This is a genomic window from Actinophytocola algeriensis, assembly GCF_014203735.1.
In the GTDB taxonomy this organism is placed as follows: Bacteria; Actinomycetota; Actinomycetes; order Mycobacteriales; family Pseudonocardiaceae; genus Actinophytocola; species Actinophytocola algeriensis.
In genome coordinates, this window is sequence record NZ_JACHJQ010000001.1 from 1110839 (window position 1) to 1225653 (window position 114815).

Here is a 114815-nt window from a genome sequence, read left to right on the forward strand (position 1 = left end):
TTCCACCCGACCGGCATGGTCTGGCCGCCGTCGGTGAAGGGCATCCTGGTCACCGAGGGCGTCCGCGGTGACGGCGGTGTCCTGAAGAACTCCGACGGCAAGCGCTTCATGTTCGAGTACATCCCGGACGTGTTCAAGGGCCAGTACGCGGAGACCGAGCAGGAGGCCGACGGCTGGTACGCCGACCAGGACAACAACCGCCGCACCCCCGACCTGCTGCCCCGCGACGAGGTCGCCCGCGCGATCAACTCCGAGGTCAAGGCCGGCCGCGGTTCACCGCACGGCGGCGTGTTCCTGGACATCGCGAGCCGTCTCCCGGCCGAGGAGATCCGCCGCCGCCTGCCGTCGATGTACCACCAGTTCAAGGAACTGGCCGATGTGGACATCACCGCGCAGCCCATGGAGGTCGGTCCGACCTGCCACTACGTCATGGGTGGCGTCGAGGTCGACCCCGACACCGCGTCGTCGATCGTGCCGGGCCTGTTCGCGGCCGGTGAGGTCGCGGGCGGCATGCACGGCTCCAACCGCCTCGGCGGCAACTCGCTGTCCGACCTGATCGTGTTCGGCCGCCGCGCGGGACTCGGCGCGGCCGAGTACATCGACGCGCTCGAGCAGCGTCCGAAGATCTCCGAGTCCGATGTGGACGGCGCGGCGGCACGTGCGGTGAGCCCGTTCGACTTCCCCAGCTCCGGGCAGGCCGAGAACCCGTACTCGATCCACGCCGAGCTGCAGCAGTCGATGAACGACCTCGTCGGCATCATCCGCAAGGAAGAGGAAGTCCAGGCGGCGCTGGACAAGCTGGCCGAGCTCAAGGAGCGGGCGAAGCTCGTCGCAGTCGAGGGCCGCCGCGAGTTCAACCCGGGCTGGCACCTCGCGATCGACCTGCGCAACATGCTGCTCGTCAGCGAGTGCGTCGCCAAGGCCGCGCTCCTGCGCACGGAGAGCCGCGGTGGGCACACCCGCGACGACTTCCCCGGCATGGACTCCAAGTGGCGCAACACCTTGCTGGTGTGCGAGGCCTACGACGACGGTGCGCGGGTCACGCCCAAGGAGCAGGTGCCGATGCGCGAGGACCTGCTGGAGCTGTTCGAGCTGTCCGAGCTCGAGAAGTACTACACAGACGGCGAGCTGGCCGACCACCCGCAGAGGAGTGGCTCATGAGCGGAGCTCGCGGAGCTGGCGGAGCGAGTCATCGAACAGAGCATCAAAGCTGGGCGACCCGCGAGCGGCCGCTCGGAGCCTGCGAGGAGCGGTCATGAGTTACAAGGGCAACTTCAAGGTCTGGCGTGGTGACGCCGACGGCGGTGACCTGGAGGACTACGTCGTCGAGGTCAACGAGGGTGAGGTCATCCTCGACATCATCCACCGCCTGCAGGCCACGCAGGCGCCGGACCTCGCCGTGCGCTGGAACTGCAAGGCGGGCAAGTGCGGCTCGTGCTCCGCGGAGATCAACGGCATGCCGCGCCTGATGTGCATGACGCGCATGTCGGTGTTCTCCGAGTCCGAGACGATCACCGTCACGCCACTGCGCACGTTCCCGGTGATCCGCGACCTCGTCACCGACGTGTCCTTCAACTACGAGAAGGCACGGGAGATCCCGTCGTTCGCGCCGCCGAAGAACCTCGGTCTCGGCGAGTACCGGATGAAGCAGCAGGACGTCGAGCGCTCGCAGGAGTTCCGCAAGTGCATCGAGTGCTTCCTGTGCCAGAACACCTGCCACGTCATCCGTGACCACGAGGAGAACAAGGAGAACTTCGCCGGTCCGCGTTACCTCATGCGGATCGCGGAGCTCGAGATGCACCCCCTCGACGAGGCCGACCGCGAGCGCGCCGCGCAGGAGGAGCACGGCCTCGGGTACTGCAACATCACCAAGTGCTGCACCGAGGTGTGCCCAGAGCACATCAAGATCACCGACAACGCGCTGATCCCGATGAAGGAGCGCGTGGTCGACCGCAAGTACGACCCGGTGGTGTGGCTGGGCAACAAGCTGTTCCGCCGCAGCGGCAGCCGTCACTGACGTAGCGCCGTCACCCAGGACAGTTCACGCAGGACAGTTCACACAGGAGCCGTGCGACCCCGGTCGCGCGGCTCCTGCGCTTTCAGGCGGGGGCAGGGCACGCCCGCCATCGACGCCCTGGACGTGGCGATCGCGGTGTCCAGTTGGTCCCTGGTGCTCAGCAGGTCCTGGAGCTGCCGGTCGATGCGCGCGCGTTCGGACTCCAGCAGGTCCAGCACCTCGGGGCGGACCTCTCCGCTCTCCAGGCAGGGCATCAGCGTCAGGACCGTCTTGCTGGACAACCCCGCCGAGTACAGCTGCTGGATCCGCAGGACCCGTTCGACCGCGTCCTGTCCGTAGTGCCGCTGCCCGCTCGGACTGCGGTCCGACCTGAGCAGCTTCTGTTCCTCGTAGTAGCGCAGCGCCCGCACGCTCACGCCGGTCCGCTCCGCCAGTTCCCCGATGCGCACGAGTGGCTCCCGTCACCTTGCCCCTGACGTCAACGTCAGGTTCTAGCGTAGACCTCATGAAGATCGAAGACTCCGTCGCGCTCGTCACCGGCGCCAACCGCGGTCTGGGCAGGCACTTCGCGGAAGCCCTCCTGCGCCGTGGCGCCAAGGTCTACGCGACCGCACGCAACCCCGAAGCCGTCGACCTGCCGGGCGTCGAGGTGCTGCGCCTCGACGTCACGGACCCGCGCACGATCGCCGCCGCGGCAGCCGCCGCACCCGACGTCACGCTGCTCGTCAACAACGCGGGCACCAACACCTTCCAGAACCTCGTCGCGGGCGACCGCGACAAGATCCGCCTCGACATGGACACGCACTTCTACGGCACGCTCGACGTGGTGCGGGCGTTCGCGCCGGTACTGACCCGCAACGGCGGCGGCGCGATCCTGAACGTCCTGTCGGCGATGTCGTGGTTCGCCTTCGACGGCGCCGGTTCCTACGGCGCGGCCAAGTCGGCCCAGTGGGGCCTGACCAACTCCATCCGCCTCGAGCTGGCCCCACAGGGCATCGCGGTGACCGGCCTGCACCTGTCCAGCACGGACACCGAGATGGTGGCCGCGTTCGACATCCCCAAGACCGACCCGGCCGACGTCGTCGCGACCGCGCTCGACGGGGTGGAGGCCGGCCTCATCGAGATCATCGCCGACAGCGACACCGCCGTGGTCAAGGCCGCGCTGGCGGGCGATCCGGCTGCGTTGTACGCGCAGCTCGCCTAAGCGGGCTTCCTGGCGATCAGGAAGGCCTGCGGGGTCCGCTCGCTCTCCCGGGCCACGCGGACGGTCGTGACCTCCACCGGCACCCCCGCGTCGGCCAGCAGCGCCGCCATCTTCTCCGGGCGGCGGCGGTGGAAGACGAGGTCCAGCTCGTGCCCGAGCGCCGACGTCAGGTGCATCGGTTCGTCGCCGATCTGGAAAGCGAGCATGAGGGGCCCGCCCGGCCGCAGCACGCGCGCCAGCTCCGACAGCGCCGTCGGCAGCAGGTCGTCCGGGACGTGGATCGTCGAGTAGAACGCGAGCACCCCGGCGAACGCGCCGTCGGCGTGGGGGAGGGCGAGCATCGACGCTTCCTCGAACTCCACGTCCGGGCAGGTCCGCCGGGCCACGTCGAGCATCCCGGGCGACAGGTCCACACCGGTGACGGCAACCCCGAGGTCGTGCAGGTACGCCGTCGCGAGACCCGTGCCGCACCCGACTTCGAGCACCGGCCCGTCCACCAGCGACGCGAACAGCTCGAGCGAGCGGCACTCCACGGGCAGGTTCGCCAGCTCATCGCGGAAGTGGTCCGCGTAAGCGACGGCGACCCGGTCGTAGGAAGACCGGGTCGCCGTCAGGAAATCAGTTGCCACTCGTCCGACCCGCCAGGACCGCGGCCTCGAGGTCCTTGGTGGGGCCACCTTCGAGTTCGATGTGCTTCTTGCTGCGCCGCTCCCGCTTCTGCAGGTAGTTGGCGAGCCAGGTCAGCAGCAGGCAGAGGCCGATGTAGATCCCGGCCACGACCAGCGCGGTCGGCACGAACGGCCTGCTGAACAGCCCGTCACCGCCGATGCGCTGCGCGAACCGCAGCAGCTCCTCGTAGGTGATGAGGAAGCCGAGCGCGGTGTCCTTCAGCAGCACGACCAGCTGGCTGATGATCGTCGGCATCATCGACCGCAGCGCCTGCGGCAGCAGGATCAGGACCATGACCTGCGTCTTGCGCATGCCCAGCGCGTACGCGGCCTCGGACTGGCCGCGCGGCAGCGCCAGGATGCCCGCGCGGAACACCTCCGCGAGCACCGAGCCGTTGTAGAGCATGAGGCCCAGCACCACGGCCATGTACGGCGACATGCTGACGCCGACCGCGGGCAGGCCGTAGTAGAAGAGGAACATCATGATCAGCAGCGGGATGGCCCGGAACAGCTCCACGACGAACGTGGACACCCGCCGGATCGACTTGTGTTCCGACAGGCGGCCCGCGGCGAAGATCGCACCGAACAGCAGCGCCAGCACGGCACCCAGGGCGAACGCCTGCAGCGTCGACAGGACCGCCGAGATCAGGTCCTCCTGGATCTTCGTGTACTGGATCCACTCCCACTTGCGGCCGGTGAACTGGCCGCTGTCGTAGAAGCGCCAGCCGACGTAGGCGACGATCCCGGCGAGCACGAGGGCGCCGAGCACCGCGAAGATCCGGTGGCGCGCGCGGGCCCTCGGCCCGGGGGCGTCGAACAGGATGTTGCTCATGACCGCACCTCGCAGGCTCCGAGCGTCCGCTGGCGGGCCACCCAGCTCTGATGGTTCACTCCGCGAGCTCCGTCGCCCCGATGGTTCACTCGGCGAGCTCCGTCGCCCCGATGGTTCACTCCGCGAGCTCCGTCGCCCCGAAGGTTCACTCCGCAAGCTCCGTTGCCCCGATGGTTCACTCCGCAAGCTCCGTTCACCGGGCCACGCTCCAACGCTTCTCGAGGGTCCGCTGCACCAGCGTCAGCACCATGACCAGGACGATGAAGCCCAGGGACACCCACAGGAGGCCGACCAGCTGGTTCTCCCCGTCGTCGGAGAGCACGGACCGGATCCGGCCCGCCTCGGGGACGGAGAAACCGGCGGCGATCGTGGTGTTCTTCAGCAGGGCGATCAGCGTGCTCACCAGCGGCGGCACCACCGACCGCAGCGCTTGCGGGAGGATGATCTCCGCCAGCGACTGGCCGAACGTCAGGCCGAGCGCGCGGGCGGCCTCCGCCTGGCCGAGCGGCACCGTGTTGATGCCGGACCGCACGACCTCGCAGATGAACGCCGAGGTGTACACCGAGAGCGCGACCACCGCGGCGGTGAAGAAGGACATCTCGATGATGTCCAGGTACGGGTAGGCGAAGACGAAGAACAGGAACACCAGCGTCAGCGGGGTGTTCCGCACGACGGTCACGTAGAGCGTGCCGGCCGCGCGGAACACCGGCACGGGACTGACCCGCAGCATCGCGAGGAACACGCCGAACACCAGTGACGCGACGCCTGCGAGCAGGAACAACTCGATCGTGGTGAGGAAGCCGTCACGGAACAACGGCCAATAGTCGATCAGTATGTTCATCGGGCCTTCCCCGCCGGGTGGTTGGGTGTTGACGACGATGGGTGGCCACCGATACGCGGTGACCACCCACCATCAGATCCGGATCAGTAGCGGTCGATCGTCGGCTTGTCGGCCTTCGAGCCCGACTTGCCGAGCGTGCTGTCGTAGATCTCCTGCCAGGTGCCGTCCTCGATGGCGGTCTCCAGGATGTCGTTCACCTTGTCCCGCAGCGCCTTGTCGTCGAGCGGCAGGCCGATGCCGTAGGGCTCCTCGGAGAACGTGTCGCCGACGACCTTCAGGTTGTCCGGGTCCTGCGAGGCGAAGCCCTTCAGGATGGCGTCGTCGGTGGTGACCGCGTCGACCTCCTTGGTGAGGAGCTTGTCGACGCACTGCGAGTAGCCCTGGAACTCGACGATGTTGCCGGGCTCGGTCAGGGCTTCGTCACGGACGCGCTGGATCGGCGTGGAGCCGGTCACCGAGCAGACCTTCTTGCCCTTCAGGGTGTCCTTGCCGGTGATCGTGTCGTCGTCCTTGCGGACCAGCAGGCCCTGGCCGGCCACGAAGTACGGGCCCGCGAAGGAGATCTGCGTCTTGCGCTTGTCGTTGATCGTGTAGGTGCCGACGTAGTAGTCGACGGTGCCGTTGGTGATGGCGGCCTCACGACCGGCGGACTGCACGGTCTTGTACTCGATCTTGTCCTCGCCGAAGCCCAGCTTGGCGGCGACCAGGCGCGCGATCTCGATGTCGAAACCGGAGTACTCGCCGGTGGTCGGGTCCTTGTAGCCCAGGCCAGGCTGGTCTTCCTTGACGCCGATGACGACCTTGCCGTTCTGCGTCATCCGGTCGAACGTCGCGGAGCCCTCGACCTTGACGTCGGTCTCCACCGCGGCCGTCGTGGACGGGCCACCGCCGGTCACGTCGTCGGCCGGCGCGCCTTCCTTACCGCACGCCGTGAGGGCGAGGCCGCCGACCAGCATCCCGATTGCAAGGGTACGAACCCTCATTGCTACTTCACTCCTGCTCTTGTTGGTCATGCGGCGCGGGCGAACACGCCGCTGGAGGGAGTCCTCAGTGTGTGAGGATCTTTCCGAGGAAATCCTTCGCCCTGTTCGACTTCGGCGCCGAGAAGAACTCCGTCGGAACGGAGTCCTCCACGATCTCACCGTCGGCCATGAACACGACCCGGTGCGCCGCGTTGCGCGCGAAACCCATCTCGTGGGTGACGACCAGCATCGTCATGCCCTCCTCCGCGAGGGTGGTCATGACGTCCAGCACTTCGTTGATCATCTCGGGGTCGAGTGCCGAGGTCGGCTCGTCGAAGAGCATGACCTTGGGCTTCATCGCGAGCGCCCGGGCGATCGCGGCCCGCTGTTGCTGGCCGCCGGAGAGCTGAGCAGGGTACTTCTGTGCCTGGTTGGCGATGCCGACGCGCTCGAGCAGCTCCATCGCGGTCCGCTTCGCCTCCGGCTGCGCCATCTTGCGCACCTTCACGGGGGCCAGCATCACGTTGTCGAGGATCGTCTTGTGCGCGAAGAGGTTGAACGACTGGAACACCATCCCGACGTCCGCCCGCAGGGTCGCGAGCTCCTTGCCCTCGGCCGGGAGCGGCTTGCCGTCGATCTCGATGAGGCCGGAGTTGATCGGCTCGAGGCGGTTGATCGAGCGGCACAGGGTGGACTTGCCGGAACCCGACGGCCCCAGGACCACGACCACCTGCCCGCGCGGCACCTCGATGTTGATGTTCTTGAGCACGTGGAGCTGGCCGAAGAACTTGTCCACCTCCACCATGCGGATCATGGGGGCGTCGGTAGCCGCTTCGGTCATCAATCCTCCAACGTGCGCACTCTTCTGGGCCATGCGGCCATACCAGGCGTGCGTGAGACTAGCGGCCCGGTAATGGCGGAAACCTACCCCCACCCAGGGTGAGATTCATGTCCGTTTGACCACATCCGAGGTCTCAATGCGGTCACGCGTACCCTCGGTGGCTGAGATGAGCACTCGTACTTACCAGGTGCGCACGTTCGGGTGTCAAATGAACGTGCACGACTCCGAGCGGCTGGCCGGCCTGCTGGAGGACGCTGGTTACGCGCCGGCTGTGGACTCCTGCGTGCCCGACGTGATCGTGTTGAACACGTGCGCGGTCCGCGAGAACGCGGACAACAAGCTGTACGGAAATCTCGGCCACTTGCGGCCGACGAAACTCGCCAATCCGGGGATGCAGATCGCCGTCGGCGGCTGCCTCGCGCAAAAGGACCGCGGTCAGATCGTCAGCAAGGCGCCGTGGGTGGACGTCGTGTTCGGCACGCACAACATCGGTGCCCTGCCGGTGCTGCTGGAGCGGGCGCGGCACAACTCCGAGGCCCAGGTGGAGATCCTGGAGTCGCTCGAGACGTTCCCGTCGACGCTGCCCGCGCGCCGCGACTCCGCGCACTCCGGCTGGGTGTCGGTGTCGGTGGGGTGCAACAACACGTGCACCTTCTGCATCGTCCCGTCGCTGCGCGGCAAGGAGAAGGACCGCCGCCCGGGTGACGTCCTGGCCGAGGTCCAGGCGCTGGTCGCGGAGGGTGTTCTCGAAGTCACCCTGCTGGGGCAGAACGTGAACTCCTACGGTGTCGAGTTCGGCGACCGGTTGGCGTTCGGCAAGCTGCTGCGCGCGTGCGGGGAGATCGACGGGCTGGAGCGCGTGCGGTTCACCTCGCCGCACCCGAAGGACTTCACCGACGACGTCATCGCCGCGATGGCCGAGACGCCGAACGTGTGCCACCAGCTGCACATGCCGCTGCAGTCCGGCTCGGACCGGGTGCTGAAGGCGATGCGGCGGTCCTACCGGCAGGCGCGCTACCTGTCGATCATCGACAACGTGCGTGCCGCGATGCCCGACGCCGCCATCACCACCGACATCATCGTCGGCTTCCCCGGCGAGACCGAGGAGGACTTCGAGGAGACGCTCGACGTCGTGCGGGCGGCGCGCTTCTCGTCGGCTTTCACGTTCCAGTACTCGAAGCGCCCCGGTACGCCGGCCGCCTCGTTGCCGGACCAGCTGCCGAAGGAGGTGGTCCAGGCACGCTTCGACCGGCTGATCGCCGTGCAGGAGGAGGTGTCGTGGACCGCGAACAAGGCGCTGGTCGGCAAGCAGGTCGAGGTGCTGGTGTCCGCGGGCGAGGGCCGCAAGGACGCCGACACCCGGCGCATGTCCGGCCGCGCCCGCGACGGCCGCCTGGTGCACTTCGCACCGGGTTCGTCCGCCGTCCGCCCCGGTGACGTGGTCGAGACGGTGATCACCTACGGCGCGCCGCACCACCTGGTGGCCGACGGCGAGCTGGTGTCGCACCGGCGCACGCGCGCGGGTGACAACCACGAGGAGGGCGTGCGGCCCCGCACGTCCGGTGTCGGGCTGGGGCTGCCGTCGTTCGGCCCGCCCCCGGCCACGAGCCAGTCGAGCCAGACGGCGGGGAAACCGGTGGGTGGATGCGCAGTCCGATGACCGACTCCGACGACCAGTTGCGCGAGGAGATCGACGAGGTCGGTCGCCGCGCTTCCAGGAAGGTCGAACTGGGTGGCCGCGCGGTCGTGATCGCGGTGGCCGTGTTCGTGCTGCTGGTGGGCCTGGTCCTGCCGTGGATGAACGGGGCGTCCGGCCTTGAGGTGCTGATCGGCCAGGAGGGCGGCAAGGCGTCGATGGTGCCGCGCCTGTTCGCGGTCACTGCGGTGCTGTTCGGCGTGGTCGCGTCGGCACTGACACTGACCACCCGCCGCTGGTTCTTCGCGTGGGTCGGCGCGGCGGGTGGCTGGTTCGCCTCCGTCGACGGCGTCCTGGCGATCTGGTCCCGCCAGTCCTCCGGCACCGACGTGGGCATCGGCCTGGTCATCGCCGTGGTGGCGATGGTCGTGATCGCGTTCCAGTGGTTCCGCACGGCGGCCTCGCGCTACTGAGGTGAGGCACGGCCCGAACGTGCGACGACCCGCGAGCCCGGTGGACTCGCGGGTCGTTCCGTTTCCGACTAGCGGCTCGCCACCGCGTTCTCCGCCGCCTGCAGCCACTCGCGCCACTGGGCGGCCTGCGCCTCGGCCTGCTCGGCGCGGCGCTTGTCGCCCGCGGCGTGGGCCTTCGCGGCCTGGGCCTCGAACTGCTCAACGCGCTCGCGGAACTGCGCGGCGCGGGCCTCGGCCTCGGGGTCGGTCCGCCGCCACTGGGCGTCCGCGGCGTGCCGGACCTTCTCCTCGATCGACCGCAGCTTGCCCTCCAGCTCCCGGATCCGGTCGCGGGGGACCTTGCCGATCTCCTCCCACCGCTCCTGGATCCGGTGCAGCTGCGCGCGGGCGGCCTCGAGGTCGCCCTGCGGGTTGATCTTCTCGGCCTCGGCCAGCAGCGCTTCCTTGCGCTTGCCGTTCTCCACCAGCTCGGCGTCCCGCTCGTCGAACACCGCGGACCGGTGGGAGAAGAACTTGTCCTGCGCGGCGCGGAACTGCTGCCACAGCGCGTCGTCGGCCTCCTTGGGCGCGCGGCCCGCGGCCTTCCACTCGGTCATCAGGTCGCGGTAGCGCGCGGCCGTGCCGGCCCAGTCGTCGGAGTCGGACAGCTCCTCGGCGAGCTTCACCAGCTCCTGCTTGCGCTCCTTCGCCGTCGCGCGCTGGCGGTCCAGCTCCGCGAAGTGCGACCCACGCCTGCGGTTGAACGTGTCGCGCGCCTTCGAGAACCGCTTCCACAGCGCGTCGTCGGTCTTGCGGTCGACGCCCTTGATCGTCTTCCACTCGTCCAGGATCGCGCGGAGCCGGTCACCGGCCGACTTCCACTGCGTGGACGACTCCGCGATCTTCTCGACCTCGTCGACCAGCGCCTGCTTGCGGGCGACCGCGGCCTGCCGGGCCTCGTCGCGCGCGTGCTTCACCGACTCGACGGCCTCCTGCGCACGGGACAGCACGTGGTCGATCCGCGCGTTGAGCGCGGCGAGGTCCCCGACGAGTGCCGCGTCCTTCAGGCTGTCCTTGATGTGCTTGGCGCTGGTCAGGCTGTGCTTCGGATCGCCGGAGCCCGCCTTCAGCCGGGCCTCGAGCAGCTCCACCTCGGTGCGCACGTCGTCGAACCGGCGCGCGTAGTGCGCGAGGCCCTCCGCGGGCTCACCGGCCTGCCAGGACCCGATCGCGCGGTCCCCGTCCTCGGTCTTCACGTACACGGTGCCGTCGGCATCGACCCGGCCCCACTTCTCCGGGTGTGCCGACGCCGCGGCGACCGGCGGCGCCGAGGGAGCGGGTGCGGAGGGCGCTGGTGCGGCGGGCGCCGCGGCCGGCTCCTCGGTACTCGTGGTGGCGCTGGTGTCGGCGCTGATGTCCCTGTCCGTCATGGCCCGTTCCTCCCGCTCGCGTGCCCGCTGACGTACTTCCCGCCGCGGACGCCCCGCTCTCGCGGGGCCTGGCAGTGTCGGTGCCGGACGAGTCGAATCGCACAGCACCCGCGCGCATTCAAACAGGTCACGCCGCGCCTCGGTACTCCACGGCCGACACGAGTGGCCACGAACAGCGCAGGGTGACGCCATGAGCCCGGAGAGTTCACGTTCGGGCGACCATGGGTAGCCTCGGATCTCGTGATCGTCCGCGCCGCCGTCGTGCCGACCCCGCCGCTCCTCGTGCCGGAGCTCGTCGCGGGGACCGACGCCGACGTGACCGCGGTGCGCGCCGCCTGCCTGGCCGTCACGACTCGCCTGACCAGCGCGGCACCGCACTGGGTCGCGGTCGGTGCCGGCCCGGCCGGTGTCCTCGGCCCGGACGCGGCGGGCACGTTCGCCGGTTTCGGCGTCGACGTGCCGGTGCGCATGAGCGACGCGGCGACAAGTACACCCGATCCGGTGATGCCCCTGTCCGCGCTGGTCACGGGCTTGCTGCGGGCACAGTCGGCGGCGGAGGACGTCACGGTGCACCTCGTGCCGCCCGACCTGGCCCCCGACGAGTGCTTCGCGCTGGGCGAACACCTCGCCGACACCGCCGAGCCGGTCGGCCTCCTGGTCGCCGCCGACGGTTCCCACCGCCACGGCGCCCGCGCGCCCGGCAGGCCCGATGACCGTGCGGGCCCGTTCGACGACGCCGTCCACGACGCCCTGGCGGGTGCCGACGTCAAGGCCCTGATGGCGCTCGACCCGGCACTCGCCGCCGAGCTGGGCGCGGAGGGCCGGGCACCGTGGCAGGTGCTCGCCGGTGTCCTCGCGCGCGGTGCGTGGAGCGCGGACGCGCGGCTGATGATCCCGTTCGGCGTGGCCTACCACTTCGCAGTATTGGACCCGGTGCGATGAAACCGATAGCGATCGTCGGCCCGACCGCCACCGGCAAGTCCGCGCTGGCCATCGCGCTGGCGGAGGAACTCGGCGGCGAGGTGGTCAACGCCGACGCCATGCAGCTCTACCGCGGCATGGACATCGGCACCGCCAAGGTCCCCGAGGAGGAACGCAGGGGCGTCCCGCACCACCTGCTCGACGTCCTCGACGTCACCGAGACCGCGTCCGTCGCCGCCTACCAGCGCGACGCCCGCGACGTGATCGAACGGCTCCTCGGCCAGGGCCGCGTCCCGATCCTCACCGGCGGCTCCGGCCTGTACGTGCGCGCGGTCCTCGACGAGCTGGACTTCCCCGGCACCGACCCGGACATCCGCGCCCGCCTCGAACAGGAGCTGGACAACCTCGGCGCGCAGAAGCTCCACGACCGGCTCGCCAAGTTCGACCCGGTCGCCGCGACCGCGATCCTGCCCACCAACGGCCGCCGCGTGGTCCGCGCGCTGGAGGTCATCGAGCTGACCGGCCGGCCGTTTTCCGCGACCATGCCCCGCCCCGGCCCGGCCCGCTACGACACCGTGCAGCTCGGCCTCGACCTCGACACCGAGGAGCTGGACCGCCGCGTGGACCAGCGCGTCATGGCCATGTTCGAGCAGGGGCTGGTCGACGAGGTCCTGGAGCTGGAGAAGAAGGGCCTGCGGGTCGGCAAGACCGCGTCGCGAGCCCTGGGTTACCAGCAGGTACTCGACCAGCTCGACGCCGACCACGACATGCTCGTGGCGACCGCAGCCACGGCACTGTCCACGCGCCGGTTCGTCCGCCGCCAGCGCTCCTGGTTCCGCCGCGACCAGCGGATCGAGTGGCTGGACGCGGCCCAGGACAACCTGGTGGGCACGGCTCTCGCGCGATGTCTAGCCTGAAGTGGTGGGCATTCCGTTTCTGAAGGGGCACGGCACCGAGAACGACTTCGTGGTGCTGCCCGACCCCGACGGCACGCTCGACCTGACCCCCGCGCGGGTCCGCGTGCTCTGCGACCGCCGCGCGGGTCTCGGCGCCGACGGCGTGCTGCGGGTCGTGCCCGCCAAGGCGGTCGCCGACCGGCCCGCCGAGGTGCCCGACGACCTGTGGTTCATGGACTACCGCAACGGCGACGGCTCGGTCGCGGAGATGTGCGGCAACGGCGTGCGCGTGTTCGCCCGCTACCTCGTCGACACGGGCCTGGTCACGGAGCGCGAGTTCACCATCGGCACCCGCGCCGGCGTCCGCACGGTGATCGTCGACGACGAGGTCACCGTCGGCATGGGCCGTGCCAGGGTGACCGGGTCGTCGCTGGCCACCGTGGGTGGCGCGTCGGTCGCGGGGGTCGCCGTGAACGTCGGCAACCCGCACCTCGTGTGCGTGCTGGAGGACGCGGACAAGCTCGCCTCGCTCGACCTGTCCGTGCCGCCCGCGTACGACCCGGCCGTCTTCCCTGACGGAGTGAACGTGGAGTTCGTGGTGGTCGAGGCCCCGGACCGGCTGCGCATGCGGGTCCACGAACGGGGGGTCGGAGAAACCCGATCGTGTGGCACCGGCACGGTCGCCGCCGTGACCGGCGTGCTGTACGGACGCGGTACGCACACCGGCGAGGCCACCGTCGACATTCCCGGCGGGCGGGTGCGGGTGACGGTCGGCCCCGAGCAGTCAACCCTGTCCGGGCCGGCGGTTTTCGTGGCCCGCGGCGAGCTCGACCAGGTTTGGTGGGACCGCGCGGGGGAATAACCCGGTCGATCCGGACGCTGAAACATGGGACTATTCATGTACAGCGAAAATCGGAAGACGGAGGGTCTCACCACGTGACAGAGAATCTCAATCATCAGCAAACCGACGAGCACCACCACGACGGGTTGACTGACCTGGCTGAGCTCTCTGCAGGTGAACTCGAGCTCTCCGATCGCGCGGCACTGCGCCGCGTCGCGGGTCTGTCAACCGAACTCTCGGACATCACCGAGGTCGAGTACCGGCAGCTGCGGCTGGAACGGGTCATCCTCGTCGGCGTCTGGACCGAGGGCAGTGCCGCTCAGTCCGAGGCGTCGCTCGCGGAGCTCGCCCGGCTCGCGGAGACCGCCGGTTCCGAGGTCCTCGAAGGTCTCGTCCAGCGTCGTGACCGGCCGGACCCGGCCACCTACATCGGCTCCGGCAAGGTCCAGGAGCTGTCCGGGGTGGTCGCGGCGACCGGTGCCGACACCGTGATCTGCGACGGTGAGCTCTCGCCGTCCCAGCTGCGCCAGCTGGAGGCGAAGCTCAAGGTCAAGGTCATCGACCGCACCGCGCTGATCCTGGACATCTTCGCGCAGCACGCGCGGTCCAGGGCGGGCAAGGCGCAGGTCGAGCTGGCTCAGCTGCAGTACTTCCTGCCACGTCTGCGTGGCTGGGGTGACGCGCTGTCCCGGCAGGCCGGTGGCCGTGCGGGTGGCGGCAACGGCGGCGTGGGTCTGCGTGGTCCCGGTGAGACGAAGCTGGAGACCGACCGCAGGCGCATCCGGCACAAGATCTCCAAGCTGCGCAAGGAGATCACCGCGATGGGCACCGTGCAGAAGACCATGCGGAGCCAGCGGCGGGCCAACCTCGTGCCGAGCGTCGCGATCGCCGGGTACACCAACGCCGGCAAGTCGAGCCTGCTCAACGCGCTGACCGGCGCGGGCGTGCTGGTGGAGGACGCGCTGTTCGCCACCCTGGACGCCACCACGCGCCGGACCACCACGCCGGAAGGCAACGTCTACACGCTGACCGACACCGTCGGGTTCGTGCGGCACCTGCCGCACCAGCTGGTCGAGGCGTTCCGCTCCACGCTCGACGAGGTCGCCGACTCCGACCTCATCGTGCACGTGGTGGACGGCGCCGACCCGAACCCGGAGTGGCAGGTCGAGGCCGTGCGCGAGGTGCTCAGCGAGATCGCGGACCGGCGGAACGAGCCGCTGCCCACCGAGCTGGTCGTGGTCAACAAGACCGACGCGATGGACGAGCTGTCGCTCACCAGGCTGCGGCACCTGCTGCCCGGCGCGGTCTTCGTGTCCGCGCACTCGGGGGTCGGGATCCCGGAGCTGCGGGAGCGGCTCGGCGAGCTGCTGCCGCACCCGGAGATCGAGATCGACGTGCTCGTGCCGTACGCGCGGGGTGAGCTCGTGGCCCGCGTGCACCGCGAGGGTGAGGTGCTCACCGAGCGTCACACCGAGCAGGGCACCGAGCTGTCCGCCAAGGTCAAGCCCGACCTGGCGGGTGTGCTGGAGAGCTTCATCGTCAACGGCACCTCCGCCTGACCGCGGACCCGGGGCAGCTACCGTGGTTTCGTCCACGGGCTTCGGGGAGGTGTGTCAGTGCGGTCGGTGACGCTTGCGCTCTTACTGCCGCTGGGGTTGCTTTCCGCGACCCCAGCGGCAGCCGCACAGGTGCCTGAGCCGGTTCCGGTGTGCACCATCACCGACCCCGAGGTGGCCGAGCTGTCCGGTCTCGTCGCCGACGACGAGCACTGGTACGCGATCAACGACGGCGGCACGGCCGCGACGGTGTTCGTGCTCGGCAAGGACTGCCAGGTCCAGGACACGATCACCGGCCCGGTCGACCCGTACGACGTGGAGGACCTGGCCCTGGGTCCGGACGGCACGTTCTGGCTGTCCGACACCGGCGACAACGACGCCGACCGCGACACGGTCGCGCTGATCTCCCTGACGCCTGCCGGCGAGACGGCGCTGTACCGGCTCACCTACCCGGACGGCAAGCACGACGCCGAGGCGCTGCTGCTCGACGGTGCGGGAACCCCGTACCTCATCACGAAGAGCCCGCTCGGCACCGCGGACGTGTACCGGCCCGCGGCACCCTTGGCCTCGCCAGGCCCGACGCCGCTGCAGCACGTCCTGACGGTGCGGTTGTCCAGCACGGACACCCCCGGTGGGCCGGTCCCCGGCATCGTCGGCTCGGTCACGGTGACCGGTGCGGCGGCCAGCCAGGACGGCACGGCCATCGCACTGCGGACCTACACCGACGCGTACCTGTTCCCGGTGAAGGACGACGACGTGGTCGGCGCGTTCTCCGGGAAGCCGGTGCGGGTGCCGCTGCCGAACGAGGCACAGGGCGAGGCGATCGCGTTCCAGCCGGACGGGTCGCTGCTCTCGGCGTCGGAGGGCGTCGGTCAGCCGGTCCGGTCCGTGGCCGGCGCGGCGCGGCTGGTGGCGCCGGAACCGCCGCCCGAAAAGCCGGAACCGGAGGCCGCGTCGAACGTCTCCGAATCACCGGCCGCCGAGGAAAGCCTGCCGTATTTACCGGCCGCGGTTGTGACGATTGTCGTTGTCGCGGGTGTGTATTTGCTGTTCCGCTGGTTGCGTAGACGTAAGTCGTATTGACGAAAAACCCGCGGCGATCGTGGGGGAGGCTACTGCTGCCACGATCGCCGCGGGTTGCATTCCGTTCGTCGGCGTGCGGCGCGCCGACGACACTGTTCTTTCTAGAGCCTGCGCAGTACGGCGACGACCTTGCCGAGAATGGTGGCGTCGTCACCGGGGATCGGTTCGTAGGCCTCGTTGTGCGGCATCAGCCACGCGTGGCCGTCCTTGCGCTTGAACGTCTTGACCGTCGCCTCCCCCTCGATCATCGCGGCGACGATCTCCCCGTTGTCGGCGGTGGGCTGTTGCCGCACCACCACCCAGTCCCCGTCGGTGATCGCCGCGCCGACCATCGAGTCACCCGCGACCCGCAGCAGGAACAGCGAGCCCTCGCCGACGATCTCCTTCGGCAGCGGGAACACGTCCTCGACGGCTTCTTCCGCGAGGATCGGCCCACCAGCGGCGATGCGCCCCAGCACGGGCACGTACGCGGCGGTGGGCGTGGCGACCGCGACCTCGGCGGGCGCGTCGTCCTCGGTGCTCGCCGCCGCGGCGGGAACCGTGGCCGGGTCCACGTCCGCCGGCAGCACGCCGATCGCACGCGGCCGGTTCGGGTCCCGCCGCAGGTAGCCCTTCTGCTCCAGCGCCCGCAGCTGGTAGGCGACCGAGGAGGTCGAGGTCAGGCCCACCGCCTCGCCGATCTCGCGGACACTCGGCGGGTAGCCGAACCGCTCGACCCACGTGCGGATGACGTCGAGGACCTCGCGTTGCCGAATGGGCAGCTCCTCCGCCTCGGCCTGTTCCACGCCGGGGAAACTGCGCAGGTTCCCCCGCAACGGCTTCCTCTTCGGGACGCCCTTAGGTATTCCTCCTGGTTTGCGTGGCACTGCATGCCTCCCTGCGCGCCGGACGCCAGCATGGCGCCCGGAATGTTCGTGTGCGTCTTCGACGTTATCCGGAGGCCCCCACGAGATCAAACACCTGTTCGACGACACGCCGTGTGGGTCTCGTTTTTTGTCGGTGCCCCGTGGTACAAAATCGCACGAAGGTTCGATCGAACTGCTGTTCGACCTTCGAGCAGGTGTTCGAGAGTGGTCAGGAGGCAGTCATGAGCGTGACGGCGCACAGGTCAGACGTCGAAACGCAGGTCGGAGCCCCGCGCGTCGACCGTCCGGTGGCGCCGCGGGCGGCCCGCCGGGTGCCCGCGCCTCGCCCCCCGACGCGCCGCCGGGTGGTCCAGGCCGGGGTGCCGAGGGTGGTCGCGTCGTGCGCGCCTCGGCGTCCTCGCCTGTCGGCCGGGTGGGTGCTCGCGGTCGCGTCCGCGGCGTGCGCCGCGGTGGTCGGGTTGGGGGCCCTGTCCGGGGCCGTGGAGCCTGCGGTGCCGTCGGAGACGACTGTCGTTCGGGTCAAGCCGGGAGAGAGTCTGTGGGAGCTGGCCGGGCGGGTGGCTCCGCGTTCGGATGCCTCTGTGGTGGTGGAGCGGATTCGTGAGTTGAACGGTGTCGAAGGGACTGTGCGGCCTGGGCAGCCGTTGACCGTGCCTTTCGAGGGCTGAGTTTCCGGAGGTTCCGGCGGCCGTTCGGAGGGAGGTCGGCCGGCGGGGTCGCTGGGTTTGTCCGCCTGGTTGTCCTGAGTTTCTTCTTGATTTCGTGCATGTTCGAGTGCTTCGGTCGTGTTGCCACGTCGGGCGGATCCGCTGCCTTGTCGGCGGTGCCGACCGTGTTGCCGTGGCCTGACTTCACTCGTGTCTTCCTCCGCTGTGGCGGGTCATCCGGTCGCGTTTACTCCGTTGTTTTCCGTGCCCTGTCTCGACTTCCGGTCCTTGGTTTCCGGCGTCGCCGATCGAGTCGCGCTTGCGCTCGGCGCCGTCCCGCCTTCCGGTCCATTCCGCTCGCATTTCGCGGCTTCCTGTCCGCGTCGCCTCCCGGTGTGACCCCGTCCGCCTAGCGCACCCGCCGCCCCCGGCGTGCCGGTACCCCTCCCAATCCCGCCCCGGCCGCTGTGGCAATCTCCCGGAACCGCCGTCCGTGTCTCCTCGCCGCGTCGCCCTCAGGGTGACTCTTTCGGGCTGGGCGGCTACCCGTCGTGCGGCCGTCATGGCTGGTCCGTGTCCGCGTGTCGCCCCTCGTGTCGACTTGCATCATGTGGCGTCTAGGCTTACCGTCGACCCCAACATCTAGTAGTTACACATCTGTAGTTAGTCCACAGGTTGGGGTGGACTTGCCCACAGGTTGTCCACATGTCGATCACCAGATAGGGGTGTTCCATGCGTTGTCCGTTCTGCCGGCACTCGGACTCCCGGGTCGTCGACTCGCGTGAGGTGGACGACGGTCAGGTCATCCGGCGCAGGCGTTCCTGCGTCAAGTGCAGCCGGCGGTTCACGACCGTCGAAGAGGCCATCCTCGCCGTGGTGAAGCGCTCGGGGGTCACCGAGCCGTTCAGCCGCGAGAAGGTGGTCACCGGGGTGCGGCGTGCCTGCCAGGGCCGCCCGGTCGACGAGGACGCCCTGCAGCAGCTGGCGCAGAAGGTCGAGGACACGATCAGGTCGACCGGTGCCGCCGAGGTGCCCAGCCACGAGGTGGGCCTGGCGATCCTCGGCCCGCTCCGGGAGCTCGACGAGGTCGCCTACCTGCGCTTCGCCAGTGTCTACCGAAGCTTTTCGTCCATTGAGGACTTCGAGAAGGAGATCGCCGGCCTGCGACGGGTGGTCGAACCCGGCACTGGGCTCGATGGTTCGCTCCGCAAGGTCCGCGAAGAAGCGAATGAGTAGAAGCCGTACGCGACGGCGTCACGGGGTTGGCAAGAGGTCACGTCGAACGGTGGGCCCGTACACGGGAGCGAACGTGGCCACACCGAAACGTGCGAGTAACGAGGGAGAGGTCATGACGGAGACGGTGGGGACTGACAAGGAGCCCGCTACAGCGCAGCGGCTGACCGTGCGGCGCGTGCACACGACCGAGGGCGTGCACCCGTACGACGAGGTCACCTGGGAACACCGCGACGTGGTGATGACCAACTGGCGCGACGGCACGGTGAACTTCGAGCAGCGGGGCGTCGAGTTCCCCGAGTTCTGGTCCGTCAACGCCACGAACATCGTCACCAGCAAGTACTTCCGCGGTGCGGTGGGCACCCCGGTGCGTGAGCACTCCCTGCGCCAGCTCATCGACCGCGTCGTGCGGACCTATGTGGACGCCGGGATCCAGCACGGCTACTTCGCCACGCAGGACGACGCCACGATCTTCGAGCACGAGCTGGTCTGGATGCTGCTGCACCAGGTGTTCAGCTTCAACTCGCCGGTGTGGTTCAACGTGGGCACGTCGTCGCCGCAGCAGGTGTCCGCCTGCTTCATCCTCGCGGTCGACGACACCATGGACTCGATCCTCAACTGGTACCGCGAGGAGGGCCTGATCTTCAAGGGCGGCTCCGGTGCGGGCCTGAACCTCTCGCGCATCCGCTCGTCCAAGGAGCTGCTGTCCTCCGGCGGCACCGCCTCCGGCCCGGTCTCCTTCATGCGTGGCGCCGACGCGTCCGCGGGCACCATCAAGTCCGGTGGCGCGACCCGTCGCGCCGCGAAGATGGTCGTGCTCGACGTCGACCACCCGGACGTCGAGGAGTTCATCGAGACCAAGGCCAAGGAAGAGGCGAAGATCCGCGTCCTGCGCGACGCGGGCTTCGACATGGACCTCGGCGGTTCCGACATCACCTCGGTGCAGTACCAGAACGCCAACAACTCGATCCGCGTCTCGGACGAGTTCATGCACTCGGTCGAGCAGGACGGCCAGTTCGGCCTGCGGTCCCGCACCACCGGCGAGGTCATCGAAGAGGTCGGCGGCAAGTTGCTCTTCCGCAAGCTGGCACAGGCCGCGTGGGAGTGCGCCGACCCGGGCATCCAGTACGACAGCACCATCAACGACTGGCACACCTGCCCCGAGTCGGGCCGCATCACCGCGTCCAACCCGTGCAGCGAGTACATGCACCTGGACAACTCCAGCTGCAACCTCGCGTCGCTGAACCTGATGAAGTTCCTGCGCACGGACGGCACGTTCGACGCGGAGCTGTTCGCGAAGTCGGTCGAGCTGATCATCACCGCGATGGACATCTCGATCTGCTTCGCCGACTTCCCGACCGAGCCGATCGCCGAAACCACGCGCAAGTACCGCCAGCTGGGCATCGGCTACGCCAACCTGGGCGCGCTGCTGATGGCGACCGGCCACGCGTACGACTCGGACGGCGGCCGTGCGCTCGCCGCCGCCATCACGTCGCTGATGTCCGGCACCGCCTACCGCCGCTCCGCTGAGCTGGCCGGTGTCGTCGGCGCGTACGAGGGCTACAGCCGCAACGCCGACGCGCACCAGAAGGTCATGCGCAAGCACGCCGCGGCGAACGACCTGATCCGCACGTTCCACCACAACGACGTCGCGGTGCAGCGCCTCGCGACGCAGGAGTGGCAGCGCGGCCTGATGATCGGCGCGACGAACGGGTGGCGCAACGCCCAGGCGTCCGTGCTGGCCCCCACCGGCACCATCGGCCTGATGATGGACTGCGACACGACCGGCATCGAGCCGGACCTGGCGCTGGTCAAGTTCAAGAAGCTGGTCGGCGGCGGCTCCATGCAGATCGTCAACCAGACGGTGCCGCGCGCGCTGCGGGCCCTGGGCTACCAGGACGAGCAGATCGAGGCGATCGTCGAGTTCATCGCCGAGCAGGGGCACGTCATCGACGCCCCCGGCCTGCGCAAGGAGCACTACGAGGTCTTCGACTGCGCCATGGGCGAGCGCTCCATCGCGCCGATGGGCCACGTGCGCATGATGGCCACGGTCCAGCCGTTCATCTCGGGCGCCATCTCCAAGACGGTGAACATGCCCGAGGCCGCGACGGTCGAGGACGTCGAGGAGATCTACTTCCAGGGCTGGAAGCTGGGCCTCAAGGCACTCGCCATCTACCGCGACAACTGCAAGGTCGGCCAGCCCCTGTCCGCGGGCAAGGGCAACAACAAGGGCGAGGCGGAGCCCGAGACGGTCATCGAGTACCGCCCGGTCCGCAAGCGCCTCCCGAAGAAGCGCCCGTCCCAGACGGTGTCGTTCACGGTCGGCGGCGCGGAGGGCTACCTCCACGCGGGCTCGTACCCGGACGACGGTCTCGGCGAGATCTTCGTCAAGCTGGGCAAGCAGGGCTCCACGCTCGCCGGCGTGATGGACGCGTTCTCCATGTCCATCTCGGTCGGTCTCCAGTACGGCATCCCGCTGGAGTTCTACGTCTCGAAGTTCCAGAACCTCCGCTTCGAGCCGGCAGGCATGACCGACGACCCGGACGTCCGGATCGCCACGAGCGTCCTGGACTACCTGTTCCGCAGGCTGGCGCTGGACTACCTCCCGTACGAGAAGCGCGCCCAGCTGGGCATCTTCACGGCCGACGAGCGCTCAGCCCAACTGAACAACGACTACGGCCCCTCGGGTGACGTGGACATCGAGGGCATGCGCAGCACGGTCGAGGCCACCCCGGCCGCACCGAAGCAGGTGGAGGCCGCCAAGCCGAACCTCCAGGAGGCGCACAGCTCCACCGAGCTGCTGGAACTCCACCTCGGCAAGGCGGCAGACGCCCCGCTGTGCATGACCTGCGGTACCAAGATGCGCCCCGCGGGCTCGTGCTACCTCTGCGAAGGCTGCGGTTCGACGTCCGGCTGCAGCTGACCGACTGAGAACGACGTTCCGTGGGCCTCAACCAAACGGTTGGGGCCCACGGGCACATTCACGCCCACGGCCGGTGGCTCATCTCTCAGGGCATGCGGCGTCTCTTCCCGTGACCTGCCTGCGTCGCGCGATCAGTGCCACTCCCGCGAGCGCCGCGAACGCCAGCAGGAACCACGCATCCGAACCGTGGCCGCCGGACGCGCGGTCCAGGTAGTGGTTGGCCGCGTGGAACAGGTTGGTGAACCCGAACCCGACGAGCACCACCGTCAGCACGTCCCGCGACCACAGCGCGGTCAGCATCATCAACCCGATCGCGATCTGGAACACACCGGCGTCGTGCAGGAAGTGTTCGTGGTTCGGCCAGTTCGCCCACTCCGCGAAGCTGGCCGGTCCGAACCGGCACCACATCCCGATGCCGATCATCATCGCCGCGCCGACCGCCGTCACGCCCCAGACCACCTGTCTCATGCCGGTAGGACGGGGAGACAGCCGCGAGCGTGACAGTCAGTCCTCCACGCGATCCTTCAGCGCCGCGTTCAGTGCGCGGAAGTCCTTCTCCGTCTGGTCGATCATCGAGCGCAGCAACGGAACCAGCACACCGCGGAACACCTCGCTCTGCACCAGCCGGGTCGCACCGCCCACTTCGGACAGCGTGAACCGGTGCTCCGCGCTGAACAGCCACGACCACCGCAGCGCGCCGAGCCACACCAGTTCCGCGTTCTCCCGCACCGCGCGGACCTCCGGCGTGAACGTCTGCGCCCGGCCCTGGCCCGGCACCATGTGCAGTGTGAGCGTCTCGCCGACGGCGAGCGTGCCCGACGCCTCCGTGATGAACGGGTTCCACTCCGGGTAGGCGGCGAAGTCGGTCAGCACCGCCCACACCGCGGCCGGCGGTGCGTCGATCTCGGTCTCCGTGCGGATCACGCGCATGCCACCCAATCTATCTCTAGAACCTTGTTCTAGAACTTTGTTCCAATTAAGCTGCGTGGTCATGCGGACTGCTGTGGTGACGGGCGGCAATCGGGGCATCGGCTACGCGGTGTGTGAGTCGCTGGCGCACAAGGGTTTCCGGACGATCGCGGTCGTCCGTGACCCGGCGGCGGAGGTGCCGCGCGATGTCGGGACCGTGCATGGCGACCTGGCGAACAAGCGCACGGTCGCGGCGCTCGCGACCGCGTTGCGCGACACCTGCGAGACCATCGACGTCCTCGTCCACAACGCGGGCGTCTGGCCGACCCGCCTCCGGCACAACGAAGACGGCATCGAGGAGTCCTTCGCCGTCAACCACCTGGCGCCCTTCCAGCTGAACCTCGCGCTGGAGGACCGGCTGCGCCGCGTGGTGCAGGTCAGTGCGGGCCTGTACGTGAAGGGCCGCGTCGACCTCGGCAGAACTCCGTACGGCGAGGACTTCCACCGCATGCGCACCTACTGCGACACCAAACGCGCGAACCTCCTGCTCGTGCCGCTGTTCGCGCGCCGGTGGCAGGATGCGGGAGTGACCATCGACGCGGTGCACCCCGGGGTGATCCGCACCGATCTCGGCGACCCGGGCGGTGCGCTGGGTGCCGTGCTGCGCCTGGTGAAACGCCGCTGGGCCACCCCGGCCGACGGTGCCGTGCCGATCGTGCGCCTCGTCGACGACCCCGGGACGGGCCGCTACTTCAACGTCGACGCCGAGGACGCACTGCCGGACGAGCCAGCCCAGGCATTGTGGGACCAGGCACGGGAACTGACCGGTGCCGGTTAAGCAGCGGCGCGGCGAGGAAACGCGGCGGCGACTCCTGGACGCGGCACTGGCCGTGCACGCGGCAGCCGGGACCGAGGGCTTCACCGTGCACGCGGTCGTCGCCGAGAGCGGGGTGAGCCTCGGCAGCCTCTACCACCACTTCGGCAGTTTCGACGGGCTGGCGGCCGCGCTCTACACCCGCTGCATGGCCGAGCTGCTGGACGAGATCGTGGCCGCGCTCGGCCGGGCCAGGACGCCGCGGTCAGGTGTGCGCGCCGTGGTGACGGCCTACCTCGGCCACGTCGCGGAGCGGTCGGCGAGCGCGCGGTTCATCCACGCGTCCGCGTACGCGGCCTACCTCCCCGCGCACGCGGAGACGATCGCCGCGATGAAGGCCCCGAGGATGGCGCGCATGACGGCGTGGCTCGCACCGCACATCGCGGCAGGCGCGGTGGTGGACCTGCCGGACCCGCTGACGGAGATGCTGCTCATCGGCCCGGTCGCCGAACTGTCCCGCCGCTGGCTGAACGGCGCCGACATCGACCTGCCCCGCGCGGCGAAGCTGCTCCCGGACCGCATCTGGGCGTCCCTTCAGGCGTAGAGACCTGCCCGGGCGGCATGCGCGACCGCTGCCGCCGACTGGTCGGCCAGGTCCTCCGTCGCTGGCTCGCCCGCGATCAGCACCCGGTAGTAGAACGGCGCGACGGCCGCCTTCACCACCGCGCCGGCGTCCGTCCCGGCGGGCACTTCGCCCCGCTCCACCGCCCGCGTCACCACCGCGGCGGACCGCCGGTGCCGCTCGGCGTAGAAGTCGCGCAGCGCGGCCGCTGCCCGCTCCGACTGGAACGCCGCCGCGACGAACGCAGCCGACGCGGGCGTGCCGGCGAACGTCACCACCACCTCCCGTGCCAGTTCCCGCAGGTCACGCTCGAAGGAACCGGTGTCCGGCGGCGCCCAGCCGTCCTCGTCCGCGAGCGCCAGCGCGTCGACCACGAGCCCGTCCACGCCGCCCCACCGCCGGTACACGGTCGTCTTGTGCACACCCGAACGTGCGGCCACCGCCTCCACCGTCAGTCCCGCGTAGCCGTGCACGGCCAGTTCGGCGAGCGTCGCGTCCCGGACCGCCGCCCTGGTCCGCGCGGTCCGGCCGCCCGGCCGGGAAGTCGGTTGCACACCGGAGGCATCCATGGCACCATGCTAATGCAACTGGAGTCGCATTAAGGGAGCGAGTCACATGGACTTCTGAGGTCTGTCCTCAACCGGCACCCACCTCAGGAGACCTGTATGTCTACCCAGCTGACCCTGCGCGACGTCCGCAAGTCCTTCGGCGAACGCCTTCTCCTCGACGCCGTCTCCCTCACGATCCGGCCCGGTGAACGCGTCGGCATCGTCGGCGAGAACGGCGCGGGCAAGTCCACGTTGCTCCGCGTGCTGGCCGGACGGGAAGCCGCCGACGACGGCGAGGTCATCGTCACCGCCGAGAGCATCGGCTACGTCGGCCAGACGCCCGAACTGCCACCGGACCGCCTGGTCGGCGACGTCATCGACGCCGCGCTGGCCGACCTGCGGGCCATGGAACGACGGCTGCGCGAGCTGGAGTCCACACTGGACGAGTCCACCATGCGTGAGTACGGCGACCTGCTGACCAGGTTCGAACTGCGCGACGGCTACCAGGCCGACGCCCGCGTCGACAAGGCACGGCACGCGCTCGGCCTCGCCGGCATCGACAGGGACCGCCGTCTCGGCACCCTGTCCGGTGGCGAACAGGCCCGGCTCGGCCTCGCCTGCCTCATCGCCGCGGCACCCGAGGTGATGCTCCTCGACGAGCCGACCAACCACCTCGACGCCGGTGCGCTCACCTGGCTGGAGGACCACCTGCGCACACACCGCGGCACGGTTGTCGCCGTGTCGCACGACCGGGTGTTCCTCGAACGGGTCGCGACGGCGATCGTGGAGGTCGACGGTGACCGCCGGGCCGTCGCCCGCTACGGCGACGGTTATGCCGGCTACCTCGCGGCGAAGCAGAACGCGCGCCGTCGCTGGGAGCTGGCGTTCGAGCGGTGGACCACGGAGATCGCGGAGCTGACCGAGTTCGCCACCACCACCGCGCACCAGGTCGCGCCCGGCCGGGTGATGAAGGACAACAACAAGATGAGCTACGACCGGCACGGCGGTCGCGTGCAGGCGTCGGAGTCCAGCCGCGTGCGCAACGCCCGCGAACGGCTCCGCCGCCTGCACGACCACCCGGTGCCGCGCCCGCCGGACCCGTTGCGGTTCACCGGCCGCCTCACCGCGGGCGACCCGCCGGAGAAGGTCGCGACGCTGCGGGACGTCCGCGTCGCGGACCGGCTCCGGGTGCCGGACCTGACGATCACCGGCAGGCAGCGGCTCCTCGTCCACGGTCCCAACGGGGCTGGCAAGACCACGCTGCTGCGCGTTCTCGCCGGTGCCGTCGACCCGGACGCGGGCAGCGTCACCCGGCACGGCCGCGTGGGCTACCTGGCGCAGGAGATCCCCGTCGACCACCCGCGCCGCAGCCTGTTCGCGGCGTACGCCGACGGCAGGCCCGGTCTGCCGGAGGAACACGCGGGGCAACTGCTGTCGCTCGGCCTGTTCCGTCCGGCTGACCTGCGGGTACCGGTCGGGGCGCTGTCCGCGGGCCAGCGCCGCAGGCTCGCGCTCGCCCGGCTGCTCACCGGCGGGATCGACCTGCTGCTGCTCGACGAACCGTCCAACCACCTGTCGCTCTCCCTGGTGGAGGAGCTGGAGGAGGCCATGTCCGCGTTCACCGGGGCCCTGGTCGTGGTGTCCCACGACCGTGCGCTGCGCCGCCGTTTCACCGGCGACCAGGTGGCGCTATCCGGCGGACGGCTCGTCGCTTAGTTGCCGCCACAGGAACTCGAACACCAGGCCCCACTTGAAGGCCAGCTGTTCGTTGTCCGCGGCGCCGCCGTGCCCGCCCTCGATGTTCTCGTAGTACCGGACGTCGTAGCCCAGTTCCTGCAGCCGTGCCATCATCTTGCGCGCGTGACCTGGGTGGACCCGGTCGTCCCTGGTGGACGTGAGGATGATCGTCGGCGGGTACGGGCGGTCCGCCGCGATGTTCTGGTACGGCGAGTACTCCTTGAGGTAGGCCCATTCCTCGGGCTCGTCGGGGTCGCCGTACTCGGCCATCCAGGACGCACCCGCGAGCAGCTTGTGGTACCGCCGCATGTCCAGCAGCGGCACCTGGCACACGATCGCGCCGAACAGCTCGGGATAGCGGGTCAGCATGACACCCATCAGCAGGCCGCCGTTGGAACCGCCCTGGATGCCGAGCCGTTCCCGCGTGGTGATGCCCCGCGCGACCAGGTCCTTCGCGACGGCCGCGAAGTCCTCGTACACCCGCAGCCGGTTCTCCTTGATCACCGACTGGTGCCACTCCGGGCCGTACTCGCCGCCGCCGCGGATGTTCGCGACCACGTACGTGCCGCCGCGCTCCAGCCAGCTGCGGCCGGTCACGCCGCTGTAGCTGGGGGTGAGCGGCACCTCGAAGCCGCCGTAGCCGGTCATCAGCGTCGGCCCGTCGTTCTCCTGCCCCACCACGAAGTACGGGATGCGGGTGCCGTCGTCGGAGGTCGCGAAGTACTGCTGCGTCGACAACCCGTCGGCGGCGTAGAACGCGGGCGCCCGCTTCACGACCTCGACGTCGCCGCCGATCTCACCGCGGTACAGCGTGGCGGGCTGCGTGTAGCCGCTCGCGTTGAGGAAGTACTCGTCGTCGACGTCGGGGTTCGTGTCGAGGATGTCGGCCGAGCCTGCCTCCGGGACACCCGCGAGCGGTGCGCGCGCCCAGTCCTCGGCCGGGGTGAGCACCTCGAAGCGGCTCTTCACGTCCTGCAACGACGCCACGACCAGGTGGTTCTTGGTCCACATGTGGTACTGCAGCGAGGTGTGCTCGTCCGGTTCGAACACGACGGTCAGGTCCCGGCCGCCCGCGAGGAAGTCGTCGAACCGCGCGGCCAGCAGGGCGCCTGCCGGGTAGGTCGTGCCGTCCACCGTCCACGGGGTCCTGGTGCTGATCAGCAGCCATTCGCGGTGCGACGAGGTCTCCGCGTCGTCGGGCACGTCGATCTTGACCAGCTCGCCGTCCGGCCGCCGCAGGAACTTCTCCGTGCGGTAGAAGTCCGGGCTGCGGTAGACGAAGTCGCGTTCGAAGCCCTCGGTGGGGTCGTGGAACGCGCCGGCCGCCACGTCGTCCGGCTTGCCCTCGTAGACGGTGACCGCCTCGGACAGCGGGGTGCCGCGCCGCCACTCCTTCGCGACCCTGGGGTAGCCGGACGTGGTCAGGGAACCCTCGCCGAAGTCGGTGCCGACGTAGATCCCGTCCTCGTCGATCCACCCGACGCGGCTCTTCGCCTCCGGCAGCGTGAACCCGTCCTCGACGAACGCCTTCGTCGCCAGGTCGAACTCCCGCACGACGGTCGCGTCTGCGCCGCCGCGGGACAGCTCGACCAGGGCGCGCCGGTAGCCGGGCCGCAGCACGGCCGCGCCCTGCCACACCCAGCTCTCGTCCTCGGCCTTCGCGAGCGCGTCGACGTCGAGCACCAGCTCCCAGTCGGGGTCGTCGGTCTTGTAGCTCTCGAGGGTGGTGCGCCGCCACAGGCCGCGCGGGTTGGTCGCGTCCTGCCAGAAGTTGTAGAGGTGGTCGCCGCGTCTGCGTACGTACGGGATCCGGTCGTCCGCGTCGAGGACCTCGCGGATCCCGTCCCGCAGACCGGTGAACCGGTCGCCGGTCAGCTCCGCGGTGGTCTCGGCGTTGCGTTCCCGCACCCAGTCCAGGGCGGTCTCGCCGGTGACCTCTTCCAGCCAGAGGTACGGGTCGTCTGTCATGACACGAGTCTGCCCGTCAGCCGCCGAGCGTGCGCATGGCCTCCGCCACCTCGTCCGGTTCGAGTGCCTTGCCGGGCAGCGGGTGGGCGGCGTCCGCGCGGAGTCCGTCGAGAAGGAAGGCCAGGTGGCGGCGCCACGCGTCGGGTGCGGTCGCGGCGGTCGCGTTGATGATCGTCGTGGTGCTCCAGACCACGAACGCGAAGTCGCCCTCCTCGAAGTCCGCCCGCAGCTGCCCGGACTCCTTGGCGTTGCCGACGATCCGCAGCACCAGCTCGTGGCCGCGGGCCTTGAGCCGGTCGATCTCCGGGGTGTCCGGCAGGGCCCGCGCGCACAGCTCGTTGTAGGCGCGGTCGGCCGCCTGGAGCTCGCAGCAGTGCTCGATGAACCAGGCGAACCCCTCCCACGGGTCGGCCATCGTCGACGCCTTTTCCGCCAGCTCGACCGCGTTCGCCACCTTGCACGCGAGCGCGGCTTCGATCAGCTCGCCGCGAGTGGGGAAGCGGTTGTAGAGCGTGCCGATCGACACGCCTGCCTCCTTGGCGATGTCCTCGAGCGGCACGTCGAGTCCCCGAGCCGCGTAGCGGCGGCGGGCTGCCGCGACCAGCAGGTCCCGGTTGCGCTGCGCGTCCTTCCGCAACGTTCTCATGGCGCCATCCTAGCGATGTTGAGGCTTATCTCAACTTGATGGTACGGTCGGGTCCCATGAACTTGAGGTCATCCTCAAGTTATGTGGAGGGAGATTCTGTTGAAGACCATCGCCATCTTCGGCGCGGGCCCCGCGCTCGGCCTGTCCGTCGCGCGCCGGTTCGGCAGGGAGGGCTACCGCGTCGCGCTCGTGGCACGCCGCCAGGAGAGCCTCGACGCGCTGGCCGTCGAACTGCCGGATGCGGAGACGTTCCGCGCGGACCTGCTCGACCCGGCTCAGCTCACGGCGGCCGTCGCCGCGATCGAGAACCGGTTCGGGCACATCGACGTCGCGGTGTGGAGCCCGGGCGGGCTCGACCAGCAACGCGTCGCCGTGCTCGACATCGACCCCGACGAGCTGCCCGCCCAGCTGGAGCTGCTCCTGCTCGCGCCGATCCGGCTCGCTCGGCTCCTGCTGCCGGGCATGCGGGGCCGAGGTGATGGCGCGCTGCTCTACGCGTCCGGCACGTTGGCGCTGCGGCCCACCCCGCAGCTCGGCAACATCGGTGTCGCGCTCGCCGGCATGCGCAACTACATCCACGGCGCGAACGCCGCGCTCGCAGACGAGGGCGTGTACCTCGGCGTCGTCCCGATCGACGGGCTGATCAAGAACAGTGCCGCTGAGGCCGTCGTGCTGTCGGCGCCGGAGGAGTTCGCGAACTTCGACCTGGCCGCGCTGTTGGCTAGCGGGCTCGACCCGGACGACATCGCCGAGGTCTTCTGGGACCTCAACCTCAAGCGCGACCGGGTCGAGGAGGTCGTCGGCGGTTAGCCGACCACCTCGTCGTCGGCGTGCGCGGCGTACTCGGCCGACCGGACCTCCGCGACCTCGCGGTAGCGGGTGACCCGGTCGGTCCACGCGGTGCGCACGCCGAACGCGGCGTCGGCGAACCCGGCCCGCGAGATGGCCGCGGCGAGTTCGTCGGCTCGGTCCGGCCCGAACACCTCCGCCGGGTCCCCGACCGCCGTGGTGTGCGGCGGCAGGAAGAACTCGTCCGGCAGCACCGTCCGCGCGTGCACCAGCGCGGCGACCGCGACGCACGCACCCGTGCCGACCGTCGCCCCCTGCAGCACGGTTGCGTTGGCCGCCAGGTACGCGGCCGCCCTGACGCGCGCACCGAGCACTGTCGCATGTGGACCGACGAACGCGTGGTCCGCCACCACGACCGGTGCGTCGGTGACCGCGGTCGCCCGCAACACGGCGTGCTCGGACACGATGGTGTACGCGCCGATCTCCACCCGCGACCCCTCGGCGTCCAGCACGGCGCCGTACATCACGCGGGCGTGCGGCCCTACGAGGACGTCGCCCACGAGCGTGGCGTTCGGCGCGACGTACGCCGTCGGATCGACCCGCGGTTCCGTTCCCCGATGTCGGATCAGCATGCCGTCCATGGTCGTCCGAAAGCCGCGATGTCGCTGGCGAGTATCGGACCTGGCGTTGGCCTGCCCTCCTCTCCTTTCTTCGGCGATGGCCCCGGCGTGGCCGTCACCGGCTCACTGGTCGCCTACAAGCTCGCCGGGCTCGTGTAGTTCCGCTCGGCGTCGTCGATCTCGGCCAGCAGCGTGGCCTTGAGGTCGTCGTCGCAGAACGCGGCCCGCGCGCCCGCCCTCGCCAGGTCGGCGAGGTCGCCCCGGCTCAGCCCGAAGTGCTCGTGCACGAGCAGGTACTCGCGGTTGAGGTCCGTGTGGAACATGCCGGGGTCGTCGGTCGCCAGCGTGACCGGCACCCCGGCGTCCAGTAATCGTGGGAACGGGTGCTCGGCGAGGGCCGAGACGGCGCGGGTGCGGAGGTTGGAGGTGGGGCACACCTCGACCGGGATGCCCTCGCTCGCCAGGTGGGTCAGCAGGTTCGGGTCGCGGACCGCGCTGGTGCCGTGCCCGATGCGTTCCGCGCGCAGGTGGGTGAGCGCGGACCAGATCGTCTCCGGCCCGGTGGTCTCACCCGCGTGCGGCACCAGGTGCAGGCCGCCGTCCCGCGCCATGTCGAACGGCACCCGGTACCGCTCGCGAGGCACCCCGGCCTCCATGCCGCCGAGGCCGAAGCCGACGGTGCCCGCCGGGCGGTGCCGCAGCGCCCACTCGGCGGTCGCGACCCCGGCCTCGTAACCGAGCGAACCGGCGATGTCGAACACCCACGCGAGCACCACGCCGTGCTCCCGCAGCGCCCGCAGGCGGCCCTCGGTGAGCGCCTCGGCCAGTTCGTCCGGCTCGATGCCCATCATGACGTGCGGGACCGGCGTGACCGTGACCTCGGCGTAGCGCACCTGGTTGGCGGCGAGGTCACGCGCGAGCCCGACGACGAGTTCGGTGACGTCCCCGCCGTTGACCACGAGCTGGTTGACCTTCACGTACACGTCGATGAAGTGCGCGAAGTCGGTGAACTCGTAGAAGGCGCGTAACTCCTCGCGCGCCGTCGGCACCAGCTTGGCCGGATGACGGCGCGCCAGCTCGAGGACGGTGTCCAGCGACGCGGAACCGACCAGGTGGACGTGCAGTTCGGCCTTGGGGAGCCGGTGGATGAAGTCACGCACACGACCATGGTGCACGAGCCCACCGACAATTTCTCCGCGTCGATCTCCGTGTCGATTCACCGTGTCGTGGAAGGCCTCGGCCCGTAACACACCCCACCGACAATTCCGTTCCCACGGCACCGTTTCCTGGCCACTTGTCCACAGCCCACCCACTTGTCCACATTCGCGCCACCGCACACCCCGCACCGTCGCCCCGGCACGCAGAGTGGACCCATGACGACTTCACACCCACACACCCACATCGTCCGCCGCGACCTGTCGGCACTGACCGCGGGAATCCCGCACATGATCGGCTTCCCGCCGATGGACTCGTTGGTGCTGTTCACGTTCAGCCGATCACCGATGCTCACCGTGGCCACCACGCTGAGAGCCGATCTCCCGGCCCCGCACCACATACCCGAGATGACAGAACAGGTGGTGGCGGCCGCGGAACACAACGAGGTCGTGGCGGCGATCGCCGTGGTCGTGGGCGGCACACTGGAGGAACACCGGCCACTGGTGGACGCACTGCGCAAAGCCTTGGGAGACAAGGACATCACGCTGATCCACGCCAGCTGGGTGAGCCGCGTGCTCGACGGCGAACGATGGCTGTGCTTCCTGGATCCACAGTGCACGGACGAGCTCCCGGACCCGCAGGCGTCCATATGGGCCGCGGCACGAGCCATCGCAGGCGACCCGATGTACGACGACCGCGAGGAGATGGCGGCCCAGCTGGCCCCGGACTCCCCGGAATCCCTTGCGAGAAGGGAGGAGCTACTGGACGCCCACCTCAGGAACCCCCGGCATCCGTACACGGAAGACGACCTGACGACCGACCTGGACCTGATGACACAGATGCTCACCGTGGCGGAGATGTCCCCGGAACCACCGACCCTGACCGACCGCCAGATCGTGCGCCTGGCCCGCGCGCTGTCACACATGGAGGTGAGAGACGAGTGCATGGCGGCAACACTGTCGCCCACTCCCGAGGCAGCGGAACGCTTGTGGCTGGTGCTGATCCGAGCGCTACCCGCACCGGAACGAGCGGAACCGGCGACACTGCTGGCCATGTCCGCGTACCTGCGAGGCGCGGGCGTACTGGCGGCACTGGCACTGGAAACAGCGCTGGACGCCAACCCGGCACACGCCATGGCCCTGATGCTGCACGCGGCCCTGACGTACCCGGTCCCACCGGACCGCCTGCGCGAGATGCTCGTGGCGAGCATCCTGAGGAACGAAGGCATCCTCGAGGAGGACGCTCCAGACGAAGACGACGACGATCCGCCGTGGGAGACGATCCCGGAACCACCCAGTCCGGGCCCACCACCGCCGGAACCGTTGAACGAACGCACAGCAGCCACACTGGGCCTGCTGACCCGCGACCGCACGACAGCGAACCCGCTGACCGCGTTCCTGCCACCGTGGCCGGCCTGACTGCCGCCACCGCGAACGCTTACGTGGAGCCAAAGCGGCCTGCGCGAGGGACTGTGAGGACGGCGGACGCGACTCCGGCCCGCCCGACGTCGGCCGACCGACCACGCGGCAACCACAACAGACGGGCCGTCGTCGCTGTCCCGTTCCTGGTCAGCGGTCGCGCGTCGAGCTCCGCCAGGTCCGCTGGCGCCGTGGCCGTTCGTGTCGCGAGAGCGGGCCTACGCCTGCCCCCGCTCCACAGAAGCCGCTGGCTCAGAGGGCGGAGCGGGCCTGGGTGAACTCCCACGCGTCGCGGACGATGACGTCCAGGTCCACGTGCTCCGGCTTCCACCCGAGCTCGTCCCGGGCGCGGTCGCTGGACGCGATCAGGGTCGGCGGGTCGCCCGGCCTGCGGTCCTTGACCTCGGCGGGGATCGGGTGGCCGGTCACCTTGCGGCAGGTCTCGATGACCTCGCGGACGGAGAAACCGGTGCCGCTGCCCAGGTTGTAGATGTCGTGGCTGCCCGGCTTCGCGTGTTCGAGGGCGAGCAGGTGCGCCTCGGCGAGGTCGGCGACATGGATGTAGTCGCGGATGCAGGTGCCGTCGGTGGTCGGGTAGTCCTCGCCGTACACGTGGATCGCCGCGCGCTGGCCCAGGGCTACCTGCAGGACGAGAGGAATGAGATGGGTTTCCGTGGTGTGGCGCTCGCCGTAGCCGCCCCACGCGCCTGCGACGTTGAAGTACCGCAGGCTCACCGCACCGAGCCCGTGTGCCTGTGCGTAGGAGGTGATGGCGTGGTCGATCGCGAGCTTGGTGGCGCCGTAGGTGTTGGTGGGCCGCGTCGGTGCGGTCTCGACGATCGGGACCACCTCGGCCTGCCCGTACACGGCGGCCGTGGACGAGAACACCAGCCGCGGCGTGCCGGAGGCACGAACGGCTTCGAGCAGACGGAGAGAGGTGAGCACGTTGCCGTCCCAGTACTTCTTGGGATCCTGCATCGACTCGGCGACCAGTGACTTGGCGGCGAAGTGCAGCACGCCGTCGAAGCCCTCGGCGAGCAGACCGTCAGCGGCCTCGGCCAGGTCCGCCTCGACGAACCGGGCGCCCTCGGGCACGGCGTCGGCGTGGCCGGTCGACAGGTCGTCCAGCACGGCGACCTCGTGGCCGGCCTTCAACAGACGCGCGGCGCACACGCTTCCGACATACCCAGCCCCGCCCGTGACGAGCAGCTTCACCACAATCTCCGTTTCGTCTACGAGAAGTTGTCGCGGCCCGCGCCCGGGGAGGGCGCCGCCGTGAACAGGCCCGGCGTGGTCAGCCCACGCTCGGCGAACGCCGCCAGCACCTGCTTGCCGACGGACTCGACCTCGGTGGCGGCGACGAGTGCGATCGCGGACCCGCCGAAACCGCCGCCGGTCATCCTGGCACCCAGCGCGCCTGCCGTGAGAGCCGTGTCCACGGCTACGTCCAGTTCGAGGCACGAGATGCGGTAGTCGTCGCGCATGCTGGTGTGGGACGCGGTCAGCAGGTCGCCGATGTCGGCGATCCGGCCCGCGCGCAGGTGCTCGACCGTGCGTTCCACGCGGGTGTTCTCGGTGACCACGTGACGGACCAGCGGGCGGAGTTCTTCCGGCAGGCGGGCGAGTGCGTCGTCGAGTCCGGACTCGTCGATGTCGCGGAGTGCCCGCAGTCCCAGGAGATCCGCCGCGCGTTCGCAGCCCGCGCGGCGCTCGCGGTACCCGGAGTCGCTGTGCGAGTGCTTCGCCTTGGTGTCGATGACGAGCACAGCCAGACCAGCAGAGGAGGCGTCGAACGGAACCTGCTCCATCTCGCCGGAGCGCACATCGAGGAACAGCACGTGGTCGGCGACGCACGAGAGTGACGCCGTCTGGTCGAGCAGACCGGTCGGGACACCGACGTAGTCGTTCTCGGACCGCTGCACCCACCTGGCGACCGTCGCGCGGCTCGGCGCGTCCGGCTCGTCCAGTTCCACCCCGGCCAGCCCGAGCAGCGCCAGCGCGGTCGCGCACTGCAACGCATGAGAGGAGGACAACCCGGCGCCCGCGGGCACATCACCGGCGATGACGAGGTCGGCACCACCGCTGAAGCCCTCGTTGTGCAGCACCCACGCGACCCCGGACGGGTACGCCGCCCAGCCCTCGACCGACCGCGGCGCCAGGTCGGCGATGGCCACTGGTTCGGCCTGCTGGGGTCGGCCGTCGTCGCCGACGGTCGTGACGGCCAGGCGGCCGTCGGCGCGCGGTGAGGCGGCGACCGCGATGCGGTACGGCAACGCGAACGGCAGCACGAAGCCGTCGTTGTAGTCGGTGTGCTCGCCGATCAGGTTGACGCGGCCCGGCGCCGACCACACACCGGTGGGTGGGCGGCCGTGGATGCGCGCGAACGCGGCGGCCGCGCGGGCAGGCACGTTGTGCGTGGCCGTGCCGAGCACGGACGCGGCCTGGCCACTCCCGGCGCCGGCGGCTCCCGCACCGGCGGCTGGGTCCCCTGCGGCCAGGGCGCGTGCGGTGTCGTTGTCCGTGGTCGTGTTGTCCGTGGTCGTGTTGTCCGTGGTCGTGCTGTCCGAGGTTGTGCTGTCGGTGGGCGTGTTGTCGCGCGCGTCGGCGGTGCCGCGCTCGTTCGTGGTGGTCACGTGGCCGGGGTCGCCTACTTCGCGCGGGCGAGTACGGCGTGCAGCACGGTGGGGGCGACCTGCGCCGAGCTGCGCTCGCCGCTGACCTCGATCGTGTTGCCGTCGCCCTTGGACGGGCCGACGTGCACGGTCTGGCCGGGGATGACCCCGACGTCCTTGAGCTCGGCCATGAGATCGGGGTCGAGCTGCACGTGCTCGGCGATGCGGCGGACCTCGACCTTGCCGCCGCCGCGGCGGGCGACGTCGTCCATGCGGACCAGGTCGGCCTCGATCGGTGCGGCGGGCTCGCCCTCGCCCAGCTTGTCCAGACCGGGGATCGGGTTGCCGTAGGGCGAGGTGGTGGGGTTGCCGAGCAGCTTCACCAGCTTGCGCTCGACGGCCTCGCTCATCACGTGCTCCCAGCGGCACGCCTCACTGTGGACGTGCTCCCACTCCAGGCCGATCACGTCGACCAGGAGGCGCTCGGCGAGGCGGTGCTTGCGCATGACCGTGATGGCGAGCGCGCGGCCGTGGTCGGTGAGCTCGAGGTGCCGGTCGCCCGCGACGATGACCAGGCCGTCCCGTTCCATGCGGCCGACGGTCTGACTCACGGTCGGACCGCTCTGACCGAGGCGCTCGGCGAGCCTGGCACGCAGCGGGACGACGCCCTCCTCCTCGAGCTCGTAGATCGTCTTGAGGTACATCTCGGTGGTGTCGATGAGCTCGTTCACGCCGTTCCCCTTCGTCCTCAACCATGCTAGTCGCTCGTCCAGGTGGAGCAGTGCGGCGGTCACGGGCAGTGAGCACACACCAGCTGCGGGACACGGCACGGCAGTTCGGGTGAGTGGAGAATAGCCGGGTGACTTCTCCACTGGTTTCGTGCACCGAACTGGCCGCGTCGCTGTCGGGGGCAGAGCCGCCCACGCTGCTGGACGTGCGGTGGCGTCTCGGCGGCCCGCCCGGTCGCGAGGACTACGACCGGGGCCACCTGCCCGGCGCGGTGTTCCTCGACCTGGACACGCAGCTGGCGGCGCCGCCGGGGCCGGGCGGGCGGCACCCGCTGCCGGAACCGGCGGAGCTGGAGCGCGCGTTGCGGGCCGCCGGTGTGCGGGACGGCCAGCCGGTCGTCGTCTACGACGCCGACAACGGGTCGATCGCGGCCCGGCTCTGGTGGCTGTTGCGCTGGGCGGGGCACGACCGGGTGCGCGTGCTGGACGGCGGGTTCGCCGTCTGGCAGGCGGAGGGGCGTCCGGTCACGACCGACGTGCGGACGCCCGCTCAGGGCGACATCACGGTCCGGCCGGGTGGGCTGCCGGTGGTCGACGCCGACGGTGCGGCCGAACTGGCGCGCACGGGTCTGCTGCTCGACGCCCGCGCGCCGGAGCGCTACCGGGGCGACGTGGAGCCGATCGACCCGAGGGCCGGGCACGTGCCGGGCGCGGTCAACGCGCCGTTCTCCGCGCACACGGGGGAGGACGGCCGCTGGCGCACGCCGGAGGAGCTGGCCGCGCACTTCGCCGACCTGGGGATCAGCGGGGAGCGGCCGGTCGGGGCCTACTGCGGGTCCGGGGTCACCGCCACCTCGGTGCTGCTCGCCCTGGCGGTCGCCGGGGTGGGGGACAGGGCCGCGCTGTACGCCGGGTCGTGGTCCAACTGGAGCGCGGACCCGGACCGGCCGGTGGCCACGGGTGACCTGCCAGGCTGAGGTACCTGTATACAGAATACAGCGCGCTCCGGTAACCGGGCCGGGGCCACCTCGTCTCGATAGGGTTGCGCCATGGGCTTGCCTGGTTCGGTCGTGTGGGACTCCGCCTTGCTCGGTTACGACCTCGGCGGTGAGCATCCGCTGCACCCCGTCAGGCTCGAGCTGACCATGCGGCTCGCCGCCACCCTCGGTGTGCTCGACGGGGTGGAACTGCTCGTCCCGCAGGAGGCCACCGACGAGGAGATCGAGCGCGTCCACGACGCCGGCTACCTCGCGGCCGTGCGTGAGGCGCCGATGGCCGGGTGGGACGTCGGGCACGGGCTGGGCACCCCGGACAACCCCGTGTTCGACAACATGCACGAGGCTTCCGCGCGGGTCGTCGGGTCCTCCCTGCTCGCGGCGCGGCAGATCGCGAGCGGGACCACGAAGCGGGCGGTCGGCATCGCGGGCGGGCTGCACCACGCCATGCGCGACCACGCGCACGGCTTCTGCGTCTACAACGACCTCGCCGTCGCCATCTCCTGGTTGCTGGACAACGGGTACGAGCGCATCGCGTACCTCGACACCGACGTCCACCACGGCGACGGCGTGCAGGCCGCGTTCTACGACGACCCGCGCGTGCTGACGATCTCCCTGCACCAGAACCCGCTGACGCTCTTCCCCGGCACCGGGTTCGCCGACGAGACCGGCGGGCCCAACGCGCCGGGCAGCGCCGTGAACGTGCCCCTGCCGCCCAACACCGGCGACCGCGCCTGGCTGCGGGCCTTCCACGCGGTCGTCCCGTCGCTGCTGGCCGAGTTCCAGCCACAGCTGCTCGTCAGCCAGTGCGGTGTGGACACCCACCACGAGGACCCGCTCGCCTCGCTGTCGCTGTCCGTCGACGGGCACCGCACGATCTACCGGACCGTGCGCGCGCTCGCCGAGCAGTACGCGGGCGGCAACTGGCTCGCCGCGGGCGGCGGCGGGTACGCGCTGCTGCGCGTGGTGCCGCGGTCGTGGACCCACCTGATCGCGACCGTGCTCGACCGCGACGTCCCGGCCGACACCACGCTGCCCAGCGAGTGGACCAGGTTCGTCGACAAGATCGCCCCGACCGCGGAGCTGCCGCTCACCATGAGCGACGGCAAGAGCGTCGACTTCGAGCCGTGGGACGGCGAGGACGGCGAGCGCGTCGACAGCGTCATCAAGGAGGTCCGGCGCGCGGTCTTCCCGCTGCACGGCCTCGACCCCGACGATCCGAGAGACTGACCCATGGCCGCCGACCAGCGGGACCCGTTCGACTACCCCAGGGACTGGGAGGCCGACCTGGTGCTGTCCGACGGCGGCACCGTCCACCTGCGGCCGATCGTGCCGAGCGACGCCGACGCGCTGCTCGCCTTCCACGGCCGCATGTCCGAACGCACCCGCTACCTGCGGTACTTCGGCGCCTACCCCCAGATACCGCCGCGCGACCTCGAGCGGTTCACCACGGTCGACCACCACGACCGGGTCGCGTTCGTCGCGCTGCTCGGCGACGACATCGTCGCGGTCGCCCGCTACGAGCGCATCGACCACGGGCCCACCGCCGAGGTCGCGTTCGTCGTCGAGGACCGCCACCAGAGCCGCGGCCTCGGGCCGATCTTCCTCGAGCACCTCGCGGCCGCGGCGCGCGAGGTCGGCATCGAGCGGTTCGTCGCCGAGGTGCTGGCCGAGAACTCCGCCATGCTCGGCGTGTTCCGTGCCGCGGGCTACCAGGTGACCCGCGAGATGGAGGAGGGCGTCTTCCACCTGGAGTTCGCCATCGACCCCACCGAGGAGTCGGTCGCCGTCGCGCGGTCCAGGGAGCAGGCGGCGGAGGCCCGCAGCGTGCACAACCTGCTGCACCCGCGCTCGGTCGCGCTGATCGGCGCCTCCACCGACCCGGACAAGATCGGCTACGCGGTGCTCGGGAACCTCCTGCGCGCCGACTTCGCCGGGCCCGTCTTCCCCGTGAACGCCGAGCACCGGTCGGTGCGCGGCGTGCGGGCCTACGCCAGCGTGCTCGACATCCCCGACCCCGTCGACCTCGCGGTCGTCGCGGTGCCCGCCGAGCACATGGACGAGGTGATGGACGCCTGCCTCGCCAAGGGGGTGAAAGCGCTCGTGGTGATCGCGTCCGGCTTCAGCGACGCGGGCCCGGCCGGTGAGGGCGCCGAACGCAGGCTGGTCACCGAAGCACGGGCGCACGGCATGCGGGTCGTGGGGCCCAACGCCCTCGGTGTGGTCAACACCGACCCGGCCGTGCGGCTCAACGCGACGCTCGCGCCCAAGGTGCCCGGCCGCGGCCGCAGCGGGTTCTTCAGCCAGTCCGGTGCGCTCGGCACCGCGATCCTCGCCGACGCCGCCGCACGCGGGCTGGGCCTGTCGACGTTCGTGTCCGCGGGCAACCGCGCCGACGTCTCCGGCAACGACCTGCTGCAGTACTGGGAGACCGACCCGGCGACCGACGTGGTGCTGCTGTACCTGGAGTCGTTCGGCAACCCGCGCAAGTTCGCCCGCCTCGCCCGCAGGCTCGGCCGCGTCAAGCCGATCGTCGCGGTGAAGTCCGGCCGCAACGCCGTGCTGCCCGCACTGGCCGCGACCTCGGTCGCGGTCGACGACGCGAGCGTGCAGGCGCTGTTCGAGCAGGCAGGCGTGATCCGGGTCGAGTCGCTCGCGCAACTCTTCGACACCGGGCTGCTGCTCGCGCACCAGCCGCTGCCGCGCGGCGGCCGGGTCGCGGTGGTCGGCAACTCGTCCGCGATCGGTGTGCTGGCCGCCGACGCCGCGCTCGGCCAGGGGCTGGAGCTGGCGGGCCAGCCGGTGGACGTCGGTGCCTCGGCCGGCCCGGACGTGCTCGCCGCCGCGGTCCGCGAGCACCTGCGCGGCGACGAGGTCGACGCGCTCGTCGTGGTGTTCGTGCCGCCGCTGTCGATCCCGGGCGCCGAGTACGCGCGGGCGCTGCGGGACGCGGCCGCCGAGGAGGGCGGCACGAAACCGATCGTGTCGACCTTCCTTGCCACCGAAGGCATTCCGGCCGAGCTGGCCGTGCGCGGCAAGGACGGCTCGCCCGCCCGGGGCTCGATCCCGTCCTACCCGAGCCCGGAACGTGCCGTGCTCGCGCTGGCCCGCGCCACCCGGTACGCGACCTGGCGGTCCGCGCCACAGGGCGAGCTGGTGCGGCCGGAGGGTGTGGACGTCGAGACCGCACGCACACTGGTCGAGTCCCGTCTGTCCGAGGTGGACGACGGGCTGGTTGAGCTGACCGACGCCGAGGCCGTACGGCTGCTTTCCTGCTACGGCATCGAGATCGCCCCGCACCGGGCCGTCGCCTCCGCCGACGAGGCGGTCGCGGTGGCGGAGGAACTGGGTTACCCGGTCGCGGTGAAGGCCACCGGCGAGCGGTGGTGGCGCCGCTCCGATCTGGAGGGCGTGCGGCTCGACCTGGCCACGGCGGAGGCCGTGCGGGCCGCGTTCGCCGACCTCACCGAGCTGACCGAGGTGGCCGACATCTACGTGCAGCGTATGGCACGCAAGGGAATCGGCTGCTCGATCGGGCTGCGCGACGACCCGTCGTTCGGCACGCTCGTCTCGTTCGGACTGTCCGGTGTGGTCTCCGACCTGCTCGGCGACCGCGCCTACCGCGCGTTGCCGCTGACCGACGTGGACGCCGCCGCACTGGTCCGCGCCCCGAAGGCCGCCCCGCTGCTCACCGGCTACCGCGGCACCGAGCCCGCGGACCTGGACGCGCTGGCCGACCTGGTGCTGCGGGTCGCGGCGCTCGCCGAGGACGTGCCGGAGGTCCGGTGGCTCCTGCTGGAACCGATCCTGGCCGCGCAGGCGGGTGCGCAGGCGGTCGGCGCGCGGGTGAAGGTCGGGCCGCCGCCGTCGCGGCAGGACAGCGGGCCGCGCAGGCTCCGATCACTGACTTTCCTACGAAAGTAGGGTTTGTCGAAAGGCTTGCAACCGCGTTCGGCGACAGCTGCGTCCTCTGCACATGAAACGCCTAGGAACCGTTGTTGGCGCTGGCGTTCTGCTCTTGGTCATGAGCGCTTGCGCCAACACGCAAGAGAACCAGGAGCCGGGTACCGGCACGACCGAGCCCACCGCGACGTCGGAGTCGGCCACACCTGATCGTCAGCCTGCGCGGACGCCCCCTGCCGGTGGTGAGGCGGTCGCGAAGACGCAGATCGACAACTCCCAGTTGCCGAAGGGCTACCCGCAGTTGGTGTGGACCGAGGACGACGGGATGTCCGTGGGTGTGGTCGCCCAGGAAGGCGGCTGCGGCAAGGCCAGCGTGGAGATCCCGGAGCAGACCGACACGCAGGTCGTGGTGCTGATGGTGGAGACGCAGCCCGCTGAGCCGAAGACCTGCACGATGGACCTGCGCTACCCGAAGATCACCACCGAGCTGGACGCGCCGCTGGCCGACCGCACGGTGGTGCTGAAGACCGAGCAGCGCAAGGCCTGACCCACAACACAAGCACCCTCCCCCTGGTGCCCGGTCACGCGACGCCCCCGCGTGACCGGGCACCGTCTGGTCTGGCTCGCTCCGCTCGCTGCTCGCGGGCCCGCTCGCTCTCGTGCAACCGGGGAGGGCGCGGCTACCGTCCTTCCCCCATGAGGGCTTTGCTGACCACCGCCGCCGCGGCGCTCGCACTCGGTGTGCTCGCCGGGTGCGGGGACGCGTCCACCCCTGCCGCGTCCGACCAGACCACCACCACGACGTCGTCAGAGCAGCCGTCCAAGACGGCGCCTGAGCCGCCGACCCCGTCGGACGTGGCCACCCCGCAGCCACCGGAGGCGGGCAAGCCGCAGGACCCGGTGAGCGGTGAGCCCCCGGTGACCATCGGCGCGGACGGCCCGGTCGTGCCCGCGGGCGTGACCGAGGTGCCCGCTGGGCAGGTCGACGCGACCGCGCTGCCGCAGTACGTCGAGTTCGGCAACAAGGTGTGGCAGTACAACGACGGTTTCTCGCTGCAGCTGTTCGCGTCGGCGAGCAGCGGCTGCTCCGGTGCGGAGGCCATGGTCGTCGACCAGTCCGCGGACGCGGTGAAGATCGTCGTGCGTCCGCTGGACCAGCCCCAGGGCGGTAGCCCGGACGGCACCATGTGCACGCAGGTCATGACGCCGGTGCCGGTGACCGTCACCCTCGAACAGCCGCTGCGGGACCGGGAGGTCCTGCTGTCGGCGGGCCGCTAGCGGCGGAACGCGATCTGCAGCGTCGGCTGCGAGGTGCCCGCGAAGAAGTCGTTGCCCTTGTCGTCGACCACGATGAACGCCGGGAAGTCCTCGACCTCGATCTTCCACACGGCTTCCATGCCGAGCTCGGGGTACTCGAGGACGTCGACCTTCTTGATGCAGTCCTGCGCGAGCCTGGCCGCCGGCCCGCCGATCGAGCCGAGGTAGAACCCGCCGTGTGACTGGCACGCGTCGGTGACCTGGCGGGACCGGTTGCCCTTGGCGAGCATGACGAGCGAGCCGCCCGCGGCCTGGAACTGTTCGACGTAGGAGTCCATGCGCCCGGCCGTGGTGGGCCCGAACGAGCCGGACGCGTAGCCCTCCGGAGTCTTGGCCGGACCCGCGTAGTACACGGGGTGGTTGCGCAGGTACTCGGGCATCGGCTCGCCCGCGTCGAGGCGCTCCTTGATCTTGGCGTGCGCGATGTCCCGCGCGACCACCAGCGGCCCGGTGAGTGACAGGCGCGTCTTCACCGGCAGCGACGACAGCGTGGCGCGGATCTCGTCCATGGGCCGGGTGAGGTCGATCTTGACGACCTCGTCGGTCAGCTCGTCGTCGGTGGTGTCCGGCAGGTAGCGGGCGGGGTCGCGTTCGAGCTGCTCGATGAACACGCCGTCCGCGGTGATCTTGGCCTTGGCCTGGCGGTCGGCGGAGCACGACACGGCGATGCCGACGGGGCAGGACGCGCCGTGCCGGGGGAGCCGGATGACGCGCACGTCGTGGCAGAAGTACTTGCCGCCGAACTGCGCGCCGATGCCGAACTGGCGGGTCATCTCGAGGACCTGCTGCTCGAGGTCGGTGTCCCGGAACGCGTGCCCGCCAGCCGAGCCCTCGCGGGGGAGGTTGTCGAGGTAGCGGGCGGAGGCGAGCTTGGCGACCTTGAGCGTGTTCTCGGCGGAGGTGCCGCCGACGACGATCGCGAGGTGGTAGGGCGGGCACGCGGCGGTGCCGAGGCTGCGGAGCTTCTCGTCGAGGAACTTCGCCAGGCGCGTCGGGTTCAGCAGGGCTTTCGTTTCCTGGTACAGGAAGGTCTTGTTGGCGCTGCCGCCGCCCTTGGCCATGAAGAGGAACTCGTACTCCGGCTTGTCGCCGTCCTTGTGGTACAGCTCCAGCTGCGCGGGGAGGTTGGTGCCGGTGTTCTTCTCGTCCCAGAAGTTGATGGGCGCGAGCTGCGAGTAGCGGAGGTTCAGCTCCTGGTAGGCCTCGAAGACGCCCTTGGAGAGCGCGGCCTCGTCGGCGCCGCCGGTGAGCACGTTCTCGGTGCGCTTGCCGATGACGATCGCGGTCCCGGTGTCCTGGCACATGGGGAGGACGCCGCCCGCGGAGATGCACGCGTTGCGCAGCAGGTCCATGGCGACGAACCGGTCGTTGCCGCTGGCCTCGGGGTCGTCGACGATGGCGCGCAGCTGGGCCAGGTGGCTGGAGCGCAGCAGGTGCTGGATGTCCCGGACGGCTTCCTTGGCCAGGGCGGTGAGTGCTTCCGGGGCGACCTCGAGGAACTTCCGGCCCGCGGCTTCGATGAGCGTGACCCCGTCGGCCGTGACCAGTCGGTATTCGGTGCTGGTGTCAGGTCCGAGCGGAAGGGCTTCGGTGTACTCGAAGGTCGCGGTCACCTTGGGGACTCCTGTGTCAGTGGTGGGATTCCCTGACGTTACCGCTTGTCATCCTGGGCCTGGAGTGTGGTGTTGCTCGCTGAGGGCAGTTGTTGTTGTGCCTTTGTCGTGCGGGATTGGCCACGCTGTGCGGGGTTGTCCATGCCGAAATGCCGAAATGCCGAGAGGCCGCGGCAGCCCCCGGCTGCCGCGACCTCCCGTTAGATGGCGATCACAGATGGTGATTGGTCACCTGCATCGCGTAGTCCAGTCCCTAGACCGTGCCGTGGCGTGCGTCACGTGTCAATGGGTTCTCGCTGTCTGGACGTACGTCGATGCGGAATTGGTTGCTCAGCTTGCGTATGCGCGTAGCTTCTCGGCTCGTTCGCCCTGGCGGAGCTTGGACATGACCTCTCGTTCGATCTGGCGGACGCGTTCGCGGGAGAGGCCGAAGCGCTTGCCGATCTGGTCGAGGGTGTGGGGCTGTCCGTCGTCGAGGCCGTAGCGGAGGCGGATGACCGACTGCTCGCGGTCGTCGAGGGTGGCGAGGACTCGGCGCAGGTCGTCGTGGAGCAGGCCCGAGATGACCGCGCTCTCCGCGTCCGTCGCTTCGCCGTCTTCGATGAAGTCGCCGAGTGGGGCGTCTTCCTCGGAGCCGACCGGCATGTCGAGGCTCACCGGGTCGCGGGCGTGGTCGAGGAGGTCGGAGACCTTCTCGGGGGTCAGTCCCACTTCCTTGGCCAACTCGTCGTGAGTGGCCTCGCGGCCGAGCTGCTGGTGCAGGTCGCGCTTGATGCGGGCCAGCTTGTTGACCTGCTCCACCAGGTGGACGGGCAGCCGGATGGTCCTGCTCTGGTCTGCCATGCCACGGGTGATGGCCTGCCGGATCCACCACGTGGCGTACGTGGAGAACTTGAAACCCTTGGTGTAGTCGAACTTCTCGACCGCACGGATGAGGCCGAGGTTGCCTTCCTGGATCAGGTCCAGGAGCGGCATGCCGCGACCGGTGTACCGCTTGGCCAGCGACACCACGAGCCGGAGGTTCGCCTCCAGCAGGTGGTTCTTCGCGACGTGCCCGTCGTTCACGAGCTGACGTAGCTCGGATCGGCGCGTACTGTCGAGTTCGTCGGCGGTGTCGAGCATGTGCTGGGCGAAGACACCAGCCTCGATGCGCTTGGCGAGCTCGACTTCCTGGGCCGCGCTCAACAGCGCGGTCCGGCCGATGCCGTTGAGGTACACGCGGACCAGGTCGGCCGCGGGGCCCTGGGCATCGAGGTCGATCTCGCTGGGCTCCGGCACGCGTTGCTGTGGGACCGTCATGCTCTCCCTCCCCCTTTCGCGGGCTGGTGTGTCCTCTGTCACACCGGCCGTGTGTCCGGTGAGCCGCCTGGCGGTGGATCGCCCTCGGTGGCTGGACACTCTGGAAAACGCCGTTGGGTCTCGATTCGTTCCCGAGATCTCAACTGGATGACGTCAGCCCCACCACACCGGTTGCTCTACCAATGCTGAGGTTTTCCTGAGAGCTCGACGGGCTCAAACCTCGACGAGGACGGTGAAAGGTCCGTCGTTCTCCGAGGCGACCGTCATCATCGCGCCGAAACGCCCGGTCTCCACGTGTGCGCCGCGCGTGCGCAGTGCCGCGACGACCGCGTCGACGAGTGGTTCCGCGACCTCCGGGCGGGCCGCCTGTGTCCACGACGGACGCCGGCCCTTGCGCGTGTCCCCGTACAACGTGAACTGGCTCACGACGAGCAAGGGGGCGCCCGTCGTCGCGCACGACTGCTCGTCGCGCAGGATGCGCAGTTCGTGCAGTTTGCGGGCCATCGTGTCGATCTGGGCGGTCGTGTCCCCATTCGCGATGCCCAGCAGCACCAGCAGGCCCGGCTCCTTGATCTCGCCGACCACGGACCCGTCGACGGTCACACTCGCCGACAACACCCTCGCCACCACCGCACGCACGCGGGAGATGGTGTCAGGACCACCTCACCGGCGGGCCACCAGGTGGTAGTACCGCGCGGTGAGCAGGTGCGGCATGCGGTTCGACAGCGCCAGCTCGAGCCGCTCCAGGTCCGCCATGAAGCCCGGGTCGGCCGCGTCCTGCTCGGCGATCAGATCGCTCACGCACCGCACCCCGTACCGGACGATCTCCTCCATGCCCAGCTCGGCGAGCGTCGCGACGACCTCACCGACCGTGCCCGGGGTGGACCACTCGTCGGCGCCGCCGTCCAGCTCGCGCAGCGCGAGAGCGGGTGAGCGGTCCCGCAGCACCGCCTGTGCCGGGCCGAAGTCCTCGTTGGGGCCGAGTACCGACAGCAGGCCGCCGGGCCGCAGCGGCGCGGTGATGGCGGCGAGCACGGCCCGCCGCTCGTCCGGTGACTCCGCGTAGTGCAGCAGGTTGTGGCACAGCACGAGGTCGAAGTCGTGGTCGGTGAACACCTCTGGCGCGTCGTGGGCGGCGGCCTGGACCACGTGCAGCCGGTCGGCGACGCCGTGGGCGTCCGCGGCGTCGATCGCCGCGCGCAGCATGGCGCCCGCCGGGTCGAGCACGGTCACCTCGTGGCCCTGTGCCGCGAGGCGGACCGCGGCCATGCCGTTGCCGCCCGCCACGTCCAGGACCCGGGCGGGTTCCTGGCCGAGGTGGCGGGCGAGATTGGCCTCGGTGACGGTGTGCCGCAGCCGGTCCAGCGGGCTCAGCCGCCATTCCCGCCGGGTCTCGAACCCGCTCAAGGTCATGAAACCTTCATACCGGCTTTCATCCGCCTGACAACGCACTTCTACCCGGATGGCGCAATCACTCCCGGAAGGTGCGACCATGGTCTGGGAGGTGGTGTCGTGAAGTCCGAGCGGGACGACACCCCGGTTCTCATCACCGAGGCGGCGCCGTCGTACGAAGAGGAGTACGCGGCGCGCAAACGCAAGTACCTGACGATGATGTTGCTGCGCATGCCGTGCCTGATCCTGGCGGGCATCTTCCACCAGACGTGGTGGCTGGCGCTGGCGTTCGTGGCGCTGTCGATCCCACTGCCGTGGATCGCCGTGCTGATCGCGAACGACCGGCCGCCCCGCAAGGCGGAGCACGTCAACCGCTACGAGCAGACGCCGATGGCGCTGGAAAAAGGGGACCACCCGGTCATCGACGGCTGACGGGACCGGGCTGCGCGCCCACCCTGCCCACCGCCATGGCGCCCAGCCGCACACCCGCCTGCAGGCACTCCTCCTTCGGCTTGCCCTCGAGCAGCGCCGACAGCAGCCCGGCGTCGAACGCGTCGCCTGCGCCCGTCGAGTCGACGCAGTCACCCGGCGCCGCAGGCACGGACACGATGCCGTCGGAGTCCACCCAGCTCGCCCCTGCCGGACCTGTGGTGACCGCGACCGCCCCGACCCGGTCGAGCAGCGTGGCGGCGCTCGCCGGGTCGTGTGAGCCGGTCAGCCGCTCCAGCTCGTCCAGGTTCGGCAGCAGCACGTCCACGTCGCGCAGTTCCTCCAGGAACAGCGCGGGGTCGGTGATCAGCGCCGCCGCCTGCGGGTCGACCGACGTGGTCAGGCCTGCGTCGTGCGCGGCCGCCAGCATCGCGAGGCCTGCCTCGCGGGTCTCCTCGTCGAGCAGCACGTAGCCGGACAGGTGCAGGTGCCGCGCGTCGCGCAGCAGCGCGGGGTCGAGGTCGGACGCGGCGAGGTGCTTGCCCGCGCCGCGGTCGGGCAGCATGCTGCGCTGCCCGTCGCTGTCCACCAGGACCACAACGGTGCAGGTCGCGGCGTCGGGGTCAATTGTGAATGCGCAGCGCACCCCGGTGGTGGTTAGCTCCTCGGATGCGCGTCGCCCCGCCACGTCGTCGCCCACCCGAGCCACCAGCACCGTCTCGACCCCGTTGTACGCGAGCCACGCCGCCGTGTTCGCGCCCGCGCCACCGATCGTGAGCGCGATCTTCGCCCTGGCGTCCCCGCCGTGCACGATCGATCCGGCATGAGAGGCGACCACGTCCAACGCGACGTCGCCGACGACCACGATTCCCACACCGCTCCTATCGCCACGCACCAGGACAAGCGAGATCGCCTCAATGCTCACTACGCCAGTTCCGACGGTCTCCACGCTCACTGCGCAAGCTCCGACGGTCTCCACGCTCACTACGCCAGTTCCGACGGTCTCCACGCTCACTGCGCAAGCTCCGACGGTCTCCACGCTCACTACGCAAGCTCCGTTCGGAGGCTAACCCGCGTGCTCTCGACCAGCACCGTCCGGGTGCTCGCCGCGCTCGCGGGGGCGGAGTTCCGGCGTTACGCCACCTACCGGCAGGCGACCTTCGCCGGCGCGTTCACCAACACCGTCTTCGGTTTCGTCCGCTGCTACACGTTGCTGTCCGTCGCCGCGGTGACCGGCCAGATGGCGGGCTACGACCCGGCCCAGCTGGTCACGTTCGTGTGGGTGGGGCAGGGGCTGCTCGCGGTCGTCAACTACTGGGGCCAGCAGGAGCTGCCGGAGCGGGTGCGGACCGGGCAGGTGGTCGCCGACCTGCTGCGGCCGGTGGACCTGATGGCCACGTTCGTCGCCGCCGACGTCGGCCGGGCCGGGCACGCGATGCTGACCCGGTTCGTGGTCCCGGTGGCGGTCGGGCTGCTGGCGTTCGACTTCTACCTGCCCGCGCACGCGTGGACCTACGCCCTGTTCGCCGTGTCCGTGCTGCTCGCGGTGCTGGTGTGTACCGCATGCCGGTACCTGGTGGCGTTGTCGGCGTTCTGGCTGCTCGACGTGCGTGGCGCGCAGATGGTGTGGCTGGTCGCGTCCGGTGCGGGCAGCGGGCTGTACTTCCCGATCACCGTCCTGCCGGACTGGCTGGTGCTGGCGCTGTGGGTCGGCACCCCGTTCCCGTCGCTGATGCAGGCGCCGCTGGACGTGCTGGTCGAGCGCGGCGGCACGGGGCACGGGCTGCTGCTGGTCGCGGGGCAGGTCGCGTGGGTGCTGGTGCTGGTGGCGCTGGGCCGGGTCGTGCAGGCGCGGGCGGTGCGGCGGCTGGTGGTGCAGGGTGGCTAAGCCGTACTCCAAGCTCCTGACCGCGCAGATCCGCAGTCAGACGCAGTACCGGTTCTCGTTCGGGATCGACCTGTTCTTCTCGACCGTCCTGACCTCGCTCGACCTCGTCACCGTGTGGGTGTTGTTCTCGGTCAACGGCAGCCTCGGCGGGTTCGGCGGCCGCGAGGTGCTGCTGATGGTCGGCATCGCCGCCCTGTCGTTCCCGCTCGCGGACCTGGCGGTCGGCAACGTGGAGCGGCTGCGGGTGTTCGTCCGGACCGGGCTGTTCGACGCGGTCCTGCTGCGGCCGTTGTCGCCGCTCGTGCAGCTGGTCACGATGGACTTCGCGCCGCGCAGAGCGGGCCGGGTCGTGCAGGGGACCGTGATCTACGTGGTGGCGCTGCTGAACGCGCCCGTCCAGTGGTCCCCGGTGGTCTGGGGGCTCGTGCTCGTCGCGCCGATCGCGGGCGCGGTGTTCTTCGGCGCGGTGTTCGTGTTCTTCGCCACCGTCGCGTTCTGGTGGATCGACGTCGGCGAGATCTCGAACGCCTTCACCTACGGCGGCAAGGACGTCTCGGCGTACCCGATGACCGTGTTCGGCGGGTGGTTCCGCCGGTTCTTCGCCTACGGCATGGGGTTCGCGTTCGTCGCGTACCTCCCGGCGCTCGCCATGCTCGGCCGGCCGGACCCACTCGGGGTGCCGGACTGGGTGCGCTGGTGCTCGCCGCTGACCGCGTTGCTCGTCGCCGTGTTGGCCGGGTTGTTCTGGCGAACCGGTGTCCGCCACTACCGGAGTACGGGATCGTGATCATTCAGACATCGTTGCTGCGCAAGGACTTCACGGTGCGCAAGAAAGCGGGCCGGTTCCGTCGCACGCGGACCACGGTGTCCGCGGTGGACGGTGTGACCCTGTCGGTCGCCGAGGGGGAGATGCTCGGCTACATCGGACCGAACGGCGCGGGCAAGTCGACCACGCTGAAGATGCTGACCGGCGTGCTCACCCCGTCCGGTGGCACGGTGTCGGTGTGCGGGCTGACGCCGGTGCCGCAACGCATCCAGCTCGCGCGCCGGATCGGGGTGGTGTTCGGGCAGCGGTCGCAGTTGTGGTGGGACCTGCCGCTCGCCGAGTCGTTCACGTTGCTGCGCCACATCTACCGCGTCCCGGCCGCCGACCACGCGATGCGGCTGAAGTACTGCCGTTCACTGCTCGACCTGGACGAGTTCCTGGACACGCCGGTGCGCCAGCTCTCGCTGGGGCAGCGGATGCGCGGCGAGCTGACCGCCGCCCTGCTGCACGGCCCGAAGGTCCTGTTCCTCGACGAGCCGACGATCGGCCTCGACGTGCTGAGCAAGCAGGCCGTGCGCGGGTTCCTCGGCGAGGTCGCGGCGCACGGTGACACCACGGTCGTGCTCACCACCCACGACCTCGCCGACATCGAGAAGCTGTGCAGGCGCCTGGTGGTGATCGACCACGGCCGCGTCGTGCACGACGGGACGCTCGAGGAGCTGCACGCCACGTACCGGTCGAAGCGGCGCATCGTCGCGGACCTGGACGCGTCGTGGCCGGAAGGGCTCACGTTGCCGGGTGCGGTGGTGGAGAGCGTGGAGGGGCAGCGGGTGACGCTGACCCTGGAGGGGGCCACCGCGGGCGAGGTCGTGGCGCGGCTCGCGCAGGCGGTGCCGCTGCGGGACCTGTCGGTGCAGGAGCCGGAGATCGAGGATGTCGTCGCGAGGCTGTACGGGCAGGCCCGCGAATAGCTACGGTGTGCACGTGACGGACTTCAAGCTGCCGCTGTACGGCAGCGACACCGAACGCGGCGACCTCGCTCCCTAGTCGCCCCGCGTTTCGCCTGTCCGTACACATTTTCTCTTTCCGGGAGCCCATTTCATGCTGCGTGAGTACATCCATGCCCTGCCCAAGGTCGAGCTGCACGTCCACCTCGTCGGCTCGGCGAGCGTCGACACCGTGGTCGCGCTCGCGGCCCGCCACCCTTCGGCAGGTGTGCCGACGGATCGTGCCGAACTGGCCGCGTTCTACGAGTTCCGGGACTTCGACCACTTCCTGAAGGTCTACTGGGCCGTGCAGTCGATGCTGCGCGACCGAGGGGACATCGACGTGCTCGTCACCGGGCTCGCGGCCGAGCTGGCGGCGCAGAACGTGCGGTACGCCGAGGTCACGGTCACCCCGTACAACCACGTTCTCGACGGCATGCCGGGCGACGAGCTGCTCGCGGGTCTCGAGTCCGGCCGCGCGACCGCACGCGACGTGCACGGTGTCGAGCTGGCGTGGGTGTTCGACATCCCCGGCGAGAAGGGGATCGTGGCCGGGCGCGAGACCCTGACCTTCGCTCTGGGTGAGCGGCCGGACGGGCTGGTCGCGCTCGGTCTCGGTGGTCCCGAGATCGGCGTGGGCCGCGCGCGGTTCGAGCCGTTCTTCACCGCCGCGCGCGAGGCCGGGCTGCACAGCGTGCCGCACGCCGGCGAGACCAGCGGTCCGGCGACGGTGTGGTCCGCGCTCCACGACCTCGGCGCCGAGCGGATCGGGCACGGCACGTCGTCGGCGGCGGACCCGGCGCTGCTCGCGTACCTCGCCGAGCACCGCATCCCGCTGGAGGTGTGCCCGACGTCGAACGTGCGCACCCGGCAGGTGGCGTCGGTCGACGCGCACCCCGTGCGGCGGATGCTCGACCACGGCGTGGTGGTGACCCTCAACACCGACGACCCGCCGATGTTCGGCGCGACGCTGGAAGGCGAGTACCTGGCGGTGGCGACGTCCCTCGGCCTGCGGAAGTCCGAAGTGGCCGCACTGGCGGCGAACGGGGTCCGGTCGTCGTTCCTGCCCGCGTCCCGCAAGGACGAACTGCTGGCGGAGATCGCCGCGGTCTAGTTTCGTTGCCGCGCAAGGAGTCCGGCACGACCGCGGCCCGGTGGACGGCACTGTCCGCCGGGCCGCGGTCGCGGTGCTCGAGCGGCACGCGACGTCGGGGAACCGTTCAGAGCTGTGTGAGGGCGACCGCGACCTCCGCGGCCAGGGCGACGTTCGCCAGCACGAGGGCCTCGTTCGCGTCGAGGCTCGCACCGTCGCTGGCCGTGTGGAAGTGTTCCAGCAGGACCGGGGTGACGTCGCCGCCTCGGACGTCGTCCGCCACGACCTTGGCCATGCCTTCCGCCAGGAGGCGGTCGTGCAGTCCTCGGTCCATCTCGCTGGCTTCCGGGATCGGGTTCGCCAGCAGCACACCCGAACCCGGGCCCTGTGCGCGGTGCGCCGCGACCACGGCCGCCGCCTCCGTCGGGGTGTCCACGCGCCACGGCACCGGGTACCGGGACTCGCGCCGGTAGAACGCGGGGAACGAGTTCGTCCGGTAGCCGATGACCGGCACCGACCTCGTCTCGAGCACCTCGATCGTCGCGCCGATGTCCAGTACCGACTTCACGCCGGAGCAGACGACGGTGACCGGGGTGGTCGCCAGCACCTCCAGGTCCGCCGACACGTCCCAGGACTTCGTCTCGCCCGGCGGGGGCAGGTGCACACCGCCAAGGCCGCCGGTGCCGAACACCGGGATCCGCGCCGCGTAGGCGATCACCGACGTGCTCGCGATCGTGGTGGCGCCGTCGCGGTTGAGCGCGACGGCCGGGCCGAGGTCGCGGGCGGACAGCTTCGCGAGCTCCGCGTCCGGCGCGCACACCCGGTCCAGCTCGGCGGCGGTCAGACCGACGCGGATCTGCCCGTCCAGCACCGCGATCGTCGCGGGCACGGCACCGGCCGCGCGGACCGCGTCCTCGATGGCGGTCGCCACCTTGCGGTTGCGGCCCGGCGGCAGACCGTGCGCCAGGATCGTGCTCTCCAGCGCCACCACGGCCCGGCCGTCGGCCTGCGCGGCCGTCACTTCCTCGTTGACTCGCATGCGGTCCTTCCCACTCGGCTGCGCTCGATCGTTCGCTCCGCGAGCTCCGCTCACGACGCCACCTGCTCCGGCCGCGCGTCGGCGAGCGGCGGGAGCGGGCAGTGGATGAGCGCGCACACGGTGCGCAGCAGCTCGATCTCCGACACGGTCATCACGCCGTCGTGCCCGATGACCGTCACCATGCCGGCCACCAGGTACTGCTTCTCCGGCCCGTCCAAGCCGTCGAGGGCAGGCCACACGTTCTCCAGCAGCACCGGCGGCACTGGCGCGAACGGCAGCGGCTGCCCTGGCACCACCTGCGCCAGTCCCGCACGGTACGCGTCCTCCGCCTGCCCCGGCCTGCCGGTTTCCGCGAGCACCGCGAACAGTGTCGCCGCCGCCTGGTTGATCGCCTGCCGCCCGGCGCGCCGCCTGCCCCACGGCGAGGTGCGGTGCACCGACTCGTACAGCTCGCGGTGCAGCAGCCGGGACAGGCAGTACTCGTGCAGGTCCAGCACGCCGTCCGTCTGCGCGAGCGCGTGGATGCACGCGAGCACCGCGTCCTGCTCCTGGCGCGGCCGCCGACGCAGCACGGGGAACGCCAGCTCGGCCAGCGGCAGCCGCAGCACCGGGTGCAGTGACGCCAGTGCCTGCGCCTCCTGTCCCGCCGCGTTCGCGACCGCGGCGCCGAACCTGCTCGCGATGATCTGGTGTGCCGTCCTGGCCTGCGGGTCCCTGGCCATCAGCAGCCCGAGTACCAGCGGCAGCACCGCGTCGGGGTGGCGGGCGCGGTCCAGGACCGGTGCGGGGATGGCGGCGAGGATCGAGCCTGCCCGCTGGTGCTCGGCCGACCGCGGCACCGCGGCGGTGCCGACCGACGCGACGACGTCCTCGGGCCGGACCGGCATGGGCGCGTTCCGCGGCGGCAGCGGACGTTCGGTCGGCGGGGTGAGGCCCAGCACCTCGTCCTCGTGCATGCCGTTCGGCGCCTGCGCCTGCCAGGCCGTGGTGAGCTGCGCGAGCTGCGCCGGGTCGAACGTCGGGTCGAGGGTGCGGATCCGCCGCTCCAGCGGCGGGTGGGTGGCGAACCAGTTCGCGAAGCCCTCGCCGAACAGCATGTGGCTGACGTCCTCGGACCGCTTGTTCCGCAGCTTGGCGCCCTCGGGGAGCCCGCCGATCTTCTTCAGCGCGCCGACGAGTCCCTCGGTCTGGCGGGTGTACTGCACGGCGGACGCGTCGGCGAGGTACTCCCGCTGCCGGGACACCGCGGCCTTGATCAGCCTGCCGAAGAACACCCCGATGTACCCGACGATCATCAGCACGAGCCCGATCAGCGGCAGCGGGTTCTTCTCACCTCGGATGTGCAGCAGGATCCGGCCGACGACGGCGAGCCCGAGGATGCCGAACAGCACGCCCATCAGCCGGATGTTGAGCCGCATGTCGCCGTTCACGACGTGGCTGAACTCGTGCGCGATCACGCCCTGCAGCTCGTCGCGGTTGAGCCGTTCCAGCGCGCCGTGGGTGACCGCGACCGCGGCGTCGGCGGGCGTGAACCCGGCGGCGAACGCGTTGATGCCCTGCTCGTTGGGGAGCACGTACACCTCGGGCACCGGGGTGCCGGACGCGATCGCCATCTCCTCGACGACGTTGCGCAGCCTGCGCAGCCGGGGGTCGGTGGTGTTCTCTTCCACGAGCATGCCGCCGAGCGACTGCGCGACCCTGCCACCACCACCGTTCTTGAGCACCAGCGTGCGGAAGAACGAGGTCAGCCCGATCGCGACGACCAGGAACAGGCTGAGCCCGATCATCATGTTCATGATCGTCGCCGCGCTCTGCTCGGACAGCCCGAGCAGGAAGAACGCGATCAGGTCGACGACCACGACGAGCGTGATCACAGCGACGACGAACAACACGACCAGGCGGCGCGACGACTTGCGGACATCCTGCTGGCGTTGGAAGAAGTTCATCTACCGGACGACCGCTCTGACCTGGGACACGACGCGAGTGTAGAGCCGCGACCAGCACACCGTGCCGAGATTCGGCACTGTGTCGAATGCCGCGCGCCCCGTTCGTGGGGAAGGTGGGAGGACCTACTGAACGGGAGCGTGTCCGCTGTGCAGAACGAGATTCTGAGTGCCACCCTGACCGTCGCCGTGCCCGCCGACCGGGTGTTCGCGGTGCTGGCGGACCCGGCGACCCACGCGTCCATCGACGGGACGGGCTGGATCCAGGAGTGCGTCGACCGGAAGCCGCTGACCCTGGTGGGGCAGCTCTTCCGGATGGAGATGTTCCACACCGACCACCCGGACGGCGACTACCGGGTGGTCAACAAGATCGTCGTGCTCGACGCGCCGCGCGCCATCGGCTGGCTGACGGGCACCGAGAAACCCGGCGGCGAGCTGGAGTTCGGCGGCTGGTTCTGGCGGTACGACCTCGTGCCGCTCGGCCCGGCGGAGACCGCGGTCACGCTGACCTACGACTGGTCGGCGGTGTCCGCGTCCGTGCGGGAGTACATCCAGTTCCCGCCCTTCGGCCCGGACCACCTCGGCAACTCGCTGCACCACCTCGCCGAGCTGACCGATCAGGCGTCGCCCAGGGAGATCCGCGGGGCGGCGCGCTTCACCGGGTCGTCCAGCTCGAGGTAGGCGGCCGGGCCGAAGGAGAACATGTTCGAGATCAGGTTCGACGGGAACGTGTCCTGCTTGTTGCGGTAGACCATGACCGCGTCGTTGTAGGCCTGCCGTGCGAAGGCGACCCGGTTCTCGGCCGACGTGAGCTCCTCGGCGAGCTGGCGCATGTTGTCGCTGGCCTTCAGTTCCGGGTAGTTCTCGCTGACGAGGAAGAACTGGCCGATGCTGCCGGTCAGCGCGTTCTCGGCGCCTGCCAGGGCGGCCATCGCCTGCGGGTTGGCAGGCGCGGCCTGCTGCTTGGCCTGGATGGCGGCGGCACGGGCGTTGACCACCGCGGTCAGGGTGTTCTGCTCGTGGCGCATGTAGGCCATGGCGACCTCGACCAGGTTGGGGATCAGGTCGTGGCGCCGGGTGAGCTGCACGTCGATCTGCGCGTACGCGTTCTGGTAGTTGTGCCGGGCCCGTACCAGCGCGTTGTACATCACGATGATCGACAGGACGACGATCACGACGATGGCGACCAGCGCCACCAGCAGCCACACCACGGTTGCGCTCCTCACTCTGCGGTTCGCCCAGCATAGGCGGGTGCGCGGCCGCGGTGTGGCTGCTCGCGCGTCAGTCGAAGATGGCCCTCGGCTTGGCCACCTCACGCAGCCAGCCCTCGATCTGCTGTTCCCAGTTGGTGCGCCCCATCGCCGCGTACTCGACGACGAACGAGCCCAGCCGGGGCTGCGCCCGCCCGCCGAGCCCGCCGCCCTTGAGCACGCGAACCCGCTTCTGGACGTCGAGCACGACCTGCACGTCCCGCGGCCGGGCGAGGAACGTGACGGCGACCTCGTTGAACACGTTCGCCACGGCGGGCGGCGGGGTGAAGGTGATCTCCTGGAAGAACGGCAGCTGCTGGTCGACCCCGTCGACCCGGTTCTTCACGAGGTTCGCGTCCCGGAACTGCCACCCGATCCGCGTCATCGCGTCGAGGATCCGGTGCTGTGCGGGCACCGGCTCGATCGGGATCGCGTCCACGTCCTGCGGGTCGACCACGGTCCTGGCGAGGTTCAGGTTCGTCTGCAGCCCGACGGCCATGCCGGTCAGGTACTTGCCGAACACCGTCGTCACCGGGGTCTCCCACGGCATCTGCATCTCGAACGGCACCTTGATCTGGGCACCGGCACGGACCAGTTCCTTGCCCGCGAGCTGCACGTTCTGGAAAGGCAGGTCGGTCGTGCTCTCCTCCGACCCCTGCTCGACCCTGGCCAACAGGGTCACCGCCAGCGACTCGACCTCCTGGTCGAGCTGCCCGCCGACGAGGATGACCTCACCGTGCAGCGTGCCGCCGGGGCGCACGTGCCGGTCGAGGATGCGGGCGTCCACTGTGGCGCCGCCCTGGCCGAAGCTGGCCATCACCTTCTGGAACATGCGCGCATCCTGCCAGCAGGTGGGCCGGCGTGGCGTCATTTCGCGGAGCTTGCGGAGCGAGTCATGGGCGCTGCGTGGAGCTTGCGGAGCAAATCGTGGGCGCTGTGCGGAGCTTGCGGAGCGAGTCATGGACCCTGTCGGGCATCATGGCACCGTGAGTACGCAGACGTTGCCAGAAGTCGACACCCAGGACACGACGGGTGATGACACCCCGAAGATGTTCCACTACGTCCGCAAGGACAAGATCGCCGAGAGCGCGGTGACCGGCTCCATGGTGGTCGCCCTGTGCGGCGAGGTCTTCCCCGTGACCCGCTCACCCAAGCCCGGTTCCCCGGTGTGCCCGGAATGCCAGAAGATCTTCAACAACCTCCCCCCGGGCGGCGACGACTGAGCCGAGGGGGTTGGCCGACGCACGGGACCGCAGGTCAGCCGTCCTGTTGCTGAGGAGCGGAAGCAGGCTGCTCGGCCTCGACCTTGCCGTTGGGACTGGCAGGCTCCGCGGCAGCGACCCGGTTCATCTCCAGCCGCCGCCACCGCCGCCGTTGCCGCCGGGTCATCCGCGCGGGCCACATCTCCTGGATGGCGGCGTTGAAGTAGGCCCCGGTGACGATCGCGAGCCCGATGAAGAACGCGAACAGCAGGAACGCGATCGGTGTGGCCAGGGCCCCGTACGTGTACCCGGTGGTCGTGATCCACGAGATGTAGAGCCGCAGTCCGATGCTGGTCAGCAGGAACACGACCATGGCGAGCATCGCCCCGGGCAGCCCGCGGTGCCACGGCAGTTTCCGGGGCAGGGCGAGTTTGTACAGGGTGGCGAGCGCCAGCACCAGCATGATCCCGAGCGCCGGGTAGTAGAAGATCTCGACCCAGTACGAGATCTCCCCGCGCCAGGCGCCCGGGAACAGCTTCGGCAGCAGGTCGGGCCCGAGCGCGACGATCGGCAGCCCGATCACCAGCAGCACCAGCGCGGCCAGGTACAGCAGCAACGCGAAGATCCGTTGCCACACCTCGTTGCGCACCCCGTACTGATCGTGCGCGACCGTGATGGCGTCGACGAACGACGACATGGCCGACGAGCCCGCCCACAGGGACAGCAGGAACCCGAGGGTGAGGATCTCGCCACGGCCGTGGCGCAGGATGTCCTCGACCGTCGGCTGGATGATGTCGTCGACGACGTTGTTGCTGAAGGCGGTGTGGGACCATTCGATGATCGAGTCGTGGACCGAGTCGATCACGTCCCGGCCGAACCACTGGGCGACGTACCCGAGGCTGCCGAGCAGGCCGAGCAGCAGGGGCGGCAGGGAGAGGACCTGCCAGAACGCGGCCTCGGCCGCCTCGGAGAACAGGTTGCCACCCCACGCCTTGGCCCACGTCCGCTTGAGCAGCAGGAGCGGTCCGCGACGTGGCGGGGCGCTGGTCGCCTGCGTCGCGTCGGGTGTGGGGTGTGGTGGCTGGGGACTCATCTCATGGACAAGCATGGTCCATCGGCTTGCGGTTGGCGCGACAGTCCCCGAGATCGTGACCTGCGTGTCGCCCCGGAGTCGAGTCGCGCCGCACCCCGCTCCGGTGCCGGAGGTAGAGTCATCGAAGCCCTCAACGACGCCCGCTGAGGGCTTCGTTGTGCCAGGAGTGCGTCCAGGGGAGGAGTTGCCGGACGAATGACATCGGTGCAGGGGACGGAACAAGCGGTCCGGCCGGGGGGCTCCCGACCGCTGCGGGCGTGGCAGCGGCGGGCCATCACCAAGTACCTGACGACCAAGCCACAGGACTTCCTGGCGGTCGCGACGCCAGGTGCCGGCAAGACGGTGTTCGGGCTGCGGCTTGCCGCGGAGCTGCTCGCGGACCGGGTGGTCGAGCGGATCACGATCGTGACGCCGACCGAACACCTCAAGTACCAGTGGGCTGGTGCCGCGGCGGCCGCAGGCATCTCCATCGATCCGAACTTCCGGAACTCGGCGGGTGCCACGGCGAGCGACTACCAGGGTGTCGCGGTGACGTACGCGCAGGTCGCCGCGCACCCGATGCTGCACAGGGTGCGCACCGAGCAGCGCAAGACGCTGGTGATCCTCGACGAGATCCACCACGGCGGCGACGCCAAGTCGTGGGGTGACGGCATCCGGGAGGCGTTCACGCCGGCCGTGCGCAGGGTGGCGCTGACCGGTACGCCGTTCCGCAGCGACGACTCGCCGATCCCGTTCGTGACCTACGAACCGGACGCGGGCGGGTTCATGCGCAGCAAGTCCGACCACACCTACGGGTACTCGGACGCGCTGGCCGACGGCGTGGTCCGGCCGGTGATCTTCCTGGCGTACTCGGGTGAGGCGAGCTGGCGGACCAGCGCGGGCGAGGAGTTCACGGCCCGCCTCGGCGAGCCGATGACGAATGAGCAGACCGCGCGGGCGTGGCGGACCGCGCTCGACCCGGAGGGCGAGTGGATCCCCGCGGTGCTGCAGGCCGCCGACCTGCGGCTCGCGCAGCTGCGGCAGAGCGTGCCGGACGCGGGCGGCCTGGTGATCGCCTCCGACCACATCTCGGCGAAGGCGTACGCGAAGATCCTCACCGACCTGACCGGCAGGGAGCCGGTCGTGGTGCTCTCCGACGACCCGAAGGCGTCCAGCCGGATCGCCGAGTTCTCCGACTCCGACGACCGGTGGCTGGTCGCGGTGCGGATGGTGTCCGAGGGCGTCGACGTGCCCCGGCTGGCCGTCGGCGTGTACGCGACCAGCGCGTCCACCCCGCTGTTCTTCGCGCAGGCCGTCGGCCGGTTCGTGCGTGCGCGGCGGCCGGGGGAGACGGCGAGCGTGTTCCTGCCGAGCGTGCCGGTGCTGCTCGAGCTGGCGAGCCAGCTGGAGGCGCAGCGCGACCACATCCTCGGCAAGCCGCACCGCGAGAAGGACGGCTGGGACGACGAGCTGCTCGCGGACGCCAACCGGCAGAAGGACGAGCCGGGCGAGGAGGAGAAGGCGTTCACCTCGCTGTCCGCGTCCGCCGAGCTGGACCAGGTGATCTACGACGGCAGCTCGTTCGGCACCGCCGCGTTCGCGGGCTCCGACGAGGAGCAGGAGTACCTCGGCCTGCCCGGGTTGCTGGAGCCGGAGCAGGTGCGGGCGCTGCTGCGCCAGCGCCAGGCCAAGCAGGTCGAGCAGCGGTCCAGGCAGGCGGCGAACGCCGAACCGGCCGCGGCGCCGCAGGCCCGGTCACAGTCGGTGGCCGAGCGGCTGACCGGGCTGCGCAAGGAGCTGAACACGCTCGTCGCGATGTACCACCACCGCACCGGCAAGCCGCACAGCATGATCCACAGCGAGCTGCGGCGCGTGTGCGCGGGCCCGCCGACGGCGATGGCGACCATGGAGCAGCTCGAGGAGCGAATCGCAACCCTGCGTTCCTGGTGACCATGCCCTGAAGGTGCCCTTGGCGACGGTCGACGTCCCCGGGGCACCTTCAGTGCATTCGAGGTCCGATACTTTCGGTAATCGTGTACCTGTGGTGATCAACTTGCCAATACATGCCCTGATCCGGTGAAACCCTTGCGTGGTACCAAACGGCCCTCGCGCGCGGGGGCGCGCGCGGCTACGCTTCGTGCCCGGTGCGCATGCCTGCGCCACTCTCCAGGTCGATGACCGGCGGATGACCGGTTCGTTGCCAAACTGTGTCTTGAGAGGGCCTCTCGTGGCTTCCCTCACAAGCCTCGCAGGCATATGTTGTGCACCGCAACATTTCGGCTGGGGTTGGCGCGACGCCCACCAGACCGACCGTGAAGGGACCGATGAATGCGCAGTAGAAGGCTTGCTCTCCTCGCCGCGGGGCTGGGTCTGACCCTTGCCGTGTCGGCGTGTGGTGCCAACCAGGAGTCACCCCAGAGCAACGACGACCAGGATTCCGGCAGCTCCTCGACGGGCGAAGGTGTCCCGGTCGGCGTCATCCTGCCCGAGACCGCGTCGTCGGCGCGGTGGGAGGGCTTCGACAAGCCCATGCTCGAGGCGGCGCTGCGGGCCGAAGGGCTCGACCCCCACATCGAGAACGCCCAGGGTGACGTGCAGAAGTTCGCCACGCTGGCCGACGGCATGATCAACGACGGCGTCAAGGTCCTGATCATCGCCTCGATCAACAGCGAACTGGGCGGCACCGTCGCGCAGAAGGCCAACGCTCAGGGCATCCCGACCATCGACTACGACCGCCTGAACCTCGGCGGCAGCTCCGACTACTACGTGTCGTTCGACAACGTGAAGGTCGGCGAGCTGCAGGGGCAGGGCATGGCCGACGCGCTCAAGGACAAGCCGGACGGCGCGCAGGTCATCGAGATCGAGGGCGCGCCGACGGACAACAACGCGACCCTCTTCTACAACGGCCAGCAGAACATCCTCAAGCCGCTGTACGACTCGGGCAAGCTCAAGCTGGTCCGCTCGCAGCCGATCGACAACTGGGACAACCAGGTCGGCGGTACCACCTTCGAGCAGATCTTCACCAGCAACGGCAGCAAGGTCGACGGCGTGGTCGCCGCGAACGACGGCCTCGCGGGCGCGGTGATCACCATCCTGAAGAAGTACCAGCTGAACGGCAAGGTCCCCGTGACCGGCCAGGACGCCACCGCGGACGGCCTCAAGGCCATCCTGTCCGGTGACCAGTACATGACCGTCTTCAAGCCGATCAAGGAAGAGGCGGAGGCCACCGCCAAGCTGGCCGCCGCGCTCGCGAAGGGTGACAAGGCCGCCGCGGACAAGATCGCGACCGACGAGAGCGACGACCCGACCGGCAAGCGCAAGGTCAAGTCCGTCCTGCTCGAGCCGTTCATGATCACCAAGGCCGACGTCAAGCGCGTCATCGACGAGGGCTACGTCAAGGCCGAAGAGGTGTGCACCGGCGAGACACAGGCCGCCTGCACGGAGCTCGGCATCTCCTGACCCTGTTTCAGCCCGGGCCGGCCGCATCCCCAAGCCACTGGGGGCGGCCGGCCCGAGCAGGAGGAAACCCCCCATGAGTGAACCCCTTCTCGAGCTGATCGGGATCAACAAGAGCTTCGGCCCCGTACACGTGCTCCACGACGTCGACTTCACGGTGCGGGCCGGTGAGGTCACCGCACTCGTCGGCGACAACGGCGCGGGCAAGTCCACGCTCGTCAAGTGCGTGGCCGGGATCTACCCGATGGACTCCGGCGAGGTCCGCTTCCGCGGTCAGCCGGTCACCATCCACAGCCCGAAGGAAGCGGCGAACCTCGGCATCGAGGTCGTCTACCAGGACCTCGCGCTCGCCGACAACCTCGACGTCGTGCAGAACATGTTCCTCGGCAGGGAGCGCGGCTCCCGGTGGCTGATGGACGAGTCGAGCATGGAGAAGGCCGCGCGCGAGACGCTCGCCTCGCTGTCGGTGCGCACGGTGAAGTCGGTCCGCACGCCGGTCGCCGCGCTCTCCGGTGGGCAACGGCAGACCGTCGCCATCGCCAAGGCCGTGCTGTGGGACTCGAAGGTCGTGCTGCTCGACGAGCCGACCGCGGCACTGGGTGTCGCGCAGACCCGCCAGGTCCTCGACCTGGTCCGCCGTCTCGCCGAGCAGGGGCTCGGGGTCGTGCTGATCAGCCACAACATGGCCGACGTGTTCGAGGTCGCCGACCGCATCTCGACGCTCTACCTCGGCCGCCTGGTCGCCGACCTGCCGGTCAAGGAGACCACGCACAGCCAGGTGGTCGAGCTGATCACCGCCGGTCGCTCCGGCGACCTCGGCCTCGCCCGCCCAGAGCAAGTCACCCTCTAGCTCTTCACACCCGAGGACCCCTCTCTCATGACCGAAACCCCTGCCAGGGCCGAGACGCCGCCGTCCGGCAACGCGATCTCCGACTTCGGCATCGACACCACCTCACAGTCCACCGGCGAGGCGATCAGGGACTACTTCGCCAGGCTGCGCGGCGGCGAGCTGGGCTCACTGCCCGCTCTGCTGGGGCTCGCCGTCCTGGTGATGATCTTCTGGGCGCTGTCGGACAACTTCCTGACGCTGAACAACACCGCGAACCTGATCGCGCAGGGCGCCGGTCAGATCATCATCGCGATGGGGCTGGTCTTCGTACTGCTCCTCGGTGAGATCGACCTGTCCGCCGGTACCGCGTCCGGGGTGTGCGCCTCGGTGATGGCCATGCACTACGTCGAGGCGGGCAACCTGCTCGGCGGCATGGGCACGACCGTGTTCTGGGTGTTCGAGCTCGGCATGCTGCTCGCCGCGTTCCTCGCGCTCGTCATGCGGATCTGGGCAGGCGCGGTGTTCGCGCTCGTCGCGTTCACCATGGCGCTGCTCGGTGTCCCGCCGAACGCGTGGCTCGAGATGCTGCTCGCGGTCTGCGTCGGCGCGGCGATCGGCTGCATCACCGGCTTCATGGTCTCCAAGATCGGCATGCCGTCGTTCGTGGTGACGCTGGCGCTGTTCATCACCTGGCAGGGCGTGATCCTGCAGTTCATCGGCCAGGGTGGCGTGTTCGGCATCCGCACGTCCCAGGTGCTGTTCAACGTGGCCAACGGCAACCTGTCGGTGCTGGGCAGCTGGCTGCTGTGCCTGATCGCGGGCGGCGGCTACGCGGTGGTGGTGCTCGGCGAGCACTTCTCGCGCCTGCGCAAGGGCCTGGTGACCAAGCCGACGCCGATCGTGGTCGGCCGGGTCGCGGTCGTCGGCGCCATCGCGGTCATCGCGACCATCCTGTTCACGGTGAACCGCTCGCCCAACCCGGACCTGGTGACCATCCAGGGCGTGCCGTACGTGGTGCCGATCATCCTGGCCCTGCTGGTCATCGGGACGTTCACGCTGAACCGCACCCGCTACGGCAGGCACATCTACGCGGTCGGCGGCAACTCGGAGGCCGCGCGCCGCGCCGGTATCAATGTGAGCAAGATCCGGGCCAGCGTTTTCGTGGTTTCGTCCGCCGCGGCGGCGATCGGTGCGATCGTGTACTCGTCCAAGGCGGGCTCGGTCGACCCGCAGGCCGGTGGCCTGAACACGCTGCTGTTCGCGGTCGGGGCGGCGGTCATCGGCGGCACCTCGCTGTTCGGTGGCCGGGGCAAGGTCGCCCACGCCGTGATCGGTGGTCTGGTGCTCGCGACCGTGAACAACGGCCTCGGACTGCTGAACCAGCCCGCCGCGGTGGTCAACATCATCACCGGTCTGGTGCTGCTGCTGGCGGCCACGGTCGACGCGCTGTCCCGCCGGAGGGCTGCCGTAGCATCACGGTGATCGGACAGGAGCGAGGGGCTTGACCAGCACACCAACGGGCACGCCCATGGGCGCCCGGCCCGACGAGGTGCGCAGGCACAACCGTACGGTCCTGTTGAGGAGGCTCCACGTCGGCGGCCCGTGCACGAGAGCGTCGCTCGCGGCAGAGCTCGGGCTCAACCGCAGCACGATCAAGGCACTGGTGGACGGGCTCGCCGAGTCCGGTGTGGTCGAGGAGCGGGTGCCCCGCCAGCGCAGTGGCGCGGGGCGCCCGTCGCTCCTCGTCCTGCCCCAGGCGCACGCGGCCGTGGTGCTCGCCGTGGACGTGCGGGTCGACCAGGTCGCGATCGCGCTGGTCGGGCTCGGCGGCGAGATCCTCGGGCGCAACAGCTGGAACCTGCGCGTGCGCACCCGGGAACCGGAGGAAGTGGTCACGCACGTGGTCGACTCGGCCATCGTGCTGGCGGCCGACATCGGCGTGACGATGGTCGCGGGCGGGGTCTCCGTGCCGGGTGTGGTCCGCCGTTCCGACGGGCTGGTCCACGAGGCGCCGAACCTGCACTGGACCGACGTGCCGCTTGGCGATCGCCTGATGTCGGTGTTCGACATGCCGGTCGTGGTCGGCAACGACGCGGAGCTGGGTGCGCTGGCCGAGCACCTGCGCGGCGCGGCACGGGGTTCGTCGGACGCGGTGTACGTGTCGGCGGACGTCGGCGTCGGCGGCGGGGTGATCTCCGACGGGTCCGCGCTGCGCGGCACGGCCGGGTACGTCGGCGAGCTGGGCCACATGATGGTCAACCCGGCCGGGCGGCCGTGCTACTGCGGCAGCAGGGGCTGCTGGGAGACCGAGGTCGGCGAGCCCGCGCTGTGCCGGGCGCTCGGCCTGCGGGAGGGTGCACCGCGCGGGGCGGTGGTCGCCGAGCTGCGGTCGCTGGCGGAGTCGCCGGAGGAGGTCCGGGAGCGGCTGGCGGTGTTCACCGAGTGGCTGACCGTCGGGCTGGTCAACGTGGTGAACGTGCTCGGGCCGGAGCTGGTGGTGCTGGGTGACCTGTTCACGGCACTGCCCGCGTCGCTGATTTCCGATGTGGCACAGGAGGTCCGGCGCCGCAGCCTGGTCAGCAGGGCGGTGGGCGGCACGCGGATCGAAGCGTCGACCCTTGGCGGCGACTCGACGTTGCTCGGCGCGGCGGAGCTGGCCTTCGAACCCGTCCTCGACGCGGTATGACAGTGCTTATATAAGTACTGTTATATTCGGTGGGTGAACGATCCCACCGAAGAGGGTCTCTGGCGTCCGCTGCGGCTGTTGCTCGCGCGCATGGACGACGACATCGCCCGCCTGTACGCCGGCACCGACATCAAGCCGACCTACGTCATGGAGCTGCTGCGGTTGCACTTCCGCGGCCCGATGACCATCCGGGAGCTGGCCGAGTCCGTGAAGCGGACCCACTCGGCGCTCAGCCAGAAGGTGGCGGCCATGAAGGCCGCCGGGCTCGTCGAGGTCGCCCAGGGGCCGGACGCGCGGAGCAAACTGGTCTCCCTCACCCCGGCCGCGACGGCGATGGTCGCCAAGCTGGCCGCGGAGTGGCGCGCCACCGAGGCGGCGTCCGCGGAGCTGGAGGCGGAGCTGCCCTACCCGCTCAGCCGGGTCGTGGCCGACATGGAGGAAGCCCTGTCCCGCAGGAGTTTCCACGACCGGATCGCGGCGCGGCTCGCCGACGACCCGGCGTGGCAGCGGTGACGTGGCCGGGTGACGTGGCGGTGACATGGCGCTGAGGCACGCCTTCGTCGACCTCGGTCCGCTGCGCGCGGTCCCCGTGTACCGGCGGCTGTGGTTCGGTCAGACGGCGTCCGGGTTCGGCAGCCAGATGACGCTCATCGCCGTGCTGTTCCAGGTGTGGGAGGCCACCGGCAGCGTGGTCTGGACCGGCGCGGTCGGCATGGCGCAGGCACTGCCGCTGATGGTGTTCGGCCTGTTCGCCGGCTCGCTCGTGGACCGGCACGACCGGCGGCGGCTGTACCTGGTCGCCATGAGCGGGCAGGCGTTCTGCTCCGTCCTGCTCGCCCTGCAGGCGTTCTTCCTGCACCTGCCGGTGCTGGGACTGCTGGGCATCGTGGCGCTGCAGGGCTGCTTCAGCGCCACCGGGGCGCCGGCGGCGCGGACCTTCCTGCCGCGCCTGCTCGCGCCGGAACAGCTGGCCGCCGGGCTCGCGCTGACCCGCATCGGGTTTCAGGGCGCGATGCTGGCCGGGCCCGCGCTCGGCGGGCTGATCCTGGGCACGTGGGGTGTCGGCGCCTGCTTCACCGTCGACGCGGTGACCTTCTGCGCCGCGCTGTGGGGTGCGGTCGGCCTGCCCGCGACGACCCCGTCGGGCGGCAGGCCCGGGGTGCGTGGCGTGCTGGACGGGCTCGCGTTCCTGGTCCGCGCGCCGATGGTCCGTGGTGCGCTGCTGACCGACGTCGCCGCGACCGTGCTGTCCATGCCGATCAGCCTGTTCCCGCTGATCAACGCGGAGCGGTTCGGCAACGACCCGCGCACGCTCGGGCTCTTCCTGTCCGCGATCGCCGTCGGCGGGGTGATCGCGTCGGTGCTGTCCGGCGTGTTCACCCGGCGAGCACGGCAGGGCGTGGTGATGCTGGTCGGCGCGACCGCGTGGGGCGTCGCACTGGCCGCGTTCGCGCTCGTGCCGGACCCGTGGCTCGGGCTGGCGTGCCTCGTGGTCGCGGGCGGCGCCGACACGGTGTCGGTGGTCGCACGGAGCACGATCATCCAGCTCAACACGCCGGACGCGATGCTGGGGCGGGTGAGCGCGGCGGAGCAGATCGTCGGCCAGGGCGGGCCGGAGGTCGGCAACCTGCGTGGCGGGCTGGTGGCCGCCGCCACCTCCGGCACGGTCGCGCTCGTCAGCGGCGGCATGGCGTGTGTGGCGATCGTCACGCTCATCGGCGCGGTCACGCCACGCTTGCGCAACTTCCGGGTATAGCCGAGGCGGGACCCGTGGTCCGGATCCCGCCTCGAGGAAGTCGCTGTTCGGTTGTGGATCGCGCCCCGATCAGGCCGGCTGCTGGCCCTGCTGCAGGTCCGCTTCCAGCTCCTTCAGGCGCTCCTGGTGCTTCCGGGCGTGGTGACCGCAGAAGAGGAGCTCGCCGCCGGAGGGAAGAATGGCCCGTACCTGCGCGGCGGCGCCGCAGCGGTCGCAGCGGTCAGCAGCGGTCAGGTCGGGGCGGGTGAGCGTCGTGTTCATGGAAATCTCCCTCCGTCCCGGCATCCGGTGGCCCGGTGCCGTGTTCGGCTGCGACCACTGCTGGCGCGGTGTCGCTGCCTCTACTCTCTCAGACGTTTTCGTCCCCGTCAGTGTTCCCGCACCGAATGAGAGATCACTCGACACACGATTTAACCCGGTTGTCGTATCCGGTGTTCCGCATCGCAGGATCGGCTGGTGAGTCGTGTCGGCCGTGTGCTATGAGCGGAGCGCACCCCAGCGCCGTCACTCTTCGTGACCGGCGCCGTGGCGATGTACCTCGGCGCGGCGGTCGCCGTCTGGCTCTTCGACGTGGTGAGTCCGGCGGGTGTCGCGTGGCTGCGGTCGCTCGGCGCCGCGGTTGTCCTCGTGGCGGGGCGACGGCCGGGACGTGCCGCCTGGCGTGGGAAAGCCTTCTGGCTGGCGACTCTGTTCGGAGTGGTCACCGCCGTCATGAACGTGGCGTTCCACGAAGCGCTGCACCGCTTGCCGCTCGGCACGGCGGTCGCTCTCGCGTTCGTCGGCCCGGTTCTCGTGGCCGCGTTCGGATCACGCTCCGTGCGCGATTTCGGCGCGTTGTTGCTCGTCGTGTTCGGCGTCGTGCTCATCGCGGACGTCCGGTGGGGTGGAAGCACGCTAGGAGTCCTGTTCGCTCTCAGCGCAGCGATGCTCTGGGCTATCTACATCGTGCTCGGTAAACGTGTCGCATGTCTCGGTCTCGGTGTGGACGGTCTCGCGGTGGGGTTCGCGGTCACGACGGTGCTTTTGTCTCCTTTGGCCGTCACCACCGGTCCGGTGTGGACCCCACCACGTCCGCTGCTGCTCGGCATCGGGGTCGGGGTGCTGTCCACAGTGGTCCCGTACGTCCTCGACCAGGTCGTTCTCCGGCGTACCGGGCAGGCTTCGTTCGCCCCGCCCACCTCCCCGTCCCCCTCCACTGGCGCTACTCCCGGTGACCGCGACGGTGATCGGGCTGCTCGTGCTGCGCCAGGTGCCGAGTTTGCCGGAGGCGCTGGGCATCCTGGCGGTGGTCCTGGGTCTCACGATGCGGACGCGCGAGCGCCAGCCGGGTACAGCGCCCCTCTAGCCGCGCTCAACCCTGTTGCGAGTCGTACTCCGCCCGGGCCGACTCGACTTCCTCGATGTGCGCCTCCGCCCAGACCTTGATCGACCGCATCACCGGCAGCAAGGTGCGGCCCAGCGGCGTGAGGTCGTAGTCGACGCGGACCGGCACCGCGGGCGTGACCGTCCGGACGACCAGCCCGTCGCGTTCGAGCGACCGCAGCGTCTGCGTGAGCATCTTCTGGCTCACCCCCGCGATGGCGCGGGCGATGTCGTTGTACCGGCGCGGGCCATCGGCGAGCGCGACGAGCACGAGGCTCACCCACTTGTCGCTGATCCGGTCGAGCAGCTTGCGGGTCGGGCACGCGGCGAGGAACGCGTCGTACGCCTCGCGTGCCTCCTCGCGCCGCGTGGCGGCCGTCTTCGTCGGCATGACACACCTCCGGGGCGGTAACGCACTTCCAGGTACCTACTTACCAATGGAGAGTACCGCTCCTACGGTTCGTGCCACAGGCAGGAACACGAGGAGGGTGTCATGCGAGCAGTGATCGTCCGGTCCTTCGGCGGGCCGGAGGTGCTGGAGGTGGCCGAGGTGCCGGTGCCCGCGCCGGGCACGGGCCAGGTGCGGATCCGGGTCGAGGCGGCCGGGGTGAACCTGGTCGACGTGGCGACCCGTGCGGGCGGGCTGGCCGGGGCCGGGCTCATGACCGGGGCACTGCCGGTCGGCCTCGGCTGGGACGCGGCCGGGGTGGTCGACGCGGTGGGGCCGGGTGTCGACGGGTTCGCGGTGGGGGACCGGGTCGCCGGGCTCTCGGACCGGCTCGAGGTGCCGTCGGCGGGTCAGGCGGAGTTCGTGGTGCTGGACGCGACCGCGGTCGCACGGTGCGACCTGGACCCGGTCGAGGCGGCGACGTTGCCGCTCAACGTGCTGACGGCGGCGCAGGCCCTGGACCTGCTGGACCTGAAGGAAGGCCACACGGTGCTGGTGACCGGTGCGGCGGGCGCGGTCGGCGGGTTCGCCGTGGAGCTGGCGGCGGCGCGTGGACTGCGGGTGGTGGCGCTCGCGGGTGACGGGGACGAGGAGCTGGTGCGGAAACTGGGCGCCTCGGTGTGGGTGCCGCGGTCGGCGCCGCCCGCGGAGTCGGTGCGGCAGGCCGTTCCGGGTGGGGTGGACGGCGTGCTGGACGCGGCCGTGCTCGGGCTGCCCGCACTGGACGCGCTCCGCGGCGGCGGTGCGTTCGCGTCGGTCATCGCGGGCGCCATGCCGCCCGCGCTGCGCGGCGCCCGCGTGGCGAACGTGTGGGTCCGCGCCGACGGCGCCCGGCTTGCGAGGTTGATCCCGGCGGTCACACCGAGGGTGGCAGGCACGCTCCCCTTGGCGGAGGTGGCCGAAGCCCACCGCCGCCTGGAGAAGGGCGGCCTGCGGGGCCGTCTGGTCCTCATCCCTTGAACCGAGGGCCCGGGAGACGCACACGAATCTCCCGGGAGGCGGTTCAGATGGTTACCTTGCGGCGCCACGGTTCCAGCCACGGGGACGCAGGCCAGTCCTCCGCGGCGGCCAGCAGCTCCAGGGCGCTCGCGCCGTCGAGGGACTCGCGGATGATGTCCGCGTGGCCCGCGTGCCGGGCGGTCTCCTCGATGAGGTGCAGCAGCACCCACCGCACGGACCAGGCTTCGATGTCCTTCGGGAACCACGGGTCGTCCGGGACGGGGACCGGGTGGCCGAGGTCGTCGATCCCGGCGACGGCGGCCTCCGTCTCGGCGGCCGCGCGGTCGTAGTCGGTGAGCAGGTGCTCGAGCGTGTCGGACTCGGTGAGCTGGAACTCCTGCCCGTAGTTCGCCGACGTGGTCGGGTCGGGGCCGCCGGTCATCCGCGCGGCCCAGCCGCGTTCGGTGTACGCCGTGTGCTTGAGCAGCCCGCCGATGGTCAGCGCGCTCACGCTCGGGGTGGCGCGCAGCTCGTCGAACGTGAGGCCGTGGGCGGCGTGCTTGAGCACCCGCCGTTGCTGGGCGAGGAACCCGAGCAACCCGGTCCGTTCGTCGGGCACCGGGGGAACGTTCGCGTCCAACCGACATACCTCCGCGGATAGCAGCATCCCCGCCGCCCTGGTGGGCGGCGGGGATGCATTGAAGCACGTCAGCGACGCGGCATCACTCGAGATAGTCGCGCAGCACCTGCGAGCGCGACGGGTGACGCAGCTTCGACATGGTCTTCGACTCGATCTGGCGGATGCGCTCGCGCGTCACGCCGTAGACCTGGCCGATCTCGTCGAGCGTGCGGGGCTGGCCGTCGGTGAGGCCGAACCGCAGCCGCACCACGCCCGCCTCGCGCTCGGACAGCGTCGCCAGCACCGACTGGAGCTGGTCCTGCAGCAGCGTGAAGGACACCGCGTCGACCGCGACGACCGCCTCGGAGTCCTCGATGAAGTCACCGAGCTGGCTGTCGCCCTCGTCGCCGATGGTCTGGTCGAGCGAAATGGGCTCCCGGGCGTACTGCTGGATCTCCAGCACCTTCTCCGGGGTGATGTCCATTTCCTTGGCAAGCTCTTCTGGCGTTGGCTCTCGACCCAGGTCCTGGAGGAGCTCACGCTGTATACGACCGAGCTTGTTGATGACCTCGACCATGTGCACCGGGATACGGATGGTGCGGGCCTGGTCGGCCATGGCGCGGGTGATCGCCTGGCGGATCCACCACGTGGCGTACGTGGAGAACTTGTAGCCCTTCGTGTAGTCGAACTTCTCGACCGCACGGATCAGGCCCAGGTTGCCCTCCTGGATCAGGTCCAGGAACGCCATGCCACGGCCGGTGTAGCGCTTGGCCAGCGACACCACGAGGCGGAGGTTCGCCTCGAGCAGGTGGTTCTTGGCGCGCTCACCGTCGCGGACGATCCACCGCAGGTCACGGCGCATCTGCGGGGCGAGCTTCTCCGAGGACTCCTCCTCGGCCTTGCGCACCCGCTCCGCCGCGTAGAGGCCGGCCTCGATCCGCTTGGCGAGCTCGACCTCCTCCTCGGCGTTGAGCAGCGCCACCTTGCCGATCTGCTTCAGGTAGGCACGGACCGAGTCGGCGGAGGCGGTGAGCTCGGCGTCCTTGCGGGCCTGCCGCAGCGCCTCCGACTCCTCTTCGTCCCAGACGAAGTCGCCGTCCTTGCTCTTCTCGGGCGGGTCCTTCTCCTCGACGTCCTCCGCGACCGCCGCTTCGACCACGTCGGTCTCGATCTCGACGTCCTCGAGATCCTCGAGGTCGGGGGAGTCGAGGTCGGGCTCCTCGCCGTCACCCGGCTCGCCGTCGGCCGAGGCACCGGCCTTCTTGGTCGCGTCGGCCTTGGTCTTCTTGGGGCCGGCGGACTTGGCCGCCGTCTTGCGGGGCGCACGCGGCTTCGCGGCGCCGGCCGTCTTCTTCGTCGCGGTACTCAAGCTCGGCTTCTCGGTCGACTCGTCGGTGTCCGGCTGGGCGTTGGCCGACTTGGCCGCGCCCGCCGAAGCGGTGGAGCGTCGGGTTGCGGTTCGTGCGGCTGCCACGTACGCCCTTTCGCTGCTCATCACGGGCAACGCCAGACATCTTGGATGCCTGACCTGCCGGAGTTCGGGGAAAGCCCGGGGGCCTCGGCCACGGGCACTGTTCCATTGTAACGACGAACACCGCGTCGCGGGTGCGGACCCGCGACGCGATCCGTGCACCGGTGCCCCGTCCAGGTCGAGTGGCCGGTTATCCGTGGATCCTGGGTCGCGGACAACCGTGCCCGCTCCGCTTGGACGGGGCACCGGCTGAGCTAGCCGTCGTGGCCGACCTTCATGGCCCGCGCGGCGCCCACGATGCCCGCGTCGTTGCGCAGCTCCGCGGCGACGACCTTGGTGCGCACGTCGAGCAGCGGCAGCCACTTGTCGGCCTTCTTGCTGACCCCGCCACCGGCGATGATCAGGTCCGGCCAGATGAGGTCCTCGAGGCTGCGGATGTAGCGGGCGACCCGGGTGGCCCACTCGGCCCACGACAGGTCGTTCTCCTCCTTGACCGACGCGGCCGCGCGGGTCTCCGCGTCGTGGCCGTCGACCTCGAGGTGGCCGAACTCGGTGTTCGGGACGAGCTTGCCGTCGCGGAACAGCGCGCTGCCGATGCCGGTGCCGAACGTCAGCAGCACCACGACGCCCTTCTGGTCGTCCGGCCAGCCGTAGGAAATCTCCGCGACACCCGCGGCGTCGGCGTCGTTCAGGACCACGACGTCGCCGTGCTCCCGCTTGAGCCGCTCCGCGAACAGGCTCTGCGCGTCGGTGCCGAGCCACGACTTGTCGATGTTCGCGGCCGTGTGCGCGATGCCGTGCTTGATCACCGCGGGCAGGGTCACCCCGAGGGGGCCGGTCCAGGCGAACTCGTCGACGATCTGCTTGACGACGTCCGCGACGGCGTCCGGCTTGGACGGGTCGGGGGTGGGGATCCGCAGCCGCTCGCCGACGAGCTTGCCCGCGTCGAGATCGACCACGCCTCCCTTGATGCCCGAACCACCGATGTCCACGCCGAAGCCGAGGGTTGCAGCCATCCCCGCGCGTCCCTTCGTACTCGATTCAGTACCGCTTTCCCCGGAGGTTAGCCGGATGTGGTCCGATAGGTCTCGTGGGTGCCCTGGATGAACTGCTCGCCGTTGCCGTATCGGTAGCTCGGGAGGCGGCGGAGCTGGCGCAGCGCTCCCGGCCGTCGGCCATCACGGAGGTCGACACGAAGTCGTCGAAGACCGACGTCGTGACCGCCGCCGACGTGGCCGTGGAGCAGCTGGTCCGGGCCCGGTTGTCCGAGCTGCGCCCCGGCGAGCCGGTGTTCGGCGAGGAGACCGGCGGCGCGGCGGGGGCACCCGGCCAGGTGTGCTGGGTGGTCGACCCGATCGACGGCACGGTCAACTACCTCTACGGCTACCCGTCGTACGCGGTGTCGCTCGCCGCGCAGGTCGACGGCGTGTCGGTGGCGGCGGTGGTGCTGGAGCCCCTGTCGGGCCGCGAGTGGACCGCGGTGCGTGGCGGCGGCTCGTGGTGCGACGGCGTGCGGCTGGGTGTGTCGGACGCCACGCGGCTGGACCTGTCGCTGGTGGCGACGGGGTTCGCGTACCGGGTGGAACGCCGCGAACGGCAGGCGGCCGGCGTGGCGCGGCTGTTGCCGAAGGTGCGGGACATCCGGCGTGCCGGTGCGGCGTCGCTGGACCTGTGCGCGGTGGCCGCCGGGTGGGTGGACGCCTACTTCGAGCACGGCCTGTCGCGCTGGGACTGGGCAGGTGGCGCGCTGATCGCCGAGGAGGCCGGTGCGGTGGTCCGCCTGCCGGACGCGGTGGACGCCGTCGGCCCGGACCTGACGTTCTGCGCGACTCCCGGGATCGCGGACCGGTTGCGGGACGTGCTCGAGGAAGTGGGCATGACCGAAAAGCTGCCCTGACGGGAGCGTGCGCCGGTGACACGCCGCGACTCGGTGAGTGGCGGCGTTCGGCCTGCCGCTAGCACTTCACGTTGCGGGCCGCCGCCAGGAGGGTGCTGTCCAGTTTCGGCTGCGCGGGGTCCGACTGGAGGCCGCCCTGCGTGGGCGGGTTCTGCTTCGCGAAGTCGTTCAGCTGCTCCAGCAGCGTGCGAGCCGCGCGGTTGGGGTGCAGGTCGTCGAACTTCTCGCCCAGTGCCACGTCGACCGTCGCGTCCTGGCGTTCGTCGCGGATCAGTTCCGCGCACGGCTCCAGCAGGCTGAGCGTGCGTGCGGCGGCGGTGCCCTGGGCGCCGAAGCGGATCTGGGCCCGGCAGGCCATCTTCTCGCCGTACAGGGCGTCGTTGGCCGGATCGCCGATCTGTGAGAAGCCCAGCCCGCGCAGTGTCTCGGTGACCAGGCGGGCCTGGCCGCGCTGACCGCTCGCGTTGATCACCCGCACGAGCGCCGACGACGGCGCGGCGGGCTCTGTCCGGTCCAGAGCCGTGTTCTCGAGGGCCTTGCCCGGTGTGGGCACGGGCTGACCGGCCGGTGCGGTCGCCTTGGGCGGCGGGTCGCAGTGCTGGGCACCGGTGACCTCGTTGTCCTCGTTCATGACCTTCAGCCACACGACCGTCGCCGCGACCCCGAGTACCAGGACCAGCAGCAACGCGGGCAAGGGCCGGCGCTTCCGGTAGCGCTGGCCCGGTCCCCGCATGACGTTCCCCGCCGCCACTTGTCCCCGCCCTCCTCGTGAGCCGAACTTCGTAGGTCCCCACCCCGTTGTTCGCTGCTGATCAGCCTAGGCGTTTCAGCTCCGTTCGGCGGCTTGAGGGCCACCCATGTCGACGTATCGTGTCGAGATCGAGCCCTTCGGGGTGAGCGACAGCACGTCGCACCCACACAGACGCACACCGTGACGAGAGGTTGCCCGGGACTCAGCACTCGGTCAAAGACACACCCGAACGGGTGACCTACTGGATAGGTCGCCGGGTATGGGCTACCCTCTGCCCGCTCCAGTGGTCGAACACGTGATGCGAATCGATTCCGACGGGTCCCGGGGTGGGCTCCGAAACACGGCGCGTCGTGCGAGATCTCCGTCACTTCATCTGGCGGGCACAAATTGGGGCGCCTGAACGTTGACCAGCGCGCGAACACATCCTGAAGTGGGGGTGCACGAAGATGGCCACCGATTACGATGCGCCACGACGCAGCGAGGCCGACGATCTCGCGGAGGACTCGCTCGAGGAGCTCAAGGCACGTCGAAACGAGAACCAGTCCGGAGTCGTCGACGTCGACGAGTCGGATACCGCGGAGAGCTTCGAGCTTCCCGGTGCCGACCTGTCCAGCCTCTCTGGCGAAGACCTGACCGTCCGCGTCGTGCCGAAGCAGGCCGACGAGTTCACCTGCTCCAAGTGCTTCCTGGTGCATCACCGCAGCAGGCTCGCCGAGGAGATGAACGGTCAGCCGATCTGCCGCGACTGCGCCTGAGCGCGTAGGTACGGCAGGGCGACGGCAGAGCACAACAGAACAACGGAAGGGCCTGTCACCGGCGCGTGGTGGCGGGCCCCTAACCGTGCAGCAAGGAAGCCACCTTCTCCGGGTGGCGTGTGGAGAACACCCAGTAGGGCGTGGGGTCGTCCGGGTCGGTGACCCGTACCCGGACCACCGGGCCCACCCAGCCGCGGTGCAGTACGAACGCGCGCGGGTCCAGGTGGGGCCCGAGCACCTTGCGCTTGTCCTTGGCGTCGAACGCCTCGACCTCGCCGACGAACTCGAGCGGCAGGTGGGCCTCGCCGACGTACAGCTCACCGTCCTGGACGCGCACCGGCGCCCGGCCCGCCCGCCAGATCAGCAGTGCGGTGAGCGGCAGCAGCAGCACGTAGGGCAGCCACGAGCGCAACCCCGGGTACCCGAGGTGCACGGTCGCCGCCATCAGACCGGCGGCCGCCATCGGCAGGAGCCACGAGTACCAGGTGACGTAGAGCCGCTCGGTGTGCAGCGGTGTGGTCGGCGCTTTCTCGGCCGCACCGCGTGGTGAGTCGGTCACGGCTCCAGGGTAGTCTCGCCGCTCGTGCCCAGCGTGGAGGTCCTGCTCACCCGTCTCGACCCCGGTGTTCCCGTGCCGTCGTACGCGAACCAGGGCGATGCGGGCGCGGACCTCGTCACGACCGACGACGTCGTCATCGCGCCCGGTGAGCGCGCGACCGTCGGTACCGGCGTCGCGATCGCGCTGCCGGAGGGCCACGCCGCGTTCGTGCACCCGCGTTCCGGGCTCGCCGCACGCGTCGGGCTGAGCGTGGTGAACACGCCGGGCACGATCGACGCCGGCTACCGGGGCGAGATCAGGATCTGCCTGATCAACCACGACCTGCGGGAGCCGGTCGAGCTGCGCAGGGGGGACCGGATCGCCCAGCTGGTGGTACAGCGCGTCGAGCACGCGGTGTTCCGTGAGGTGGCCGATCTCGGTGACTCCGAGCGCGGTGCAGGCGGCTACGGGTCGACCGGCGGACATGCGGTGCTGACCTGAGCGGGACGCCGGGTACAGGCTCGCGAACGCCGAGCGGACCGAGGCGATCCAACACGGTGGAGGGCTGAAAGCGGTGGCACTGTTCGGACGACGCCGACGTCACGAGGAGGACGTCGACGAGTACGACGACAGGTACGACGAGCAGGACGAGGGCGGCGGCGACGACCTCGAGCCGGAGTTCGAGGGTGACCTGTTCGAGTACGCGGGTCCCCACGACGAGGCCGACGCCCCCGACGACGGCCTGAACCGCCTCGACCTCGGTTCCGTGCGCCTCCCGGTGCCCGACGGCGCCCAGCTGCAGGTCGAGATGGACCAGAACCGCGCGGTCCGCGCGGTGCACGTGGTCACGCCGGTCGGGCAGCTGACGGTGAACGCCTACGCGGCGCCCAAGTCGGGCGGCCTGTGGCGCGAGGTGTGCGGCGAGCTGGCCGAGCAGCTGCGCGGTGACGGCGCGAAGGTCCGCAGCTCGGCGGGTGAGTGGGGCCAGGAGCTGGTGGCGGCGCTCGGCGAGGTGTCGCTGCGGTTCATCGGCGTCGACGGCCCGCGCTGGATGCTGCGCGGTGTCGTCGCGGGCCCGCCGGACCTGGCCGACCAGAGCACGCACGCCCTGTACGACCTGGTCCGCGGCACGGTCGTGGTGCGCGGCACGCAGCCGATGCCGGTGCGCACGCCGCTGCCGATCGAGCTGCCACCGTCGATCGCACAGCACATCGAGGCGCAGCAGTCCTAGTGCCCGCCCGCGCGGAGCCACGCCAGCACTGCTGCCCGGCCGAGCGCCTCCGGGTCGACGCCCACGATGTCGAGCTTGGTGGTGCACATGGTCGCCCTCGGCAGGGCCGCCAGCCACTCCTCCGCGATCGCCGTCGGGTGGATGGGGTCGTCGGTGCAGGTCGCGATGCCGGCAGGCACGTCCAGCCTCGCCAGGTCCGCGAGTGCGGGCGCGGGACGGCCCGCCGCGGTGGCGAGGGAGTCGGCGAGTCCGTCGCCGTGCCCGCGCCACGACCGGGTCAGCTCGTCGGCGAGCCACCGCGGCACGCCGTCGGTGGCCACGGCGAGCGCGCCGTCGACACCGAGGGACCGCACCAGGTCCGAGGACGCCCGCGCGGACACCGCTCCCGGCGCGTCGCCGGGGTCGCCGTGCCAGCCGGGCAGGGCCAGCACGAGGCCCGCACACCGGTCCAGGTTCGCCAGTGCCCACTCGGCGGCCAGATGAGCGCCGAACGACACCCCGCCCGCGATGACGGGCCCCTCGGCCGCGGCCTCGTCGAGCGCCGCGAAACAGGCCTCCGCCAGCGAAGTCCCTGGCACCGGCCGCGGCGTGACCGCGCGGACGCACACCGCGGCGAACGGCACCTCGAACACCGACCGGACGAACACGTCGTCCGAACCGGTGCCGGGCAGGAGCACAGCGACCTCGGCAGATCCCGGTTCCGCAACATTCACGGGCCAGATCCTGCACCAGGCCCCGGTCCGGGTGGTTACGCTGGCTTCGTCCGGGCCGGAGTCGGGGCCGGCCCCAGCAACAACGGGAGCATCAACATGGGCACCGAGAAGGGCCCCTTTCGCCGCTTGGTCAAACGGCTGACGAGCGACGTCGAGGAGCTCGATGCCGACGACCTCTCGGAGAACGTCGAGGCGGTCGGCGCACGCAAGGCGGCCGACTGCCGGTCCGGTGAACAGGTCACGGTGTGCGGCCGCGTGCGCAGCGTCGAGCTGAGCCCGCGCGACGCGGTCGCGCGGCTCGAGGCGGAGCTGTTCGACGGAACCGAGGGCGTGACACTAGTCTGGCTCGGTCGTCGCCGGATCCCGGGCATCGAGCCGGGCCGCACGATCAAGGCACAGGGCCGCATCGCCATGCGAGACGGTCACAAGGTGCTCTACAACCCCTACTACGAGTTGCAGACGGCTACATGACAGAACCCGGCAAGACCACGACCCCCGACTCCGACTCCGACTCCGACACCGCGCCCGAGTCCGCCGAGGAGAAAGAGCAGACCCTCCTCGAGCAGATGGGCGGGATCAGCGGCCTGATCTACTCGTCGGTCCCCGTACTCGTGTTCGTGTTGCTGAACTCGTTGTTCGGGCTGACGATCGCGATCTGGGGCTCGCTCGGCAGCGCCGCGGCCATCACCGTGCTCCGGGTGGTGCGCAAGGAACCGCTGCAGCCCGCCATCTCCGGCTTCTTCGGGGTCGGCATCGCCGCGTTCATCGCCTACCGCACCGGCTCGGCCAAGGGCTTCTTCCTGTTCGGCATCTGGGCGAGCCTGGTGTACGGCAGCGTGTTCCTGGTGTCGATCCTCGTGCGGTACCCGCTCGTCGGCGTGATCTGGTCGTTCCTGAACGGCCACGGCATGGCGTGGCGGTCGGACCGCAAGGCCATGTTCGCCTACAACATGGCGACGCTGACCTGGGTGCTGGTGTTCGCGGCCCGGTTCATCGTGCAGCGCTGGCTGTACGACGAGGACCAGACCGGCTGGCTGGCCTTCGCCCGCCTCGCGATGGGCTACCCGCTCACCGCGATCGCGCTCGTGATCACCGTGTGGGCCGTGACCCGCGCCGGGCACCGCGTGAAGAAGATCGAGTCGGACGCCGAGGCCGAGGAACGCGAGATCGAGGAACGGCTGCGCGCCAAGTACTCCGGCAAACCGGAGCCGGAAGGCGCCTGACGCCCGGTCAGGTCATCTTCGCCGACGCGGCCGACTCCTGGGCCAGGCCGCGCAGCGCGTTCAGCAGTGCGCCGCCGAGCACGGTCATCATCACCACGTGCTCGGCCATGTGGTCGACGTCCCGGCCACCGAGCGTGTCGATCTCGGCCACGGCCAGCTTCTCCGCCGCGTCGGCGTAGTCGTCGAGCAGGCCGAGGACGTCCGGCTGCCCGAGGCGGGTGAAGTAGTCGAGCACTCCGGCGAGCGCGGCGCGGGCCGGGTTCGTCGGCCGCACGTGCCAGCCGCGCTGCTCGATGAGGTCGTTCGTGCGGGCCACCGACGACTCGCTCGGTTCGTCGGTGTGCGGCTGCCGCGCGGCCTGCACGGCGAAGTGGACCTTGCCGATCGACCCGAGCCTGCCGCGGCCCGGCTCGTGCATCAGCGCGAGCACGTCGCGGGCGGCGGCGATCGACAGGCCGCCGACCTCGGTCAGGGCCCTGACCAGCCGGACCCGGTGCACGTGCGCCTCGTCGTACCTCGCCTGGTTCGGGCTGGTCCGCTCGCCGTGCGGGACAAGCCCTTCACGCAGGTAGTACTTGATCGTCGGCACCGGCACGCCCGTGCGCCTGCTCAGCTCACCGATCCGCATGAGACTCCTCTCAGGTGGATAGTGCAAGTATCCAAAAGCGGGAATCGGCACTATCCAATCTGGAGTGATTATGAGCGAAAAACCCAGCAGGCGTGCGGTTCTGGGCGGCGCGGCGGCCGCCGGTCTCGCGGCACTGGCGGCACCAGCAGCCGCGAGTGCCGCACCCGCCGGCCGGGGCAGGGGCCGGTTCGCGGGCAAGGTCGTGGCGATCACCGGGGCCACCTCGGGCATCGGCAGGGAGACGGCACTGGCGTTCGCGGCGGAGGGCGCGAAGGTCGGCTTCTGCGGCAGGCGCGAGGACCTGGGCAGGCAGGTGGAGCGGGAGATCCGCCGTGCGGGCGGCGAGGCGAGCTACGTGCGCGCCGACGTCCGGGTGCCCGCACAGGTCAAGGCATTCGTGGACGGCGTGGCTGGCAGGTACGGCAGGCTGGACGTCGCGTTCGCCAACGCGGGCATCCACCTGGGCAAACCACTGCACGACACCACGGTCGAGGAGTGGGACGACGTCCACCTGACCAACACCCGCGGCGTGTTCCTCACGATCAAGTACGCGGCGCCGCACCTGCGGGAGGGCGGCGTGGTCGTGTGCACGGCGTCGGCACAGGCAGGCCACACCCGTCCGGGCCACGCGGCGTACTCGGCGAGCAAACGAGCCGTACAGGGCATCGTGCGGTCGGCGGCACTGGACTACGGCCCGAAGGGCATCCGCGTACTGGCCGTGGACCCGGGCACCACCGACACCCGCCTGGTCCGCCCCGACGGCATCCCGGACGAGGCGTGGGCACAGTTCAAACTGGCGTGGGGCCCGCTGAACGTGCACGGACTGCCGAGAATGGCCGAGGCGAAGGAGATCGCGACAGCCGTGGTCTCACTGTCGACACCGGACTTCAGCTATCTGACGGGCACGGAGATCCTGGTGGACGGCGGCATGAGCGCGGGCCGCCCGATGACCTTCCCACCCGGATTCGAACTGCCGGGCTGAGGTGTCGAGCGATGAAGGGGTCCTTTGTCGCGTTGGGTGTGATGAAGGGGTCCTTCATCAAGCTGGGTGTGATGAAGGGGTCCTTCGTCGCGCGGGAGTTGTCCACAGGTGGGCAGGGGCTGGTTCAGGTCTCCGGTGGTGCAGCCGATCGCTGGGAGTATGAAACGAGCCTTCAATCTGACCGAGCTGCGTCGGCACAGTCGGTCCGGTGTGATCACGATGGCCACACTCGAGCGGCTCGGGGTGTCGCCGCAGACGGCCTACCGGAGGTGCAAGCCCGGCGAGCTGTGGCAGCGACCATTGCCGGGAGTCTTCATACTCGGCAACGCACCACCTTCGCCGAGGCAACTCATCGAGGCGGCGCTTCTGTTCGCCGGCCCCGAGGCGCTACTCACCGGGGTAGCGGCGTGCCGGTGCCACGGACTGCGGTCCGCGTCCGATGAGACAACCGTGCATGTGCTCATCCCGCACGACCGCAACGTCAAGAGCTGTGACTACGTGATCGTCGAACGCACGACCCGATTTCCCGAACGAGTGCTGCGAGACGGTGTCCCGCTGGCACCGCTGCCGAGGGCGGTGCTCGATGCCTGCCGTCGGTTCCGTGCTTTCGATCCGTGTCGGGCGTTGCTCGCGGAGGCGGTGCAGCGCGGCCGGGTCACCGCGGGCGCGCTCGAACATGAGCTCGCGCACGGCAGCCAGCGTGGCACAGCGGTGCCGCGTTCGGTTCTACGCGATGTGCTGCGCGGTGCTCGGTCCGTGGCCGAGATCGACGGGATGCGGGTGTGGAAGCACACGGGTCTGCCACACCTGTCGTGGAACGTCGACCTGTTTGACGAGGGTGGCCGGCTCATCGCCCGACCTGACGGCTGGTGCGACGAGGTAGGACTGGCGTGGGAGATCGACTCGTACGAGTACCACTTCGGACGCGAAGGCTACGCGAGGACGCTGGAGCGCAACGCGCGATACGCGGCGGCGGGCATCCTGGTGGTCCAAACCCTGCCCAATCGGCTGCGTACCGAACCAGACGTTGTCGCTGCCGAGTTGCGGGCCGCATACCGCGCAGCGGCAGATCGTCCACGCCCGAACGTGCGCCCGGCCGCGTGACGAAGGGGCCCTTCGTCGCTGTGGCTGTGACGAAGGGGCCCTTCCTTACGGTGAACGCAACGAAGGACCCCTTCATCACGGTGAACGCGACGAAAGGGGTCCTTCATCAACGGGCGTCGCGGCCCATACCGGGCCTAGCCCATGCCGGGCCTAGTACCCCAGAGCTCGCCGGATCTCGTCCTCGACGTCCGCGGAAGCCACGAACAGCAACTCGTCACCGGGCTCGAGCGGATCGTCGGGCTGCGGCACGATCACACGTCCACCACGCAGAATGACCACCAACGCCGAGTCCCGGGGCAACTTGATGTCCCGCACGGGCCGCCCGGCGAGCGGGGTGTCCTCCGGCAGGGTCAGCTCGACCAGGTTGGCCTGGCCCTGCCGGAGCGTCAACAGCTGCACGAGATCACCGACGGTCACGGCCTCCTCGACCATCGCCGCCAGCATGCGCGGCGTGGACACCGCGACGTCGACACCCCAGGCCTCGGTGAACAGCCACTCGTTGGCCGGGTCGTTGACCCGCGCGACCACCCGCCGGACCGCGAACACGGTCTTGGCGAGCAGCGACACCACGAGGTTGACCTTGTCGTCACCGGTGGCGGCGATGACCACGTCACACAGCTGCAGCCCGGCGTCCTCGAGCGAGGACAGCTCACAGGCGTCGGCGAGCACCCACTCGGCCTGCTCGACGGTATGCGGCTCGTACTGGCCCTCCAGTCGCTCGATGAGCATCACCTGGTGCTCGTTCGCCACCAGCTCGGCGGCGATGGACCGGCCGACCGCACCCGCTCCAGCAATCGCGACCCGCATCAGGACGCCTCCTCGGGCGGCTGCGCCGCGGCGCTCGTGACGTCGCTGACCGTGCCGGACAGCGCCGCGACGTAGACCTGGTCGTCGTGCTGCACGACGGACTTCGGGGCAGGCAGCACCCCGGTGCCGAACCGCATGATGAACGACACCCGCGCACCGGTCGCGGCCTCCAGCTCGGCGACCGTGTGCCCGACCCAGCCCTCGTGGATGGGCAGCTGTACGACCGCGACCTTGCCGGTCGGATCGCGCCACGCCGACGCGACGCCGTCCGGCAGCAGCGTCCGCATCAGCCGGTCGGTCGTCCACGGCACGGTCGCGACCGTGGGGATGCCGAGCCGCTCGTACACCTCTGCCCGCTTGGCGTCGTAGATGCGGGCGACCACGTGCTCGACGCCGAACGTCTCGCGCGCCACTCGCGCGGAGATGATGTTCGAGTTGTCGCCGCTGGACACCGCGGCGAACGCACCCGCCCGTTCGATGCCCGCCTCGGTCAGCACCCGCCGGTCGAACCCACCGCCGACGACCTGCTGGCCGTGGAAGTCGATGCCCAGCCTGCGGAACGCCTGCGCGTCCTTGTCGATCACGGCGACCGTGTGGCCGAGCCGCTCGACCGCGGCGGCGAGCGACGAGCCGACGCGCCCGCAGCCCATGATCACCACGTGCACGAGCCGGCCTCCTCCATGTCAGCGGCGTACTCCTCGGATGTGTCAGCAAGAACCTACCGGTGGCTGCGCCATCCCGGTGACCGGACCGCTTACGCTGTCGTCCCGTGCCCAAGCTCGTGTCCGTGCTGAAGAGGTTGGTCGTCGGACGTCCGTTCCGCACCGACCGTCTCGCACACACACTCCTGCCGAAACGCATCGCGTTGCCGGTGTTCGCGTCCGACGCGATGTCCAGCGTCGCGTACGCGCCGGAGGAGATCCTCCTCACGCTGTCGGTCGCCGGGGTCTCGGCGTACATGTACAGCCCGTGGATCGCGTTGGTGGTCGTCGCGCTGATGGCCGCGGTGGTCGCCTCCTACCGCCAGAACGTGCACGCCTACCCGTCCGGCGGCGGTGACTACGAGGTCGCGACCGTCAACCACGGGCCGAGATGGGGACTGGTCGTGGCGAGCGCGCTGCTCGTCGACTACGTGCTGACGGTGTCGGTGTCGATCTCCTCCGCGGCCGCGAACATCGGCTCGGTCGTGCCGTTCGTGGCGACGCACAAGGTGGAGTTCGCGGTCGGCGCGATCGTGATCCTGACGGCGATCAACCTGCGCGGCATCCGCGAGTCCGGCTCGGTGTTCGCGATGCCGACCTACGCGTTCGTGATCGGCATCATCGCCATGGTGATCTGGGGCGCCACCCGGGTGTTCCTGCTCGGCGACGACATCCCCGCGGAGAGCGCGAACTTCGAGCTGGTCGAGGAGGGTGACCACCTGTCCGGCTTCGCGCTGGTCTTCCTGGTGCTGCGGGCGTTCTCGTCGGGTAGCGCGGCGCTGACCGGAGTCGAGGCCATCAGCAACGGCGTGCCCGCGTTCCGCAAGCCCAAGTCGAAGAACGCGGCGACGACGCTGCTGTTGATGGGCACCCTCGCGATCACCATGTTCCTCGGCCTGATCCTGCTGGCCACCGTGACCAGGGCGAAGCTCGCCGAGGACCCCGCGCACCAGCTGGTCAACGCCCCCGACGGCTACGAGCAGAAGACGCTGGTCGCGCAGCTCGCGAACGCCGTGTTCGGCGGCTTCGACCCGGCCGTCTGGTACGTCGTGTTCTTCACCGGCCTCATCCTGGTGCTGGCCGCGAACACCGCGTTCAACGGTTTCCCGGTGCTCGGCTCGATCCTCGCGCAGGACCGGTACCTGCCCCGCCAGCTGCACACGCGTGGTGACCGGCTCGCGTTCTCCAACGGCATCGTCGGTCTCGCCGCGTTCGCGATCGTGCTGGTCGTGGCGTTCGACGCCGAGGTGACGCGGCTGATCCAGCTGTACATCGTCGGGGTGTTCGTCTCGTTCGTGCTGAGCCAGAGCGGCATGATCCGCCACTGGAACAGACTCCTGCGCACGGAGGAGGACGAGGCGGCACGCAAGCGGATGCGCCGGTCGCAGACCATCAACGGGATCGGTCTCGCCATGACCGCGACCGTGCTGGTGATCGTGCTGATCACGAAGTTCACGCACGGCGCGTGGATCGCGATCGCCGCGATGGCCGCCATCTACCTCGTGATGACCGCGATCCGCCGCCACTACGACCGGGTCGCCGCCGAGCTGCGCGAGGCCGAGCTGACTCGGGACGCGACCGTGCTCCCGTCCCGCAACCACGCGATCGTGCTGGTGTCGAAGCTGCACCTGCCGACCCGCCGCGCGCTCGCGTACGCCCGCGCGACCCGCCCGGACGTGCTGGAGGCGGTGACGGTCAACGTCGACGAGGCCGACACGCGTGCGCTGGTGGCGCAGTGGGAGCAGGAGGACTTCTCCGTGCCGCTGAAGGTGGTCGAGTCGCCGTACCGCGAGATCACCAAGCCGGTGCTGGAGTACGTGAAGCGCATCCGCACCGCCAACCCCCGCGACGTCGTGACCGTGTACATCCCCGAGTACGTGGTGGGCCGGTGGTGGGAGCAGTTCCTGCACAACCAGAGCGCGCTGCGGCTCAAGGGCAGGCTGCTGTTCCAGCCGGGCGTGATGGTGACGAGCGTGCCATGGCAGCTGGCGTCGTCGCTGCGCCGTAAGGAGCGGTTGCGCGACCGCCAGGAGGTGCCGCCGGGTGCCGTGCGGCGTGGGCTCTCGGAGAAGAAGGATCGCCAGTGACATCGCCAGTGACGTCGTGGGAAGGCCGCAGTTTCGAGGTCACGGTGGGCCAGGTGGCCCACGGCGGCCACTGCGTCGCGAGGCACGAAGGCCGGGTGGTCTTCGTCCGCCACGCCCTGCCGGGCGAACGCGTGATCGCGTCCGTGACCGAGGACCGGGGCGGGTCGTTCTGCCGGGCCGACGCGGTGGAGGTGCTCTCCCCGTCCCCCGATCGAGTGGAACCACCCTGTCCGGTCGCGGTCCCGGGTGGCTGCGGCGGCTGCGACTGGCAGCACGCGACGTGGGACGCGCAGCGCGCGTTGAAGGCGACGGTGGTGGCGGAGCAGCTGTCCCGCCTGGCCGGGGTGACGATGCCGGTGGAGGTGGAGCCGCTGCCGGGCGGTCCGCTGCGCTGGCGCACCCGCGTGCGGATGACCGTCGACCCGGCGGGCCGGCCCGGGTTCCTCGCGCACCGCAGCCACCGCGTGATCCCGGTGTCCGACTGCCCGATCTCCGCGCCGGGCACCGTCGACGAGGTGGTGTCCAGCACCTGGGCTCCCGGTTCGTCACTGACGATCGCGGTGGACGCCACGGCGCACACGCACGTGGGTTCGTCTCCGGTCGCGGTGGAACGGGCGGCGCGGCGCGAGTGGCGGGTGTCGGGTTTCTGGCAGGCACATCCGGACGCGGCGGACGTCTACGCCGAGGTGGTCGCTTCGTGGTCGGGGCTGGCGCCGGGTGAGTCGGCGTGGGACCTGTACGCCGGGGTGGGGTTGTTCGCGGCGGTGCTCGCCGAGCAGGTCGGCCCGTCGGGATCGGTGATGGCGGTCGAGTCCTACCGGCCTGCTGCCGTCGAGGCGGCGGAGAACCTGTCGGACCTGCCGCAGGTGCGGGTGTTCGCGGGACGCGTCGAGGCGGTGCTGGGGGCAGGCGCGGGCCCGGACCCGTCGGTGGTCGTGCTCGACCCGCCCCGGCGGGGTGCGGGCAAGCAGGTGGTGGACGCGATCGTGGCGCGCGGGACCTCCCGGGTCGTGTACGTGGCGTGCGACCCGGCGGCGCTGGCCAGGGACGTGTCCACGTTCCACGGCCACGGCTTCACCCTGACGCGGCTACGGGCATTCGACGCCTTCCCGATGACGCACCACGTGGAGTGCGTTGCGCTGCTGGAGCGTTAGCGCCGCTGCTCGTCCGGCGGGAACGGCGTGGCGGGCACCCCGAAACCGCGCGGGGCGGGCTTGCCTTCCGCCTCGGCGATCTGCCCACCGAACCAGGACTCGCCGCCCTGGGGCGTGTTCGCGGTCTGACCGAACGGCCCGGCCGGGACGTCCTGCGGTGGGGCCGGTTCGCCGCTGCCCTGCTGGCCGAAGGGAGCCGCGGCTTCCCTGGGCTGCGGTTGGCCGCTGAAGGGGCCTGCCGGGACGCCGGGTGGTGGGGTCGGTTGGCCGCTGCCCTGCTGGCCGGAGGGGCCCGCTGGGATGCCGGGTGGTGGGGTCGGTTCGCCGACGCTCTGCTGGTTGTAGGGGGCTGCGGTGTCCCGGTGCTGCGGTTGCTCTGCTGGTTGGCCGCCGAAGGGGCCCGCTGGGATACCCGGCGGTGGGGTCGGTTCGCCGTTGCCCTGCTGGTTGAAGGGGGCTGCGGTTTCCCCGGGCTGCGGTTGGCCGCTGAAGGGGCCCGCTGGGATGCCGGGTGGTGGGGTTGGTTCGCCGACGCTCTGCTGGCTGTAGGGGCCTGCGTTGTCCCGGTGCTGCGGTTGTCCTGCTGGTTGGCCGCCGAAGGGGCCCGCGGGGATGCCCGGCGGTGGGGTCGGTTCGTTCCCGGCAGGCTGCCCGCCGAAGGGGTTTGCCGGGATGCCGGGCGGTGGGGTCGGTTCGCCGGTGCCCTGCTGGTTGTAGGGGCCTGCCGCTTCGCCAGGCTGTTGTTGTCCCGTTGGCTGCCCGCCGAAGAGGCCCGCGGGGATGCCCGGTGGTGGGGTTGGCTCGCCGGGCTGCGAAGGCCCGGCTGCGTGGCCGCCGAAGGTGCCTGGCCGTGGGGGCTGTTCCCCACCAGGAGCGGGCTGCGAGTGCCCTTGGCCGCCGAAGGGGCCCGCCGGGGTGCCCGGTTGCGGGGTCGGCCGGCCGCCGAACTGGCCTGCCGGGGCGCCCGGCGGTGGGGTCGGTTCGCCGCCACCCTGCTGCCCGCCGAACGGGCCCGAGGGGACGCCACGCGGCGGGGTCGGCTCGCTGGCCCGCTGCGGGTGCTGTCCCGGCTGGCCGCCGAACTGTCCTGGCGGCGGGGCCTGCCGGCCGCCGGACGGGCCCGCGGGGATGCCGGGCGGCGGGGTCGGTTGCCCGGCCGCTTCGTTCGCGGCGGCGGGCTGGAGCGGCGGAAGGCCCGCGCGCTGGCGCAGCCAGTCCGGGATGTTCTCGTCCGCGCGGGGGAAGAACTTCAGCTCGTCCGCGAAACCGATGGGCGGGGGCACCCGCCGCCAGCGAGGCTCCGCGTCCGGTTCGAACTCGGCGCTGAAGGAGCTCGGTGGCTCCAGCAGGTAGACACCCGACAGCCACGTCCCCCGGCCAGGGCGGTACATGCCCTGCCGCAGCCTGCCGAGGCCCTCGACGACCTCCTGCGGCGGCCGGACCGGGTGCTCTGCCCCGTCGGGGCCCGTCACGAAGACGTCGACCTCGATGTGGCGGCCTGCCGACCGGTACTCGGCTCTGACGCGCTGCCAGCCCTCTCCGGCCACGGTCAACAACGACCGCCCCACCTGCCTAGTCAGCTGGTCCTGCTCCGCCTGCGCCATCACCGGCTGCGGCTCGGTCACTGCTCGATCCCCACCCTCTTGTGCCGAACGTGAGCTCTGACCTTACCGAATCACAAAGTCGGGTTCGGACCGAACGACAGTCCCAACTGGAACGGGTGCACACCCCACGTGGACACGGCGAACCTCGTGAGCAACCCCGACGCCCGGACGGTCTGGTCCGTGGCCGGGCTCGCCAGCACCTGGGTGTTCCCCTCCACCGGCTGCTGGTCCCGCCACACCGGCGCACCCTCGGGCACCGGCGACGCCTCGACGACCGAGTGCCACTCGCGGCCGTCGGTCCTCAGCATGACCAGCACGACCGGGGTCATCGGGATCTGCCAGCCACCGGTCTCGACCGCCACGAACTCGCTGCGCCGGACCGCCGCCAGCACCACCTCGCCGAGCCACGTGTACAGCTCGGACAGCGCCTTGTCGTCGACCGCGGCGTACGCCTCCTCCTCCGTCGCCGGGGTGAGCTGGGTGCTGGTGCCGCCGAGGTGGCCGGTCTCGTCTCGGTAGCGGTCCATGAGGAACAGCGTGCCGCGGGACGGGCTGAACATCGCCGCCTCGCGGAAGCGCTTGGAGTCGATCTCCGAGCGGGACTCCACCCCCGCGCCGAGCCGCGCGCGGACGGCCTCCGGGTCGCCCATGCGCCAGTACGTGACTCCGTTCTCCTGCCACAGCGGGAGGTAACCCGCGAGGGGGAGGCCGACGAGCACGGTGTGCAGAACGTCACCTTCCTGCACCGGCGGCTCCGGCGAAGGCGATGGCTCCGGCGAAGGCGCCGGTGACGGTGACGGTGACGGTGATGGCTCCGGCGGTGGCGAAGGCGTCGGTGATGGCGCGGCGGCAGGTTCGGCAGCGGGCGCCGGGGGAGTCCGCGGCGTCGCGGGCCCGTACGGGGGTAACGCCGCGAACTGCGGGTCCACCTGCGCGGTGGCGAGCATGTGGTGTGCCCACGCGCGCGCCCTGGTCAGCGGGTGGTCGGGGAACTGCTGGTCCCAGCTCGCCTCGTCGGCCACGTTGTACGGCAGCTGCCCGCGCACGTCCGGGGCGTACGGGTGCGGCGGGAAGCAGTTCTCGAACCCGACCTGCGAGGCGACCGTCGACTCGCGCTGCCCGGTCATCTGGCCCTCCGCGCACTGGATGCGCAGCACAGCGCTGCAGCCCGCGCGCGGGACGGTGAACGCGGCGATGAACGCCAGGCCGGTGTCCTGACCGGGGATCGGCAGCTTGATCAGCTGGAACAGCGCGGGTACCCCACCGAGCCGCACGACGTGCGCCTCGATGATCGAGCCGGTCTCCGCGGTCTCCTCGGCCAGCTTTCTCCGCAGCAGGGGGAGGTCGTCGAACGGCGCGGGGATGTCGGGCACCATGCCGATGTAGGTGAGACTGACTTGGTCGCCGGTTCGTGGGTCGAACCAGGTTCGCTCGTCGTGTCGCTCCATGCCGGCGGTGTCGAATGCGACTGGCACCCGGCCGAGTGTAGGGCCGGACGCCGCCCGCGCGTGCGCTCGTAGACTGGCCGGGACCGGCGCGACGTCCCGCGATCTGAGAACTGAGGTGACCAGCGGTGACCGACGAGGAGTCCCTGCTCGGCACGGTGCATGGCCCGGCGGACCTGAAAAGGTTGCCAGGAGAGCAGTTGCCGAGGCTCGCGAACGAGATCCGCGAGTTCCTCGTCGACAAGGTGACGACCACGGGCGGTCATCTCGGGCCCAACCTGGGTGTGGTGGAGCTGACCATGGCGATCCACCGCGTCTTCGACTCGCCCGACGACCCGGTGATCTGGGATGTCGGTCACCAGGCCTACGTGCACAAGATCCTCACCGGCCGCCAGGACGGCTTCGACCGGCTGCGGATGGTCGAGGGCATGTCCGGCTACCCGAGCCGCGCCGAGAGCGAGCACGACTTCGTGGAGAGCAGCCACGCCTCCTCCGCGCTGTCGTACGCGGACGGCTTCGCCAAGGCGTTCGAGCTGCGCGGGGAGAAGCGCTGCGTGGTGGCCGTCGTCGGCGACGGCGCGCTGACCGGCGGCATGTGCTGGGAGGCCCTCAACAACATCGCGGCAGGCAAGAACCGCCCGATGGTGATCGTCGTCAACGACAACGGCCGCTCCTACTCGCCGACCATCGGCGGCCTGGCCGACCACCTCGCGTCGCTGCGCCTGTCGCCGGGCTACGAGCGGTCGCTCGAGGCAGGCAAGCGGATGTTGCAGGGCACGCCCGTCGTGGGCAAGCCGCTGTACGCGGCGCTGCACGCGGCCAAGCGCGGCATCAAGGACGCGATCTCCCCGCAGGTGATGTTCGAGGACCTCGGCCTGAAGTACTTCGGCCCGGTCGACGGCCACGACTTCGCCGCGCTCGACGCCGCGCTGCGCCGCGCCAAGGAGTTCGGCGGCCCGGTGATCGTCCACGTCGCGACCTGCAAGGGCCGCGGCTACCCCCTCGCCGAGAACGACGAGGTGGACCAGATGCACCAGACCGACCCGATCGACCCGGTCACCGGCAAGCTGACCACCGCGAAGGGCGCCGCGTCGTGGACGTCGGTGTTCGCCGACGAGCTGGCGCGGATCGGCGAGTCGCGCCCGGACGTCGTGGCGATCACGGCGGCGATGCTGCGGTCGACGGGCCTCGCGAAGTTCGCCGAGGCGTACCCGGACCGCTGGTTCGACGTCGGCATCGCCGAGCAGCACGCGGTCACGTCCGCGGCGGGCATGGCGATGGCCGGGCTGCACCCGGTGGTCGCGATCTACTCGACGTTCCTGAACCGCGCGTTCGACCAGCTGCTGATGGACGTGGCGCTGCACCGGCTGCCGGTCACGCTGATCCTCGACCGCGCCGGCGTCACCGGCCCGGACGGCGCCAGCCACCACGGCATGTGGGACCTGTCGATCCTCGGTGCCGTGCCGGGCATCAGGGTCGCCGCACCCCGCGACGCGGTGACGCTGCGCGAGGAGCTGAACGAGGCCGTCGCCGTGAAGGACGGCCCGACCGCGCTGCGCTTCCCGAAGGCGTCGGTCGGCGGCGAGGTCGCGGCGCTGGAGCGGCGCGGCCTGGTGGACGTGCTGCGCAGGCCCGCCCCGCACGAGTCGGCAGACGTGCTGCTGGTGACTGTCGGCGCGCTGGCCGAGCTGGGCATGGCCGCCGCGGACCGGCTGTCCGACCAGGGCATCGGCGTGACGGTCATCGACCCGAGGTGGGTGGCCCCGGTCCCCGCGGACCTGGTCCCGCTGGCCGCCGCGCACCGCCTGGTCGTCACGGTCGAGGACAGCGGCCGCCACGGCGGCTTCGGCTGGTCCCTGGCCGCGACCCTGCGCGACGCGGACGTCGACGTGCCGCTGCGGGACGTCGGCCTGCCGCAGGAGTTCCACCCGCAGGGGACGCGGAACGAGGTGCTGGTGCAGCTCGGCATGACCGCGCAACAGGTGGCCCGCCGCGTCACGGAGTGGATCGCGACCCGCACCGACACCCCCGCCCCGGCCGAACTGCCCTGAAGCTCCTTCAGGGCATCCGGGGGGCTGGGGTGGCCCAGCTCGCCAGGAGGTTCATCGCCTCGCGGGAAGGCGTTCCCGGTTCCGTCGTGTAGACGAACAGGGTCTGGTCCCGGTCGCCGGGCATGGTGAGGGTCTCGTACTGGACGGACACCTCGCCCACGACCGGGTGCCGCAGCCGCTTGGTGCCGTGCGTGCGCTGGTAGACGCCGTGTTCCTCCCACCACCCTCGGAACTCCGGGCTGCGGGCCGCGAGCTCGGTCACCAGCTCCCGCGCGTCGCCGCCGTGCTCCAGGCGGAGGTTCTCCACACACACCCGGGCCTGCTCGTCCCAGTCCACGAACAGCGTCCGCGCCGCCTCGTCCAGGAAGAGCCACCGCGCGTAGTTGCGCTCGAGAGGCCGCATCGCGTCGAAGTCGGTGAACAACGTTCTCGCCAGGCGGTTGCTCGCCAGCACGTCGGTGCGCCTGCCCAGGACCAGCGCCGGGTGGCTGTCCAGGGAGTCCAGGAACTGGTGCAGGCCCGGCCGCACGCGCTGCACGGCCCGGGTCCGCCGCGTGGTCGTGGTGCCGACCAGGTGACCGAGGTGCGTCCGCCCCGCCTCGTCCAGCCCCAGTGCTCGTGCCAGCGCGTCGAGCACGCTCGCCGACGGGGTGATCCGCCGTCCCTGCTCCAGGCGCGCGTAGTAGTCGGTCGAGACGCCGGCCAGCAGCGCCACCTCCTCGCGCCGCAGGCCCGGGACGCGCCGGATCCGGCCGTCGTGCGGAAGCCCGGCCCGGGCCGGGTCCACCCTGCTCCGCGCCCGCCGGAGGAAGTCGGCCAGCTCCTGGTTGACCCTCGTCATCCCACCATCGTGCCAAGCCCTCCGCCGTCCCGCCTGGACCTCCGAGTCCTAGGTCGCACAGGGCCGGTCATGGCGCCCACGGGGGCCGAGGAAGTCCTGAGACTGGACGTCGTCATCGACTGAAAGGGCTTCCACCATGTCCACCTGGTTCGTCACCGGCACCTCCCGCGGCCTCGGCCTCGAGCTCGTGAAGCAGCTCCTGGACCGCGGCCACGACGTCGCCGCCACCACCCGCTCGACCGCACGCCTCACCACGGCGCTGGCAGGCGCCGACACCACGCGGCTCCTGCCCATCGAGCTCGACCTGGCCGACGAGCGGGCCGTCGCCGCCGCCGTCACGGCCACCACCGGGCGCTTCGGCGGTCTCGACGTCGTCGTGAACAACGCGGGCTACGGCTTCCTCGCCGCCGTCGAGGAGACCACCGACGCCGACGCCCGCGCCATGTTCGACGTCCAGGTGTTCGGCGTCTGGAACGTGCTCCGCGCCGCGCTCCCCGTCCTGCGCGCACAGCGCGGTGGGCACGTCGTCAACGTCTCCTCGATCCTGGGCCTCACCGCCCTGCCCGGCTGGGGCCTGTACTGCGCGGGCAAGTTCGCGCTGGAGGGCCTGACCGAGTCGCTCGCGGCCGAGGTCGCGGACCTCGGGATCACGGTGACCGCCGTGGAGCCCGGCTACTTCCGCACCGGCTTCCTCACCACGGACTCCCTGGCGCTGCCCGCCGAGACCGCGGACGGCTACGCGGACATCCGCGAGACGACCCGTGACCACCTGGCACTGCAGGGCAGCCAGCTCGGCGACCCCGTCAAGGGCGCCACCGCCATCGTGTCCCTCGTCGAGTCGGGTGACGGGCCGCGACACCAGCTCCTCGGGTCCGACGCCTGCGTCTACGCCACCGCGAAGGTGAAGGCCCTCACCGAGGACATCGACGCGGGCCGCGAGCTGGCGCACTCGACGGACCACGCGTGAGCCTCACGCCCCGCGGGCGGCGCGGACGATCGGGGCCACCTCGCTCAGCTGCAGCCAGTCCGGGAGGCCGCGGACGATCCAGCGGGCGCCGGTGAGGTTGATGTCGCCTGTGCGGAGGGCGTGACGGAACTCGATCTCGCCCTCCCACATGCGGTACAGGGTGGGCAGGTCGGCGGCCAGTACGGCGTCGATGTCGAAGCCCGGGTCGGTGTAGCAGACCGACGCGTCGCCCGGTTCCAGGACCAGCCAGTACGTGCGGCGGCGGTCGGCGATCTCCACCTGGATCACGGCGCGCTTGGTCACCGCGCTGGTGTCGATGCGGCCGTGCATCCACCACAGGAGCAGCTCCGGGTCCAGCTCCTCCGGTCGCGGGTCGCCGAACGCGTGGCGGGCGCCCCAGTCGGCCAGGCCGAACACGAGCGGGCGCAGGTCCGTGCCGGCACTGGTCAGGGCGTAGCCGTCGGGGGTGCGGCGCACCAGGCCCGCGTTGACCAGCTGGCGCAGCCGCCGGGACAGCAGCGCGCGCGACAACCCGGGCAGGCCGCGGGCCAGTTCGTTGAAACGGGTGGCGCCGATGAGCATGTCCCGCACGATCAGCAGCGTCCACCGGTCGCCGAGCACCTCGACGGCCCGCACGATCGGGCAGTACTGCGCGTAGGTCCTCATGCCCAGTGGTCGCAGCCGCCGCGCGACCGTTACGGGCGCGGTTCAGTTTCTGCACTACTCGTGGGCCCCGGGCGTTCCTAGCGTCTCCGCCATGACAACCACTGTGGACACTTTCACCGAACTCGCCGCGCGGATCGGCGCCGTCGCGCAGGAGCACGCCGCCGAGCACGACCGGGACGCCACGTTCGTCACCGAGGCCTACGACGCCATGCGAGAGCACGGCTACCTGAGATTAGCCGTGCCCGCCGAACTGGGCGGGCTCGGCGCGTCCATGCGGCAGGTCTGCCACGCGCAGGCCGAACTGGCCAGGCACGACGGCGCCACCGCGCTGTCCGTGGCCATGCACCAGTACCTGACGCTCGTGCAGGCCTACCGCTACCGCAAGGGCGCCCCCGACGCGGCGGGAGTGCTGCGCCGCGTCGCCGACGAGGGCATCGTCATCGCCACCAGCGGCGGCTCGGACTGGCTGTGGCCGACGACGAGAGCAGTGCCGGTCGACGACGGGTTCCTCGTGACCGGCCGCAAGGTCTTCTGCAGCCAGTCGCCGGCCGCGACGGTCGTCGCCACGTGTGCCGTGCTCGGCGAGCCGGGGGAGGACGCACAGGTCCTGCACTTCAGCGTGCCGCTCGCCGCGCCGGGCGTCCGGCTCGAGGAAACCTGGGACACGCTCGGCATGCGCGGCACCGCCAGCCACGACGTGGTGCTGGAGGACGTGTTCGTGCCGGCCGACAAGATCGCCGGGCGCAGGCCGTACGGGGAGCTGGGCGCCCCGCTGCTCACCGCGACCGTCCACTTCGCACCCGTCGGCGGCGCGACCTACCACGGCATCGCGGCCGGGGCGCGGGACCGGGCGGTGCGGTCGATCGAAGCCGGCAACCGCGGCCCGATGCCGCTGACCGCGCTGCCGCGCGTGCACCGGCAGGTCGGCCTGATGGACGCGAAGCTGAGTACCTCGTGGTGGTCCCTGATGGGCGCGCTGGACGACCTGGGCGACGACTACGTGGCCGACGCCAGGACCCTCGCCACGGTCATGCTGGCGAAGCGTCAGGCGGTCCTGTCGGCCATCGAGGTCGTCGACCTGGCGATGGACGTCATGGGCGGCCGCTCGTTCTTCCGCCGCTCCGGCATGGAACGCGCCTACCGCGACGTCCGCGCGGGCACCTTCCACCCGCTCACCCCCGAGGCCACGCTCACCTATGCGGGCAAGGTCGCGCTGGGCGACCCAGGCGTGGCGGAGTGAGGCCTCGCGACACCGTCACGCCGAGTTGTGGCACCTTTGTGGGGTGCGGATTCTGATCGTCGAGGACGAAGAACCCCTGGCCGACGCCATCGCCAGGGGGCTTCGTCGTGAAGGCATGGCCGTGGACGTCGCCCTCGACGGCGACGAGGGCCATGAGAAGGCCAGCGTCACCCGGTACGACGTGGTGGTGCTCGACCGGGACCTGCCCGGCATGTCCGGGGACGAGCTGTGCCGCGAGATCGTCGCCTCCGGGGCGCTGACCAGGGTGATCATGCTGACGGCCAGTGGTTCGGTCGCCGACCGCGTGGAGGGCCTGTCCCTCGGCGCGGACGACTACCTGGCCAAGCCGTTCGCGTTCGACGAGCTGGTCGCGCGGGTGCGGGCGCTGGCCCGCCGCTCGACGCCGGTCACGCCGCCGGTGCTGCGGGCCGGTGACGTCGAGCTGGACCCGGCGCGCAGGACCGTCACCCGCGCGGGCACGCAGGTGGAGCTGACCCGCAAGGAGTTCGGCGTCCTCGAGGTGCTGCTCGCCGCGAGCGGGTCGGTGGTCTCCAGCGAGGAGCTGCTCGAGCGGGTCTGGGACGAGCACGCCGACCCGTTCACCACGACCGTCCGCGTGACCGTCATGACCCTGCGCAAGAAGCTCGGTGAGCCCGGCATCATCGACACCGTGGTCGGCTCCGGCTACCGGGTGCCCGCGGCGGCCAGGGTGGAGTGACCGGTACACGGCGGGGTCCCGGTCTGCGCGCCAGGATCACGCTCCTCGCCACCGGGCTGGTCGCGGTCGTCGCCGCGCTGCTCCTGTGGCTGGCCTGGATCCTCGCGGGCGACTCCGTCAACGCGCCATCGCTGCCGGACGGCACGACGGTCATCGTCGGCGGCACGCCGGTGCGGGCGGAGGACCTCACCGAGGTGCTCCGCGACAGCGCCCGCTTCCGGATCCTGGTGGCGGGGTCCATCGCGTTCGTGTGCGTGATCGGCGCGACCGCGCTGCTCGCGTGGACGTTCACCGGCCGGGTGCTCAAACCGCTGCGGGACGTCACCGGCACCGCCCGCCGCCTGTCCGCCGAGTCCCTCGAGGAGCGGATCGCGCTGCGCGGCCCCCGGGACGAGGTCGCCGAGCTGGCCGACACGTTCGACGCCATGCTCGACCGGCTGCAGGCCACCTTCGCCGCGCAGCGCCAGTTCGTCGCCAACGCCTCCCACGAGCTGCGCACCCCGCTGTCGGTGATCCGCACCGAGCTGGACGTGACGTTGTCCGACCCGGACGCGGACGCCGACGAGCTGCGCCGCATGGCAGGTGTGGTCCGCGACGCGACCCTGCGCGCCGGACAGCTGGTCGACGCGCTGCTGCTGCTCGCCCGCACCGACGGCATGGGCCTCGGCGCGCTCGAACGCGTCGACCTCGCGGCCGTGGTCGGCAGCGCGTGGCAGGCCGTGCGGGCCGAGGCGGAGGGGCGGCACCTGCGCACGTCGTTCGCCTGCGCGGCGGCGCCCTCGGCCGGCGACCCGGCGCTGCTGGAACGCGTCGCGGGCAACCTTCTGGAGAACGCCGTCCGGCACAACGTGGACGGCGGCTGGCTCGACGTCCGCACCGTGGCGGGCCCGAACTGGGTGACGCTGCGGGTGTCGTCGTCGGGGACGGCGGTAGACCCGGAGCGGGTGGAGGAGCTGTTCGAGTCGTTCCGCCGCGGCGGCGTGGACCGGACCGCGCACTCCGGCACGGGGCTGGGCCTGGCGATCGTGCGCGCGGTCGTGAAGGCGCACCACGGCACGGTGTCCGCGGAAGCCGTGGTGGGCGGCGGTCTCACGGTGACCGTGCACCTGCGCGCGGTGCACTGACGGCGCACCGCGGCGCGGCACGCAGGCGGTGCCCACCAACTCGGCGGTGTGCCGGCCGCGAGCACCCACCGGTCATCCCACGCCGAGGCGTTCCGCGAGGGCGATCGCGTCAGCGGGTGCCCGCACCTTCATGTCGTTGTCGAAGTACGCGTACACGTCGAACCCGGCGGCGGTCCAGCCGCGCACCCGCTCCGCCCACCGGTCCAGCTCCTCGTCGGAGTAGCCGCTCGCGTACAGCTCCGTCTCGCCGTGCAGCCGCACGTAGGCGAAGTCGGCCGTCACGTCCTCCAGGTACGGCCACTCCGCGGCGGCGGACGCCGTCACCAGGCCGATGCCGTGCGCACGCAGGAAGTCCGCCAGTGTCGGGTCGACGAAGCTCGGGTGCCGCACCTCCAGCGCGTGCCGGATCGGGAGGTCGGTCTCCGCCTCGGTCAGTGCCCGGCCCGCCAGCCGCTCGTCGTGCTTGCCCGCCAGTACCGCGGCCGCCGCGGTGTCGCGGGGCAGCAGCTCGAAGAAGTCGGCCAGGAGGTCCTGGTCGTACGGGAGGCTCGGCGGGAGCTGCCACAGCACCGGCCCCAGCTTGTCGCCGAGCGCCAGCACCCCGCTCGCGAAGAAGTTCGCGAGCGGCGTCGCCACGTCCCGCAGCCGTTTCATGTGGGTGACGAACCGGCCGCCCTTGACCGCGAACACGAAGTCCCGCGGCGTCTCGTCGCGCCAGCGCCGGTAGTACTCGGGCTTCTGCAGCGAGTAGAACGACCCGTTGATCTCCGCCGAGCCGAGCCGCCGCGACAGGTACTCCAGCTCGCGCCGCTGCGGCAGCCCTTTCGGGTAGAACACGCCCCGCCAGGGCGGGTACCGCCACCCCGACGTGCCGATCCAGACCCTGCCGCGCACACGTCAATGCTCGCAGGGCCGACCGGTTACTGCTCGGCTTCCTTCAGCGCCTGCGACATCGCGTCCATGGTCAGGCCGATCTGCCACTCCCGTGCGCCGCCTGCCCGCAGCGCCGCGGCGACCGAGTCCACCGACAGGTCCTCCGGCGGCCGCCAGCACGTGCGCCGCACCAGGTCCGGCTGCAGCAGGTTCTCCACCGGCAACCGGTTGGCCTCGGCGATCGTCGTGAGCTGCGCCCGCACGGCCGCCAGCCGTGCCGCGGCGGCCGGGTCGCGGTCGTGCCACCGGTTCGCGGGCGGCGGGCCCTCGTGCGGCGGGGACGGGTCGGGCAGCTCGGACTTCGGCAGCTTCGCCGCGGTGCGCAACGCCCGCGACCACACGTCCACGATCCGCCGCTGCGCCCGGCCCCGGAACACCGGCAGCTCCAGCAGCGCCTGCTCGTCGGCGGGCATCACGGTCGCGGCCTGCACGATCGACGAGTCCGGCAGGACCCGGCCCGGCGCGATGTCACGCTGCCGGGCGATGGCGTCCCTGGCCTCCCACAACGCGCGCACGGCCCCGAGCCCTCGGGCCGAGCGCACCCGGTGGATGCCGGAGGTCCGCCGCCATGGTTCCGCACGCGGCGGCGCGGGCGGTGCGGTGCGGAGTGCCTCGAACTCCTCGAGCGCCCACTCCAGCTTGCCCTGCGACCGGAGTTCCTCTTCGAGGACGTCCCGCAGCTGGATCAGCAGCTCCACGTCCAGTGCCGCGTAGTCCAGCCAGTCCTGCGGGAGCGGGCGGCGGGACCAGTCGGCGGCGCCGTGGCCCTTCTCGAGCCGGTAGCCGAGCAGCAGCTCGACGAGCGTGCCCAGCGCGACCCGCTCGTACCCGGCGAGACGCCCGGCCAGCTCGGTGTCGAACAGCCGTTCGGGCCGCAGCCCCAGCTCGGCGAGACAGGGGAGGTCCTGGGAGGCGGCGTGCAGCACCCACTCGGTGCCGGACAGCGCCTCGATGAAGGGGTCGATACGGTCGTCGACCGCGACCGGGTCGAGCAGGAACGAGCCCGCGCCTTCCCTGCGCACCTGCACGAGGTAGGCGCGCTGGGAGTACCGGTAGCCGGACGCGCGCTCGGTGTCCACGGCGATCGGGCCGTGGCCCGCCGCCAGGGCGTTCGACGCGTCTCGCAGCGCGCGAGGCGTCTCCACGACGTCCGGCGTGCCCTCTGCCGGCTGTTTCAGCAGCACCGGCTCAGGCAGTGCCTCCTCAGCTGATCCCGTCCCCGTGTCCTCCACGGCCGATGACCATACGGGACGACTGCGCCGCTTCGGCAGGCAGCGACCTGTTGGTGACCCTCAGTGTCGAGTTTCTTTCCGCGAACCGCACCCACAACCCACTTCGGCCGGACCTGCGAATGCCCTCGCAAGCCCGGCCGAAAGGGTTCTGCTCAGCGAATCACGCCTGCGCGCATGGCCAGTGCGACCATTTGCGCTCGGTCACCGGTGCCCAACTTCCTGCCGATCCGCGAGAGATGGGACTTGACCGTCAGTGCTGACAGGTTGAGTCCCTCGCCGATCTCTTTGTTGGACTGCCCGTCGGCGACGAGCTGTAGCACCTCCACCTCGCGAGCGGAAAGCTCACGCGGTGTGTTGTCGGTGCCGGGAACCCGCGTGCCCGTGGCGAGGATCGGCGCGACACTCGGGTCGGCGTAGACGCCGCCTTCGAGCACACGACGAACCCCGTCGGTCACCACCACCGGCGACGCCGACTTCAGCAGGTAGGCCTGAGCCCCTGCTTGGAAGGCCGAACGCACGGCGTACGGGTCATCGGACGAAGCCAGCACCACGATGCGGGGCCAACCATGGCCACGCAGCTCGGTAACCAGCTCAATCCCACTGCCGTCCGGCAGTCCGAGATCGAGGATCGCGAGATCGCACGGGCCAGTGGCCAATGCTCGCGCCCTCGCCTCAGCCACCGTGGCAGCTTCATGGACGGTGCCCGCACCCATCTGGGTCAACCGGGCAGCTATCGCCTCCCTTAGTAACGGATGGTCATCGACCACCAGTACTGAGAACAGCTCCTCCCGCGGATGCGGGACCATACTCGCCGGCAAGACACCGGCTGGCGTGGTTCGAGCGGCCTGACCTAAGCCGACGGCAGCCACGTCACTACCTCCCTGGAGTCGGTCGTGCCCCCCGACCTACACCGGGACCTTCGGCCAAACAGCCGCGCCGCCATTGGACCGAAAGTGGTGTCGACATCGGCAGCCTAGCCCCCCAAGCGGGTTAGCGGGATGATCAATTCGTTATCTATCCAATCGAGACATCACTCGGGCGGGGAGATGTAACACGATCGGGTGACTTCACGTTGGTGACGTAACGTCTATGCCTCTCAACTCGATGAAACGAGGTCGCGGTAGTGCACGGTGCTTCCTTCGAACGGGCCCGGGAGTTGCTCAAGACCACCCCGTTGGTCGATGGACACAACGACCTCCCCTGGGCGTTGCGCGTACTCCCTGAGGTCGACGAGACCCGATCGGCTGCTTTCGGGGTGGATTTGGAGCAATCACAGCCGGGGCTCCATACCGACTTCCCCCGGTTGCGGGCAGGCGGGGTCGGCGTTCAGTTCTGGAGCGTTTACGTTCCGTGTCGGCTGACCGGTGACTCTGCGGTTACGGCGGTCATCCAGCAGGCCGAACTGGTACACACCCTCGCGGCCCAATATCCGTCGCAACTGCGAATCGCCGGAACGGCCGCGGAGGCCCGCGCCGCGTTCGCCGACGGCCGGATCGCGTCGTTCCTCGGCGCCGAGGGCGGTCATTCGATCAACGAGTCGCTCGGTGTGCTCCGGGCGCTCCACCGCCTCGGCGTCCGGTACATGACCCTCACCCACAACGACAACACCCCGTGGGCCGACTCCGCCACGGACGAGCCGTCGGTCGGCGGTCTCTCCGACTTCGGGCGGGAGGTGGTCCGCGAGATGAACCGCATCGGCATGCTCGTGGACCTGTCCCACGTCGCGGCGACCACGATGCGTGACGCCCTCGACGTCGCCGAGGCCCCGGTGATCTTCAGCCACTCGTCGTGCCGGGCCGTCGCCGACCACCCCCGCAACGTCCCCGACGACGTGCTCAGGCGCCTTCGCGACAACGGCGGCGTCTGCATGGTGACCTTCGTGCCCGCGTTCGTCTCCCCGGCCCTGGTCGAGTGGGACCACTCGGTCCGCGACGCGATGGCCGCCGCCGGTGCCAAGCACGCCGACCTGGACCAGCGGCAGGAGTTCCTGAAGACGTGGGACGGCCCGAAGCCGCCGAAGGTGGGCCTCGACGCGGTCGTCGCGCACGTGGAGCACGCGCGTGAGGTGGCCGGGATCGACCACATCGGCATCGGCGGGGACTACGACGGGGTCGGTGAGCTGCCGGTCGGGTTGGAGGACGTGAGCACGTACCCGGCCCTGTTCGCGGCCCTGCTGGACCGGGGGTGGACCGAGGAGGAGTGCGCCAAGCTGGCGGGCGAGAACGTCCTGCGCGCCCTCACCGCGGCAGAGGAGTACGCGGCGAAGCAGTAAGCCGCCGAGTGCTGTGAAAGGCGCGTTCGCGGCACGTGGCACAGGCGGCGCCGCGAACGCGCCTTTCACGGCGTGGGCCGACGGGCCTCATCCCGCTTTTCGCGGTACCGCGCGGGATTTCGCGGCTTCGTAGGCCGCTGTCAGTTCACGCGCGACGTTCGCCGGTTCTGTGCGCAGCCGGGACGGAAGGGTCTGCAGCACGACGATCCCCGCTGCGGCGTACCGGGCGTTGCGGCTGATCGTGTCGGCGTAGTCATCGCGCTGGAAGTGGAACTCGTACGAGTCGATCTCCCAGGCGAGGCCGACCTCGGCGAACCACGCGTCCGGCACACCGATGTATGTGCCGTCGGGTGCGGTCACCGGAACGTTTACACCGGATCTGGCAGGCCGGTTCGCTCCCAGACGCGCATCGCGTCGATCTCCGCCACCGACCGGGCGCCTGCGGTGATGTCCTTGAGCACTTGACGGGGCACCGCGGTGCCCCGTCGGCTGCCGGTCTCCAGCTCGTGCACGAGCCACCGTGGCGGCACTCGACCTCGTTGAACGGCTTCGGTGAGCAGCGACCGGACTGGATCGTGGAGCTTGAGCCGCCGTGCGGCGTCGAGCGCCGCCCTGGCGAGGGGCGTGAGCGGCAGGTCGTCTCGGATCACTGGTTTCGGTAGCCGTGTGGTCCGTTCGACGGTCACGTAGTCGGTGCTGTGTGGCCGCCGGTCCGCAGGTACGAGCAGGTGAACGCGGTGGTGGTCGGGCAGGTTGGTCAGACCGTGCCGACGACACGCTTCGAGGCCGGTCACCTGTGCGTCCTGGCCGGCGTACAGCAGTGCCGCCTCGACGAGTTGCCGTCTTGTCGGTGGCATGTTCGTCAGCAGCACGACCCCGGGCAGAGGGCGCTGCCAGGGACCGCCGACCACGCAGCGGCGATAGGCCGTCCGAGACGACACTCCGAGATCCGCGAGCGTGGCCACGCGGATGGCGCCGTGCCGGCTCGCCATCTGCAGCGTCTGGTGGTCGTTCGCCCAGCCTCCTCGTCGCATGCACCAACGATCGACCGATCCGTCGAGAACCTGATCCCGCATGAGCCGGCCTGTGGACAACCGCCCGCCCTGTGGACAACCCGGCACGGGGCCGCGTTCAGCGGTTTTGGACGAGGCCGTGGCCGAGGAGAAGGAGATCGACCGGGTCAGGAGCCGTTGCGTTGGCTGAACATGGTGACGCCCACCGGGGGCAGGCCGACCACGCTGGCCATCAGGTCGAAGAACGCCTCCCCGTGCGGGGCGAGGTTGGCGTCCACCGGGGTCCATGAGGCCCGTAGCTCCAGGTCGTCCGTTCTCGCCGGGCCCGCGATGTCGCCGAAGCGGGCCGACGACGTGTCCGTCACCGTGCCGCCCAGCGCTCGGTACTCGGCGCCCGTGGCGGCCAGGGCGTCCGTGAGCCACGACCAGCCGACGGCAGGCAGCAGCGGATCCGCCGCCAGCTCGGCGTCCAGCTCGGCCCGGACGTAGGTGACGACCCTGAGCACCCCGTCCCAGGCCTCCTGGCCCTCCGGGTCGTGCAACAGGATCAGGCGGCCCGTGCCTAGCTCGTCCGCGGGGCCGTTGACCTCCGCGGAGAACGCGTACGCCCACGGCGCTAGGCGTTGCGGAGCGCGAACGACACCGAGCTGCAACTCGGGCCGCGGTCGCAGCGCTTTCAGAGCGGCGACGGCCTGAGTGAACAGCTCGGGTGCTCCCGACGTACTGGTCACGACTCGTAACTGTAGGACCACCCGAGTCAGTGAGTGGGTGCGGCGCGCCGGAGTCTGTGCGTACTTATGCACACCGACAGTGGGCAATATTGATCTTGGGCCGCTCAGGGTCGTTCGATCGGCGCGTGGCACGCTGATTCCATGACACCGGAAACCACCACGCCCGAGCGCGTGCAGACCGCGCCGCTGCTGGTGGCCGCCGCAGGTGAGAGGCCGAGTCACACGCCGATCTGGTTCATGCGGCAGGCGGGTCGCTCGCTGCCGGAGTACCGGAAGCTGCGCGAGGGCACGGCGATGCTCGACGCCTGCTTCAACCCCGAGATGGTCTGCGAGATCACACTGCAGCCGGTGCGCCGCCACAACGTCGACGCCGCGATCCTGTTCAGCGACATCGTCGTGCCGCTCGTGGCTGCCGGCATCGGCGTGGACATCGTGCCCGGTACCGGGCCCGTGGTGGCGAAGCCGGTGCGGACCGCAGAGGACGTCGCCGCGCTGCCGGACGTGACCGAGGAGGCGCTGCGGCCCGTCGCGCGCGCCATCGGCCTGCTGCGCAACGAACTCGGCGCCACCCCGCTGATCGGGTTCGCGGGCGCGCCGTTCACGCTCGCCTCGTACCTGATCGAAGGCGGGCCGAGCCGCCACCACGAGCGCACGAAGGCGCTCATGCACTCGGACAAGCCGACGTGGCACGCGTTGCTCGACAAGCTGGCCGGCATCACCCGCGAGTTCCTGCGGATGCAGGTCGCGGCCGGGGTGCAGGCGGTGCAGCTGTTCGACTCCTGGGCCGGTGCGCTGTCGGAGCGGGACTACCGCGAGCTGGTGCTGCCGCACTCGACCGCCGTGCTCGGCGCGATGGCGGACGCCGGGGTGCCGAGGATCCACTTCGGCGTCGGCACCGCCGAGCTGCTGCCCGCGATGCGCGAGGCGGGCGCGGACGTCGTCGGCGTCGACTGGCGGCTGCCGCTGGACGAGGCGGCGCGGCGGGTGCCGGGGGCCGTGCTGCAGGGCAACCTGGACCCCGCGCTGCTGCTGGCGGACTTCTCCGTGGTGGAGGCCGAGGTGCGGCGCATCCACGCGGAGGGCAAGGCCGCCGCCGGGCACATCTTCAACCTGGGGCACGGCGTGCTGCCGGAGACCGATCCGGACGTGCTGACGCGGGTCGTCGAGCTGGTGCACAGCCTCGAACCATGAGTCATGTCGTCGTCATCGGTGGTGGCGTTTCCGGGCTGGTGACCGCCTACCGGCTGCGGCAGCGGCTCGGGCCGTCGGCGCGGTTGACGGTGCTGGAGCAGTCGTCGCGGCTGGGCGGGAAGCTGCGGACCGTCGACCTCGACGACGTGCCGACCGACGTCGGCGCGGAGGCGTTCGTGGTGCGCAACCCGGCGGCGGCGCTGCTGGTCGAGGAGCTGGGGCTGTCGATCGTGCACCCGACTGCCGCGTCCGCGACCATCCGGGCCGGTGGCACGACGGCCGGGCTGCCGAGGCGGACCTTCCTCGGCGTGCCCGCCGGGCCGGACGCCGTGCGGGCCGTGCTGTCGGCGGACGCGGTCGCGCGGGTGGCGGCGGAGTCGTCGCTGCCACCGCTGTCGTTGCCGGACGGCGAGGACGCGTCCGTCGGGGAGCTGCTGGCGTCACGGCTGGGCCGCGAGGTGGTCGACCACCTGGTGGAGCCGCTGCTGGGCGGCGTGTACGCGGGCCGTGCCGACCGGCTGGGCCTGCGCGCGACGATGGGCCCGCTGGTGGCGGCGCTCAACGAGAAGGGCTCGCTGACGGCCGCCGCCGACTCGCTGGCGCCACCGCCCGGCGCGCCACGCAAGCCGGTGTTCGGGGCGCTGCCCGGCGGGATGCGCACGCTCATCGACGCGCTGGCGGACCAGTCGAAGGCCGAGATCCGGCTCGGCACGACGGTCCGCCGGCTGGAACGCCCTGAACGCGTCTTTCAGGGCCGGTGGCGGGTCGAGGTGGGGCCGGTGCCGCGGCCCGAGTTCCTCGAGGCCGACGCGGTCGTGGTGGCCGTGCCGCCGCCGGCCGCGCGGAAGCTGCTCGCCGACGTGGTGCCCGCCGCGTCCGCCGCGTACGGGCGGATCGACGTCGGGTCCATGGCGGTCGTGAGCATGGTGCTGCCGTCGGACATCGCCCTGCCGGACGCCAGCGGGGTGCTGCTCGCCGTGGGGGAGCACCACCGCGACGGCACGCCGTTCACGGCGAAGGCGTTCACGTTCACCTCCCGCAAGTGGGGCGGCGACCGGGTGCGGCTGCGGGCGTCCGTGGGGAGGGTCGGCGAGGAGCGGACCCTCCAGCGGGACGAGGACGCGCTGCTGGCCGACGTCCTCGCCGACCTGACCGAACTGTCCGGTGTCGAGGCCGAGCCGGTCGCGTGGACGGTCACCAAGTGGGGCGGCGGGCTGCCGCAGTACGGGGTCGGCCACGGGCGGCTCACCGCCGAGATCGAGCGGGCCGTCGCGGCCGTGCCGGGCCTCGAGGTGACGGGTGCGGCGTTCCGCGGCGTTGGCATCCCGGCCTGCGTGGACGCCGCGAGCGCCGCGGCGGAACGGGTCGTCGACCACCTGGCAGTATGAGGTCATGGCCCGCCTGAACTACAACGAGCTGAACGACACGATCCGCTACACCATGTGGTCGGTGTTCAGCGCTTCGACGCCGCTCGGGGACAACCGCGACACCGCGGCCACCGAGGTCCGCGAGTACCTCGACGGCCTGGAGGACAAGGGCGTCGTCGTGCGCGGCGTGTACGACGTGGCCGGTCTGCGCGCGGATGCCGACTACCTGATCTGGTGGCACGCCGAGGAGATCGAGCAGCTGCAGACCGCCTACGCCGGGTTCCGCCGCACCGCGCTCGGCCGCGCGTCGGCGCCCGTGTGGAGCCAGGTCGCGCTGCACCGGCCCGCCGAGTTCAACAAGAGCCACGTCCCGGCTTTCCTCGCGGGTGAGGAGCCGAGGAAGTTCGTGTGCGTGTACCCGTTCGTGCGGTCGTACGAGTGGTACCTGCTCCCCGACGAGGAGCGCCGCGGTATGCTCGCCGAGCACGGCAAGATGGCCAGGGACTACCCGGACGTGCGCGCCAACACGGTGGCGTCGTTCGCGCTCGGCGACTACGAGTGGATCCTCGCCTTCGAGGCCGACGAGCTGCACCGGATCGTGGACCTGATGCGTCACCTGCGGGGCAGCACGGCACGCAGGCACGTGCGGGAGGAGATCCCGTTCTACACCGGCACGCGCGTCGCCCCCGCTGAACTGGTGGCGAGCCTGCCGTAGTGGCCGCGTACCGGGTCACCGAACTCGCGGCCACGTGCGTGACGATGGCGACGCGGGCCACAGGCGAGCTGTGGGACCGAACGATGCCCCCGGTGGACCCCGGCCACGCGTTCGAGTCCTTTCGCAGCGAACGGCACACACAGGTGGTGGGTTCGCCCGCGACCCCGTTGTGGGCCCCGCTGTCGGGCGACTACCGGGCCGAGGACGGGTGGGTGCGCCTGCACGCGAACTACCCGCACCACGCGGCCGCGATCCACCGGGCGCTGGGTGGTTCTCCTTCGGATTCGGTGGCCCGCATGCCTGCCGTGGCGGTCGAGGACGCGGTGCTGGCGTCGGGTGGCGCCGCCGCCGCGTTGCGCACGCGTGCGTCCTGGCTCGCGGCCCAGGGTTCGTGGGTGCGGCAGGAACCGTTGGTGGGAATGGAGAATCTCGGTTCCGGTGCGCCCCGGTCGCGGGCCGGGGACGCGCCGCTGGCAGGGGTGCGGGTCCTGGACCTCACGCACGTGATCGCGGGCCCGGTGTGCGGCCGGGTGCTGGCGGCCCACGGCGCGGATGTCCTGCACGTGACGCCGCCGGGCTGGCCGGTGCTGCTGGACCTGGTGCGGGACACGGACTTCGGCAAGCGGCAGTGCACTGTGGACCTCGACGGCGTGCGCGCGCTGGCCGCGTCGGCGGACGTCTTCGTGCAGTCGTACCGGCCGGGTTCGCTGGGTTTCAGCGCCGCCGACCTGCCGGGGACCGTGGTGGTGAGCCTGTCCGCGTACGGCCACACGGGTCCGTGGCGCGACCGCCGCGGCTTCGACAGCCTGGTCCAGATGTCGACCGGCATCGCGGCGGGTGACCCGCCCGTCCCGTTACCCGCGCAGGCGCTGGACCACGGCACTGGCTGGCTGGCGGCGTACGGCGCGATGACGGCCCTGGCCCGCGGCGGCTCGTGGCACGTACGCGTTTCCCTTGCGAGAACAGCGGAATGGCTCCACGACCTGGGGCAGGGTGGCTCGGTATCCGAAGTGGACCCGACGCCGTGGCTGACCGAAACGGACAGCGGCTTCGGTCGTCTGCGACACATCCGAGTCCCGGGGGCGACGGTCGAGCTGTCCGGCCCGCGTCACCCGGGCGGCGACCCACCCGCGTGGTGGCCAAGGGGTGAACCGTGATCCTCGCGCACATCAGTGACCTGCACATCGGGCAGGAGCGCAACGACGGTGGGGCCAGGGCGTTGCGGCGGGCGCGGGAGACCGTGGACCGGCTCAACCGGATCGACGGCGAGGTCGACGCCGTGCTCGTCACCGGGGACCTCGCCGATCACGGGCTTCCCGAGGAGTACGCGACCGTCCGGGAACTCCTCGCCACCCTGCGGTTCCCGGTGCTCGTCTGCCCCGGCAACCACGACGACCGGACCGCCTATCTCGCGGAGCTCCTCCAGGAGCCGCACGAGGACGGGCCGGTCAACCGGGTGCACCGGCTCGCCGGGTACACGATCGCCATGTGTGACTCCAGCATCCCGCGAAGGGACGAGGGGTTCCTCGACGACGACACGCTCACCTGGCTCGACAAGGTCCTCGCCGAGACCGAGGACCCGGCACTGGTCTGCTTCCACCACCCGCCGGTGGAACTGCGGGTACCGTTCATCGACGGGATCATGCTCCAGGAGCCGGGGCGGCTCGCGGACGTCCTGCACGGGCACGACAACGTGCGGGCGGTCCTCTGTGGACACGCGCACACCGGGGCCACGACGACCTTCGCCGGCGCCCCCTGGTGGTGGCGCCCGGCGTGGTCTCCACTGTGGTGCTCCCCTTCGAGAGCGATGACGTGATCGACTACGGCCTACCGCCCTCGGTCGCCTTCCACTTCCTCGACGGCGACCGAGGGCTGGTCACTCACTTCCGGAGCTTGTAGGCCCTCAGCACGGTTTCCGTCACCGTGCCACCGTCGCGGGTGGTGGCTGTCGCGCGCAGCGACACCGAGTCCGCGCCGCTCGGGTGGTACAGGACCGCCACCGCGTTCAGGATGGTGGTCGCCCGCTTCCAGGTCCTGCCCTCGTCGTAGGAGACCTCGACCTTCAGTGAACGCGGGCGGTCGGCCGCCCCGTTCCCGTTGCGCTGCAACGACACCGGCACCAGGAACGGCACCCCAGCCGGGGCGGAGTTGGCGGCGTCCAGCTTGGGTGTGAACCGGATCGCGGACGCCGCGATCGGTGCCGGCTCGTTGCCCTCGACGAACGCGGACCGGAACGTCCACTCCGCGCTGACCGTCGAGCTGACGTCGAACACGTCGGCGGGCCGGTTGGCCGTCACCACCACGCGGTACTCGCTGTCCTCAGCGGGCACCGCGAAGTACGCGGACGGCTCGTCCGCCTCCCCGATCAGTTCGCCGTCGCGGTACAGCCGCAACGACGCCGACTCGGTGAGCGAGAAGCCCGCGTTGCCCGCGGCGTCGGAGAACAGCGGCGGCTGGATGATCAGGTCGTTGGCGTACCGGTAGATCCAGCCACCCGGGAACCCGTCGTTGGTGAACGCCGGGCTGAACACGCCGTGGTTGAACGACGTGCGGTAGGTCTTGCCCGCGCGGTACACGTGGTACGGCGAGATGAGCTGGGACTCCTGGTCCTCGCCGTTGTACTGGTTGAGCATGCCCTGCCACTGCACGCCGTCGGTCGTGACGTACTCGTTGCGCTGCCCCGGCAGGTCCACCGGCGTCTCGACACCGAACACGAACCCATCGCCCTCCGTCGGCGACGGGAACACGACCTTGCCGCCGGTCCGGCCCGGTGTCGGCGCACCGTGGTCGGCGCGGATGGTCGCGACGTCCTTCTTGGTGACGACCTTCGTGAAGCCGGTCGGCATGGCACCCTGCGGGAACCACGCGAGGCCGTAGTACGACCCGTCCGCCGAGGACCACTGGGAGTTGATCTTCGCGGTGAACTGGCCCGGCAGCGCCTCACCGAGGTGCGCGGTCCAGATGCGGCTCAGGTCGTCGGTCAGGAACGCGGACCCGAGGCCACCGGAGTCGGTGATCAGCGAGTAGCCGATGTCACCGAGCAGCAGCTCGGCCGCCGCCGGTGGGGTGACGTCGATCGGCTTGGCGGCACGCGCGTCCGTCGTGACCGTCATGTCCTTGTCCACCACCAGCTTCGGCTGGATCAGCAGGCTGATCCGCTGGTCTGCCTCACCGCCCTCGAACACGGCGTTGTCGAGCAGGTAGGTGCCCTTCGGTACGCGGACCTCGATGCTGCCGTCCTCGTCGTACGGCGTCAGGAACCGGGGGCTGTCGATGCCGTACAGCAGCAGGCCGTACTCGGCCGTCGGCGCACCGGTCGAGTCCAGCGTGTTGACCGTCAGGTTGTAGCTCTCGACCTCGCGGTCCAGGGCCACCGGTGTGCGCGTGACGGAGTCGCCCGCCGTCGCGGTGACCGCGGCGGAGTAGTAGCCGTCGACGTCGCCGACGCCCGCGTCACCGGTGACGGTGACCTCGGCCGTACCACCGGCGGGCACGGTGACCTCGCCTGTGCTCAACGTGAACATGCCCTCGGGCGCGTCCGTGTCGAGTGTCAGCGCGAGGGTCACGTCCGCGTCGCCGAGGTTGCGGTAGGTCAGGGGTTTGCCGACCGGCACGTCGTCGTCGTGCGGCCACTGGATCGTGCCGATGCTGACGCTCGTCGGCTCGGACACCACGGTCTGGGTGATCGCGCGGGCGACGTCGACGCGGCCGGAACCCTGCTCGAACGCGGTCAGGTCCGGGTGCGGCTTCGCCGAGCCCGACAGAACCGCCTTCAGCTGCGCACCGGTGTAGTCCGGGTGCTGCTGGGCCAGCAGTGCGGCGGCACCCGCCACGTGCGGTGTCGCCATGGACGTGCCGGACAGGGCCGTGTAGCCGGGTTCGACCTCCGGGCCGATGGTGCCGTCGGCGTGCAGTGCCGCCACGATCTCCACGCCGGGCGCGGTGACGTCGGGCTTGATCGCGCCGTCGCCGACCCGCGGGCCGCGGCTGGAGAACGGTGCCAGGTTGTCGTCGCGGTCGACGGCACCGACGGTGAGCGCGGCGTCCGCGCTGCCCGGGGAGCCGATGGTCGCGTCGCTACCGGAGTTGCCGGCCGCGATGACGAACAACGTGCCGTACTCGGCGGAGAGGTTGTTGACCGCCTCCTCCATCGGGTCGACCCCTGGCGTGTCACCGCCGCCGAGCGACATGTTGGCGACGTCGGCGCCCTGCTCGGCCGCCCACTCCATGCCCGCGATGATCCACGACTCGAGGCCGCCGCCGAAGTCGTCCAGCACCTTCGCGTCGAGGATCTGCGCGCCGGACGCGACGCCGCGGTACTTGCCGCCGGACTTCGCGCCGGTGCCCGCGACGGTCGACGCGACGTGCGTGCCGTGGCCGAAGTGGTCGACGTTGTCCGGTGCGTCGGAGAAGTTCGCCTCGGCGATCTCGCGGTCGGCGAGGTCGGGGTGCGTCTGGTCCACGCCGGTGTCGATCACCGCGACCTTGATGCCGGCACCGGTGTACCCGGCGTCCCATGCCGCGGGGGCGCCGATCTGCGGAACACTGTGGTCCAGCAGGGCTTTCCGCTTGCCGTCGAGCCAGATCTTGCTGACGCCGCGGGCACGCGTGAGGTTCTGCCACGCCTCGCCCTTGGCCGCCTCGTAGGCGTAGCCGTCGACGCTCGGCAGCGCGCGCCCGGTGGTGGCGACGCGGTTCGCGCCCTGACCGGTGACGATCAGCGGCACGGTGGCGCGCTTGTCGTAACCGAACTCCTGCAGGGTCTTGAGGTCGAACAGTCGCCGGTCCACCCGGCCCTGCCCGACCGCGGTGATCGCGTCGGCGGGAATCACGTACTGGTGGTCGGCGGTCTTGTGCACCGAGAACCGCATGCCGTCGCGGCCTGGTCCCGGCCGGACCGACTTCGGTTCTCCCCCTTGGAGAACGACCTGGTCACCCGTGACGAGTGTGATCGTCGATGTTGGCAGGCCGGCCTGTCGTGGCCGCGCCTGTGCGGTCGCTGCGGGAGCGGTGGCGACCACCAGCCCCATCACGACGACACCGACTCCGATTCTTCGCACCCCAGACACCTCCGTGGTTGCGCGCGAAGGGGTGCCCGGCAACGGTCATGGCGATACGCCTGACCGTGTGCGAAGTTATGTGGTTGTGCCGCCGTTGCCCCCAGCGCTCGTGCGTCCTCGCAAGGTATCGGTAGACCGAACGGGGGACAATAGGCCGAATGAAGGACGAAGTGAGCAATTCACTTACCTCTCCGTGACCGGTCCGCGCCGGGGACTGGGTGCCCCGGCGCGGACCGGTTCGGCTCACGGCCGCAGCTTGTAGGCGCGGATGATGGTTTCCTTCAGGGTGTTCCCGGCGCGGTCGGTCGCGGTCGCCCGCAGCGACACCGAGGTCGCGTCCGCCGGGTGGTGCAGCACCGCGGCCACGTTCAGCAGCGTCTCCGCCTTCTGCCAGGTTGCGCCCTCGTCGTAGGACACCTCGACGGTCAACGACTTCGGCCGCTCTTCCGCACCGGAACCGTTGCGCTGCAGGGACAACGGCACGACGAACGGCGCACCGGCCTTCGCCGTGTTGTTGTCGTCGAGCCGTGGCTGGAAGCGCAGCGCGGACGCCGTCACCGGGGTCGGTGTGTCCTCGTCCACGTAGGCGGAGCGGAAGGTCCACTCCGCGGTGACCGCCGTGCTCACGTCGAACGGCCCGGTGGGCCGCTCGGCGGTCATCACCAGCCGGTACGCGCCATCGGCCGAGGGGACCTCGAACGAACCGCCCGTGTAGGGCGTCTCGCCGACGAGCTGTCCGTCCCGGTAGAGGGCCGTCGACCCGGTGTGGGTGGAGCTCCCGGTGTTGCCCGCGCTGTCGGCGAACAGGGCGGGCGAGATGTGCAACTCGTTGCCCAGCCGGAAGATCCGGCCGCTGCCCGGCAGGAGGTCACCGGTCAGGGACGGGCCGAACACCGCGCGGTTGAGCGATATGTCCGCGGTTCTGCCCGGCAGGAAGGTCCGGAACGGCGTCATGTACCAGGACTCGAAGCCGACGCGCAGGGACGACTGCCATGCCGTGCCCTCGGTGGTCACGTACGAGGTTTGCGTGCTGGGCAGCGGCACCTCCCAGCCAGGGGTCCACACGAACGCCTCGCCTTCGGTCGGTGCGGGCGTCTGGAGCCACTCGCCGGTGCGGTCGGGTGCTGTCGAGCCGAGCTTCGTGCGCAGCTTCGCCAGCTCGTCGAGGCGTGGTGCCGCGACCCACCCCGTGGGCATCCGGCCCTGGGGGAACCACACGAGGCCGTACTTCGTCCCGTCGGTGCTCCGCCAGTGCGTGTTGATGCCCGCGACGAACGTGGTGCCCGGCAACGGATCGCCGATCGAACCGGTCGAGACCCGTTCCACCCCTTCCCACAGCAGGATCGACGACCCGGCACCGCCCGGCAGGGTGTAGCCGATGTCGGCGAGCCCGAGCGTGGCCCCGCCCGGTGGCGTGATGGCGATCGGCTTCGTCGTGCGCGCGTCGGCGGTGAGGTGCACGTCCTCGTCCAGCACCACGTTCGAGCCGACGAGGAAGTTCCAGTGGTCGCCGTCGCTGAACATCACGTCCAGCACGTAGCGGCCCTTCGGCACCCGGGCCCCCACGCTGCCGTCCGGGTCGAACAGGCGGATCGTCTGGTAGGTGTCGATGTTCAGCAGGCTCGCGCTGTAGTCGCTCGCCGGGGCGCCGGTCAGGTCGACCAGGTCGAGCGTCAGGTTGTAGCTCTCGACCTCGCGGTCCAGCGAGAACGGGGTGCGGACCGTGGTGCCACCCGCGGTCGCGACGACGGTGCCGGAGAAGGTGCCGTCGACGTCGCCCGCGCTGCCGTCACCGGTGACCGTCACGTCGGCCGCGCCGCCCGCCGGGACGGTGACCTCGTTGGCACTCAAGGAGAACATGCCCCCGGGGGCGTCGGTGTCGAGCGTGAGTGCCAGCGTGACGCCGGTGTCGCCGGTGTTGCGGTAGGTCAGCGTCTTCGCGATCGGTGCGTCGTCGTCGTGCGGCCACGCGACCGTGCCGAAGCCGAGGCTCGTCGGCTCGGCGACGACCTGCTGCGTGAGCGCGCGGGCCACGTCGATCCGGCCGGCACCCTGCTGGAACGGGGTGAGCCCGGCGGTCGGCTTCGCGGACGCGGTGAGCAGCGCCTTGAGTTGTGCGCCGGTGTAGTCCGGGTGCTGCTGTGCCAGGAGTGCGGCCGCGCCCGCGGCGTGCGGGGTGGCCATGGAGGTGCCGGACAGCGAGGTGTAGCCGGGTTCGACCTCGGGACCGATGGTGCCGTCGGCGTGCCGTGCGGCCACGATGTCCACACCGGGTGCGGTCACGTCCGGCTTGACGGCTCCGTCACCGAGGCGGGGGCCGGGGTTGGAGAACGGCGCGAGCTGGTCCTCGCGGTCGACCGCGCCGACCGTGAGCGCGGCGTCCGCGCTGCCGGGGGAGGACACCCGTTCGCCGTTGTTGCCGGACGCGATCACGAACAACGTGCCGTGCTGCTCGGACAGCGAGTTGACCGCCGCCTCGAGCGGGTCGATGCCCGGCGTGTCCGTGCCGCCGAGTGACAGGTTCACGATGTCGGCGCCCTGCTGGACCGCCCACTCCATGCCCGCGACGATCCCGGAGTCCGTGCCCCAGCCCCAGTCGTCGAGCACCTTGCCGTCGAGGATCCGCGCGCCGGACGCGACGCCGCGGTACTTGCCACCCGACTTCGCACCGGTGCCCGCGATCGTCGAGGCGACGTGCGTGCCGTGACCGGCGTGGTCGACGTTGTCGGGGGAGCCGGAGAAGTCGGCCTCAGCGATCTCGCGGTCGGCGAGGTCGGGGTGCGTCTGGTCGACGCCCGTATCCAGCACGGCGACCGTCACGCCAGCACCGGTGAAGCCCGCCTCCCACGCGGCGGGTGCGCCGATCTGCGGCACGCTGTGGTCGAGGGTGGCCTTCCGCTTGCCGT

109 protein-coding genes and 1 pseudogene (2 of these 110 running past the window's edge) are annotated in these 114815 nt (G+C 70.6%); 59 read left to right on the plus strand and 51 right to left on the minus strand.

What is annotated here, in order from left to right; translation table 11 throughout:
• On the plus strand, positions 1–1161 hold the 3' portion of the coding sequence (locus FHR82_RS05265; RefSeq protein ID WP_184809044.1) for a fumarate reductase/succinate dehydrogenase flavoprotein subunit. Its footprint begins 747 nt before the window's first position; 1161 of the gene's 1908 nt are visible here — the last part of the coding sequence; the start codon falls outside the window, past its left edge; it ends in the stop codon at positions 1159–1161.
• A 94-nt stretch (positions 1162–1255) separates the two neighbouring features.
• A complete protein-coding gene (locus FHR82_RS05270) occupies positions 1256–2017 on the plus strand; it encodes a succinate dehydrogenase/fumarate reductase iron-sulfur subunit (protein ID WP_184809045.1) in 762 nt (253 codons plus the stop codon).
• A gap of 38 nt (positions 2018–2055) precedes the next feature.
• Here FHR82_RS05270 and FHR82_RS05275 read toward each other — a convergent pair whose 3' ends face one another.
• Positions 2056–2466, minus strand: a complete 411-nt coding sequence (locus FHR82_RS05275) for a MerR family transcriptional regulator (protein ID WP_184809046.1) — start codon at positions 2464–2466, stop codon at positions 2056–2058.
• Between the two features lie 56 nt (positions 2467–2522).
• On the opposite strand from FHR82_RS05275, the gene FHR82_RS05280 reads away from it, so the two are divergent.
• Positions 2523–3221 (plus strand): SDR family oxidoreductase, encoded by a 699-nt coding sequence (locus tag FHR82_RS05280; RefSeq protein ID WP_184809047.1) that lies wholly within the window; start codon positions 2523–2525, stop codon positions 3219–3221.
• On the opposite strand, the gene FHR82_RS05285 is transcribed toward FHR82_RS05280, so the two are convergent.
• From FHR82_RS05285 to FHR82_RS05305, 5 genes are all read right to left on the minus strand, one after another.
• Positions 3218–3850 (minus strand): class I SAM-dependent DNA methyltransferase, encoded by a 633-nt coding sequence (locus FHR82_RS05285; protein ID WP_184809048.1) that lies wholly within the window; start codon positions 3848–3850, stop codon positions 3218–3220. The two genes, FHR82_RS05280 and FHR82_RS05285, sit on opposite strands and share 4 nt — an antisense overlap.
• Positions 3840–4721, minus strand: a complete 882-nt coding sequence (locus FHR82_RS05290; RefSeq protein WP_184809049.1) for an amino acid ABC transporter permease — start codon at positions 4719–4721, stop codon at positions 3840–3842. The genes FHR82_RS05285 and FHR82_RS05290 overlap by 11 nt, the downstream gene beginning before the upstream one ends.
• 193 nt (positions 4722–4914) lie before the next feature.
• Positions 4915–5562, minus strand: a complete 648-nt coding sequence (locus FHR82_RS05295; RefSeq protein ID WP_184809050.1) for an amino acid ABC transporter permease — start codon at positions 5560–5562, stop codon at positions 4915–4917.
• Positions 5563–5645: 83 nt separating this feature from the next.
• A complete protein-coding gene (locus tag FHR82_RS05300; RefSeq protein WP_184809051.1) occupies positions 5646–6545 on the minus strand; it encodes a glutamate ABC transporter substrate-binding protein in 900 nt (299 codons plus the stop codon).
• A gap of 64 nt (positions 6546–6609) precedes the next feature.
• Entirely contained in the window at positions 6610–7338 is a 729-nt protein-coding gene (locus tag FHR82_RS05305; protein WP_184809322.1) for an amino acid ABC transporter ATP-binding protein, read from the minus strand.
• A gap of 193 nt (positions 7339–7531) precedes the next feature.
• On the opposite strand from FHR82_RS05305, the gene miaB reads away from it, so the two are divergent.
• Both miaB and FHR82_RS05315 read left to right on the plus strand, forming a co-directional pair.
• The gene (gene miaB / locus FHR82_RS05310) at positions 7532–9025 is read left to right on the plus strand and encodes a tRNA (N6-isopentenyl adenosine(37)-C2)-methylthiotransferase MiaB (protein ID WP_221463293.1); all 1494 of its coding nucleotides are present in this window, start codon (positions 7532–7534) and stop codon (positions 9023–9025) included.
• Positions 9022–9474 (plus strand): Rv2732c family membrane protein, encoded by a 453-nt coding sequence (locus FHR82_RS05315; RefSeq protein ID WP_184809053.1) that lies wholly within the window; start codon positions 9022–9024, stop codon positions 9472–9474. The genes miaB and FHR82_RS05315 overlap by 4 nt, the downstream gene beginning before the upstream one ends.
• Positions 9475–9542: 68 nt before the next feature.
• On the opposite strand, the gene FHR82_RS05320 is transcribed toward FHR82_RS05315, so the two are convergent.
• Entirely contained in the window at positions 9543–10883 is a 1341-nt protein-coding gene (locus FHR82_RS05320) for a DUF349 domain-containing protein (protein WP_184809054.1), read from the minus strand.
• Between the two features lie 240 nt (positions 10884–11123).
• On the opposite strand from FHR82_RS05320, the gene FHR82_RS05325 reads away from it, so the two are divergent.
• The 5 genes from FHR82_RS05325 to FHR82_RS05345 all read left to right on the plus strand — a co-directional run bounded on the left by FHR82_RS05325 (position 11124) and on the right by FHR82_RS05345 (position 16180).
• Complete coding sequence (locus FHR82_RS05325) at positions 11124–11825, plus strand: class III extradiol ring-cleavage dioxygenase family protein (RefSeq protein ID WP_184809055.1); 702 nt, start codon at positions 11124–11126, stop codon at positions 11823–11825.
• A complete protein-coding gene (miaA, locus tag FHR82_RS05330; protein WP_184809056.1) occupies positions 11822–12721 on the plus strand; it encodes a tRNA (adenosine(37)-N6)-dimethylallyltransferase MiaA in 900 nt (299 codons plus the stop codon). Before FHR82_RS05325 ends, miaA begins: the two co-directional genes overlap by 4 nt.
• 1 nt (position 12722) lies before the next feature.
• Complete coding sequence (dapF, locus tag FHR82_RS05335; protein WP_184809057.1) at positions 12723–13562, plus strand: diaminopimelate epimerase; 840 nt, start codon at positions 12723–12725, stop codon at positions 13560–13562.
• 125 nt (positions 13563–13687) lie between these two features.
• The gene (hflX, locus tag FHR82_RS05340) at positions 13688–15100 is read left to right on the plus strand and encodes a GTPase HflX (protein ID WP_184809323.1); all 1413 of its coding nucleotides are present in this window, start codon (positions 13688–13690) and stop codon (positions 15098–15100) included.
• A 57-nt stretch (positions 15101–15157) separates the two neighbouring features.
• Entirely contained in the window at positions 15158–16180 is a 1023-nt protein-coding gene (locus FHR82_RS05345; protein WP_184809058.1) for an SdiA-regulated/phytase-like domain-containing protein, read from the plus strand.
• Positions 16181–16281: 101 nt separating this feature from the next.
• Here the strand turns inward: FHR82_RS05345 and lexA are convergent, their stop codons facing one another.
• Positions 16282–16983, minus strand: coding sequence for a transcriptional repressor LexA (gene lexA / locus FHR82_RS05350; protein WP_184809324.1), 702 nt, complete (start codon positions 16981–16983; stop codon positions 16282–16284).
• A gap of 1442 nt (positions 16984–18425) precedes the next feature.
• Here lexA and nrdR point away from each other — a divergent pair.
• Positions 18426–18929 carry a transcriptional regulator NrdR gene (gene nrdR, locus FHR82_RS05360; RefSeq protein WP_184809060.1) on the plus strand — a complete coding sequence of 168 codons (504 nt, stop codon included), beginning with the start codon at positions 18426–18428 and terminating at the stop codon, positions 18927–18929.
• A gap of 112 nt (positions 18930–19041) precedes the next feature.
• Positions 19042–21849, plus strand: coding sequence for a vitamin B12-dependent ribonucleotide reductase (locus FHR82_RS05365; protein ID WP_184809061.1), 2808 nt, complete (start codon positions 19042–19044; stop codon positions 21847–21849).
• A 78-nt stretch (positions 21850–21927) separates the two neighbouring features.
• On the opposite strand, the gene FHR82_RS05370 is transcribed toward FHR82_RS05365, so the two are convergent.
• Both FHR82_RS05370 and FHR82_RS05375 read right to left on the minus strand, forming a co-directional pair.
• Positions 21928–22317 (minus strand): hypothetical protein, encoded by a 390-nt coding sequence (locus tag FHR82_RS05370; protein WP_184809062.1) that lies wholly within the window; start codon positions 22315–22317, stop codon positions 21928–21930.
• A 36-nt stretch (positions 22318–22353) separates the two neighbouring features.
• Positions 22354–22779: an SRPBCC domain-containing protein gene (locus FHR82_RS05375; protein ID WP_184809063.1), complete on the minus strand. Its 426-nt coding sequence runs from the start codon at positions 22777–22779 to the stop codon at positions 22354–22356.
• Positions 22780–22840: 61 nt separating this feature from the next.
• On the opposite strand from FHR82_RS05375, the gene FHR82_RS05380 reads away from it, so the two are divergent.
• The gene (locus tag FHR82_RS05380) at positions 22841–23596 is read left to right on the plus strand and encodes an SDR family NAD(P)-dependent oxidoreductase (protein WP_184809064.1); all 756 of its coding nucleotides are present in this window, start codon (positions 22841–22843) and stop codon (positions 23594–23596) included.
• On the plus strand, positions 23586–24176 hold the full coding sequence (locus tag FHR82_RS05385; protein WP_184809065.1) for a TetR/AcrR family transcriptional regulator: 591 nt from the start codon (positions 23586–23588) through the stop codon (positions 24174–24176). The genes FHR82_RS05380 and FHR82_RS05385 overlap by 11 nt, the downstream gene beginning before the upstream one ends.
• On the opposite strand, the gene FHR82_RS05390 is transcribed toward FHR82_RS05385, so the two are convergent.
• Entirely contained in the window at positions 24167–24763 is a 597-nt protein-coding gene (locus tag FHR82_RS05390) for a TetR/AcrR family transcriptional regulator (protein ID WP_184809066.1), read from the minus strand. The two genes, FHR82_RS05385 and FHR82_RS05390, sit on opposite strands and share 10 nt — an antisense overlap.
• A 96-nt stretch (positions 24764–24859) precedes the next feature.
• Between FHR82_RS05390 and abc-f the strand changes: the two genes are divergently transcribed.
• Positions 24860–26458, plus strand: a complete 1599-nt coding sequence (gene abc-f / locus FHR82_RS05395; RefSeq protein ID WP_184809067.1) for a ribosomal protection-like ABC-F family protein — start codon at positions 24860–24862, stop codon at positions 26456–26458.
• Here the strand turns inward: abc-f and FHR82_RS05400 are convergent.
• Together FHR82_RS05400 and FHR82_RS05405 are read right to left on the minus strand one after the other, a co-directional pair.
• Entirely contained in the window at positions 26432–28447 is a 2016-nt protein-coding gene (locus FHR82_RS05400) for a prolyl oligopeptidase family serine peptidase (RefSeq protein ID WP_184809068.1), read from the minus strand. The genes abc-f and FHR82_RS05400 overlap by 27 nt on opposite strands.
• Positions 28448–28463: 16 nt before the next feature.
• Entirely contained in the window at positions 28464–29093 is a 630-nt protein-coding gene (locus FHR82_RS05405; protein ID WP_184809069.1) for a TetR/AcrR family transcriptional regulator, read from the minus strand.
• Between the two features lie 99 nt (positions 29094–29192).
• Between FHR82_RS05405 and FHR82_RS05410 the strand changes: the two genes are divergently transcribed.
• The gene (locus tag FHR82_RS05410; protein ID WP_184809070.1) at positions 29193–29903 is read left to right on the plus strand and encodes an SDR family NAD(P)-dependent oxidoreductase; all 711 of its coding nucleotides are present in this window, start codon (positions 29193–29195) and stop codon (positions 29901–29903) included.
• On the opposite strand, the gene FHR82_RS05415 is transcribed toward FHR82_RS05410, so the two are convergent.
• Together FHR82_RS05415 and add (FHR82_RS05420) are read right to left on the minus strand one after the other, a co-directional pair.
• A complete protein-coding gene (locus tag FHR82_RS05415; RefSeq protein WP_225943943.1) occupies positions 29900–30514 on the minus strand; it encodes a gamma carbonic anhydrase family protein in 615 nt (204 codons plus the stop codon). The two genes, FHR82_RS05410 and FHR82_RS05415, sit on opposite strands and share 4 nt — an antisense overlap.
• A 122-nt stretch (positions 30515–30636) precedes the next feature.
• On the minus strand, positions 30637–31662 hold the full coding sequence (gene add, locus FHR82_RS05420; RefSeq protein ID WP_184809072.1) for an adenosine deaminase: 1026 nt from the start codon (positions 31660–31662) through the stop codon (positions 30637–30639).
• A 213-nt stretch (positions 31663–31875) separates the two neighbouring features.
• On the opposite strand from add (FHR82_RS05420), the gene FHR82_RS05425 reads away from it, so the two are divergent.
• Positions 31876–33075, plus strand: coding sequence for a DUF4192 domain-containing protein (locus FHR82_RS05425; RefSeq protein ID WP_184809073.1), 1200 nt, complete (start codon positions 31876–31878; stop codon positions 33073–33075).
• A 252-nt stretch (positions 33076–33327) separates the two neighbouring features.
• Here the strand turns inward: FHR82_RS05425 and galE are convergent, their stop codons facing one another.
• The 3 genes from galE to FHR82_RS05440 all read right to left on the minus strand — a co-directional run bounded on the left by galE (position 33328) and on the right by FHR82_RS05440 (position 36418).
• Positions 33328–34290 (minus strand): UDP-glucose 4-epimerase GalE, encoded by a 963-nt coding sequence (gene galE / locus FHR82_RS05430; protein WP_184809074.1) that lies wholly within the window; start codon positions 34288–34290, stop codon positions 33328–33330.
• Positions 34291–34307: 17 nt separating this feature from the next.
• Positions 34308–35483 (minus strand): galactokinase, encoded by a 1176-nt coding sequence (gene galK / locus FHR82_RS05435; protein ID WP_184809325.1) that lies wholly within the window; start codon positions 35481–35483, stop codon positions 34308–34310.
• A 239-nt stretch (positions 35484–35722) separates the two neighbouring features.
• Entirely contained in the window at positions 35723–36418 is a 696-nt protein-coding gene (locus FHR82_RS05440) for an iron-dependent transcriptional repressor DtxR (protein WP_184809075.1), read from the minus strand.
• A gap of 128 nt (positions 36419–36546) precedes the next feature.
• On the opposite strand from FHR82_RS05440, the gene FHR82_RS05445 reads away from it, so the two are divergent.
• The 5 genes from FHR82_RS05445 to FHR82_RS05465 all read left to right on the plus strand — a co-directional run bounded on the left by FHR82_RS05445 (position 36547) and on the right by FHR82_RS05465 (position 42591).
• On the plus strand, positions 36547–37392 hold the full coding sequence (locus FHR82_RS05445; protein WP_184809076.1) for a sulfurtransferase: 846 nt from the start codon (positions 36547–36549) through the stop codon (positions 37390–37392).
• Positions 37393–37464: 72 nt separating this feature from the next.
• Entirely contained in the window at positions 37465–38640 is a 1176-nt protein-coding gene (locus tag FHR82_RS05450; protein WP_184809077.1) for an acetoin utilization protein AcuC, read from the plus strand.
• 3 nt (positions 38641–38643) lie between these two features.
• Complete coding sequence (locus tag FHR82_RS05455) at positions 38644–41334, plus strand: bifunctional acetate--CoA ligase family protein/GNAT family N-acetyltransferase (RefSeq protein ID WP_184809078.1); 2691 nt, start codon at positions 38644–38646, stop codon at positions 41332–41334.
• 100 nt (positions 41335–41434) lie between these two features.
• Positions 41435–41860: a hypothetical protein gene (locus FHR82_RS05460; protein ID WP_225943941.1), complete on the plus strand. Its 426-nt coding sequence runs from the start codon at positions 41435–41437 to the stop codon at positions 41858–41860.
• Positions 41861–42009: 149 nt separating this feature from the next.
• A complete protein-coding gene (locus tag FHR82_RS05465; RefSeq protein WP_184809080.1) occupies positions 42010–42591 on the plus strand; it encodes a hypothetical protein in 582 nt (193 codons plus the stop codon).
• Here FHR82_RS05465 and FHR82_RS05470 read toward each other — a convergent pair.
• From FHR82_RS05470 to FHR82_RS05485, 4 genes are all read right to left on the minus strand, one after another.
• The gene (locus tag FHR82_RS05470) at positions 42588–44243 is read right to left on the minus strand and encodes a fumarate hydratase (RefSeq protein ID WP_184809081.1); all 1656 of its coding nucleotides are present in this window, start codon (positions 44241–44243) and stop codon (positions 42588–42590) included. The genes FHR82_RS05465 and FHR82_RS05470 overlap by 4 nt on opposite strands.
• Positions 44244–44573: 330 nt before the next feature.
• Entirely contained in the window at positions 44574–45542 is a 969-nt protein-coding gene (locus tag FHR82_RS05475; protein ID WP_184809082.1) for a sigma-70 family RNA polymerase sigma factor, read from the minus strand.
• A gap of 213 nt (positions 45543–45755) precedes the next feature.
• On the minus strand, positions 45756–46181 hold the full coding sequence (gene dtd, locus FHR82_RS05480; protein ID WP_184809083.1) for a D-aminoacyl-tRNA deacylase: 426 nt from the start codon (positions 46179–46181) through the stop codon (positions 45756–45758).
• 24 nt (positions 46182–46205) lie between these two features.
• Positions 46206–46955 (minus strand): methyltransferase domain-containing protein, encoded by a 750-nt coding sequence (locus FHR82_RS05485; protein WP_184809084.1) that lies wholly within the window; start codon positions 46953–46955, stop codon positions 46206–46208.
• Between the two features lie 99 nt (positions 46956–47054).
• Between FHR82_RS05485 and FHR82_RS05490 the strand changes: the two genes are divergently transcribed.
• A complete protein-coding gene (locus tag FHR82_RS05490; protein WP_184809085.1) occupies positions 47055–47366 on the plus strand; it encodes a DUF3099 domain-containing protein in 312 nt (103 codons plus the stop codon).
• On the opposite strand, the gene FHR82_RS05495 is transcribed toward FHR82_RS05490, so the two are convergent.
• Positions 47353–48237 carry a carbohydrate kinase family protein gene (locus tag FHR82_RS05495; protein ID WP_184809086.1) on the minus strand — a complete coding sequence of 295 codons (885 nt, stop codon included), beginning with the start codon at positions 48235–48237 and terminating at the stop codon, positions 47353–47355. The genes FHR82_RS05490 and FHR82_RS05495 overlap by 14 nt on opposite strands.
• A 201-nt stretch (positions 48238–48438) precedes the next feature.
• On the opposite strand from FHR82_RS05495, the gene FHR82_RS05500 reads away from it, so the two are divergent.
• The 4 genes from FHR82_RS05500 to add (FHR82_RS05515) all read left to right on the plus strand — a co-directional run bounded on the left by FHR82_RS05500 (position 48439) and on the right by add (FHR82_RS05515) (position 52117).
• Positions 48439–49251, plus strand: coding sequence for an ABC transporter permease (locus FHR82_RS05500; RefSeq protein WP_184809087.1), 813 nt, complete (start codon positions 48439–48441; stop codon positions 49249–49251).
• Positions 49244–50038, plus strand: coding sequence for an ABC transporter permease (locus FHR82_RS05505; RefSeq protein ID WP_184809088.1), 795 nt, complete (start codon positions 49244–49246; stop codon positions 50036–50038). The genes FHR82_RS05500 and FHR82_RS05505 overlap by 8 nt, the downstream gene beginning before the upstream one ends.
• Positions 50035–50988, plus strand: a complete 954-nt coding sequence (locus FHR82_RS05510; RefSeq protein ID WP_311770884.1) for an ABC transporter ATP-binding protein — start codon at positions 50035–50037, stop codon at positions 50986–50988. The genes FHR82_RS05505 and FHR82_RS05510 overlap by 4 nt, the downstream gene beginning before the upstream one ends.
• A gap of 130 nt (positions 50989–51118) precedes the next feature.
• Entirely contained in the window at positions 51119–52117 is a 999-nt protein-coding gene (gene add, locus FHR82_RS05515) for an adenosine deaminase (RefSeq protein ID WP_184809089.1), read from the plus strand.
• Between the two features lie 106 nt (positions 52118–52223).
• Here the strand turns inward: add (FHR82_RS05515) and FHR82_RS05520 are convergent, their stop codons facing one another.
• Together FHR82_RS05520 and FHR82_RS05525 are read right to left on the minus strand one after the other, a co-directional pair.
• Positions 52224–53135, minus strand: a complete 912-nt coding sequence (locus FHR82_RS05520) for a pseudouridine-5'-phosphate glycosidase (RefSeq protein WP_184809090.1) — start codon at positions 53133–53135, stop codon at positions 52224–52226.
• 50 nt (positions 53136–53185) lie between these two features.
• Positions 53186–55081 carry a M48 family metalloprotease gene (locus tag FHR82_RS05525; protein WP_184809091.1) on the minus strand — a complete coding sequence of 632 codons (1896 nt, stop codon included), beginning with the start codon at positions 55079–55081 and terminating at the stop codon, positions 53186–53188.
• A 147-nt stretch (positions 55082–55228) separates the two neighbouring features.
• Here FHR82_RS05525 and FHR82_RS05530 point away from each other — a divergent pair, with 147 nt between their 5' ends.
• Positions 55229–55759, plus strand: a complete 531-nt coding sequence (locus tag FHR82_RS05530) for an SRPBCC family protein (RefSeq protein ID WP_184809092.1) — start codon at positions 55229–55231, stop codon at positions 55757–55759.
• Here the strand turns inward: FHR82_RS05530 and FHR82_RS05535 are convergent.
• Entirely contained in the window at positions 55696–56289 is a 594-nt protein-coding gene (locus FHR82_RS05535; protein ID WP_311770885.1) for a LemA family protein, read from the minus strand. The two genes, FHR82_RS05530 and FHR82_RS05535, sit on opposite strands and share 64 nt — an antisense overlap.
• A 70-nt stretch (positions 56290–56359) precedes the next feature.
• Positions 56360–57160, minus strand: a complete 801-nt coding sequence (locus FHR82_RS05540) for a sporulation protein (protein WP_184809093.1) — start codon at positions 57158–57160, stop codon at positions 56360–56362.
• 154 nt (positions 57161–57314) lie between these two features.
• Here FHR82_RS05540 and FHR82_RS05545 point away from each other — a divergent pair, with 154 nt between their 5' ends.
• Positions 57315–57551: a DUF3039 domain-containing protein gene (locus tag FHR82_RS05545; protein ID WP_184809094.1), complete on the plus strand. Its 237-nt coding sequence runs from the start codon at positions 57315–57317 to the stop codon at positions 57549–57551.
• 34 nt (positions 57552–57585) lie between these two features.
• Here FHR82_RS05545 and FHR82_RS05550 read toward each other — a convergent pair whose 3' ends face one another.
• Positions 57586–58623 carry a YihY/virulence factor BrkB family protein gene (locus FHR82_RS05550; protein WP_184809095.1) on the minus strand — a complete coding sequence of 346 codons (1038 nt, stop codon included), beginning with the start codon at positions 58621–58623 and terminating at the stop codon, positions 57586–57588.
• A 195-nt stretch (positions 58624–58818) separates the two neighbouring features.
• Between FHR82_RS05550 and FHR82_RS05555 the strand changes: the two genes are divergently transcribed.
• The 7 genes from FHR82_RS05555 to FHR82_RS05585 all read left to right on the plus strand — a co-directional run bounded on the left by FHR82_RS05555 (position 58819) and on the right by FHR82_RS05585 (position 67329).
• On the plus strand, positions 58819–60552 hold the full coding sequence (locus FHR82_RS05555) for a DEAD/DEAH box helicase (protein WP_184809096.1): 1734 nt from the start codon (positions 58819–58821) through the stop codon (positions 60550–60552).
• A gap of 378 nt (positions 60553–60930) precedes the next feature.
• Positions 60931–62061, plus strand: coding sequence for a sugar ABC transporter substrate-binding protein (locus FHR82_RS05560; protein WP_184809097.1), 1131 nt, complete (start codon positions 60931–60933; stop codon positions 62059–62061).
• A 73-nt stretch (positions 62062–62134) separates the two neighbouring features.
• The gene (locus FHR82_RS05565) at positions 62135–62908 is read left to right on the plus strand and encodes an ATP-binding cassette domain-containing protein (protein WP_184809098.1); all 774 of its coding nucleotides are present in this window, start codon (positions 62135–62137) and stop codon (positions 62906–62908) included.
• Between the two features lie 27 nt (positions 62909–62935).
• Positions 62936–64369, plus strand: coding sequence for a sugar ABC transporter permease (locus FHR82_RS05570; protein ID WP_184809099.1), 1434 nt, complete (start codon positions 62936–62938; stop codon positions 64367–64369).
• 46 nt (positions 64370–64415) lie between these two features.
• Entirely contained in the window at positions 64416–65573 is a 1158-nt protein-coding gene (locus tag FHR82_RS05575; protein WP_184809328.1) for an ROK family protein, read from the plus strand.
• A gap of 33 nt (positions 65574–65606) precedes the next feature.
• Positions 65607–66086 carry a MarR family winged helix-turn-helix transcriptional regulator gene (locus FHR82_RS05580; RefSeq protein ID WP_311770886.1) on the plus strand — a complete coding sequence of 160 codons (480 nt, stop codon included), beginning with the start codon at positions 65607–65609 and terminating at the stop codon, positions 66084–66086.
• A 25-nt stretch (positions 66087–66111) separates the two neighbouring features.
• Positions 66112–67329, plus strand: coding sequence for an MFS transporter (locus FHR82_RS05585; protein ID WP_184809100.1), 1218 nt, complete (start codon positions 66112–66114; stop codon positions 67327–67329).
• 69 nt (positions 67330–67398) lie between these two features.
• Here FHR82_RS05585 and FHR82_RS05590 read toward each other — a convergent pair whose 3' ends face one another.
• Positions 67399–67590, minus strand: coding sequence for a DUF7455 domain-containing protein (locus FHR82_RS05590; RefSeq protein WP_184809101.1), 192 nt, complete (start codon positions 67588–67590; stop codon positions 67399–67401).
• Positions 67591–67860: 270 nt separating this feature from the next.
• Here FHR82_RS05590 and FHR82_RS05595 point away from each other — a divergent pair.
• Positions 67861–68674: pseudogene (locus tag FHR82_RS05595) on the plus strand (EamA family transporter).
• 6 nt (positions 68675–68680) lie between these two features.
• On the opposite strand, the gene FHR82_RS05600 reads toward FHR82_RS05595, so the two are convergent.
• Positions 68681–69082, minus strand: coding sequence for a winged helix-turn-helix transcriptional regulator (locus tag FHR82_RS05600; protein WP_184809102.1), 402 nt, complete (start codon positions 69080–69082; stop codon positions 68681–68683).
• Positions 69083–69184: 102 nt separating this feature from the next.
• Here FHR82_RS05600 and FHR82_RS05605 point away from each other — a divergent pair, with 102 nt between their 5' ends.
• Positions 69185–70099 (plus strand): NADP-dependent oxidoreductase, encoded by a 915-nt coding sequence (locus tag FHR82_RS05605; RefSeq protein ID WP_184809103.1) that lies wholly within the window; start codon positions 69185–69187, stop codon positions 70097–70099.
• Positions 70100–70142: 43 nt separating this feature from the next.
• On the opposite strand, the gene FHR82_RS05610 is transcribed toward FHR82_RS05605, so the two are convergent.
• The 3 genes from FHR82_RS05610 to ppgK form a co-directional block, all read right to left on the minus strand.
• Positions 70143–70718 carry a DinB family protein gene (locus FHR82_RS05610; RefSeq protein ID WP_184809104.1) on the minus strand — a complete coding sequence of 192 codons (576 nt, stop codon included), beginning with the start codon at positions 70716–70718 and terminating at the stop codon, positions 70143–70145.
• Positions 70719–70800: 82 nt separating this feature from the next.
• Positions 70801–72171, minus strand: a complete 1371-nt coding sequence (locus FHR82_RS05615) for an RNA polymerase sigma factor (protein WP_311770887.1) — start codon at positions 72169–72171, stop codon at positions 70801–70803.
• Between the two features lie 251 nt (positions 72172–72422).
• A complete protein-coding gene (gene ppgK, locus FHR82_RS05620) occupies positions 72423–73184 on the minus strand; it encodes a polyphosphate--glucose phosphotransferase (protein WP_184809106.1) in 762 nt (253 codons plus the stop codon).
• A 74-nt stretch (positions 73185–73258) separates the two neighbouring features.
• Here ppgK and FHR82_RS05625 point away from each other — a divergent pair, with 74 nt between their 5' ends.
• Positions 73259–74065 carry an inositol monophosphatase family protein gene (locus FHR82_RS05625; protein ID WP_311770888.1) on the plus strand — a complete coding sequence of 269 codons (807 nt, stop codon included), beginning with the start codon at positions 73259–73261 and terminating at the stop codon, positions 74063–74065.
• Positions 74066–74123: 58 nt separating this feature from the next.
• Here FHR82_RS05625 and cei read toward each other — a convergent pair whose 3' ends face one another.
• Complete coding sequence (gene cei, locus FHR82_RS05630) at positions 74124–74816, minus strand: envelope integrity protein Cei (RefSeq protein ID WP_311770889.1); 693 nt, start codon at positions 74814–74816, stop codon at positions 74124–74126.
• Positions 74817–75262: 446 nt separating this feature from the next.
• Here cei and FHR82_RS05635 point away from each other — a divergent pair, with 446 nt between their 5' ends.
• Positions 75263–75571, plus strand: a complete 309-nt coding sequence (locus FHR82_RS05635; protein WP_184809107.1) for a DUF4193 domain-containing protein — start codon at positions 75263–75265, stop codon at positions 75569–75571.
• Between the two features lie 79 nt (positions 75572–75650).
• Here FHR82_RS05635 and FHR82_RS05640 read toward each other — a convergent pair whose 3' ends face one another.
• Positions 75651–76130 (minus strand): DUF3093 domain-containing protein, encoded by a 480-nt coding sequence (locus FHR82_RS05640; protein ID WP_311770890.1) that lies wholly within the window; start codon positions 76128–76130, stop codon positions 75651–75653.
• A gap of 24 nt (positions 76131–76154) precedes the next feature.
• On the opposite strand from FHR82_RS05640, the gene dut reads away from it, so the two are divergent.
• Both dut and FHR82_RS05650 read left to right on the plus strand, forming a co-directional pair.
• Positions 76155–76610, plus strand: a complete 456-nt coding sequence (dut, locus tag FHR82_RS05645; protein WP_184809108.1) for a dUTP diphosphatase — start codon at positions 76155–76157, stop codon at positions 76608–76610.
• Positions 76611–76683: 73 nt separating this feature from the next.
• Positions 76684–77340, plus strand: coding sequence for a DUF3710 domain-containing protein (locus tag FHR82_RS05650; RefSeq protein ID WP_184809109.1), 657 nt, complete (start codon positions 76684–76686; stop codon positions 77338–77340).
• Here the strand turns inward: FHR82_RS05650 and FHR82_RS05655 are convergent.
• Entirely contained in the window at positions 77337–78053 is a 717-nt protein-coding gene (locus tag FHR82_RS05655; RefSeq protein WP_311770891.1) for an alpha/beta fold hydrolase, read from the minus strand. The genes FHR82_RS05650 and FHR82_RS05655 overlap by 4 nt on opposite strands.
• A 96-nt stretch (positions 78054–78149) precedes the next feature.
• On the opposite strand from FHR82_RS05655, the gene FHR82_RS05660 reads away from it, so the two are divergent.
• The gene (locus tag FHR82_RS05660; protein ID WP_184809110.1) at positions 78150–78524 is read left to right on the plus strand and encodes an OB-fold nucleic acid binding domain-containing protein; all 375 of its coding nucleotides are present in this window, start codon (positions 78150–78152) and stop codon (positions 78522–78524) included.
• Complete coding sequence (locus FHR82_RS05665; RefSeq protein ID WP_184809111.1) at positions 78521–79276, plus strand: DUF3159 domain-containing protein; 756 nt, start codon at positions 78521–78523, stop codon at positions 79274–79276. Before FHR82_RS05660 ends, FHR82_RS05665 begins: the two co-directional genes overlap by 4 nt.
• A gap of 7 nt (positions 79277–79283) precedes the next feature.
• Here FHR82_RS05665 and FHR82_RS05670 read toward each other — a convergent pair whose 3' ends face one another.
• Positions 79284–79904, minus strand: coding sequence for a MerR family transcriptional regulator (locus FHR82_RS05670; RefSeq protein WP_184809112.1), 621 nt, complete (start codon positions 79902–79904; stop codon positions 79284–79286).
• Positions 79905–79974: 70 nt separating this feature from the next.
• Between FHR82_RS05670 and FHR82_RS05675 the strand changes: the two genes are divergently transcribed.
• Both FHR82_RS05675 and FHR82_RS05680 read left to right on the plus strand, forming a co-directional pair.
• Positions 79975–80886, plus strand: coding sequence for an SDR family NAD(P)-dependent oxidoreductase (locus tag FHR82_RS05675; RefSeq protein WP_184809113.1), 912 nt, complete (start codon positions 79975–79977; stop codon positions 80884–80886).
• Between the two features lie 159 nt (positions 80887–81045).
• Positions 81046–81990 carry a hypothetical protein gene (locus tag FHR82_RS05680; protein WP_184809114.1) on the plus strand — a complete coding sequence of 315 codons (945 nt, stop codon included), beginning with the start codon at positions 81046–81048 and terminating at the stop codon, positions 81988–81990.
• Between the two features lie 150 nt (positions 81991–82140).
• Here FHR82_RS05680 and FHR82_RS05685 read toward each other — a convergent pair whose 3' ends face one another.
• On the minus strand, positions 82141–82797 hold the full coding sequence (locus FHR82_RS05685) for a potassium channel family protein (protein WP_184809115.1): 657 nt from the start codon (positions 82795–82797) through the stop codon (positions 82141–82143).
• Positions 82797–83462 carry a potassium channel family protein gene (locus tag FHR82_RS05690; protein ID WP_184809116.1) on the minus strand — a complete coding sequence of 222 codons (666 nt, stop codon included), beginning with the start codon at positions 83460–83462 and terminating at the stop codon, positions 82797–82799. The genes FHR82_RS05685 and FHR82_RS05690 overlap by 1 nt, the downstream gene beginning before the upstream one ends.
• Before the next feature lie 104 nt (positions 83463–83566).
• Between FHR82_RS05690 and FHR82_RS05695 the strand changes: the two genes are divergently transcribed.
• Together FHR82_RS05695 and FHR82_RS05700 are read left to right on the plus strand one after the other, a co-directional pair.
• On the plus strand, positions 83567–85585 hold the full coding sequence (locus FHR82_RS05695; protein ID WP_184809117.1) for an APC family permease: 2019 nt from the start codon (positions 83567–83569) through the stop codon (positions 85583–85585).
• An 8-nt stretch (positions 85586–85593) separates the two neighbouring features.
• On the plus strand, positions 85594–86739 hold the full coding sequence (locus FHR82_RS05700) for a class I SAM-dependent RNA methyltransferase (protein WP_184809334.1): 1146 nt from the start codon (positions 85594–85596) through the stop codon (positions 86737–86739).
• On the opposite strand, the gene FHR82_RS47250 is transcribed toward FHR82_RS05700, so the two are convergent.
• Positions 86736–88364 carry a hypothetical protein gene (locus FHR82_RS47250; protein WP_184809118.1) on the minus strand — a complete coding sequence of 543 codons (1629 nt, stop codon included), beginning with the start codon at positions 88362–88364 and terminating at the stop codon, positions 86736–86738. The genes FHR82_RS05700 and FHR82_RS47250 overlap by 4 nt on opposite strands.
• A 50-nt stretch (positions 88365–88414) precedes the next feature.
• The gene (locus FHR82_RS05710; protein ID WP_184809119.1) at positions 88415–89818 is read right to left on the minus strand and encodes a hypothetical protein; all 1404 of its coding nucleotides are present in this window, start codon (positions 89816–89818) and stop codon (positions 88415–88417) included.
• A 98-nt stretch (positions 89819–89916) separates the two neighbouring features.
• Between FHR82_RS05710 and dxs the strand changes: the two genes are divergently transcribed.
• Positions 89917–91839: a 1-deoxy-D-xylulose-5-phosphate synthase gene (gene dxs, locus FHR82_RS05715; protein ID WP_311770892.1), complete on the plus strand. Its 1923-nt coding sequence runs from the start codon at positions 89917–89919 to the stop codon at positions 91837–91839.
• Between the two features lie 7 nt (positions 91840–91846).
• Here dxs and FHR82_RS05720 read toward each other — a convergent pair whose 3' ends face one another.
• Entirely contained in the window at positions 91847–92680 is an 834-nt protein-coding gene (locus FHR82_RS05720) for a helix-turn-helix domain-containing protein (RefSeq protein ID WP_184809120.1), read from the minus strand.
• Positions 92681–92816: 136 nt separating this feature from the next.
• On the opposite strand from FHR82_RS05720, the gene FHR82_RS05725 reads away from it, so the two are divergent.
• Positions 92817–93647, plus strand: a complete 831-nt coding sequence (locus FHR82_RS05725) for an SDR family NAD(P)-dependent oxidoreductase (protein WP_184809121.1) — start codon at positions 92817–92819, stop codon at positions 93645–93647.
• 3 nt (positions 93648–93650) lie between these two features.
• On the opposite strand, the gene FHR82_RS05730 is transcribed toward FHR82_RS05725, so the two are convergent.
• Positions 93651–94313: a winged helix-turn-helix transcriptional regulator gene (locus tag FHR82_RS05730; RefSeq protein ID WP_184809122.1), complete on the minus strand. Its 663-nt coding sequence runs from the start codon at positions 94311–94313 to the stop codon at positions 93651–93653.
• 91 nt (positions 94314–94404) lie between these two features.
• Here FHR82_RS05730 and FHR82_RS05735 point away from each other — a divergent pair, with 91 nt between their 5' ends.
• The 3 genes from FHR82_RS05735 to FHR82_RS05745 are packed head-to-tail and all read left to right on the plus strand — an operon-like array spanning position 94405 to position 97395.
• Entirely contained in the window at positions 94405–95553 is a 1149-nt protein-coding gene (locus FHR82_RS05735; RefSeq protein WP_184809123.1) for an acyl-CoA dehydrogenase family protein, read from the plus strand.
• 43 nt (positions 95554–95596) lie between these two features.
• Positions 95597–96271 carry a response regulator transcription factor gene (locus tag FHR82_RS05740; RefSeq protein ID WP_184809124.1) on the plus strand — a complete coding sequence of 225 codons (675 nt, stop codon included), beginning with the start codon at positions 95597–95599 and terminating at the stop codon, positions 96269–96271.
• The gene (locus tag FHR82_RS05745) at positions 96268–97395 is read left to right on the plus strand and encodes a sensor histidine kinase (protein ID WP_184809125.1); all 1128 of its coding nucleotides are present in this window, start codon (positions 96268–96270) and stop codon (positions 97393–97395) included. Before FHR82_RS05740 ends, FHR82_RS05745 begins: the two co-directional genes overlap by 4 nt.
• Before the next feature lie 72 nt (positions 97396–97467).
• Here FHR82_RS05745 and FHR82_RS05750 read toward each other — a convergent pair whose 3' ends face one another.
• The 3 genes from FHR82_RS05750 to FHR82_RS05760 form a co-directional block, all read right to left on the minus strand.
• The gene (locus FHR82_RS05750; protein WP_184809126.1) at positions 97468–98289 is read right to left on the minus strand and encodes a DUF72 domain-containing protein; all 822 of its coding nucleotides are present in this window, start codon (positions 98287–98289) and stop codon (positions 97468–97470) included.
• A gap of 26 nt (positions 98290–98315) precedes the next feature.
• Positions 98316–99560, minus strand: coding sequence for an HRDC domain-containing protein (locus FHR82_RS05755; protein ID WP_311770893.1), 1245 nt, complete (start codon positions 99558–99560; stop codon positions 98316–98318).
• Positions 99561–99712: 152 nt separating this feature from the next.
• Positions 99713–100429: a response regulator gene (locus FHR82_RS05760; protein WP_184809127.1), complete on the minus strand. Its 717-nt coding sequence runs from the start codon at positions 100427–100429 to the stop codon at positions 99713–99715.
• A 254-nt stretch (positions 100430–100683) separates the two neighbouring features.
• Here FHR82_RS05760 and FHR82_RS05765 point away from each other — a divergent pair, with 254 nt between their 5' ends.
• A complete protein-coding gene (locus FHR82_RS05765; protein WP_184809128.1) occupies positions 100684–101832 on the plus strand; it encodes a dipeptidase in 1149 nt (382 codons plus the stop codon).
• A gap of 87 nt (positions 101833–101919) precedes the next feature.
• On the opposite strand, the gene FHR82_RS45675 is transcribed toward FHR82_RS05765, so the two are convergent.
• The 3 genes from FHR82_RS45675 to FHR82_RS05775 all read right to left on the minus strand — a co-directional run bounded on the left by FHR82_RS45675 (position 101920) and on the right by FHR82_RS05775 (position 103576).
• Entirely contained in the window at positions 101920–102192 is a 273-nt protein-coding gene (locus FHR82_RS45675; RefSeq protein ID WP_225943939.1) for a hypothetical protein, read from the minus strand.
• An 8-nt stretch (positions 102193–102200) separates the two neighbouring features.
• Entirely contained in the window at positions 102201–102866 is a 666-nt protein-coding gene (locus FHR82_RS05770) for a hypothetical protein (protein WP_225943938.1), read from the minus strand.
• A 146-nt stretch (positions 102867–103012) separates the two neighbouring features.
• Positions 103013–103576, minus strand: coding sequence for a DUF3000 domain-containing protein (locus FHR82_RS05775; protein ID WP_184809129.1), 564 nt, complete (start codon positions 103574–103576; stop codon positions 103013–103015).
• A gap of 141 nt (positions 103577–103717) precedes the next feature.
• On the opposite strand from FHR82_RS05775, the gene hemE reads away from it, so the two are divergent.
• The 5 genes from hemE to FHR82_RS05800 are packed head-to-tail and all read left to right on the plus strand — an operon-like array spanning position 103718 to position 108665.
• The gene (hemE, locus tag FHR82_RS05780) at positions 103718–104767 is read left to right on the plus strand and encodes a uroporphyrinogen decarboxylase (RefSeq protein ID WP_184809130.1); all 1050 of its coding nucleotides are present in this window, start codon (positions 103718–103720) and stop codon (positions 104765–104767) included.
• Complete coding sequence (gene hemG / locus FHR82_RS05785) at positions 104764–106155, plus strand: protoporphyrinogen oxidase (protein ID WP_184809131.1); 1392 nt, start codon at positions 104764–104766, stop codon at positions 106153–106155. Before hemE ends, hemG begins: the two co-directional genes overlap by 4 nt.
• A gap of 4 nt (positions 106156–106159) precedes the next feature.
• Positions 106160–106849, plus strand: a complete 690-nt coding sequence (hemQ, locus tag FHR82_RS05790) for a hydrogen peroxide-dependent heme synthase (RefSeq protein WP_184809132.1) — start codon at positions 106160–106162, stop codon at positions 106847–106849.
• The gene (locus FHR82_RS05795; protein WP_311770894.1) at positions 106849–108006 is read left to right on the plus strand and encodes a CoA transferase; all 1158 of its coding nucleotides are present in this window, start codon (positions 106849–106851) and stop codon (positions 108004–108006) included. The genes hemQ and FHR82_RS05795 overlap by 1 nt, the downstream gene beginning before the upstream one ends.
• Complete coding sequence (locus FHR82_RS05800; protein WP_311770895.1) at positions 108003–108665, plus strand: metallophosphoesterase; 663 nt, start codon at positions 108003–108005, stop codon at positions 108663–108665. Before FHR82_RS05795 ends, FHR82_RS05800 begins: the two co-directional genes overlap by 4 nt.
• Before the next feature lie 64 nt (positions 108666–108729).
• On the opposite strand, the gene FHR82_RS05805 is transcribed toward FHR82_RS05800, so the two are convergent.
• Together FHR82_RS05805 and FHR82_RS05810 are read right to left on the minus strand one after the other, a co-directional pair.
• Positions 108730–111909, minus strand: a complete 3180-nt coding sequence (locus FHR82_RS05805; RefSeq protein WP_221463297.1) for a S8 family serine peptidase — start codon at positions 111907–111909, stop codon at positions 108730–108732.
• A 243-nt stretch (positions 111910–112152) separates the two neighbouring features.
• Positions 112153–114815, minus strand: the 3' portion of a protein-coding gene (locus FHR82_RS05810) for a S8 family serine peptidase (RefSeq protein WP_184809133.1). It continues 493 nt past the right edge of the window; 2663 of the gene's 3156 nt are visible here — the last part of the coding sequence; its start codon lies beyond the right edge, outside the window; it ends in the stop codon at positions 112153–112155.

Bases quoted from the DNA above. Each gene is read 5' to 3' on its own strand.
- FHR82_RS05675 (WP_184809113.1), top strand. From the start codon at position 79,975: ATGAGCGAAAAACCCAGCAGGCGTGCGGTTCTGGGCGGCGCGGCGGCC.
- miaA (WP_184809056.1), top strand. From the start codon at position 11,822: ATGAAACCGATAGCGATCGTCGGCCCGACCGCCACCGGCAAGTCCGCG.
- FHR82_RS05575 (WP_184809328.1), top strand. From the start codon at position 64,416: ATGGGCGCCCGGCCCGACGAGGTGCGCAGGCACAACCGTACGGTCCTG.
- FHR82_RS05635 (WP_184809107.1), top strand. From the start codon at position 75,263: ATGGCCACCGATTACGATGCGCCACGACGCAGCGAGGCCGACGATCTC.
- FHR82_RS05660 (WP_184809110.1), top strand. From the start codon at position 78,150: ATGGGCACCGAGAAGGGCCCCTTTCGCCGCTTGGTCAAACGGCTGACG.
- FHR82_RS05485 (WP_184809084.1), bottom strand. From the start codon at position 46,955: ATGACCTTGAGCGGGTTCGAGACCCGGCGGGAATGGCGGCTGAGCCCG.
- FHR82_RS05685 (WP_184809115.1), bottom strand. From the start codon at position 82,797: ATGCGGGTCGCGATTGCTGGAGCGGGTGCGGTCGGCCGGTCCATCGCC.
- FHR82_RS05680 (WP_184809114.1), top strand. From the start codon at position 81,046: ATGAAACGAGCCTTCAATCTGACCGAGCTGCGTCGGCACAGTCGGTCC.
- FHR82_RS05770 (WP_225943938.1), bottom strand. From the start codon at position 102,866: ATGCGACGAGGAGGCTGGGCGAACGACCACCAGACGCTGCAGATGGCG.
- FHR82_RS05525 (WP_184809091.1), bottom strand. From the start codon at position 55,081: ATGAACTTCTTCCAACGCCAGCAGGATGTCCGCAAGTCGTCGCGCCGC.
- FHR82_RS05320 (WP_184809054.1), bottom strand. From the start codon at position 10,883: ATGACGGACAGGGACATCAGCGCCGACACCAGCGCCACCACGAGTACC.
- add (WP_184809089.1), top strand. From the start codon at position 51,119: ATGCTGCGTGAGTACATCCATGCCCTGCCCAAGGTCGAGCTGCACGTC.
- FHR82_RS05720 (WP_184809120.1), bottom strand. From the start codon at position 92,680: ATGACGAGGGTCAACCAGGAGCTGGCCGACTTCCTCCGGCGGGCGCGG.
- FHR82_RS05560 (WP_184809097.1), top strand. From the start codon at position 60,931: ATGCGCAGTAGAAGGCTTGCTCTCCTCGCCGCGGGGCTGGGTCTGACC.
- ppgK (WP_184809106.1), bottom strand. From the start codon at position 73,184: ATGGCTGCAACCCTCGGCTTCGGCGTGGACATCGGTGGTTCGGGCATC.
- FHR82_RS05315 (WP_184809053.1), top strand. From the start codon at position 9,022: ATGACCGACTCCGACGACCAGTTGCGCGAGGAGATCGACGAGGTCGGT.
- FHR82_RS05670 (WP_184809112.1), bottom strand. From the start codon at position 79,904: ATGCGGATCGGTGAGCTGAGCAGGCGCACGGGCGTGCCGGTGCCGACG.
- FHR82_RS05590 (WP_184809101.1), bottom strand. From the start codon at position 67,590: ATGAACACGACGCTCACCCGCCCCGACCTGACCGCTGCTGACCGCTGC.
- FHR82_RS05475 (WP_184809082.1), bottom strand. From the start codon at position 45,542: ATGACGGTCCCACAGCAACGCGTGCCGGAGCCCAGCGAGATCGACCTC.
- miaB (WP_221463293.1), top strand. From the start codon at position 7,532: ATGAGCACTCGTACTTACCAGGTGCGCACGTTCGGGTGTCAAATGAAC.
- FHR82_RS05305 (WP_184809322.1), bottom strand. From the start codon at position 7,338: ATGATCCGCATGGTGGAGGTGGACAAGTTCTTCGGCCAGCTCCACGTG.
- abc-f (WP_184809067.1), top strand. From the start codon at position 24,860: ATGTCTACCCAGCTGACCCTGCGCGACGTCCGCAAGTCCTTCGGCGAA.
- FHR82_RS05555 (WP_184809096.1), top strand. From the start codon at position 58,819: ATGACATCGGTGCAGGGGACGGAACAAGCGGTCCGGCCGGGGGGCTCC.
- FHR82_RS05725 (WP_184809121.1), top strand. From the start codon at position 92,817: ATGTCCACCTGGTTCGTCACCGGCACCTCCCGCGGCCTCGGCCTCGAG.
- FHR82_RS05370 (WP_184809062.1), bottom strand. From the start codon at position 22,317: ATGAGACAGGTGGTCTGGGGCGTGACGGCGGTCGGCGCGGCGATGATG.
- FHR82_RS05270 (WP_184809045.1), top strand. From the start codon at position 1,256: ATGAGTTACAAGGGCAACTTCAAGGTCTGGCGTGGTGACGCCGACGGC.
- FHR82_RS05735 (WP_184809123.1), top strand. From the start codon at position 94,405: ATGACAACCACTGTGGACACTTTCACCGAACTCGCCGCGCGGATCGGC.
- FHR82_RS05455 (WP_184809078.1), top strand. From the start codon at position 38,644: ATGGCCGCCGACCAGCGGGACCCGTTCGACTACCCCAGGGACTGGGAG.
- FHR82_RS05375 (WP_184809063.1), bottom strand. From the start codon at position 22,779: ATGCGCGTGATCCGCACGGAGACCGAGATCGACGCACCGCCGGCCGCG.
- FHR82_RS05400 (WP_184809068.1), bottom strand. From the start codon at position 28,447: ATGACAGACGACCCGTACCTCTGGCTGGAAGAGGTCACCGGCGAGACC.
- FHR82_RS05390 (WP_184809066.1), bottom strand. From the start codon at position 24,763: ATGGATGCCTCCGGTGTGCAACCGACTTCCCGGCCGGGCGGCCGGACC.
- FHR82_RS05565 (WP_184809098.1), top strand. From the start codon at position 62,135: ATGAGTGAACCCCTTCTCGAGCTGATCGGGATCAACAAGAGCTTCGGC.
- FHR82_RS05425 (WP_184809073.1), top strand. From the start codon at position 31,876: ATGACGACTTCACACCCACACACCCACATCGTCCGCCGCGACCTGTCG.
- FHR82_RS05280 (WP_184809047.1), top strand. From the start codon at position 2,523: ATGAAGATCGAAGACTCCGTCGCGCTCGTCACCGGCGCCAACCGCGGT.
- FHR82_RS05450 (WP_184809077.1), top strand. From the start codon at position 37,465: ATGGGCTTGCCTGGTTCGGTCGTGTGGGACTCCGCCTTGCTCGGTTAC.
- FHR82_RS05585 (WP_184809100.1), top strand. From the start codon at position 66,112: ATGGCGCTGAGGCACGCCTTCGTCGACCTCGGTCCGCTGCGCGCGGTC.
- FHR82_RS05730 (WP_184809122.1), bottom strand. From the start codon at position 94,313: ATGAGGACCTACGCGCAGTACTGCCCGATCGTGCGGGCCGTCGAGGTG.
- FHR82_RS05290 (WP_184809049.1), bottom strand. From the start codon at position 4,721: ATGAGCAACATCCTGTTCGACGCCCCCGGGCCGAGGGCCCGCGCGCGC.
- FHR82_RS05550 (WP_184809095.1), bottom strand. From the start codon at position 58,623: ATGAGTCCCCAGCCACCACACCCCACACCCGACGCGACGCAGGCGACC.
- FHR82_RS05405 (WP_184809069.1), bottom strand. From the start codon at position 29,093: ATGAGAACGTTGCGGAAGGACGCGCAGCGCAACCGGGACCTGCTGGTC.
- FHR82_RS05300 (WP_184809051.1), bottom strand. From the start codon at position 6,545: ATGAGGGTTCGTACCCTTGCAATCGGGATGCTGGTCGGCGGCCTCGCC.
- FHR82_RS05605 (WP_184809103.1), top strand. From the start codon at position 69,185: ATGCGAGCAGTGATCGTCCGGTCCTTCGGCGGGCCGGAGGTGCTGGAG.
- FHR82_RS05520 (WP_184809090.1), bottom strand. From the start codon at position 53,135: ATGCGAGTCAACGAGGAAGTGACGGCCGCGCAGGCCGACGGCCGGGCC.
- FHR82_RS05465 (WP_184809080.1), top strand. From the start codon at position 42,010: ATGAGGGCTTTGCTGACCACCGCCGCCGCGGCGCTCGCACTCGGTGTG.
- nrdR (WP_184809060.1), top strand. From the start codon at position 18,426: ATGCGTTGTCCGTTCTGCCGGCACTCGGACTCCCGGGTCGTCGACTCG.
- hemE (WP_184809130.1), top strand. From the start codon at position 103,718: ATGACACCGGAAACCACCACGCCCGAGCGCGTGCAGACCGCGCCGCTG.
- hemG (WP_184809131.1), top strand. From the start codon at position 104,764: ATGAGTCATGTCGTCGTCATCGGTGGTGGCGTTTCCGGGCTGGTGACC.
- FHR82_RS05415 (WP_225943943.1), bottom strand. From the start codon at position 30,514: ATGCTGATCCGACATCGGGGAACGGAACCGCGGGTCGATCCGACGGCG.
- FHR82_RS05295 (WP_184809050.1), bottom strand. From the start codon at position 5,562: ATGAACATACTGATCGACTATTGGCCGTTGTTCCGTGACGGCTTCCTC.
- FHR82_RS05540 (WP_184809093.1), bottom strand. From the start codon at position 57,160: ATGTTCCAGAAGGTGATGGCCAGCTTCGGCCAGGGCGGCGCCACAGTG.
- FHR82_RS05600 (WP_184809102.1), bottom strand. From the start codon at position 69,082: ATGCCGACGAAGACGGCCGCCACGCGGCGCGAGGAGGCACGCGAGGCG.
- FHR82_RS05380 (WP_184809064.1), top strand. From the start codon at position 22,841: ATGCGGACTGCTGTGGTGACGGGCGGCAATCGGGGCATCGGCTACGCG.
- FHR82_RS05365 (WP_184809061.1), top strand. From the start codon at position 19,042: ATGACGGAGACGGTGGGGACTGACAAGGAGCCCGCTACAGCGCAGCGG.
- FHR82_RS05665 (WP_184809111.1), top strand. From the start codon at position 78,521: ATGACAGAACCCGGCAAGACCACGACCCCCGACTCCGACTCCGACTCC.
- FHR82_RS05460 (WP_225943941.1), top strand. From the start codon at position 41,435: ATGAGCGCTTGCGCCAACACGCAAGAGAACCAGGAGCCGGGTACCGGC.
- FHR82_RS05570 (WP_184809099.1), top strand. From the start codon at position 62,936: ATGACCGAAACCCCTGCCAGGGCCGAGACGCCGCCGTCCGGCAACGCG.
- hemQ (WP_184809132.1), top strand. From the start codon at position 106,160: ATGGCCCGCCTGAACTACAACGAGCTGAACGACACGATCCGCTACACC.